Origin of the sequence: Pseudosulfitobacter pseudonitzschiae, assembly GCF_900129395.1 — a bacterium.
GTDB lineage: Bacteria > Pseudomonadota > Alphaproteobacteria > Rhodobacterales > Rhodobacteraceae > Pseudosulfitobacter > Pseudosulfitobacter pseudonitzschiae.
Genome location: NZ_FQVP01000002.1, coordinates 57,672 through 173,014 on the forward strand (window position 1 = coordinate 57,672; position 115,343 = coordinate 173,014).

Here is a 115,343-nt window from a genome sequence, read left to right on the forward strand (position 1 = left end):
GTCCGGCGTGCACGTCGACCAATTCAAGAGAGCTGCCGCCCGCGTCAAAGAATGTCGTGTCATGTGAGGGATCGATATCGCCAAGCGCCTGTTTCCAACGCGCCACGATCAGCTTAGATATTTGGTGCGCACTGCGCGTTTCTGAGGTGTTGGTCGCCTGCTCAGGCGCATCTGTCGTGTCGGATGCGGTCTCTTTGCTCAGCAGGTCCAGCAACGCCTTGCGGTCGACCTTGTTGTTCGCTGTCAGGGCAAAGTCGTCAACGACCCTGTTGATGCGCGGCAGCATACCGTCGTGCAGTTTCTCACCCAGGGCGGACAACACTTCGCGGATAAATCCGGTGTCATCGCCGTCTATGTCGCGTGCCGGTTTGATGAATGCCGCGATCCGCTTGCGGCCACCTTTGTCGGTGGCAAGAACGACGGCGGCATCGGTCACCATCGGCAGCTCCCGCAGGTGGTGTTCGACCTCGTCCAGTTCGATCCGGCGCCCGCCCAGTTTGACTTGGCGGTCCGCGCGTCCGAAGAAATCGTAAATGCCGCTGTCGCGGCGTTGCGCGAGATCACCGGTCAGATAGACCAGCCCCTCGTGACCCGGACGCGGATCGGGTATAAACGCTTCTGCGGTCTTGTCCGGTTGGTTTAGGTATCCCAATGCCACGCCCGGGCCTGCGGCAACCAGCTGACCCAGCGCGCCGTCGGGCACAACCTGTCGGTCCTCGTCGATGACGAAACAGTCGCAATGACCTGTGGGAATGCCGATGGGGATCGGGCCCGTCACAAGATCTTCGGGCGTTACCTTGTGCATTGTGGTCAGAACCGAGTTTTCGGTTGGACCATAACAGTTGATGACATCGATGTGGGGATAGGCCTCGGTCAACTTGCGAATGTGCGAGGTCGACATGACGTCTCCACCCGCCCCGAACAGCCGCAGGCCCGCCAGATCGTCAAGGTGATGTTCGATCATCAAGTGCGCGAGGCCGGTGTAAAAATAGGTGACGGTTACCTTTTCGTCGCGAATGACCCGCGCCACTTCGTCCAGCGCGGGCTTGGGCTGGGTGACCAAAGCGACGGTTGCACCGTTCAGCAGCGGCCCCCAGATTTCCCACATCGAAGCGTCACAGGCGATTGTCGAATTGGCCAGCGCCACATCGCCGCGCAGGACTTGCCCGGTGGGCTGATCGTACCCCAGCCGCAGGATGGCGCGGTGTGGCAAGACAACGCCCTTGGGTTTGCCGGTGGAACCCGAGGTGTACATGACATAGCAAGGATCATCGCCGTGCAGGTTTGGAAATGCGTCAGTCCCGTCCACGTGAGTGTCCAACGCACGTTGAACGCTCAGACGGTCAACCTTCTTTGGGCACAGGGACCGGGAAAGGTGGCCATAGGGCGTGTCCCACAGGATGACCTTGGGACGGCTGTCCTTGATTATATAGGTTAATTGTTTGGAATCGTAGGCGGGATCAAGGGGGACATAGGCCGCGCCTGCACGCATGATCCCCGTCATCGCCAACACGGCGTTTGCCGTGCGGTCTGAAATCAAGACAATATTGTCACCGGGTTTGACACCAATCGCCAAAAGATGCCGCGCAATCCTGTCGGATGCATCGGTCATTTGAGAATAGGTGTAACGAGAATTGCCACCGGCAAGTGCCACCGTGTCAGGCACGGCGGCACTTGTCCTGGCAAAGCCATCTATAAGGCTTTGGTTTGCGTCATAAAATATCGCAGTCGGAATCGACTTTGATTCATCAACCGACATGTGAAGTCCTTAGGCAAATTATCGGAACTGATTAGAAATTAGGGCCTGTGCTCTGATTTAAATTTAGCAGCAGGTCAGTCCGACTATTTAATAGCAAGATTAAAAATTTAGACGTTCTATTGAGGCTAGATTAAGGCATTATTTCTGAATGGCCAAAGCTAATTTGTTAACTCTGGCATTAGGGCCGAAGGGAACTTCAATCCAGGGTGGTGATTGAGCCGATTTCACCACAAACTGTAGTGTCCGCCTATTTTGGCGGCGCTTCATCTTGCGTCTGACCTAGGGTAAAGAATTTCGAGGCGACCAATCTGGCCTGCTTCAGGGTAAGTCAACAATCACTTACCTATGGTGGAATTGGTGCGGAATTATGCAACTTATGGGGTGAGCAATGGAAGGAGTGACAGAAATAAAGCCCAAAACAAGGCACAGAACTCGACCACGATTCGTCGCAGATTCGCATCTCTGCAATGTGCTAAGGTCATTTTTGAATTTCCGTTTCCTATGTTCGCCGAATTTCTCCAGAAAGTGCAAACCAGCTGGTGTCTTTTCCCAACCAACATCGTGAAAAGTTGCAAAATTGCAAATTTTGTAAATTACATGAGAGAATTTGCACTGGTTTTGACCCTATTGAGCCAATCTCCGCCGAAAATCGTCAATTTCTACATCAAACTTCATCACATTTCTCCGCCTGCAAAGAATTTGATGACTTCAAAAGATGAATTTTTGGTTAACCGGACCGGTAATCCGGGACAAATTCTAACCAGAATCGCGCCCAGAAAGACGTGACCACAAGGTCCTGTCGCACAGCGTGAGGGTGGGGAGGTAAACGATGATCATCGCCACTCCAAGCATCAGGAAGCGCAGCAGGGGGTGAACTTGTGTCAGCAGATCATACCGGTCTGCGACAAGTGGCACAGCGATTGACAAGGCCAAGGCCGGAAGCGCGGGCCAACTGGCCGCGAAAATGAAAGTCCAGCGCATCCCGGTGTGGTGCTGCATGATCTTTGCACTGATCACAAAGACCGCCAATGCCGCCACAATCTCGGACACTGCCGTGGCGATCAGTCCGAACAGCGCACCGACCGCGATACAAGCCAGCGTTACCAACGCATAGATCAGCATGTAACGTGGTAGGAGTTTGACCTTGCCCACCAGGGACAGGATCGGGATTGATGCGGTGCCGGAAGCACGTATCAACGCTGCAATCGACAAAATCTGCACCACGGGCACCGCAGCGTCCCAATCCGGGCCAAGGATGCCCCGCACCAGATCATCGGCCATGATCGCGATCCCAACGAACAGCGGGGCGCTTGCATATATCAATATGGGAAAGAAGCGGTCCGCTGCCGGTCCGAAAGTTGCGTGCGTGGGTTCGGATCGGGGCAGCTTGCGGAAAAAACTCCAGGTCAGCACCCGAACGGGTTCGCTCACAATTTCCTCGAACGCACCGATCACCCGTTGGGCGGCGCGGTAATAACCGACGGCAGCTGGGCCCATCAGGCCACCAACAATCAGCGTTGCGCCATAGGCGCGTGCCGCGCTGAGCAGTCGTGTGAGGGTGATGTTCCAGGAATAGTGGGCAATCTCGTGGTAGATTGATCGCTGCGGCGCGATCGCGGGCGCGAGGCGCGCGATGGCAATAGCGGACAGGCAAAAAACCACGGCACCGGCCAGTCTGCCATATGCCAGAGCCATGATGCCCTGGCCGGATAACAGGGCGGGAATGGCCACGGCAAGATTTATGACCTCGCCCAGCAACGGGCAAATGGCGGATGCGGCAAGCTTGTGCTGCCAGATCAGCACGCCTGCATAGGCCGAGGCGACGGCGGCAAAGAACACGGACAATGACAGTATACTTGCAAGGGGCGCGGCAGCGGGTTGCTTGAACAGCATCGCAATCGGCAAGGACATCACAAGCCCTGCAACAGCAAGAAAGGCCCCGGCGACACAGGCCACGAACAGTGCATGACGCAGCCTTGCAACTTCGCCCTGCCAGTTCAGGATGTATTCTGACCAGCCGGCAATCGCGAGTTGGTTCAGGAAAACGATCACCGCCGCCACAAGCGCAAAGATACCAAACTCGGCCGGTTGCAGGATGCGCGCAGCCACCATGAAGATCACGAACTGGATCAGTTGCGCCAGGACCCGTGAGACCGTGACCCAGATACCGCCGCCCAGAGATGATTTGGCAGTTGTCATACGTGCAGTCCGGTGTTGGAAGGCGCGTTTTTCCGGGCGAACTGCCCTGTAGGAACATACATTAAAAATAGTCCACTATTGAAAGCGAGAATGGTGTGAAATTTCAAAAATCGATTTTAAAAATGGTATGAAGCAAAAGGCATTGGACAGGCGATTGGCGGGTCCAAGCCCTTTGATGTTACGCATTGCCACAATTATTTCAACGACCTATCGTCACGCCATAGAAAGAAATCCTGATTTAAGAGGTTTATTGTGTCTGCAAAGTTGAGTTTTGATCATCTTGGGATTGTTTGCGCCGATCTGGCTGAAGGCCGCGCATTTTTAGGCGATACAATCGGCATTTCCGGTTGGACGGCTCCCACAATGGACCCGATCCAGAAAGTACATGTGCAATTTGCCAAGGACGCCTGCGGTATGATCTATGAACTGATCGCACCCAGCGCCCCGGAGTCGCCTATTTCACAGGCATTGAAGTCAGGTAAGAATATCCTCAACCACCTGGCCTACATCACCCCCGATCTGGCTGCGGCTGCGGCTCACCTCGAAGCGCAAGGGTGCATTGCGGTTTCGGTGCCTGCACCTGCGGTGGCATTCGAGGGCGCGCACATCCAGTTTTTCTATGCCCCGCTCGGTTTTTTGATCGAGCTGATCGAACAGGAAACAACGACATTGGTTTTTTCTTGAAAGTCTGCACCAATAAGCTGAGTGACTTCCCGCAAGGGTAGAATGCCTATTTCTCTTTTCCGAATCAGCTCGTGCTCTTATGCTGATGTCATATTCCGCGCAGATTTTCCTGCCGCCACTTGCATTTACGTTTCTGCGACACGCCAAATCGTTCCGTTTCTGTAGAACTGAACTAATTTTTTGGCCAGATCGCACAATTTTTGAATTTTATACTACTGCCAATTTTTTGGAGTTGTTTCGTGTCTCTTTTTTCGCCCGCATTTCTGGGCCTATCGCTTCTCTTTGTTCTCTTATTCCGGTTGCAGTCTCATAACGTCGGGAAGTCTGCGGTCCTGTTTGGGGCCAATCTGCTGTTTCTGGCGGGTGTCTTTGCGTCACCTATCGGTGCCTTGCCCTTGGCGGGCTTCCTCTTGTTGGGGTTCTGCGCGATCAAAACCGTGCAACGGCACCCGTCTCGTCTGTTGTGCTGGACATGGGTCACGGTGATCGTCGCGCTGTTCATCTGGCTTCAGGGTTATGCACTTGCTGCATTCCTGCCCGAGGTGCCGATTGTATTTTCCACCTTGGGTCTGTCCTACATTCTGTTCCGTATCCTGCACATGATCTACGACGGTGTCGAAGGGACGCTGGAGTATAAGGTGTCGCTGGTTGACTACCTGAATTACACGACACACTTCCTCGCCTTTGTGTCCGGCCCCATCGACAGGTACCAAAGCTTCAAGGCGAATTTCTTGTCGCCGTTACCGGCGCAGACACTGATGATCCGCGCAACTCTTGTCCGTATCGTCAAGGGATATGCCAAGGTGCTGATCCTCGCGGCCAGCGCCCTTTACGTTTTCGACAACGTGACGCCGCAGCTTTTCGCGCAGGAGGGCGTGGCTTTGCCCAAGATGGTGCTGCTCTTTAGCGTCGCGGCCGCCTGTTACACCTTTTACCTCTACATGAACTTTTCCGGCTACATGGATATTGTCATCGGAATTGCCCGGCTTGCCGGATTGGAACTGCCCGAAAACTTCAACCGTCCGTTCCTGTCGCGCAGTATGCTCGAATTCTGGAGCCGTTGGCACATGACGTTGTCGAACTGGTTCAAACAATATGCATTCAACCCGATCATGGCGGTCCTTCTGACACGCTGGCCTTCGTCCAGGATGGCGCCGCTGTTTGGTGTGCTGACCTTTTTCTTTGTCTTTACCGTACTCGGGATCTGGCACGGCACGACGCCCATCTTCATTGCCTACGGGTTGATGCTGGGCTTGGGTGTGAGCATCAACAAGCTGTGGCAGGTCGCGCTGACGGCGCGTTTGGGTCACAAGGGAATGCGCGCGTTGGCGGCCAACCCGCTTTACACTTATGCCGCGCGCGGGCTGACCATCGGATTTTTCGCCATCGCGCTGTTGGCGTTCTGGATGGACATGTCCGACCTTGTCGCGCTTACGCGCGAATTTGGCGTGGTTGGCTGGCTGATGGCGTTGGCTGTGCTCAGCTTTGGCTGGATCATCTGCGTCGCCCTCCAAGACCTGATCACGGGCCGGTCGCGATGGACGTTTGAGTGGGCAAAAGCACCCGCCTTGGTGTCCTATGCCAGCATGGCGGCGGTCATCTACATGTGTATCACGACACAGACAATCCTGAACAAAGGTGCGGGGTTTGTTTATGCGGATTTCTGATATGTGGGCCGTGTTGCGACAGATTGGACTGCTGGCGATCAGTTTCATCGGGGTCAGCGCCTTTGCCTTGCTGGTGTCCCTGGTTGTTTTCCCACCCCCCGGCGACACGTCACCAATCGACACCTTCCGGGCGTCCGAGACCGTCTATGCCACATCGCCCAGGCTGATCTATTACGGTCGGAAAAGCTTGCGCGTGCCGGGTGAGCGCGTGATCCTTCTGGGGTCCAGCAACGTGCAGGTCGGATTTGACCGTGATGCCATTGCGGAACGTCTGCCGCAGCGGGCGGTGCACAATCTTGGCATCGGGGATGCCAATGTCACCGAGATCGGACAGATTGCAGACCTTGCGCTTGCTTCTATCGGCAAGGACGATCTGACCGGCCAGACGTTCGTGATTGGTATCTGGTACGCCACTTTCATCGACAATCAGTCCCGCTGGACGGGTGCGAAGGCAGACAGCTTTACCACGGATATCGACACCGAGCGGTTCCGATATGGTTTTCAGAAACGTACCGAAACCGGCCTGAGTGTTTGGATATCTGACCGGGACGCCGATATGGCTGCGATCATCGTGCATCCGTTCATCGCCCTGGAAAAAGGCATGCGTGCGCTCACCGCCGATCTGCGCAGCCTTTTCTTTGTCCGGCCGCCCCGGATCGACACACAGACCCGCAACACGATGGTTTTCGATGCAGGTCAACGTGCGGACGCACTGGTTTATCGCGCGCACTATATGAAATCACAGGACCTGAAGGGCGAGCAATACGCAGCTCTCGAGGCTCTGGTGCAGCGGCTGACAGGGAAGGGTGCGCAGGTCATCCTGGCAGATCTGCCGATCCCCGCCTGGCACGCAGAGGGTGTGCCCTACGACGCTGACCACCGTGACCGGATCGCGCAGTCCGTTACCCGCATGCAGCAACTGGCGAGGTTTGAATACCTCGACATGCGCCAGCTTAACGACAATGCCACCTTCTACGACGACGCCCATGTGCGCCCCAAATCGCGGGGGCCGTGGGTGGACGCATTGTTGCAACACATTCCGGCGACATCAGATGTGCGCCTGACCTCCATATCCGAATAGGGAAGACCAACATGAACGAGACACAAGTTTACACCAAGCTTTACGACGTATTTGACGAGTTCTTTGGCCTTGAACAGTCCGAGGTCGTGCCCGAATTGACCGCCGACCAGGTCGATGGCTGGGACAGCCTGAACCACATCCGGCTGATGCTGAAAATCCAGTCGGAATTCGGGGTCAAATTCTCCTCCGGACAGATCAGCAGCCTTCAGAATGTGGGCGAGTTGGCAAATATTCTCGTCGCCAAGACCTGACAGGAGGCCCCGGCCATGAGCACGTCACTTTATCTCGATCTCGAATGGCTGCCGAAAACGCCCGCTGAAATTTCGTCCCGGTTCAAGGCCTTGCGGGCACAGGGCGCGCAAAGCGGTGCCGAACTGCGCCATCTCGCGGGCTTTGGTCTGACCGAGCTTCAACTGACCCGTCTGGCCTCTGCGCTTGACAAGGCCATTGAGGCAGGCACGGACCTCAGTCCACTTGCACCGCTGAAGGTGGCGGTGGTCAGCAATACCACAACGGAGTTTCTGAACCCGGTGGTTGCAGCGACAGGGCTGCGGCACGGGTTTGCGCTTTCGGTGGTTCCAGTGCCCTTCGGACAGGTGATGCAGGAACTGCTTGATCCGGCGTCATCGGTTTACGACGCCAACCCGGACGTAATCCTGCTGGCTCTTGACCATCGTGGTTGGCCACTGACAGCCGCTCACGGCGATGCCAAGGAAGCCGAGGCGGCGTTGACCGGATCGCTTGCGCAGCTGGATACGATAATCGCCAGCGTTGAACAGAACAGCCGCGCTGTGCTGATGGTTCAGACCGTCGTGCGCCCCGCCGATACGGATTTCGGCTCGCTCGATCTGGCCGTGCCGGGCACGTGGCGCAGGCAGGTCGGTGCTTTCAATCAGGCGCTGGCCGACCGTCTCGCGGGCACGCCCCACCTGTTGCTGGATGTCGCGGGCATTGCCGAGACGATCGGTCTTGCCAACTGGCATGATCCCGGGATGTGGCATCTGGCGCGCGTGTCCTGTGCCAACCGTGTGCTGCCGCTTTATGCGGATCACATCGGGCGCGTTCTGGCCGCGTGGAAGGGCAAGGCGCGGCGCTGTTTGATCCTTGATCTGGACAACACCGTCTGGTCCGGTGTGATCGGCGACGACGGGCTTGACGGTATCCGACTTGCCGAGGGCGATGCCGTGGGCGAGGCGCACCGCGACGTGCAGGATCGTGCCTTGCAGCTGCGTGCGCGCGGTGTCGTCCTGGCGGTGTCATCCAAGAACGATGATACCGTGGCGCGCGCCGCCTTCCGGGACCATCCTGACATGTTGCTGCGTGAGGATCACATTGCCGTCTTTCAGGCCAACTGGCGTGACAAGGCAACCAACATCACGGCCATCAGCGACGAGATCAGCCTTGGGCTCGATGCAATGGCGTTTCTGGATGACAACCCCGCCGAACGCGGCCTTGTTCGGGACGCCTTGCCCACCGTAGCGGTGCCAGAGTTGCCTGATGATCCCGCATTGTATGTGCGCACGCTGATCGCAAGTGGCGTGTTCGAAGCGACCACATTTTCGGACGAAGATCGCCGCCGCGCTGACGATTATCAAAGCAATGCCAAACGTGTCGCGCTTCAGGCCAGTGTGACCAATATCGACGATTATCTCCGGTCACTCGACATGGTCTTTACCATGCGCCGTTTCGACGCGACGGGCCGGGCGCGCATCGCACAGCTGATTTCCAAATCAAACCAATTCAACCTGACCACCCGTCGCTATTCCGAAGCTGACATTACCAGGATGGAGGCAGACCCGACCATCTTTGGCATGCAGGTCCGGCTTAAGGATCGGTTTGCGGACAACGGAATGATCAGTGTTGTCATATGCCGTTCTGTGGGGGCTGAGTGGGATATCGACACATGGCTGATGAGCTGCCGTGTTCTGGGGCGTGGCGTCGAACGCGCGGTGTTACAAGTCCTGAAGGACGTGGCTGGCAGAGCCGGTATCAAGGCGATCACAGCCAGCTATATCCCGACCGCCCGCAATCAGATGGTTGCCACGCATTACGAGGGGCTGGGATTTGAACAGTCAGACACCCTGCCTGACGGCACCACCCGCTGGCGTATCGCCGTGGCCGATATTCCCGAACAGTTGGTCCACGGTGAAGTGACCGTTGAAGTCGAAACGCCCGGTCGCCGTCAGTCGGAACAGGAAGACCGTTCAGATTCCGACGAGGTTTCTGTTTCCTCCGTTATCTGATCCTTTGCTTCTTGTTGTCGTCCACGCGCAATATGAATCCACCGCGGAGAATAGGGTTCAGACCGGGGCGGCTTCGACTGTTATGTTCATCTCGGGGCTATAATCCGACGGGCTGGGCGGACTGACGGAAATCATCGCTCGATCCGAGCCTTTCCTGATGCGCGAGGCTCCGCGGTTGCGGAGCCTTTTGCGTTGTCATCGCCGCGTGGACGGCAGTCCGATCAAAGCCGCCGCGCCAGTTCGCGCGTCGCATCTTTTGCAGCCAGGACAGAGCGGTCATGGCGCGCATCCTTGAACTCTTGATATTCGATGGCGACGGTGTGGATGTCCGCTGCCTCTACGCCGAAATAGTGGGCGCAGGCAGCAATCGCGGGGTCGAGCGTGTTCATGTGCGCCCGTGGACCGCCGGGCGCAAACCCGAACTCGCCACGCGATGACAGGACGACCAGTTGCTTGCCCTTCAGGATCGGTTCAATCGGCACATCGCCCCGCGCCAGATCGAAAGAGAAAGTCCGTCCGATGCGCGCGATGTGATCGATCCAGCCCTTCAGGGCAGCAGGCATCCCGTAATTGTACATCGGCGCGCCCAGAACGATGATGTCTGCGGCTTCGACCTCGTCAATCAGCTTGTCCGACAACGCCAGCCGCTCGGGCATCCAGTCTTCGCGGGCCTCGGGCGGGGTAAAGGCCGCGTGGATGAACCGGTGATCAATCGCTGGAACCGGGTCTTGCCCGATGTCGCGGGTGATCACCTTGGCGTCCGGGTTGGCCGCCAGAAACTCGGTCGTGAACAGCGTCGTCAGCATACGCGTCAGCGAGCGGTCCTCCAGCTGTGCGCTGGCGTCAATACGAAGCAAGGTGGTCATGGCTTTCTCCTCTATAGGGGCCGGTGTGGCCCCGTTGCAGCAGGAGGTAGCGATGGCCAAAACCTTTGGCCAAAGCGAATATTTCAGGCATAAGGTGAATGAGATTCATCCTGCGGGACGCCTATGCGGAAACTGCCACCTTTACATGCCTTGCGCGCCTTTGAGGCTGCCGCGCGACATTTGCATTTTGCCGATGCGGCAGAGGAACTGGCCCTGACGCCGACCGCGATCAGCCATCAGGTGCGGCAGCTAGAGGACATCCTGGGGGTGACATTGTTCCACCGCTTTCCCCGGCCCGTGCGTCTGACGGCGGCGGGACAAAAGCTGTTTCCGGTGCTGTGCCAGGCGCTGGACCAGATTGCAGGCACAATCGACCAGCTGTCCGTCACCGCGGCTGAAACACCGCTACGCCTCTCGGTGACCATGGCCTTCGCCAGCCGCTGGCTGATGGCGCGCCTGCCGCGTCTGCGTGCAGAAACGGGGCTGAAGATCACGGTAGAGGCCGCCGACCTGCCCGCCGATCTGCATGCGTCGGATATCGACATGGCGATCCGCTATGCGGGCCAGCCCGATGACCGGGCGGAATGGCACCGGCTGTTTGACGATGCGATCATTCCGGTCTGTGCGCCGGATCTGGTGAACCTGCCGCTGACCCCGGATGACCTCCTGTCGCTGCCCTTGCTGGACTACCGCTGGAAATCCGCCTCGCAGAATGCGCCCAGTTGGCAGCGCTGGCGCGCCCGTGCGGGCGTCAAAGCATCCTCGCCCGCTGTGGCCCAAACGTTTTCCGAAGAAATCCACGCGATTGACGCGGCGGTGTCGGGGCAGGGCGCGGTGCTCGCCTCGCGGCTTCTGGTGGCGGACCTGCTCACCGCCGGGCAGCTTGTGCAGCTTTCCGACATCGCCTTGCCCGGCCTGACCTATTGGGCGGTGTTCTTGCCCACCCATCCCGATCAGGCCCGGCTGGCGCAACTGTTGGACTGGTTGCGCCAGCAAAGCTGAATCAGGCGGCCGAGGCGGTCAGCGAAAGTGATCTACCTTTAAGGCGCACTCCAGTTTATCATGCCGTTTCCGGCCCATGCTTTTGGTCCACTCGACCTTTCTGCACCAGATATTCGACAACGGTCGAAACACGCGCCGGAAGCGCAACGGATTTGCCAAGATAGACGACGTGGAACTCCTCGCGGACGACGGGGCTTTCGGCAACAATGCGCAGTTGCCCTCTGGCCAGTTCTTCTTTCACGATAAAGCGCCCGACCCGTACCGTGCCGCTGCCATGCCGGGCCAGCGCGGCGAGGGTGTTGCCATCAGTTGCCCTTACGCGGTTTGCGCCCTCTTTCCAGATGGGATCGCGACGGGCATAGGCAAAGCCAAGATTGCCCGGCAATCCATCTGGCGCGCGGACGGTGATAATGTCGGAGACGCCAAGGGAACGCGTCATCATGGCCGAATCCGGCAGCGGTCCGGCTCTGACAGCCAGATCAATAGGTTGCCCGCCCATATCCACCAGCCCATCGCCGATCACCAGTTCGATCTCGAGGTCGGGATGCTGTCGCAACAGGTCCGGCAGGATTGGCGCAAAGATATGGTTGGCATAGGCCGAACTGGTTGCGATCCGCACGATGCCCGCAACCGGACCACAGCCGACTTCCCGCTCTGCCTGATCAAGCGCTGCAAGGATGGCGCGGGCGGAGCGGGCAAAGGCGTGCCCTTCATCCGTGATGTGAATGTGCCGCGTGGTCCTGCGCATCAAAGTGACACCAAGGCGCTGTTCCAGCCGCGTCATCATCTTTGAAACGGCAGAAGGCGTCATCCGCCGCGCGAGGGCGGCAGCAGAAAAGCTGCCCTCGTCCACAACGGTCAAAAATACCTCCATTTCCTGCAATCGGTTGAGTTCGCGCATGGGCCAATTTGTGATTTGAAATCACAAATGATGTTATGATTGACCGAATTATTCCGCAATGAAAAAGCTGCCAGGGTCTCCGCAATCAAGAAGGAGACACCTGCATGACAAGTTTGTCAGATATTGAAACCCTGCAACCGCGCACACGCGCGGCACCTCTCGTTGCCCTTGGCATTGGTGCCTTTGGCATCGGGTTGACGGAATTCGTCATCATGGGGCTGTTGCCACAGGTGGCGCAGGACCTGGGCGTCAGCCTGCCCTCGGCGGGGCTGTTGATTACAGGCTATGCCTTGGGTGTCACCTTTGGCGGGCCGGTGTTGGCCATAGCCGCCAGCCGCCTGCCGCATCGCGCCGTTTTGGTGCTGCTTATGGCGATCTTTACGGCAGGGAATATCATGTGCGCGGTCTCTCCCGGCTTCGGCCTTGTACTGGCGGCACGGGTGATCACAGGCTTTGCCCACGGGACGTTCTTTGGCACCGGCTCGGTCGTGGCGCAGGCCATCGTGCCACCGCATCGAAAGGCTTCGGCCATTGCCATCGTGTTCACGGGGCTGACGTTGGCCACGGTACTGGGACTGCCCTTTGGCACCTGGTTGGGACAGATATTTGGCTGGCGGGCCACCTTCTGGGCCGTAGCAGGGATTGGCGCGGTTGCGCTTGCGGCCATCGCGTGTTTCGTGCCGCAAACGGCGTCGAATACCCCGTTGAGGTTTCGCCAATTGGCCCTTTTCATCCGTCCGGCGCCTTTGCTGGCGCTTGTGATGACGGCAATGGGTTATGCGGGCGTCTTCATGGTCTTTACCTATATCACCCCGCTTTTGACCGATGTTGCGGACGTACCTGAAGCGCGTGTGGCCCTTTACCTCTTGCTCTTTGGCCTTGGGATTGTCGGTGGCAATCTGCTGGGCGGTCGACTGGCGGATCGTTGGCCCGGACCCGCTGTGCCGGTTGTGCTGCTTGGACTGGCCGCTGGTTTGCTGGCCTTGCGCCTGGGGCTGGCGGTGCCCGTGTTGGCGGCGCCGGCGATACTGCTGCTGGGCCTGCTGGCTTTCGCCACCCTTGCCCCGCTTCAGGCCCGGATGATGGCACGTACGCCAAACGGGGCGGAAACCCTGGGCGCCACGCTGAATATCTCTGCCTTTAACCTGGGCAATGCCATCGGTGCCTGGCTCGGGGGGCTGGTGCTCTCTGCCGGGTTTGGCCTGCCCAGTCTTGCGCCACTTGCCGCGATACTGCCTTTGGCCGCGCTGGCCTTGGCATTTCTCCCCGAAAGGAACTGAAATGAGACAGATCATACGCACAACGGCCACGCTGGTGGCCATGGCCATCGCCGCGCCGGGGCTTGCGGAAAACTGGGTCCCGGTCTGGATGGCCAGTCCGCAAGCCGTGTGGAGCGACACGACTGTTTTTGCCACCGGGCTGCCCGAGCAGATCGCCGGGGCAACTATCAGGCAGCCGTTGACGTTGGGGTTCCCGGCAAATCGTATACGGCTCGTATTGTCGAATGTGCACGGAACGCGTCCGCTTCCGATCACTGCGGTGAAGCTGGCGCGCAGTGCCCCCGATGCACAGGCAAAAGACGCACAGGCGGTTCTGTTTGGCGGTCATGCAGGCACAGTCATCGCGCCGGGCGCGCAGGTCGTTTCAGACACTGTCGTCTTTCCGGCTGAAGCCGGAGCGCGGATCGCTGCCACGCTCACCTACGGGCCGGACGCGGTTGCGGAAGACTTCCACTGGGACGCACGCGAAACCAGCTTCCTGATCGACGCCGACAAACCGTTGCCCGAGGTGTTGCAGGAACTTCCGGCCCGCCTGACCCTGAGCATGGTTTTGTCGGACACCCCTGCGCGGTTGGGCGTGATCGCCATGGGAGATTCCATCACGGACGGCAACGGCGCACCGATGGACGCCATGGTGCGCTGGCCTGATCTGCTCGCCCGTGCCCTCGCCGCAGAGGGGATCGCGGTGGTCAATGCCGGAATTTCTGGTGGTCGCCTGCTGAGCGATGGGATGGGCCGCAGCGTTTTGGCGCGGCTGGATCATGACGTGCTGGCCGTGCCGGGGGCGAACACGCTGGTCCTGCTGATCGGCACAAATGATATCGCCTGGCCCGGTACACCGTTTTCGCCGGAAGAAGCACCAATGACCTTGGATCGGCTTCAACAAGGCCTGATGCAGGTCGCGGCGCGCACCCGTGCTCAGGGCATGCGGCTGGTTGTTGGCACGGTTCCCCCTTTTGAAGGGGCGCTGCCGGATACGCCGATGGAGGAAACCTATTGGAGCCCAGAAAAAGACGCGCTGCGCAGGTCCTTGAATGATTGGCTAAGAGGGGCGGATTTCTATGACGCGCTGGTGGATTTTGATCGCGTGTTGAGCGCACCGGAAGACGACATGCGCCTGAACCCGCTTCACGACAGTGGCGATCATCTGCACCCGGGGGGCAATGGAAATCAGGCTATGGCGGATGCCGTGGCTCAGGTTCTGCGCAAGGGGTGGGAGTAGTGAGCGTGGCCCCGTCCGCGCAGGTGCGGCGGGAGGGGGTCTGATGGAGCAGGCGCGGGTAAATGGCTGGGGTAGGACCTTGCGCCCGCGCCATTTGCAAGAGGATCAGAGCAGCAGCCGTATATATGCGCAATTTTCAGGCAACACGGTGAATAATGTATCGCCGAACCGTCGTTCAACATTGCCAATCGTGCCGGGGTTTGTTGACGGTTCATTGATGCAGCGACTTCTGAAAATCACAATCGTGGAAAGCGATCCGGCGCGTGCGGCGTTGATCGAGGAAAGCCTGTTGCGGGTGGGGCAATACGAACTCAACATCGTTGACGACATGACGCGGCTGAACACGGCGATCAAGGAAATCAACCCGGACATCGTCCTGATCGACCTCGACAATCCATCGCGCGATGCATTGGAGGAACTGACACTGGCGACGGCCCCGCTTGAGCGACCCGTCGCGTTGTTTGTGGATCAGGGTGACGCGAACCTGACCAAACTTGCGATCGAGGCGGGCGTGTCAGCCTATGTCGTCGACGGGCTGCGTGCCGACCGCCTCAAGCCGATCCTCGACGCCGCTGTCACGCGGTTCAACATGTTCCGGCAGATGCGCACGGAATTGGCTGCAACCAAACGCGCCCTTGAAGAACGCAAGGTGATTGATCGTGCGAAGGGCATCCTGATGAAGGCAAAGGGGATCGACGAGGAGGCCGCCTATGCCCTGTTGCGCCGTGCGGCGATGGATCAGGGACGCAAGGTCGGCGATGTGGCCGAGGCGTTGGTCAGCACCGCAGGGTTGCTGTCATGACGGCAACCATTCCCGTTGGTTTCGTTCCGCTGATTGACGCAGGACCGTTGATTGTCGCTGTCGAGATGGGGTTCGACCGCGCCGAAGGAATCGCGCTGGACCTGCGGCGTGCGAATTCATGGTCGGCGCTGCGGGACATGGTGTCCTTTGGACAGGTCACCGCGGCACAGATGCTGTCACCGATGCCCGTCGCCACGGCGCTTGGACTGGGCGGGGCGGGTGCGGCACTTGCGGCCGTTGCGGTCCTGTCAACGAACGGCGAGGTGGTCTGCGTCAGCGCCGCCATGGCCAAAAGGTTGCGCGAGGCAGGTCACGATTTCGGTTTCGACGATGCTTATACGGCAGGCCGTGCGTTGATTGCCGCGGCGGACGGGCCGCTGCGTATCGCCGTGCCGTTCCCGTTCTCCATGCATGCAGAGCTGTTGTACCATTGGCTGACGGCGCTGGGCCTGCCTGCGCCATCGGGCATTGATATCCGCACGGTTCCGCCGCCACTGATGGCGGCGGCCCTTGCAGCGGGCGAAATTGACGCTTGCTGCGTGGGTGAGCCCTGGGGGTCGATGGCCGTGGAAAGAGGCGTTGGGACGTTGTTGCTGCCCGGCTCCGCGATCTGGCCAGGCATGCCGGAAAAGGTGCTGGGCGTGCGGGCCGATCTGGCAGACAGCAACCCCGAGCCCCTGCGCGCCCTGATCCGTGCCTTGTGGCATGCGGGCCAATGGCTGAACGATCCGCGCAGTCGGGTGACCGCCTGCGAGATGTTGTCGGGGCGGGATTATCTTGATGTGCCGCCCGAAGTTATCGACCGCGCTTTGTCAGGCCATCTGACAATCTCCGCACGGGGTGACAGCCGTGTCGTTCCGCAATTCGTGGATTTTGGTCACTTTGCGCCGCAACAGGCCCATGCGGCATGGATTGGCGGGCGGCTCGCAGCACGGTTGGGGTTGGATCGCGGCACCTCTCAGGACGCGGCCTGCGCGACCTATCGCACCGATCTGCATGAGAATGCGTTGCAGTCGATTCCCGGCTACGTGCCAGAGCCTGAGGTATTTGAGCGTTCATTCGATGGTCAGATTTTCACCCCTGCGCTGCCGAAGTGACCATGAAATCAGCACAAGCATGCCGCAATGCAGAAAAATGACACCGTGCGGACGAAAATCCTGATTTTTCGTTGATTACACATCGGGATTCGATCTTGATAGATGACAGGCAGACAATGGCGTCCGCCTGACCCCATTCCCAAAGTCCGGGTAATCCGAGCACAGCCGCTCGACCCTTCATGCCGACGCATGAGGTTGGTCAGCGGCTATTTTTCGTATGTCCGGGCACCTGTCCCGGACCCTAAAGGGACAGCAAAATGAAACATTTCTCTGCCTTACTTCTATCGACGACACTGCTGGCTGCCCCGGCTTTTGCCGAGATGCTGGAACTGGAAAAAGACGAGCTCAAACTCGGATTTATCAAGCTGACCGACATGGCGCCGTTGGCGGTCGCTTACGAAAATGGCTATTTCCTGGACGAAGGCCTGTTTGTCACACTGGAGGCACAGGCAAACTGGAAGGTTCTGCTGGACGGTGTCATCGGCGGTCAGTTGGACGGCGCGCATATGCTGGCCGGGCAACCCTTGGCGGCCACGATTGGCTATGGCACCGAGGCGCATATCATAACGCCCTTTTCGATGGACCTGAACGGAAACGGGATCACCGTGTCCAACAGTGTCTGGGAACAGATGAAGCCGAACATTCCGACAAATGCCGATGGTCTGCCCCAGCATCCGATCAGCGCCAGCGCCCTTTTGCCCGTGGTCGAAAGCTATCGCGCCGCTGGCAAGCCGTTCAACATGGGCATGGTTTTCCCCGTTTCGACCCACAATTACGAACTGCGGTATTGGCTGGCGGCGGGGGGGCTGAACCCCGGACTTTATAGCCCCGCGGACACTTCGGGGCAGATTGGCGCGGATGTATTCCTGTCTGTCACCCCGCCGCCGCAAATGCCCGCAACGCTCGAAGCCGGCACAATCGACGGCTATTGCGTGGGAGAGCCGTGGAACCAGCAAGCGGTGGTCAAGGGCATCGGCGTGCCGGTGATCACCGACTATGAGCTGTGGAAGAACAATCCTGAAAAGGTATTCGGCATCACCGCTGAATTTGCCGAAAAATATCCCAACACCACGTTGGCCCTGACCAAGGCGCTGATCCGCGCCGCCATCTGGCTGGACGAGAACGAAAACGCCAACCGCGAGGCTGCGGTGGAGATCCTGAGCCGCCCGGAATACGTGGGCGCCGATGCCGAGGTGATCGCCGCCTCGATGACCGGAACGTTCGAATATGAACCGGGCGATGTGCGCGAGGTGCCTGATTTCAACGTCTTTTTCCGCTACAACGCCACCTATCCGTTCTATTCAGACGCGGTGTGGTATCTGACGCAGATGCGCCGCTGGGGCCAGATCGCCGAAACCAAGGACGACGCATGGTTCGATGAAACCGCGCGTTCGGTTTACCGCCCCGACATCTATCTGGACGCCGCGCGCCTGCTGGTGGACGAAGGCAATGCCGCCGAGGCCGATTTCCCCTGGGACAGTGATGGCTACAAGGCACCGACACCCGCCGCAGACGTCATCGACGGCATCCCTTTCGATGGCAAAGCGCCCAATGCCTATATCGACAGCCTGCCCATCGGATTGAAATCCGGCGAAGTCGTCGGCGGCTGACCCTTCCGCACCGCCCTGCCTGCGGGGCGGTGCATCTTTCCCTTTTACGTACCGGAGACCGCAATGACAGTCGTCGATCCCGATCACCTGGACACCAAGCACAAAGAGGCGCGCCGCGCCGTCTGGTTCACCCGCATCAACAAGGCGGACGCCTGGTTTTCCGTTCTTGGTCTTGCCTGGCTGACCCCTCTGCTCAAGGCTGCGGCGGGCGACAATCCGCGCGGACAGATGCGCGATGTCTGGCGGCTGCTGGGTGTGCCGCTGTTGTCCATCATCGTCTTCCTGATGCTTTGGGCCACCCTCGCCCCGCGTGTTGTCACATCCCTGGGCGCGATCCCCGGCCCCGTAGCCGTCTGGGAACAGGCCAAGGAACTGAACGCGGATGCCATCGACAAGCGCGCCAAGGCGGCGATGTTCCACGAGCGGCTGGACCAGCGCAACGCGCGGCTGATCGAAGCCGGGCGCGCGGATGAGGTCAAGCAGATCGCCTATACCGGCGCGCCCAGCTACTACGACCAAATATGGACCTCGATTAAAACTGTCTTCTTCGGCTTTCTGGTGGCCTCGGTGGTTGCGATCCCGCTGGGGATTGCTGCGGGCCTGTCGCCCACCGCCAATGCGGCCCTGAACCCGCTTATCCAGATTTTCAAACCGGTGTCGCCGCTGGCATGGCTGCCGATTGTTACGATGGTCGTCTCGGCGGTCTATGCCACCAACGACGGGATGTTTTCCAAATCCTTTCTGGTGTCGGCGATCACCGTGACCTTGTGTTCCCTCTGGCCCACGCTGATCAACACCGCCCTTGGCGTCGCCTCCATCGACCGCGACCTGATCAGCGTCAGCCGGGTGTTGAAGATGGGCCCTTACGCCAAGATCACAAAACTGGTTCTGCCCTCGGCGCTGCCGCTGATATTCACCGGCCTGCGGCTGAGCCTTGGCGTGGGCTGGATGGTGCTGATTGCCGCCGAAATGCTGGCGCAGAACCCCGGCCTTGGCAAATTCGTCTGGGACGAATTCCAGAACGGATCGTCGCAATCGCTGGCCCGCATCATCGTGGCAGTGCTGACCATCGGCATCATCGGCTTCCTTCTGGACCGGGTGATGTACGCGATGCAGTCGTTCTTTACCTTCTCGGCGCAGCGGTGAGCGGCATGGGTATTCTTGAATTCAAGGGCGTGAACAAAGGCTTTGGCGAAGGCACGCACCGCGCCGAGGTCCTGAAAAACATCACCCTGAGCGTGAAGGAGGGCGAGTTCCTGGCCATCCTTGGGTTTTCCGGCACCGGAAAATCCACGCTGATGAACCTGATCGCAGGGCTTGAGATGCCGGATAGCGGCGCTTTGACCTTTCGCGGTGCGCCGGTCACGGGGCCGGGACCGGACCGGGGGCTGGTGTTCCAAAGCTACAGCCTGATGCCGTGGCTGACGGTGCGCGGCAACATCATGCTGGCCATCGAGGCCGTTCACGGAAAGCTGTCCAAGACCGAAAAGATTGCCAAGGCGGATCATTACATCGCCATGGTTGGCCTTGCCCATGCTGCGCACCGCCGCCCGGCGGAACTGTCGGGGGGCATGCGTCAGCGGGTGGCCGTCGCACGGGCGCTGGCGATGGAACCTGACCTGCTGTTGCTGGACGAGCCGCTTTCGGCGCTGGATGCCCTGACGCGGGCCAATCTGGCCGACGAGATCCTCGATATCTGGGAGGAGGACAAAAAAACATGCGTCCTGATCACGAATGATGTGGACGAGGCGATCCTGCTGGCCGATCGCATCATCGTGCTGAACCCCGACGGGACGCTGGCCGATCCGGTCAACGTAACCATCCCGCGACCGCGCAACCGGGACGCAATGAACCACGACGCGGGCTTCAAGACCCTGCGCGCAGAGGTCACGCAATACCTGATGGATGTGGGCATCGCGGCAAAGGTTGAAGAAACCCGGCACCTGCCGAACGTCACACCGATCCACCAGACGTTGCCCGCCGTGGTCAACGAAGCGCGCGTAGGCATGATCGAAGAGCGGTTTCTGGACTTCTCGCAACTGCACAAGGTGTATCCGACCCCGAAAGGGCCGCTGACGGTTGTCGAGGATTTCGACCTCAAGGTGAACCAGGGTGAATTCATCAGCCTGATCGGCCATTCCGGCTGCGGCAAATCCACCGTGCTGACCATGGCGGCCGGCCTGAATGCCATTTCAAAGGGCGCGATCAAACTGGACGGGCGTCACGTCGAAGGTGCCGATCCGGAACGCGCCGTCGTCTTTCAATCGCCCAATCTGTTCCCCTGGCTGACCGCCAAGGAGAACGTCGCGATTGGTGTGGACAAGGTTTACCCCCGCGCGAGCCAGGTCGAGCGACAGGAGGTGGTGGAATACTACCTCGAACGCGTGGGACTGGCCGACGCGATGGACCGTGGCGCCCATTCCATGTCGAACGGGATGAAGCAGCGCGTCGGCATCGCCCGCGCCTTTGCGCTCAGCCCCAAGCTGCTGTTGCTGGATGAACCTTTCGGGATGCTGGATTCGCTCACCCGGTGGGAGTTGCAGGAGGTCCTGATGGAGGTCTGGTCCCGCACCAAGGTCACCGCGATCTGTGTCACCCACGACGTGGACGAGGCGATCCTGCTGGCGGACCGTGTCGTGATGATGACCAACGGACCGCAGGCCACGATTGGCAAGATCACCGATGTAAAGCTGCCACGCCCGCGCACCCGCAAGGCGCTGCTGGCGCACCCCGATTACTACAGCTACCGGCAGGAGGTCCTGGATTTTCTGACCGAATACGAACACGGCGCAAAGCCCGCGCCGAAACCCGAACCCCTTGCGGCGGAGTAAGTCATGACCAGAAATCTGATTGTTATCGGTGCCGGAATGGCCTCGGGCCGGATGCTGGAGCATCTGTTTGAAACTCAACCCCGCGTGTGGAACGTCACCCTGTTCAACGCAGAGCCGCGCGGCAACTACAACCGGTTGATGCTCTCGCCCGTGCTGGCGGGGGACAAGACCTATGCGGAGATCGTCACCCATGATGCCGATTGGTACGAAAGTCACGGCGTCACCTGCCGCTTTGGCGAAAAGGTGCTGCGGATCGACCGGGAGGCGCAGGTCGTGGTCGGTGAAAACGGCGCGGTGCCCTATGACCGGCTGGTCATCGCGACCGGATCGAACCCTTTCATGATTCCGCTGCCCGGCCATGATCTGGAGGGCGTCATTCCCTACCGCGATCTGGACGACACTGAAACGATGATGGCCCTTGGCGCCAGACCCGGCGCGCGGGCCATCGTCATCGGCGGTGGCCTGCTGGGGCTGGAAGCGGCCGCAGGCATGAAGGCGCAGGGCGTCGATGTGACGGTCATTCACGTCATGGGCCACCTGATGGAACGCCAGCTGGACGAGGCGGCGGGCTATCTGCTGAAAAAGTCGCTGGAGGAGAAAGGCATCACTGTCCTGACCTCTGCCAACTCGCAGGAAATCCTTGGCACCGACGGGCGCGTCAGCGGGTTGCGGCTGGACGATGGCACCGAAATTCCCTGTGACCTGCTGGTCATGGCGGTGGGCATCCGTCCGAACGTGGCGCTTGCGCAGGAAGCTGGACTTGCGGTCGGTCGCGGCATTCATGTGGACGATGCGATGGTCACCTCCGACGCCAATATCCTGGCCCTGGGCGAATGTGTTGAACATCAGGGCGCGGTCTTTGGCCTTGTTGCCCCGCTTTACGATCAGGCCAAGGTCGCCGCCGAAACACTGGGCGACAGGCCAGCGGCCTTTACTCCGAAGGAGGTGGCAACCAAGCTGAAAGTCACGGGCTGCGACCTGTTCAGCGCGGGCGATTTTGCCGAAGGCGAAGGCCGCGAGGACATCGTGTTCCGCGACCCCGCGCGCGGTGTCTACAAACGGCTGGTGCTGGAAGGATCCCGGCTGATCGGCGCGGTCATGTATGGCGACACGGGTGATGGCGCGTGGTTTCACGGGCTGATCAAGGACCACAGTGACGTGTCCGACATGCGCGATACGTTGATATTCGGTCCGGCGTTTCAGGGGGGTGCCCCCTCGGACCCTTTGGCAGCCGTTGCAGCCTTACCGGGTGACGCAGAAATCTGCGGCTGCAACGGCATTTGCAAATCCACCATCGTCGACGCGATCAACGGCGGGGCCACCACCCTGTCCGACGTGCGCGCCCAGACCAAGGCGAGCGCCTCCTGCGGGACATGCACAGGGCTGGTCGAACAGGTCATGGCGCTGACCCTTGGGGACGGGTTCGAGGTGCAGACCGTCAAACCGATGTGCCCCTGCACGCCGCTGACCCATATGGACGTGCGTCGCCTGATCAAATCGCGCGCGCTGAAATCCATGGCGGCCGTCATGCAGGAATGCGGCTGGACCACCTCCTGCGGCTGTGCCTCCTGCCGTCCGGCGCTGAACTATTACCTGCTGTGCGACTGGCCGGGCGAATATCAGGACGACGATCAAAGCCGTTTCGTCAACGAGCGGATGCATTCGAACATTCAAAAGGACGGCACCTATTCCGTCGTGCCGCGCATGTGGGGGGGCATCACCACCCCGGACGAACTGCGCGCGATTGCAGATGCGGCGGATAAATATGCGGTCCAGACCGTCAAGGTGACAGGCGGCCAGCGCATCGACCTGCTGGGCGTCAAGAAACAGGACCTGCCCGACATCTGGGCCGATCTGAATGCCGCAGGCATGGTCAGCGGTCAGGCCTATGCCAAGGGGTTGCGCACGGTGAAAACCTGCGTCGGCTCCGATCATTGCCGCTTTGGCACACAGGACAGCACGGGCCTTGGCATCCGCATGGAAAAGGCGCTGTGGGGGTCGTGGACCCCGGCCAAGGTCAAGATGGCGGTGTCGGGTTGCCCGCGCAACTGCGCCGAAAGCACCTGCAAGGACGTGGGCGTGATCTGTGTCGACAGCGGCTATGTGCTGCACATCGGCGGCGCTGCGGGTCTGCACATTCAGGGCACCGAGGTGATGTGCACCGTCAAGACCGAGGACGAGGTGCTGGAATACACCGCCGCCGTGGTCCAGCTCTACCGTGAAGAGGCCGCTTATCTCGAACGGATGTACAAGTGGATGGACAACGTCGGCCTTGACCACATCATCGCGCGGGTCGTGACCGATGCCGACAGCCGCCGCGCGCTGGCCGACCGCTTTTATTACGCGCAAAAGTTCATGCAGCAGGACCCCTGGGCAGAACGGACCAAGGCAAGTTACCGCGCACTCTATGCACCGCTTGTCGATTTGACATTGGAGGCAGCAGAATGACCGACTGGACCGATATCGGTGCGTTGACCGACATTCCCGAACGCGGCGCCCGCGTGGTGAAAACGCATTTGGGCTGTGTTGCCGTATTCCGCACCGTCAATGACGAAGTCTTTGCCATCGACGATGCCTGTCCGCACAAGGGCGGCCCGCTGAGCGAGGGGATCGTACATGGCCGTTCGGTCACCTGCCCGTTGCACAACATGGTGTTGCGGCTGGACACGGGGCTGGCGCAGGGCGCGGACGAAGGGGCGGTAAGCACCTACGCCGTTCGCGTGGAGAATGGCCGGATCATGCTGGACACTGCACGCCTGCGACGCGGGCAGGTGGCGTGATGGACGGCGCGCCGCAGGTGCCGGAAATCCGCACCACCTGTGCCTATTGCGGGGTGGGTTGCGGTGTCCTGGCCCGGCCTGACGGTGCGGGTGGCCTGACGGTGCGGGGCGATCCGGACCATCCCGCAAACCGCGGGCGGCTGTGTTCCAAGGGTTTCGCATTGGGCGAGACGCTGTCGCTGGATGACCGGCTGCTGGCTCCCCGTGTGTCTGGACAGGACACCAGCTGGGACGCGGCGCTGGGGTTGGTGGCGGATCGCTTCAGCCAGACCATCGCGCAACACGGACCGGATTCGGTGGCCTTTTACGTCTCGGGCCAATTGCTGACCGAGGACTACTATGTCGCCAACAAGCTGATGAAAGGCTTTATCGGGTCCGCCAACATCGACACGAATTCGCGTCTTTGCATGGCCTCGACCGTGGCTGGGCAGAAACGGGCATTTGGAACCGATACCGTGCCCGGCACCTATGAAGACCTGGAACTGGCCGATCTGGTGGTGCTGGTGGGCAGCAACCTCGCGTGGTGCCATCCGGTGTTGTACCAGCGTCTCGCCGCTGCCAAGGCCGCGCGCCCTGCGATGAAAGTCGTGGTGATCGACCCGCGCCGTACTGCCACCTGTGATCTGGCCGATATGCATCTGACGCTGGCACCCGGCAGCGACGTTGCGCTGTTCAACCGGCTGCTGGTTGAAATCCACAAAGGCGGGGCCGTCGACGCGGACTATCTGCACCACGTCAACGGGTTTGAAGAAACGCTGCGGGCGGCGATGGCGCAGGATGGTGGTGCCACCGGCCTTGACCCCGCGCAGGTCGCTGCATTCTGCAAGATGTGGGTGGGCACAGAAAAGGTTGTGACTGTCTTCAGCCAAGGTGTGAACCAGTCGTCTTCGGGCACGGACAAGGTCAATGCGATCCTCAACTGCCATCTTGCCACGGGCCGTATCGGCAGGCCGGGCATGGGACCGTTTTCCGTCACCGGCCAACCCAATGCCATGGGCGGGCGCGAGGTTGGCGGTCTGTCCAATGCGCTGGCCTGTCACCTGGACATTGAGGATGCCGGTCACCGTGATCTGGTCCGCAGCTTCTGGCAGGCCCCAACAATGGCCAATGGCGCGGGGCTGAAAGCGGTGGACATGTTCGAGCGCGTCCGCACACGTCAGATCAAGGCGCTTTGGATTGTCTGCACCAACCCGGCGGTGTCCATGCCGGATGCAGATGTGGTGCGCGACGCGATTGCGGCCTGCGATTTTGTGGTGGTCAGCGATGTGACTGCCAACACCGACACCGCACGTCTGGCGCATGTGCTGTTGCCCGCGACCGGTTGGGGCGAAAAGGATGGCACCGTCACCAATTCCGACCGCACGATCAGCCGCCAACGCGCCGTCCTGCCCGCGCCGGGTGCTGCCCGCGCCGATTGGGCGATCATCTGTGATGTGGCGCGACGGATGGGGTTCGGGTCTGCGTTCGACTATGCCTCGCCCGCCGAGATTTTCGAGGAGTACGCCACGCTGTCAGGGGCGGCGGCAGCCGTCGGGCGCGACTTTGATATTTCCGGGCTGACCGGATTGGGGCAGGCGGGCTATGATGCGCTGCCGCCAACGCGCTGGCCCGTTGCCGCACATGGGCAGGCCGAGCGTTTCTTTGCAGAGGGGCAGTTCTTTACGAGCGATGGCCGGGCCCGGATGGTGCCCGTCACGGCGCGCGCTCCCGCGGCCCGCACCGGCCCGCGCTATCCTTTCCGTCTGAACACCGGACGTATCCGGGACCAGTGGCACACGATGACACGCACGGCCAAGGCTCCCCGCCTGAACCAGCATCTGGGAGAGCCGTTCTTGGAAATCCATCCCGATGACGCGACAGCGGTGGGCGTCGCACCGGCCACGCTGGTGCGCGTGACCAGCCCAACAGGCAGTTGCATCCTGCGGGCGCTTGTCACGGACCGTGTGCAACCGGGACAGGTCTTTGCCCCGATGCACTGGACGGCTGAAACGGCACCCACAGGTCGCATTGACGCGCTGGTGCCGGGAATTGTCGATCCGCTGTCAGGCCAACCTGAAAGCAAAGCTGCCGTGGTCGCCCTGGAACCCTATGACGCAGGCTGGTTCGGGTTTGCCGTCAGCACGGGCGCAATGTCGCCCGTCTGTGCCTACTGGGCGCGCAGCAGGGTTGAGGCAGGCTGGCGGGCGGAACTGGCGGGGCAGGAGATACCACAGGACTGGGAAGCCGAGGCACGCCGCCTGTTCGCCATGCCCGACGCCCACTGCCAAAGCATCCATGATCCTGCCAGCGGCACGGTGCGCATCGCTTTTCTGGACGGTGACCGCCTGCTGGCCGCTTTGTTTGTGGGACGCGCGCCTGTCGCCCTGTCGCGGGATCACCTGGCCTCGCAACTGGGGCAGATTGCCGTTGCCCCCTTGTCGGGACGGCCCAGTGCCGACATGCCGGACCCCGGTGCTGTGGTCTGCGCCTGTCTGAACGTGGGGGTGAACACCATAGGTGCCGCCATCGCCAGCGGGCAGGCGACCACGGTGACGCAAGTGGGCGAATGCACCGGTGCGGGCACCAACTGTGGATCGTGCCGCCCCGAAATTGCTGTGTTGCTGGCCAAGGCGCAAAGGCTGGAGGCCGCCGAATGACCCTCGCACCTTACGTTGCCATTCTGGGCCGGGGACAAGGCCGCGCGCGGTCACTTACGATGGACGAAGCGCGCGCAGCGATGAAGATCATCCTGTCCGGGGAGGGCGCGCCCGAGGCGATCGGCGCGATCCTGATGCTTTTGCGCATGAAGGGCGAGGTCGCGGAAGAAATCGCCGGATTTACGGCTGCTGCCCGTGCCGCTTTGCCGGTATGGCACGGCGCACGTCCGGCCGTGGACTGGCCATCCTACGCGGCGGGGCGCACACGCGGCCAACCGTGGTTTCTGGCGGCTGCGCGACTTGTGGCGCAGGCCGGGCATCCTGTCCTGCTGCACGGCTGGAATTCGCATCAGGCCACGGGTGCATCGGTCCGGGTGGCGCTGGGGGACGTTGGCATAGCACAAGTCGGTTGGGATGCAGCACCGGCAGAGCTTGCACAGTCCGGCATCGCATATGTCCCGCTGGAAAAGATGCACCCGCGCTTGATGGACCTGTTGCGACTGCGTGACACCTTTGGGTTGCGGTCCTGCATCAACACGGTGCTGCGGATGCTGAATCCTGCCATTGCCCCGGTGGCGCTGCAGGGCGTTTTCCACCCATCCTACCGCGAACTGCAACGGGACGCGGCTGCATTGCTGGGGCAACCCACCTTGCGTGTGCTCAAGGGCGGGGGCGGTGAATTCGAACATCACCCGGCCAAGGATATGACCCTGCACGGGTTGAACCGCGGCGACCTGTGGGAAGGACCGACAGGCGCACCGATGACAGGCCACCACCGTCTTTCGGACACCGAAAGCACCCTGTCCGACGTGTGGAATGGCGTCGTGCAGGACGATTTTGCCACCGCCATCATCACCAGCACCGCAGCACTGGCGCTGGCCGCGCTGGGCGTCGCCGACGCCGGGTGCAGGGCGCAAACACTATGGCAGTCCCGCCTTCACCCTCGCGCCGCCTGAGGAGACCGCTGTGCATAGTTTTCCGATGTTCATTCGCACCACCGGCCGCCGGGTCATAATCGCCGGCGGCGGGGAACAAGCTGCACAAAAGGCGCGGCTGATGTTGAAAACCGACGCCGCACTGGTGCTGTTGGCGCCGGAACTGGATGCAGAGCTGGGCGATCTGGTGGCGACGGGGCGGGCGACACAGGTCACGGGCGCGGTCACACCAGACAGCTTTCGCGATGCTGCGCTGGTGTTCATTGCGACAGGCTGCCCCGGTCTGGATGCCGCGCTTCATGCGCTGGCAAAGGCGGGAGGGGCGCAGGTGAACGTCGTGGATCAACCGGCTTTGTGCGACATGACCACCCCGTCCCTGGTGGACCGCGATCCGGTGGTTGTCGCGATTGGCACCGAGGGAACGGCACCGGTTCTGGCCCGGCAGATCAAGACGCAGATCGAGCAGATGCTGGACCCCACGCTGGGGACATTTGCAGCCCTTGCAGGGCGTCTGCGGGGCGCAGTCGCCGCAAATGTGCCCAAGGCCGAGCGCCGTGCCTTCTGGCGCTGGGCCTTTGCGGAGAAACCCTGGCAGATGCATCGAAGCGGTCAGCAACGCGCGGCCGCCGATCTGTTGAAACAGGCCATAACCACGCGCGACGCTCCGGAACCGCAAGGCCACATCGCCCTGGTGGGCGCAGGCCCCGGTGCCCGCGATCTTTTGACGCTGCGGGCCGTGCAGCGCCTGCAAGAGGCCGATGTGATCTTTTATGATCGCCTGGTCGATCCCGAAGTGCTGGAGCTGGCCCGCCGTGACGCCGAACGGGTCTATGTCGGAAAGGTTGTCGGGGCACACGCCTGGCCACAGGAGCGGATTTGCGCATTGATCGTGGCCGAAGCCGCGCGGGGGCGGCGCGTTGTGCGTCTGAAGTCGGGTGATCCCGGTATCTTTGGACGCGCGACAGAAGAGCTTGAGGCTGCTCGTGCCGCAGGTGTTGCCGTTGAAATCGTCCCGGGCGTGACAGCCGCCAGTGCGGCTTCGGCTGCCCTCGGGCAATCTCTGACGGTGCGTGGCGAGACAGATACGCTGGTTCTGACGACGGGACGGCACTGTGACAGCGAGGCGCTCGAAACCTGGGCGGACCATGCTGTGCCGGGGACAACACTGGTCTTTTACATGGGCGTCGGAACTGCGCCCAGGATCGCCCAGTCTCTGTTAAGCAAAGGGCAGCGCGCCGACACCTGCGTGACAATCGCTGCGGATGTCAGCAAGCGAGGGCAACGTATCCTGACGACGACGCTGAACGACCTGCCAAAAGACGTCGCGCGTGGGGGGATTACGGGAAATGCGCTGTTCATCATTCGAATTCCGGCGCGCCAGGCGTCGGTTCAACGGGCGCAACCAAAAGCGCTTGTCCGATTGGCCTAGAGTCCCGGATTCCCGTTCCGCGTTTCCGGTGAAACGATCCCGCTCATATGTTCCAACAAGGGATTTGCGCGTCGAAGACATTTCCAGCTCCAAGAGTGCCTCCAAACCCGAGGGCTGCGGCGCCGATCCGACGGCTCGGGGAATGCATGTTCATGCAGCGATTGTCGGGGGATGAGTTTGGTTTTTCGGTCAAAACCCTTGCCGTGCGATGATTTTTGGAAAAGGCTGAAGGGGTATAATAATTATAAACGTTGAGATAAACTGATGACCAACACTTCCACGGGCCTCGCGCCCGTTCTGACCGTGCGCGACCTTTCGGTCGCTCTTCCCGGAAAACACGACCGACCCTATGCGGTAAAGGATGTCAGCTTTGACCTGATGCCGGGTGAAATCCTGTGTATCATCGGTGAAAGCGGCTCTGGCAAATCCGTCACTGCCAGCACCGTCATGGGGTTGCTGCCCGAAGTGATGTCGGTGGAATCCGGCAGCATCATGTTCAAGGGTGACGACCTGACCAAACTGTCCGACGGCGAATTGCGAAAGCTGCGCGGACGTGCGGTGTCCATCATCTTTCAGGACCCGCTGTCGGCGCTGAACCCGCTGATGACCATCGGCGACCAGATCCGCGAGGTTTTGAACGCCCACAACGTCGGGACCAAGGCGAGCCGCGCCGATCGCGTGGTCGAGATGCTGTCCGAAGTAGGCTTGCCCGATCCAATGCTGATCCAGCACCAATACCCGTTTCGGCTGTCCGGGGGACAGCGCCAACGGGTGATGATCGCGATGGCCCTGGCGCTGGCCCCCGACATCCTGATCGCGGATGAGCCGACAACCGCGCTGGACGTGACCACGCAGGCGCAGATCCTGTCGTTGATCAGCGAAATCCAGAAAAGCAAAGGCATGAGTGTGATGTTCATCACCCATGACTTTGGCGTTGTGGCCGAGATTGCCGACCGTGTTGTGGTGATGGAGCAGGGGCTGGTTGTTGAACAGGGCACCGCCCGTCAGGTGCTGGATGCGCCAGAACACCCCTATACCAAGAAGCTGATCGCCGCCGTTCCCAAGATGCGGGAAGAGGACCGCAGCCGCGAACAGGACAAAACCGCCGTGCTTGAAGTGCGCAACCTGAACAAAACCTACCGCACCCGCAGCGGGTTTCTGGGCCGGATGCGCGAAGTCCATGCGGTCAATGACATCTCGTTTACCCTGCACAGGGGCGAGACGCTGGGCATCGTCGGGGAATCCGGGTCGGGAAAGTCCTCGATGGGCAAGGTGCTGATGAAGCTGATCGACGCCGACAGCGGCCAGATCATCTTTCAGGGCAAGGACACCCTGCCGCTGGACAAAGAGAGTTTTCGCCCGCTGCGGGCACGCATCCAGATGATCTTTCAGGACCCTTATGCATCATTGAACCCGCGCTTTACCATCGGCCAGGCGTTGACCGTGGGGCCGGTGGCACACGATCTGGTCACCCAGTCCGAGGCGCGCAAACTGGCGCAAGACACGTTGGAACTGGTCGGGCTGGACCCCTCGGCCTATGACCGCTACCCGCATGAATTCTCGGGCGGACAACGGCAACGTGTGGGGATCGCACGGGCGCTGATGTTCAACCCCGAAGTGATTGTCGCAGACGAAGCCGTGTCGGCGTTGGACGTGTCCATTCAGGCGCAGGTGCTCGCGCTGCTGGACAAGATCCGCCACGAGCGCAAGCTGGCGATGGTCTTTATCACCCATGACCTGCGCGTCGCCAGCCAGATCAGCGATGAAATCCTGGTGATGCACCGTGGCAAGATGGTGGAATACGGCCCGCCTTCGCAAATTTTCTACAACCCGCAGCACGACTATACCCGGTCGTTGGTCGATGCGATCCCGGGTGGCAAGGCGGCCTGATCGCGTCTGAAATATTGAGAGAGCAGGAAAGAAGGGGCGATTCGATTCGCCCCTTTTTGCTGTCTGGCTGGATGAAATCGCCTGAAATTACGTTCGGAATGCTCAAAAACACGCTGATAATTGTAAATCGCAATCAAAATAATTGTATTTTGCAACTTTTTCTTGCCGCAGGGGAAACGTGGTCCTCTACTCGTGGCAAAGACAAAGGACGACAGCTTTATGACAAACCGCGCCACGGCCCCGAAAACTCCCGAAGACGAGAATGATGAGCCGCACATCGAGATCGGCGGGATGCGGATCGATATCCTCGAAGGGGCCTTCAGCTATTACATCCGGTCGCTTGATGCCGTCGTGTCGCGTGATCTCGACAGGCGCATGGCCGATCTGGAAGTGGCCAAGGGCAAGGGCAAGATCACCACGCTGTTTCTGGTCGATGATTATCCGGGGGTGCGCCCCTCGCAGATTGCGGACGTGCTGATGCGCGATCGCCCAGCCACCGGGCGGATCATCGACCGTCTGGTCGCAGCGGGTGACATACGGCGCGAAACATCGCCAGAGGATCAGCGCGCGCAGGCGCTGTACATCACCGACAAGGGGCATGCACTGGCCGAAAAAGTGCGCGGCATCATCCGCGCGCAAGAGGCAGAGTTCTTCGACTTTATCGCGCCGGAAGATCGCGACCAGTTCATGCAGATGCTGAAGCGGGTCTATCTGAACATGAGGGCAAAATGGGACTGAACGGACATCGCACCGCACTGATTTCCGGCGCCAATCGCGGTATCGGTGCCGCCGTGGCGAAACGGCTTTTTGATGCAGGGTGGGCGGTCTCCCTCGGGATGCGTGTGCCTGAGATGCCGGATTGGGCAGATGCAGCGCCCGAGCGGGTGCATCTTTTTGCCTACGAGGCGATGCAGGCGGATGCAGGCACGGCTTGGGCCGCAGAGGTGACCGACCGCTTTGGTCGCATCGATGCTGTCGTGGCGAATGCGGGCATCATGGTTCCCCAAACAATTGTCGACGTAACCGACGACGAGATGACCCAACTGCTTGAAATCAACGTACAGGCCCCTCGCCGCCTTGCCGCTGCGTGCTGGGATGCGCTGGGCGCGGCGGGCAAGGGGCGGGTGATCCTGCTGGGATCGCTGTCGGGCAAGCGGGTCAAGTCGGCGAAGTCAGGCTCTTACTCCGTGTCGAAATTCGCGGTGATCGGCATGGCCCACGCTCTGCGCCACGCAGGGTTTGACAAGGGCATTCGCGCCACTGCCGTCTGTCCGGGTTTCGTGGCCACCGACATGGCGATGGCCATCACCGATCGCGCGGCTGACGCGATGACACAACCGGACGATCTGGCCCGCGTCATCGAAATGCTGATCGACCTGCCGAACGAAGCCAGCGTTGCCGAATTCTGTGTGAACTGCCAACTTGAGGAATCCTTCTGATATGCCCGGACCTTTTGTCGTTCCCGTACATGGTGATCTCGACCTGCCTGCAAAGGTGGATGTGGTCGTGATCGGTGGCGGTATCATCGGATGCTCGACCGCGCTGGAGCTGGCGGAACGTGGCATGACCGTCGCCCTGTGCGAAAAGGGCGGCATTGGTCACGAACAGTCCAGCCGCAATTGGGGCTGGGTGCGCATCACGCGCCGCGACCCGCGCGAGGTGCCGTTGATGGCCGAGGCGCTGCGGATTTGGCCCGACCTGGCCAAACGCACCGGGCGCGATCTGGGGTATACTCGGGCAGGCGTCGCTTTTGCCTGTGCCACAGACACCGAATTCGAAGAACACGAACGCTGGCTGGAGAACCTGAAAGACTACCAGATCGACAGCCGCATGGTGTCGGGGCCCGAATTCCGCGAACTGTTCCCCGGCACGGAGATGGATGTCAAAGGCGCGCTGTTCACCGCCGTTGACGGCCGCGCCGAACCGCAACAGGCCGCCCCCGCCATCGCCGAGGCGGCACGGGACCGCGGTGTCCATGTGCTGACCGAATGCGCCGTGCGCGGCATACAGACCAGTGCGGGACACGTCAGCGGCGTGGTGACCGAGCGGGGCGAGATTGCCTGCGAACAAGTTGTTCTGGCAGGGGGCGCATGGTCCAGCCTCTTTGCCCGCAACACCGGACTGCGTCTGCCACAACTCAAGGTCAAGAACTCGGTCATCCGCACCAAGCCGCTGCAAGGCGGCCCGGAAAGCGCGATCTGGTCGAACGGCTTTTCAATACGTAAGCGTATGGATGGTGGTTACACTGTCGCTGACGGCTTCCGGAATATCGTCGATATCGTTCCCGACAGCTTTCGGTACTTCAAGGATTTCCTGCCCGCGCTTGGGTCGCAGTGGAAATCGCTGATGCTGAGTTTCGGCGGGCGTTTTCTGGACGAGGTTCGTGTGCCCAACAGCTGGTCGATGGACGAGGCAAGCCCGTTTGAATATTGCCGCGTTCTGGACCCCAAGCCCAGCTTTACGCTTCAGGACAAGGCCTTGCAGAACCTGCGCCGCGCCTTTCCGGTCTTTGAAAAAGCCGAAGTGGCACAGCGGTGGGCCGGTGCGATTGATGTCACCCCCGATGCGATCCCCGTGATCTCGGGCGTTGATGACATTCCCGGATTTTTCATTGCGACGGGGTTTTCGGGCCATGGTTTTGGCATCGGTCCGGCAGCGGGCCGTCTGGCCGCCGATCTGGTCTGCGCCCGCGCGCCGGTGGTGGACCCCGCGCCCTATCGCTTCAACCGCTTTTCCGATGGCTCAAAGATCGAGATCATCAGCGGTTTCTGATTGGCCAGCGTCCCTTGCGGGGCGCGGCACAAGGTGGCGTGTGAAACGCAAGCACGCGTCGCTGTCGACCCAACTTGCGACAACAACAGGAAGCTCAACATGACTGATGACAAGACGCAAAAAGCACATCTCAGCCGTCGCCAGACACTGATGATGATGGGGGCCGCAGGCGTGGCCGGACTGATGGGGCCCGCAGCGATTGGCCGGGATCAGGCCTTTGCTGCCAATGCTGACGCAAGCGGCCAACTGATCCTGGCCTTTTCGCAGGAACCAACGGTGTTCAACCCGTTGATGCCGCACATCGAAGTGGATGAAGGCGTGTATTACGCCGTATTCGATCCGCTTTTTGATTTCGATCCGGATGGGGAATATTTCCCGATCCTGGTGGCCGAAGTGCCCACGGTGGCGAACGGCGGTATCTCCGAGGACGGCCTGAACTGGCGTATCAAGCTTAAAGAGGGTGTCACATGGCACGACGGCACGCCCTTCACCGCCGAGGATGTCAAATTCTCGCTTGAACTGACGATGGACCCGGATTTCCGGTCGTTCCGGTCCACCGGTTACAAGTTCATGCGCAACATCACGGTCGTGTCCGACACCGAACTGACATGGGAAATGTCCGAATCCTTTGCGCCGATGGCGGCCATTCTGGCATCGACCTACATCATCCCGAAACATGCCTTTGACGGGGTCGAGGACAAGAACACGGCCCCCTTCTCGAATGCGCCCATCGGCACGGGTCCGTTCAAGTTCAAGGAACGCATGGCGGGCGACCACATCGAGTTGGAAGCGAATGCCGACTATCACATGGATGGCCCGTACCTGAAGACGCTGATCATCAAATACGTGCCCGACCTGAACGTGATGTACACCCAGTTCAAATCGGGCGACATCGACGTGATCGGCCTGCAATACATCTCGCCGGATCATTTGGCCGAAGCGGAAACGCTGCCGAACAAGATCGTGACCGTTGCCGGCACCGCAACCTTTGAATCCATCGGCCTGAACATGACACGCCCGCAGTTTCAGGAATTGGCCGTGCGTCAGGCGCTCTATGCCGCACTGGACAAGACGTCGATCATCGACGCGCTCTATTACGGCGTGCCGACACCGACCGAAACCTACATGCCGCAGCAGTCCTACTATTATGAACCGGACCTGCCAAAACATGAATTCAGCCTAGAGAAAGCGCGCAAGCTGCTGGACGATGCAGGTTGGAAGCCCGGTGCGGATGGTGTTCGGGAAAAAGACGGCGTGCGCCTGTCCTTCACCAACTCGACCACCGCAGGCAACCACCTGCGCGAACAGGCCCAGCAGTTCATCCAGCAGACGTTCAAGGAAGTGGGCGTCGAGATGACCATCAAGAACCTGCCGCCCGCCGTGATGTGGGGCGATTATTGGATGAACTCGGGTTTTGACTCGGTTGTCGTCGGTCTGAACACGCTCTCGGGGGCCGATCCGGACACGTCCGATTATTTCATGTCGACCATGTCGCCCGCATTGGGCGGTTCGGGGCAGAACACCTTTGCCTATCAAAACCCCAAGGTTGACGAGCTGCTGATCAAAGGGGCGGCCAGCTTTGTTCCCGAAGAGCGCCGCGAGATCTACCAAGAGTTGCAACGCGTGATCCGGGACGACCTGCCGTTTCTGCCAGTGTTCCAATATGCCGTCATCAAGGGGCGCAAGGACGACGTCGACGGTCCTGCTCCGAACGTGAACAACCGGATCGAAACGTGGAACGTGCGCGACTGGAAACGCACCTGAGCGCAAACCGGTCAACCTGATCCATGGACGCGGCGGACCCCTCTGCCGCGTCCGCCGGGTGTCGCGCCAGGCGATGCCTGAAATGTCAAATTCGTACAAAGAGGGCGCCCCGCCATGCTGCGCTACATCTTATCCCGTTTCGGCCAAAGCCTTTTGCTGTTGCTGATCGTCTCCTTTATCGGCTTTGCGGTGCTGAACCTCGCACCGGGCGGCCCGCTGTCGCAATTCGCGCTCAGTCCGGGCATGACCCAAGAGCAGATCGACAAGATTGCCGCGCAAATGGGGTTGGATCGACCGCTGATCGTGCAATACTTCGACTGGTTGCAGCATATGCTGGTTGGCGACTGGGGCACATCGTATCGTGACGGGCAGCCGGTGCTGCACGTGATCGAAAGCCACCTGTTCGCCACGTTGCTTTTGATGGGAACGGCCACGTCGATCTCGATCACGCTCGGCAGCACGATCGGGATTTTCAGCGCCCTGCGCCGCCGGTCGGTGTTCGACTATGCCATGACCGTGGCGTCGATGGTTGCCCTGTCGATCCCGACGTTCTGGTTCGGGCTGATCGCCATTTACATCTTCGCGCTGAACCTTGGGTGGCTGCCTGCGGGCAACATGTACACGGTGGGCGACGGATCGGTCCTGAATTATCTCAAACACCTGATCATGCCGGCCTGTGTTCTGGCGCTGGTCGATGTGGCGGTCTGGAGCCGGTACATGCGGACCTCGACCCTGAACGTGATCAATCAGGATTTCGTGCGCACCGCACGGGCCAAGGGGCTGACCCGGCGGCGGGTGCTGTTCAAGCATATCGTGGGCAACTCGCTGGTGCCGATGATCACGCTGGCGGGCCTGCAATTGCCGATGGTGCTGGGCGGCGCGCTGGTGACCGAAACCGTGTTCACCTGGCCCGGAATGGGGCGGCTGTTTCTCGATAGCCTTGGTTATTCGGATTACCCGGTCGTCATGGGCCTGCTCATGGCCTCGGCCATGCTGGTGCTGATCGGCAATCTTGCCGCAGACATCGCCGTTGCGCTGATTGATCCGCGCATCGCTCTGGAATGAACGAAAGGTCCTGACAATGACTGCTGCAACAACGACACCTCCCGTCCGCCAGCCCTTCATCAAGTCCCGGGCACTGCGACGGTTTCTAAGTCACAAGCTGGCGATGATCGGCCTTTTCATGGTGCTGGGGCTGACCTTTGCCTGCTTTGTCGGGCCGTACCTTCTGCCCTATGACGAGCTTTACATCGATCTGCGCGCACGCTTTGCGCCGCCCGGCACCGGCGGGCACATCTTTGGCACCGACCCGCTGGGCCGCGATCTGGCCGCGCGGCTGTTCCACGCGGGGCAAATTTCGATGGCGGTGGGCTTTGCGGTGATGGTGATCGCCACAACCGTCGGCTCGGTCGTCGGCGTCGTCTCGGGGTATTACGGCGGCAAGATCAGCGCGGTGCTGATGCGCGTGGTGGATGCGTTCCTGTCGTTCCCTTCGGTGTTTCTGCTGCTGGCACTGGCTGCCTTTATTCAGCCCGGGCCGGTGATGATCGCCGTGATCATTTCGGCCACCAGCTGGATGGAGGTCGCCCGCATCGTCGAGGCCGAGGTGAAATCGCTGCGCAATCAGGATTTTGTCCAGGCGGCGCATATGCTGGGCCTGTCAGGCCGTTGGATCATGTTCCGCGAACTGCTGCCCAACGCCATCGGCCCGATCATCGTGGCCGCGTCGCTGACCGTGGCACGCGCGATCCTGCTTGAGGCGTATATCAGCTTTCTGGGATATGGCATCCAGCCGCCCCTGCCCAGTTGGGGCAACCTGTTGAACGGCGCGCAGCAATATCTGGGCTCGGCCCCGTGGCTGGCCATCGTGCCGGGCCTTGCGATCACAATCGCGGTGACTGGGTTCAACTTTATCGGCGACGGTCTGCGCGATGCCTTCGACAGCCGTGCGCAAGGACAGTGAGATGAAACCGAAATTTTCCGAATTCAAGGACACGCTTTGGTACGCAACTGCGCCCCGGGGGCCGGAAACGCAGACACTTCAGGGCGAGGTCACCGCTGATGTCTGTGTGGTCGGGGCGGGATATTCAGGGCTGACCACCGCGTTGGAACTGGCCCGCAAAGGCGTCAGCGTCGTGGTGCTGGAGCGTGAGGAAATCGGTTTTGGCGGATCGGGGCGCAATGCGGGGCACTGTACGCCGACGTTCACCCATTACAGCCTGCCGGAACTGCGCGAGGTCATGGGCGCGCCGTGGGCCGAACGGCTGATCCACCGCCAGACCCGCGCCAACGATGTGGTCGGGCAGATGATCGCGCAATACGACATCGACTGCGAATGGGAACAGAACGGATATGTTCAGGGGGCGCTCTTCCCCTCGCATCTGAAAAAGCTTCAGGCGAATATGGAAAACTACAACGCCGCAGGCGCGCGCACCCGGATGCTGGATCGGGACGAAGTGCAGGCGGTTACCGGATCGTCGCGGTTCTATGGCGGCTGGCTGCACGAAGAAGCAGGCGGGTTGAACGCGCTGGCCTATGCCCGCGGGTTGGGCCGCGCGGTGCTGTCCGAAGGCGGGCAGATTTTCACCGGCGCGGGCGTGACGGGCTGCGACCGCGTGAACAACGCGTGGCAGGTGCGCGCGGCGCAAGGATCGGTGCGGGCGGAAAAGGTGATTTACACCACGGGTGCCTACACAGTGGCGGGCTGGCCCAAACTGGACCAGACGTTCCGCATCATGCGCGTTTTCGTGGCCGCGACCCAGCCGTTGTCGGCGGCCTCGCAGGCCGTGGTCTTGCCGCAGCGCACCACCATTCAGGACGGGCGTGGCGACATCTATGTCTATAAATACAACAGCCAGAACCGGATCGTCGCCTCGATGTTCCCGATGGGCCAGCGCGGGCGCGATCCGGCCTATACGCGGCAGGTCCTCAGCGACCGGCTGAAATGGCTGCACCCCGACCTGCGCGAAGATCTGCGCTGGGAGTTTTTCTGGTACGGCGAGTTGGACATGCAGCGCAAAACCATTCCGCGCCTCTATGCGCTGGGCCCCGGCGTTGTCGCCATGACGGGCCTGTCGGGGCGGGGTGTGCCAACCGGCTCGATGATCGGGGGCATCCTGTCGGACTGGGCTATGGGTGTGGCCGAGGCGGATCTTGACCTGCCCATCGAGCCGCTGCAATCACAGCCGCTTTACATGTCCATGGCCCCCCAGGCAGCGCTGCGCGGCTTTCGTCTGCGCGACAACCTGCGGGCACGCCGACAGGGCGCGCCCTTGCCGCCCCACGCCTGAAACAATCATAGACCAGACCGGCCATTTGCGCCGCACCAAGGAGACTACCTATGCCCGGACCCAAGCCGGACCCCGTTGTCAGCGACAGTGCCCTGCCATCATCCGTTGATGTGGTTATCATCGGCGGCGGTATCGCCGGGGTGTGCACCGCGCTGGAACTGGCGGACCGGGGCCTCAAGGTCGCGATCTGCGAAAAAGGCCAGATCGGCGGCGAACAGTCCAGCCGCAACTGGGGCTGGGTGCGCCTGACCCATCGTGACCCGCGCGAGCTGCCGTTGATGATTGAGGCGGTCAAGATCTGGGAAGGGCTGGACAAGCGTATCGCCGGGAAAACCGGGTACAGCCAATGCGGATCGACCTATGCCATTGCCAGCGATGCCGCCCTGCAGGCCGAGCGCAAGGCGCAGGAGGAATTGAGGGGCTACCAGATTCCCACGCATCTGATGAACCGCGAAGAAGCTTTGACGCATTTGCAGGGCTATGACCCTGATGCCCAAGGGCTTATCGGTGCCCTGCATTGCCCACGCGACGGGCGGGCCGAGCCGCAGATGGCGGCACCTGCCATTGCCCGTGCGGTGCAGGACCGTGGCGGCACTGTGCATCAGAATTGCGCGGTGCGCGTGGTCGAGACTTCTGCGGGCAAGGTGTCGGGCGTGGTGACTGAAAGGGGGCGCATCGCCTGTGACGCGGTGCTGGTTGCGGGGGGCGTCTGGTCGCGGTTGTTCCTGCGTAACATCGGCATCTACCTGCCACAACTGCGCACCCGCAACACCGTGTTGCGCACCGACGCGGTCGAGGCCGGACCGCAAAGCAATCTGAAAACCACGTCTTTTGCCATACGCAAACGTATGGATGGCGGCTATACTGTCGCCTCGGCTGTGCCCAGCCGTTACCAGTTGACGCCCGACAGTTTCCGGCTGTTCACGGCCTATCTGCCGACGTTGAAGAATGAATGGCGATCGATCCGGTTGGGGCTTGGTCCTGCGTTCCTGGACGCGCTGCGCACGCCCCGCCACTGGTCGGGTGACGACGTCAGCCCCTTTGAAAAAACCCGCATTCTCGACCCCGAGGCCGACGCCCCCTACATCGACAAGACACTTGCCGTGGTCAAGAAAACCTTTCCGGCGCTCAAGGATGCGACCGTTGCGCAGCGATGGGGGGGATATATCGACGTTCTGCCGGACCTGATCCCTGCGATTTCAACCACCGAAGGGGTCAAGAACGGCATTCCTGGCCTGTTCGTGGCCACAGGCTTTTCCGGTCATGGTTTTGGTCTGGGCACCGGGGCCGGGCGTCTGGCAGCAGAGTTGATAACCGGACAATCGCCGGTGGTTGATCCGACGCCCTTCCGCCTGCACCGGTTTACCGATGGCACCAAAATCTCGCCCATTCCGGTGATCACCACGCCGCAGTGAGGGATCTGAATATACATCGGCGGCGGCTGGCCCTAATCCGAAAATTCCTTTTCATCCGCGACGGCCGCCGCGCGCAGATCCGCCAGAAAGCTGGCGTCGGCCGAGTGGACACGGTTCCATGTCGGGATAAAGGGCGTCTCGTGCGGGTTGTCCAGAAACGTCTGGCCCGCGCGCATGATGTTTTCGGCAAAAAGTTCGATCGCCAGTTCTTCCTTGTGCCGGTCGATGGTCAGCCCGTTCATCTGCGCATCGGTGTAATAGGCCTCAAGCAGGTCCAGCGCGCAGCGGTAATAGGTCGCTTTCAGCGTGCGGAACACGTTCGGGGTGAACACGGTGCCATCAGCGGCCAGCTTGCGGAAGATCGCCTTGCAGATGTCGGTCGACATACGGCTTAGGCCCGCGCTGGCGTCCTCGGGGCTCAGGTCTTGGTGCTTGTGGTCATAGTTGTCGGCAATCTCGACCTGGCATACCGCCTTGGGGGCCAGATTGCGCCAGGCTTCGGACAGCACGCCAATCTCCAGCCCCCAGTCTGACGGGATGCGCAGGTCAGGCAGGATGCTGGTGCGCATGGCGAATTCGCCGGACAGCGGATAGCGGAAGCTGCGCAGGTAATCGAGATAATCGCGGTCACCGATCACCCGTTTCAACGCAATCAGCAACGGGCTGACCAACAGCCGCGTGACGCGTCCGTTCAACTTGCCCTGACCGACGCGGGAATAGAATCCCTTGGCCACCTGGTAGGGAAACGTCGGGTTGGCCACCGGATAGACCAGCCGCGCCAGCATTTCGTTGGTATAGGTGACGATGTCGCAATCGTGGATCGCCATGACTGAACTGTCCTCGCAGCCGATCAGATAGCCCAGCGAAGACCACACGTTCTTGCCCTTGCCCTGTTCCATCGGCGCAAGCCCCAGCGCATCCAGCCGTGCGCCCAATGCTTTCATGCGCGGGCTGTCGTTCCAGATGACGATGTGGTTCTGATTCAGCCCTTTGAAAAACTGCTGCGCGTGGCGAAACTGGGCCTCGTCTGCGCGGTCCAGACCGATGATGATACGGTGCAGATAGGTGACCTTGGCCAACTGGCTCAGGATCAGCGGCATCGCGTCGGTTTCCAGTTCGGAGTAGAGGCACGGCAGGATCAACGAGATCTTGCGTGATTGCGCAAAGGTCTCAAGCTCATAGGTCATCTCATCCAAAGAGCGGGTGCGCAAATTGTGCAGCGTTGCCACGTTCCCGTTCTGGTGAAAATCTGTCATGGATGGCGTCCTTGTTTGGGGGTCAATTGGTCAACGAAATCCAGCACCGCGCGGTTCCAACCTTCGGGGCCGGGCAGGGTGGTGCGCGTGATGCGTCCCGCGGCTTCGGTGTCCAGCGGGGGCAGGGGTGTGCGGTGCGGGTTGGCTATGATCACGCCGTGATCCGCGGTTTGCAGCATCTCGATGTCGTTTGGCGCATCACCCAGGGCCAAAGTGACCTGTGGGCGATACATGGCAATGATCTGGGCCATCCGGTCCGCTTTTGTCTGGCCAAAGGACAGCGTCAGGAACCGCCCACCTTCGCGGGCGGTTATACCGTGCTGCTCCAGTGCCCTCAGAAACGCGGTGCGCTGGGTGTCGGTGCCGTGCCACAGCCCCGGCTCGGAAAAGGCACGCGTCTTGGCGTTTTGCGCGTCGGCAGTTGGCAAACCGGTGATTTTTGCGACCCCAGCAGCGTCCAGATCGCCAAAGCCCTGGAACAGCCCGCGCAACGCGTCGGGCAGTTGGCTCAAGGCGGTCCGCAGGCGCAGATACTCGGTGTCGGGTGGCGTGTCCGTCGCCTGCGCTTGCAGCACCCCCGCGCCGTTTTCCACGATGGCAGGCCAGTCCTCCAGCCCCATCTGCGCCCGCAAGTCGATGATTTCCGGCGCTGTTTTGCTGCTGGCCAGGACCACGCCCGCACCGATGCTGCGCAGGTGCGCCAACGCAGGGCGGGCGGCATCCCACCGGTACGAGTCGTGCGAAATCAACGTGCCATCGAGATCGCTGAAGACAAGAAGAGGAAGCGGTTGCTGCATTTGGGATCAGTCTGGGACTTGCACGTCCGGGTCGCAACCCGCCGCGGCACCAATGCCTGTATTTTAGGCAGTCAGGTGAACTTGCGGAACAGCTTGGTCTGGTCGAACATCGCTTCCAGCTCTTCCATGCGTCCCTTGGTGTCATCCCAATGCAGGTTTTGCACAGCGGAAATCATCGTTTCGGTCAGCAACAGGGTGGTGGCGGCTGAGTCCCAGGCCGAAGGCACCACGATGCGGCTGCTAAAGCTGATGTCGGCCAACTGATGCACGGGCGAGCGCCATTGATCCGTGAACAGGATGATCTTGGCCCCCTGCGCATGGGCCATCTCGGCCAGTTTCAGCGTGTTGTTCTCGTAGCGGCGCACATCGAAGATCACGAACACATCGCCCGGTTTCACGTCCAGCAGATAGTGCGGCCATGCGTTCGAAGTGGATTGCACATGGGTGATGTTGGGGCGGATCACCTGCATGTGCAGGAATAGGTATTCTGCCAGCGTGTGCGTCACCCGTCCGCCGACAATATACAGGTGATGCGCCGGATCACCGACCAAGGCGCATGCTTTATCAAAGGCTTGGGGATCAATCTGGCCCAGCGTATGACGGATGTTGTCGATCACGGCGTCGGTAAAGGTGTTCAGGATATGCCCCGACGGCGCGCTGTCGGCCCATGTGTCGTGTTTGGCAATCGGCCCTTTGACCTTGGCGCGCAGTTCCTCGCGCAGTTCGGCCTGGAATTCGGCATAGCCCTTGAACCCCAGCTTTTGCACCATCCGCGCCACCGTGGGGCCGGACACGTTGGCATCCAACGCCAGCTCGGTCAGCGGCCCCAGTCCCGAAATCGGGTAGTTTTCCAGGATGGAATGGGCCAGCTGCCGCTCAGCACGGGTCAGATCGTCCAGCTTCTGCTGGATGCGGTCGGATATCGTAAGCGCGTCTGACGACACGGGCGCCTCCTGTTTGATCGAATATTTTTCACGCCAAGTTTGGCTGATGGATATTTTCACAATTCTGTTGACAGATGACTGTCGAGGCAAGCACTTTGTGAACGCAGGGGGTGCCATGACAGACGCAGACGCAACTCAGATACCAATCGCACAGACGATCAATCCCTCGGGCACTTCGTCCGTTGTCTTGGTCTGCGAACATGCGTCTTGCCATATTCCCGAGGCACTTGATGGGCTGGGCCTGTCCGACGCGGCCAAGGTCAGCCATGCCGCATGGGACCCCGGTGCGCTGGGTGTGGCGCGGCAGATCGCCAAACGTCTGGATGCGGTGCTGGTGGCCAGTTGCGTGTCGCGGCTGGTGTACGACTGCAACCGTCCGCCCGAGGCACCGGGGGCGATGCCCGCCAAAAGCGAAATATTCGATGTGCCGGGCAACGTGGATCTTTCGCCGGATCAGCGCGCGGCCCGCGCGGCGACATATTATGTACCTTTTCACGACCTTCTTGTACAAACTGTTGCAGCCAGACCGGCGCCTCTGCTGGTCACCATTCACAGCTTTACCCCGGTCTACAACGGCGTGACACGCACGGTTGAAATCGGCGTGTTGCACGATGCCGACACACGGCTGGCTGATACCATGCTGGACCTTGCTCCCACCCACACCTCGGCCGACGTGCAGCGCAATGCGCCCTATGGGCCTGGCGACGGGGTAACCCACACCTTGCAGGTTCACGGGACAGCCCATGGCCACCCGAACGTGATGATCGAGGTGCGCAACGACCTGATCCGGACCGAGGCGGAACAGGCACAGATGGGCGACATGCTGGCGGAATGGCTGAACGACGCCTGTGAGAAACTCAACGCTCAGGGGGTCGCATGCAGCGCATGATGCGTGGATTTATTCGCGGGGTTGATGCAGTCAACTACCGCCTGGGCCGGGTCATGATGTACGGGATTTTCGTGCTGATGGGCGTGCTGTTGTGGTCATCGGTCAACAAGGTCTTTTTCCTGCCGTCGCTTTGGACGCTGGAAATGGCCCAGTTTGTCATGGTCGGTTATTATGTGCTGGGTGGACCTTATTCGATGCAGATGGGGGACCATGTGCGCATGGACCTGCTGTATGGGGACTGGTCGGTCCGCAAAAAGGCATGGGTCGATATGTTCACCGTCCTGTTGCTGATCTTCTACCTTGTGGTGTTGCTCTATGGCGCCATCAGCTCGACCGCCTATTCGCTGGGCTACTGGCAGACCGAGCCGCTGAGTTACCTGTTCGGCGTCGTCACCGGCACCGAGGAAATCGGGCGGCTCGAACAATCCTCCTCCGCCTGGCGGCCCTACCTCTGGCCCGTCAAAGTCGTGATGATCGTGGGCTTTTTCCTGATGATTTTGCAGTGCTTGTCCGAGCTTTGCAAAGATGTGTTGCGGCTGAAGGGCCATGAGATCTGATGTCATATGAATTGATCGCCACCCTGATGTTCTCGACGATGATGCTGATGCTGATGACAGGTCAGCGCGTGTTCGGTGCCATCGGTTTTGTCGCTGTCGTCGCGGCCCTGCTGCTGTGGGGCGACAAGGGGGGCTATGACATCGGCTTTTCCGCCGCAATGAAGCTGATGAAATGGTATCCGCTGCTGACGCTGCCGATGTTCATTTTCATGGGCTACGTGCTGTCGGAATCAAAGATCGCCGACGATCTGTACAAGATGTTCCACGTCTGGATGGGCGGCCTGCGCGGCGGGCTGGCGGTGGGGACCATCGGGCTGATGGTGCTGATTTCCGCGATGAACGGGCTGAGCGTGGCGGGCATGGCCATCGGGGCCACCATCGCGTTGCCGGAACTGCTGAAGCGGGGATATGACAAACGCATGGTCACTGGCGTGATCCAGGCGGGGTCGTCGCTGGGCATCCTGGTGCCGCCGTCGGTCGTGCTGGTGCTGTATGCAATGATCGCGCGGCAACCGGTGGGCCAGCTTTGGCTGGCGGGGGTGATCCCGGGGCTGATGATGGCGGCAATGTTCATTGCCTACATCACCATCCGGTGCTGGATAAATCCGTCGCTTGGCCCGGTGCTGAGCGCGGAGGAACGCGCCATGCCACGCCGCGAAAAGCTGGCGTTGCTGCGGGCGGGGCTGCTGCCGGTGGTGATCTTTGCGGTGATGATGTTCCCCTTTGTCAAAGGCTGGACATCGCTGGTGGAAAGCTCGGCCATCGGGGCGATTGCGGCCTTTGTCGCGGCCGTCCTCAAGGGGCGCATGACCCGCGAAGTGTTCGAAAATTCGGTCCGCAAGACGCTGGGCATCACCTGCATGTTCATGTGGATCATTCTGGCGGCACTTGCCTTTGGTGCGGTGTTCGACGGGCTGGGCGCGGTCAAGGCGATCGAGAACCTGTTCACCGAGCGGCTGAACCTGAGCCCGTGGGTGATCCTGATCCTGATGCAGCTTAGCTTTATCATCATGGGGACGTTTCTGGACGACACCGCGATGCTGGTGATCGTCGCACCGCTGTATGTGCCGTTGGTGGGCGCGCTGGGCTTTGATTTGGTGTGGTACGGTATCCTTTATACGATCACCTGCCAGATCGCATATATGACGCCGCCCTTTGGCTATAACCTGTTCCTGATGCGCGCCATGGCCCCGCCCGAGATCACACTGCGCGACATCTACGGGTCCATCGCGCCCTTTGTTCTGGTCATGGTGGGGGCACTGGTGATGGTGATGGCCTTTCCCCAGATCGCCCTGTGGCTGCCGAATTACGTCTACGCAAACTGATAACAGACACCGCAAACGGTGCACCCCAACTTAACAAGGAGAAGAGACATGACGACGAGACGCAATTTTATCCGCACCGCAGCCCTTGGCGGCGCTGCCAGCCTTGCGGCCCCAGCCATCGTCCGCGCGCAGGACACCATCAAGTGGCGGTTTCAGACCTATGCCGGTGCCGCGCTGGGCGAGCATGTGACCAAGCCGGTCATTGACTACATCAACACCGCCGCAAAGGGCGAGCTTGAGATCGAGCTGTTCTACGCCGACCAGATTGTTCCCACCGGCGAGCTGTTCCAGGCGCTGCAACGTGGCACCATCGACGCCGTACATTCGGACGACGACAGCATGGCGTCGCCCACGCCCTTGCAGCAGTTCGGTGGTTACTTCCCGCTGGCCACCAAACATTCGCTGGATGTGCCGGTGCTGTTCAATCAATACGGTCTGGCCGATATCTGGCGCGAGGAATACGCCAAGGTCGGCGTGACATGGCTGTCAGCCGCGGGGCAGGACCCGTGCAACTTCAACACCAAGAAAGAGGTCACATCGCTGGCCGATCTGGACGGGCTGAAGCTGTACACCTTCCCGACAGCGGGCCGTTTCCTGACTCAGTTCGGCGTTGTGCCGGTTTCGATCCCCTATGAAGACGCCGAAGTCGCGGTTCAGACGGGCGAGCTGGACGGTATGGCGTGGTCCGGCATCACCGAGGATTACACCGTGGGTTGGGCCAACGTGACCGACTATTTCCTGACCAACAACATCTCGGGCGCATGGATCGGGTCGTTCTTTGTCAACGAAGGCCGCTGGGCGGATCTGCCCGAGCATCTGAAAGCCATCGTGATGGCGGGGATCGAAGCGGGCCATACCTATCGCAACCAGTGGTATTGGGGCGGCGAGGCGTCGCTGCGCGCCAAGGGCGACAAGCTGAAACTGCGCTCGATCCCGCAAGAGGAATGGAAAGTCGTCGAAGACGCGGCCAAGGTTTTCTGGGACGAGGTCGCCCAAGAGGGCGAAGTGAACGCCAAGATCGTTCAGATTTTCCGTGACTATAACGACGTGATCGACAAGGCGGGCCCGCCCTACAGCTTCGGCTAAGCCTTTCTTCTCCACAAATACATGCGGGCGGTCCATCGGGTCGCCCGCCACACGCACTTTAACCACAGGACACCGACATGCCCGGCAACCTTAGCTTTGATGACCTGAAATCCCGCGTCACCGATGGCAGCATCGACACGGTGCTGGCCTGTTTTGTGGACATGCAGGGCCGTTTGATGGGCAAGCGGTTTCATGCGGTCAACTTCGTGGAAACCTCGTTCAAGGAAACCCATTGCTGCAACTACCTGCTGGCGACCGACCTTGAGATGGCGACGCCGGATGGCTATGCCTCGACCAGTTGGCAAACCGGCTATGGTGACTATGTCATGGCCCCCGACCTGACCACGCTGCGCACTGTGCCGTGGCTGGAGGGCACCGCATTGGTGCTGTGCGATGTGCTGGACCATCACACCCACGCCCCCGTGCCCCACGATCCGCGTGCGATCCTGAAAAAGCAGGTGGCGCGGCTGCGCGATCTTGGATTTGACGCGATGATGGCGACCGAGTTGGAGTTTTTCCTGTTCGAGAAAAGCCTGGACGAAATCCGCGCGGGCGGTTTCCGCGATCTGACGCCAATCAGCGGCTATAACGAAGATTACAACATCTTCCAGACCACCAAGGAAGAAGGCGTGATGCGCCCGATCCGCAACCATCTGTTCGCCGCAGGCCTTCCCATCGAGAATTCCAAGGGCGAGGCCGAAGCCGGGCAGGAAGAGCTGAACATTCGCTATGCCCCCGCACTGGACTGCGCCGACCACCACAGCATCGCGAAACATGCGATCAAGGAAATCGCCTGGCAAAACGGTCGCGCGGCGTCTTTCCTGCCCAAGTGGCACAAGGACCGCGTTGGCAGCTCCAGCCACGTGCACCAATCGCTGTGGCAGGGTGAGACGCCCGCGTTTTTCGACAAGGACGCCGATCTGGGCATGTCCGAACTGATGAAAAACTATATGGCCGGGCTGATTGCCTATGCGCCGGATTATACATTCTTTCTGGCGCCTTATGTGAACAGCTACAAACGCTTTGCCAAAGGCACCTTTGCCCCCACCAAAACCGTCTGGTCCATCGACAACCGCACCGCGGGTTTCCGTCTGTGCGGGGCCGACACCAAGGGGGTGCGGGTCGAATGCCGCATCGGCGGCTCGGACCTGAACCCCTATCTGGCGCAGGCCGCGATGCTGGCCGCCGGGATCAAGGGTATCGAGGACAAGATGGAACTGTCGCCGCCCACCACCGGCGACGTGTACGAAGACGCCAAGGCCGCCGACATTCCGCAGACCCTGCGGGCGGCGACCGAAACCTTGCGGAAATCCGCTTTCCTTCGGGATGCTTTCGGGGACGATGTGATTGACCATTACACCCGATGCGCCGAATGGGAGCAGGAAGAGTTTGACCGCGTCGTGACCGATTGGGAAATCGCGCGCGGATTTGAAAGGGCCTGACCATGATTACCTGTATTTCGCCGATCGACGGATCGGTCTACGCCGAGCGCACGCCGCTGGGCGCATCTGACGCTGCGGCTGCTGTTGCGCGTGCGAAGGCTGCACAAGCCGCTTGGGCCGCACGTCCCTTGGCTGAACGGATCGCGCTGGTCCAGGACGGCGTGGCCCGTGTCGGGGCGATGAATGACGCCATCGTGCCAGAACTGGCGCACCAGATGGGCCGGCCCGTCCGATATGGCGGGGAATTCGGTGGTTTCAACGAACGTGCCAGCTATATGGCCGACATTGCGCAGGACGCGCTGGCCGATATCGTGGTCGAGGACAGCGACAAATTCCGCCGCGTGATCAAACGGGTGCCGCATGGCGTCGTGCTGGTCGTGGCGCCGTGGAACTATCCCTATATGACCGCGATCAACACAGTCGCACCCGCGCTGATTGCGGGCAACACGGTGATGCTGAAACACGCGAGCCAGACGCCGCTGGTGGGTGAGCGTATGGCCGAAGCGCTCCACGCGGCCGGTATCCCGCAGGACGTGTTCCAGAACGTGTTTCTGGACCACCAGACCACGTCTGACCTGATCGCGGCGAAATCGTTCGGTTTCGTCAACTTCACCGGCTCGGTCGGCGGGGGCCGCGCGATTGAAACGGCTGCCGCTGGCACATTCACCGGCGTCGGGCTGGAGCTGGGCGGCAAAGATCCCGGCTATGTCTGTGATGACGCCGATGTGCAGGCCGCTGCCGATACGCTGATTGACGGGGCAATGTTCAACTCGGGGCAATGCTGCTGCGGTATCGAACGGATCTATGTGGCCGAAGCGCTGTTTGACGATTTCGTCGCCAAGGCGGTCGAGATCGTCAAAGGGTACAAGCTGGGCAACCCGCTGGACCCGGAAACCACGATCGGCCCGATGGCGCACGTGCGGTTTGCCGACACCGTGCGCGAACAGACCGCCGAGGCGATTGCCGCAGGGGCCACGGCCCACATCGACCCCGCCGATTTCCCGCAGGACGGGGGCGCGTACCTGATGCCGCAGATCCTGACGAACGTGACCCACGACATGCGCGTGATGCGCGAGGAAAGCTTTGGCCCCGTGGTCGGCATCATGGCCGTCAAGGACGACGCCGAAGCGATCCGGCTGATGAACGACAGCGACTACGGGCTGACGGCATCCGTCTGGACGCAGGACGCGGCGCGCGCCGAGGCGATTGCCGACCAGATCGAAACCGGCACCGTGTTCATGAACCGCGCCGACTACCTTGATCCGGCGCTGTGCTGGACCGGCTGCAAGGACACCGGTCGCGGTGGCGGTCTGTCGGTCATCGGCTATCACAACCTGACCCGTCCCAAATCCTACCACCTGAAGAAAGCCTGATCCCATGACGCTGACTGCAAATTGGTCCTATCCCACCGCAATCCGCTTTGGCGCGGGGCGCATTTCCGAGATCGTCGAGGCCTGCATGGCCGCAGGCATCACCAAGCCGCTGCTGATCACAGATCGCGGGCTGGCGGGCATGGACATCACCCAGCGCACGCTGGACCTGATCGACGCCGCCGGTCTGGGCCGCGCGATGTTTTCCGACGTGGACCCGAACCCGACCGAAGTGAACGCGCAGGCGGGCGTCGCGGTGTACCGCGAGGGTGGCCATGACGGTGTGATCGCCTTTGGCGGCGGCTCGGGCCTTGATCTGGGCAAGGTGGTGGCGTTTCTGGCGGGGCAAAGCCGCCCGATCTGGGATTTCGAGGATATCGGCGACTGGTGGACGCGTGCCGACGCCGACGCCATCGCCCCCATTGTGGCCGTGCCCACCACCGCGGGCACCGGGTCCGAAGTGGGCCGCGCGTCGGTTATCACCAACTCGGAAACCGCCGAGAAAAAGATTATCTTCCACCCCAAGATCCTTCCGCGCGTCGTGATCTGCGATCCTGAGCTGACCGTGGGGATGCCGCCGTTCATCACCGCAGGCACCGGACTTGATGCCTTTGCGCACTGCGTCGAGGCGTTCTGTTCGCCGCATTATCACCCAATGAGCCAAGGCATGGCGCTGGAAGGGATGCGGCTGGTCAAGGATTACCTGCCGCGTGCCTACAAGGACGGCACCGACATCGAAGCGCGCGCGCAGATGATGTCGGCGGCTGCCATGGGGGCCACCGCGTTCCAAAAGGGGCTGGGCGCGATCCACGCCTTGTCGCACCCCATTGGCGCGATCTATCACACGCACCACGGCACCACGAACGCCGTGTGTATGCCTGCCGTGCTGCAATTCAACCGCCCCGAGATCGAAACCAAGATCGCCCAGGCCGCGCGCTATCTGGACATCGACGGCGGCTTTGACGGGTTCTGCGCCTTTGTCGACGATCTGAACGCGTCGATGGGCATTCCCAAGACGCTGAAGGGTCTGGGTGTTGAAAACCCCGACGTGGATCGCATCGTGGCTGGCGCACTGATCGACCCCAGCACCGGCGGCAATCCGGTGAAAATGACCGAAGAAAACACGCGCGAACTGCTGCTGAATATCATCGGTTAAGCCTGTCTCTAAGCAAAACGCCGCGTACCGCCCGACATGCGGTACGCGGATGATTGCGTGTGTTCACCTTTGCGTTAGGGTGATGCCCAAACAAGAATGGGCAGGGCAGAAAAATGATCATCACACGACGCAATTTCACACTTGGACTGACCGCAGGGCTGGGCCTTGCAAGCTGTGGCACTTCGATGCCGGGCATTCCCTCGGCGTCATCGGGCGGGCTGCCCGACGACCTGCGCCCGGTGCCGAATGCCGGCTGGAGCCAATGGGTCGCATCGTTCCGCGACCGCGCAGGCGCACAGGGCATTTCCGACAGCACGCTGAATGCAGGCTTTCGCGGCGCAGGCTATCTGCCCGGCGTGGTCAAACGCGACCGCAACCAGACCGAGTTCAGCCGCACGCTGGAAGATTACCTTGCCATCGCGGCATCCAACGAACGCGTCACCAAGGGCCGCGCCGCCTATGCGCGCCACGGCAGCACGTTGAACGCGCTTGAGGGGAAATATGGCGTCGATAGCACCATCATCTGCGCGATCTGGGGGCTGGAGAGCTTTTTCGGCGAGCGCAAGGGCGATGTGCCGGTCGTCTCGGCCACCTCGACGCTGGCCTATGACGGTCGGCGCGGGGAATTTTTTGAAAAACAACTGGTTGCAGCCCTGAAGATCGTTCAAAGCGGTGATATCAGCGCCGACCGCATGGTCGGAAGCTGGGCGGGAGCCATGGGCCACACCCAGTTCATCCCCACATCCTATCAGGCCTTTGCCGTCGATTTTAATGGTGATGGCCGCCGCGACATCTGGTCGGCGGACCCCAGCGACGCGCTGGCCTCGACCGCCGCCTACCTGCAACGCAACGGCTGGTCCCGTGGCACCCGCTGGGGCGGCGAGGTGGGCAACGGCGCGCCTGCGGGCAGCATCATCACACCGCAACCCGGTGGCCCCAGCTTTGCCGTCACGTCGAATTTCAACGCGATCAAACGCTACAACAACTCGGACAGCTACGCGATTGGGGTGGGCCATTTGGCCGACCGCATCGGCGGGGCAGGGCCGTTGCGCGGATCGTTCCCGCCAGATGCCAACGGGCTGACCAAGGACGACCGCATCGCGTTGCAACGCAAGCTGACCGCCGCAGGCTTTGACACGGACGGGGCTGACGGGGTTCTGGGGCCGAAAAGCCAGGCCGCGATCAGCGCCTATCAGTCCAGCCGTGGACTGCCCGCCACCGGCGTACCCTCGCAGGAATTGCTGCGATCCCTCGGCTAAGACCTGTAAAACGGCATTGCCGCGCGGTTTTCCCCCGCGCGGCGGCCTGCGCGGCTTGACTTCCCACCCTATGGGCGGTGTATCTGCCCCGATCATCAGCCCAGAGAGCGGGAGCCTATTATGCACGCCTATCGCAGCCACACCTGCGCCGAACTGACCGCCGCCGACGTCGGCAAAACCGTCCGCCTGTCCGGTTGGGTCAATCGCGTGCGCGATCACGGGGGCATCCTGTTCGTCGACCTGCGCGACCATTACGGCGTGACGCAGGTTCTGTGCGACCCCGACAGCGCCGCATTTGCCGACGTGGAAAAGCTGCGCAGCGAATGGTGCATTCGCATTGACGGTGACGTGAAGGCCCGCGCGCCCGAACTGGTCAACGCCAAGATCCCCACCGGTGAGATCGAAGTGTTCGTGCGCGAGGTCGAAGTGCTGGGCCCTGCCGCCGAACTGCCGTTGATGGTGTTTGGCGATCAGGAATACCCCGAGGAAACCCGCCTGAAATACCGCTATCTGGACCTGCGCCGCGAAAAGATGCAGGCCAACATGAAGCTGCGCTCGGATGTCGTCGCCTCGATCCGCCGCCGCATGTGGGATGCCAAGTTCCGCGAATACCAGACGCCGATCATCACCGCATCGTCGCCCGAAGGTGCACGGGATTTCCTGGTGCCGTCGCGCCTGCACCCCGGCAAGTTCTATGCGCTGCCGCAGGCCCCCCAGCAGTTCAAACAGCTGTTGATGGTCTCGGGTTTTGACAAATATTTCCAGATCGCGCCCTGTTTCCGCGATGAAGACCCGCGTGCCGACCGGTCGCCCACCGATTTCTACCAGCTTGACCTTGAGATGAGCTTTGTCACCCAGCAGGACGTGTTCGACACGATCCAGCCGGTGATCGGCGGCATTTTCGAGGAATTCGGCGGCGGGCGCAAAGTCGACCAGACGTGGGAGCAGATCAGCTATCGCGACGCGGCCCTGTGGTACGGCAGCGACAAGCCCGACCTGCGCAACCCGATCAAGATGCAGGTCGTGTCCGAGCATTTTGCGGGGTCCGGTTTCGCCATCTTCGCCAAGCTGCTGGAACAGGACGGCACCGAAGTGCGCGCCATTCCCGCGCCCACAGGCGGGTCGCGCAAGTTCTGCGACCGGATGAACGCATTCGCCCAGAAGGAAGGTCTGCCCGGCATGGGCTATATCTTTTGGCGCGAGAAAACCGCCGATGCCGTGGCCCAGGAACTGGGCATCACCGTGAAAGAAGCCCAAGCCAAGCTGAAATCCGGCGAAGTCGAAGGCGGCATGGAAGCGGCCGGTCCGCTGGCCAAGAACATCGGCCCCGAGCGCACCGAAGCCATCCGCCAGCAACTGGGTCTTGGCATGGGTGATGCGGCGTTCTTCCTGGGCGGCAAGCCCAAACAGTTCGAAGCCATCGCGGGCCGCGCCCGGAACATCATCGGTGACGAACTGGGCCTGACCGACAAGGACCGCTTTGCCTTTGCATGGATCGTCGATTTCCCGATCTATGAAAAGGACGAGACCACCGGCAAGATCGACTTTGAACACAACCCGTTCTCGATGCCCCAAGGCGGCATGGAAGCGTTGCAAGGCGATCCGCTTGAGGTCTTGGGTTATCAGTATGACCTGGCCTGCAACGGCTATGAACTGGTGTCCGGTGCCATTCGGAACCACCGCCCCGAGATCATGTTCAAAGCGTTTGAAATCGCCGGCTATGACGAGGCCGAGGTGCGCAAACGCTTTGGCGGCATGGTCAACGCGTTCCAATACGGCGCCCCGCCCCACGGCGGTTGTGCTGCCGGTATTGACCGCATCGTGATGTTGCTGGCGAACGAACAGAACATCCGCGAAGTGATCCTGTTCCCGATGAACCAGCGCGCCGAAGATCTGATGATGAACGCACCGTCTGACCCCACCAGCGATCAGCTGATGGAACTGGGTCTGCGGGTCATTCCGCAAGACTGACGCACATTTGGGCGATCCGTCGCCTGCGATGAAAAAGTGATGGGGCGCGCCGATGCAAATGGGCGCGCCCCTTGCTATATTGCATCCATGATCGGCAAGGGAGTTGTCCGTGCGCGCATTCCAACCTGAGTTTGCAGAAATGCGATTTGGCTGCGGCCTGTCGCCCGTGATCGCCCCCATAGCGTCAGTCGAGGCAATGCTGGCCGGTATCGCCGCCCCCGACGCGATGGCGCAACGCTTTCCGATCGAGCCGTTCAGCACCTTTCGCGAACGCATGGTTGCCAGTGACGAATTGCGTACCACCCTGCGGGCGAACCGCGGCAAGCCCGAGGCGAAAGAGGCCCAAAAAGAGCGTAACCTGTTGAAGAAACAGGCCCGCATCGACATGACGCACTGGCTGGGCATGTCGATGCTGCGCCGGACCTATACCGAAACGGGGTTTTTCGAGCGGTTGGTCTATTTCTGGGGTGACCACTTTACCGCCACGGGCAAGGCGGGCGTGGTGAAACGCGCCACGTCACCCTACATCGAAGATGGCATTCGCCCCTTTGTTGGCGGTCGTTTCGCTGATCTGCTGATCAGCGCCGTGACCCATCCGGTGATGCTGCAATTTCTGGATCAGGACCGGTCCATGGGGCCGGGCAGCGAACGGGCGCAAAAACGGGGCAAGACGGCGGGCCTGAACGAAAACCTCGCCCGTGAAGTGATGGAATTGCACACGCTTGGGGTCGATGGCCCCTATACCCAGGACGATGTGCGCCAACTGGCCGAGCTGTTTACCGGCCTGTCGTTTCAGCCCAAGCAAGGCGCCAAATTCCGCAAGGACTATGTCGAGCCGGGGGCCGAGACGGTGCTGGGCGTGACATATGACGATGCCTATTCGATCAAGCCGGTTCATGCGGTTCTGGAAGACCTTTCCGTGCATCCAGCCACCGCGCGGCACCTGTCGTGGAAACTGGCGGTGCATTTTGTGTCCGACACGCCTGACCCCGCGCTGATCGACCACGTGACCGCGCGTTACATCGAAACCGAGGGCGACCTGATGCAGGTCTATGCCGCATTGCTGGAACATCCCGCCGCGTGGTCCCAAGAGGGCGCGAACATCAAGCCGCCGGTGGAATTCGTAGGCTCGGCCATGCGCGCGCTGGCCGTTGATCCCGCTGTCGTGACCGAGATGCCCGAAAAGCGGGTGCGCAATGTGCTGCTGACACCGATGGCGGTGATGGGTCAGACCTGGCAGAAGTTTTCCGGCCCCGACGGCTGGCCCGAAGAAGACGACGCATGGCTGACGCCGCAAGGGTTGTCGGGCCGCGTGCGCTGGGCCATGGCCGGGCCGGAAATGCTGCGCCCCGATCTGCCGGACCCGCGCGCCTTTGTCGACACGGCGTTGGGCAGCTTTGCCCCCGAAGACGTGAAATTTGCGGCCGGTGCCGCCGAAAGCAAATCCGAAGCCATCGGCCTTGTGCTGATGTCCCCCGCGTTCCAGCGCCGCTAGGAGTAGCCGCCATGACCGATCTTACGCGCCGCTTTTTTCTGACCCGCTCTGCGGTTCTGGGCTGTTCGCTCGCGGCCAGCCCGCTGCTGACGCCGGTCACTTTTGCCGCGGCCCCCTGGGACACCCGGCTGATTGTCATCATCCTGCGCGGCGCGATGGACGGGCTGGACGCGGTGCAGCCTTATGGCGACGCCAGCTATGCGGGCCTGCGCAGCAGCCTTGCGGGCGGTCCGCAGAACGGGGCGATGGACCTGGACGGGTTCTTTGCGCTGCATCCCGCGATGGCGGCTCTGGCGCCGATGTGGAAGGCGGGCGAGCTGGGCTTTGCCCATGCGGTCAGCACGCCCTACCGCGACAAGCGCAGCCATTTCGACGGGCAGGATGTTCTGGAAGCAGGCACAGACACGCTGCAAGGCGGCGTGCGCGACGGCTGGTTGAACCGGATGCTGCAAGAGGTGCCGGGCGTCGAGGCGGACACGGCCTATGCCATCGGTATGAGCGAAATGCCGATTCTCAAGGGCAAGGCGCCAGTGGCAAACTGGACCCCCGAGGCGACCCTCAGCCTGAGCCCGCAGGCGGAACGTCTGCTGGGCATGATCTCGGAAAGCGATCCGGCAATGCACGCAGCACTGGCAGAGGCGGCGCTGTTGTCAGCGGCGGATGCGCCCACGATGTCGGGCAACATGGCCCGCGATATGCAGGAAATCCGCAAGGGTGGCCAACATTTGAAAATTGCAGAGTTTGCCGCCAAACGCCTGCGAGAGGACGCGCGGGTCGCGTCGTTTTCGCTGAACGGCTGGGACACCCACCGCTTTCAGGAGCGCGGATTGAAAGCGGCCTTGGGCGAGCTGTCCGATACGCTGGTGCATCTGAAACAGGAGCTGACCGGCCCTGTCTGGGGCAAGACCGCTGTCGTTGCGATGACCGAGTTCGGGCGCACAGCGCGCGAAAACGGCACCGGTGGTACGGATCACGGAACCGGTGGGCTGATGGTGATGGCGGGCGGCGCGATCAAGGGTGGCAAGGTCTATGGCGACTGGCCGGGGCTGAGAGAATCGGACCTGTACGAAGGCCGCGACCTGATGCCGACCCGTGACGTTCGCGCCCACGCAGCATGGATCATGCAGGCGATGACCGGTCTGGACAAAGCCACGCTGGAACGGGTGATCTTTCCGGGGCTTGATATGGGCAGCAATCCGGGGATCGTTCTTTAGCGGGGCGTTCCCTGGGAACAAATCGCACTTGGCGATAGGCTGCGACCTGCCTATAGATTCAGGGCATGAACACCAGATCCTCTGACAGCCCGCAATTTGGCGCCCCCGTGCCCGACTGGACACCCCCTCCGACACCCGAAGGCGTGGTGATGACCGGGCGGTACGCAACGCTTGAACCGCTGAATGCCGAAAAGCATGCGGCCCTGTTGTTCCGCGCCTATGAGGGCGAGGATCATGTCTGGGACTACCTGCCTTACGGGCCGTTCACATCCTCTGCGCAATATCATCGCTGGGTGCACAGTGTTGCTGACAAAAGCGATCCGGTGTTTTTTGCCGTGCGCAATCTGGATACCGGCCATTTTGACGGTGTGCTCAGCCTGCTGCGGATCGACCCCGCTGCCGGGTCCATCGAAGTGGGGCACATCAATTTTTCCCCGGCTTTGCAACGCACGCCCGTCGCGACCGAGGCGTTGTTCCTGACGATGCAATGGGCGTTCGAGGCAGGCTATCGCCGGTTCGAGTGGAAATGCGATGCGTTGAACGTGCCGTCGCGGCGTGCGGGTCAGCGATTGGGGCTCAGCTACGAAGGCACCTTCCGGCAGGCGACCGTCTATAAGGGGCGCAACCGTGACACCGCCTGGTTTGCCGCGATTGACAAGGAATGGCCCGCTTTGAAAGAGGCGTTTCGTGTCTGGCTGGACCCGTCGAACTTTAACGAAGAGGGTCACCAGATTGAACGCCTGTCGGACCTGACGGCATTGGTGCGTGTGGCAACTGACCCCATGCTTTAGGCGCGCGACTGGTTAAAGTGTCCAAGACACTGGTTTTTTCCGACCATCTTCCATCCGCACCTGCTCAGATGGCAACGCGCTGGTTCAGCCGGTCCTGCACCAATCCCGCCAGAACTGCCGCCTCGGACATGGCGGGCTGACCCGCGGCGCGTTTCCGCGCCAAAGCTTCGGCAGCATTTTGCAGCGGGGCGTCCTTGGCGCTGCGGGCCACGCCGGCCAGGAATTGTGCGACATAGTCCAGCGTGCGGTCGTCTTCGCGATCCTCCAGGACGTCGGCCACATGGGCCAGGTCATCCTGCAAGGCAATCGGGTCGGGGAACACCTCTTCCATGGACACGGTGCGCGGTCCTTCGGGGCGGCGTTCGGCTGGCAGCAGCGACAGGATCTTGCTTTGGAACAGCCCCAGCGAGGTGATCGGCTTTTCGATAAAGCCGTCCGCACCGGCCGCCATCGCCTCGGCCTGGCCAAAGTTGTCACCGGAGGTGCCAAGGATCACCTCGGGGCGGGGGGCGGCGGTGGACAACCCTTGTATCAGGTCCACGCCGTTGCCGTCCGGCAGGCCCAGATCAATGATCACGACAGTCGGCCGATAGACCCGAAGGTGACGCCGCGCCGCGCGCAGGCTGTCAGCACGCCGGATGCGCGCCCCGCTGCGCAGGCACAACAGGCGCAGCGCCTCACAGGCGAAACGGCTGTCTTCGACTGCCAGCACGGTCAGCCCCAGCAAAGGTCGTGCGGTCGTGGGCGCAGGCAGATGCGGTTTGAAAGGGTTGATGGTGTCCATGGCGGCAGTCCTCCGATTGCTGGACTGACGCTAGCGCGACTTGCCTAACAGGCCGTTAACGCAAGGCGGCCCCCTGCGTCGGTGCGTCGCTTGCACCCAGCAGCCAAGCTGCGCATAACAGCAGTCAGCATCATACGGGAGATTTGCCATGATCGGACGCCTGAACCACGTTGCCATCGCCGTGCCCGACCTCGAGGCCGCGTCAGAGCAATACCGCACCGCATTGGGCGCCAAGGTCGGCGCGCCACAGGACGAACCCGACCACGGCGTCACGGTCGTGTTCATCGAACTGCCGAACACGAAAATCGAATTGCTCTATCCCTTGGGCGAAAACAGCCCGATCCAGGGCTTTTTGGACAAGAATCCTTCGGGTGGCATCCACCATGTCTGCTACGAGGTGGATGATATCATCGCCGCCCGCGACCACCTCAAGGCCAGCGGCCTGCGGGTTCTGGGTGATGGCGAACCCAAGATCGGTGCCCATGGCAAGCCGGTGATCTTCCTGCATCCCAAGGACATGAACGGCACGCTCACCGAACTCGAGCAAGTCTGATGGGTCCCGTTTCCGGTCTCGTTCTGTTCGCAGTGATCTGGTTCATGACCTTCCTGATCGTGCTGCCGATTCGCGTTCAAACCCAGGGTGATGTGGGCGAGATCGTGCCCGGCACCCATGCCGGCGCGCCTGAGGTTCACAACCTGAAGAAAAAGGCGTGGATCACCACAGGTGTCGCCGCAGTGATCTGGGCCATCGTTGCAACGATCATCCTGTCGGGGATGATTACCTTGCGCGATATTGACTGGTTCGAGCGGATGGCCCCGCCATCTGCAACCGATGGAACAAATGGGTAAAGGTTGCGGCGCCCAGAATAGGGATCAGCAGGTTCACCAGCGGCACTGACAACGGAATCGCCATCAGGAAACCGGCGATAAAGATGGTTCCGCTGTGCTGGCTGCGCATGTCGCGGGCCCGTTCGCGTCCGATCCGGCGCATGGCGGCCAGCGTGAAATATTCACGCCCCAGCAGAAAGCCGTTCAGCGCCCAAAAGACGACGGGCGTCAGGAAGGGCATCAGCATGAGGGTCAGTATCACGTAGACAATGATCGCCAGCAGGTTTGCCCCGATCAGCACCCCCATAAAGTTGACCGTATCGCGCACCGCGTCGCCAAAGGGCACGTTTAACGCTGGCGGCAGGTCGGGATAGTGTTCGTCCTCGACCGCCTGGGCCACCTCGTCCAGAAACATCGACGTGATGGCCGAGGCGACGGGCACCATCAGGAACACCGACAGGACCAGCATCAGCAGCACCGAACCCCAGCTCAGGATGTCGTCCAGCCATGTGATCTCGCCCACGATCGGGGCATCCACGCTGTCGGCGGTCAGGGCATCAACCAGCCAGACCAATCCGGTGGTAAAGGCCACCAGCAACACAATCGTCAACGCGATTCCCAACAACAGCACCCGGCGAAAGCGCGGATCGCCGATCTGCCCGAGGGCGGCAAAGAAAGACGCGAAAATCATTCGGACAGCCATGTGGTTTTGGCCGCTATGTCCGGGCGCGGACGCTCGGGCGGTGCGGTGGTTTCGGTGCCGATGTGGATCAGCCCGGCGATGCGTTCGTTGTCTTTCAGTTTGAACGCCTCTTGCATGAACACACGGTCATGGCTGGGCCAGCCCGACAGCCAGTTGGCCCCCCAGCCCGCCGCCAGCGCTGCGTTCAGCAGTGACAAGCATACGGCTCCTGCGGAATAGGTCTGTTCCAGCGCCGGAATTTTGGGCGAAGGGACATGCACCTCGATCACGGCCACAGCCAGGTGCCCCATGTCGAACTGGCTGCGCCCCTTGCCGATCTGTTCATCGTCCAGCCCCAGCACTTTGCCGCGCGTCTCGGCCAGATCGGCAAGGCGTGGCATCGCAGTCTTTTCGATCACGATAAACCGCCACGGCTCCAGCTTGCCATGGTCCGGCGTGCGGGCGGCTGCGGTCAGCAACTCTTCCAGGGCGGCACGGTCCGGGACCGGCGTTGTCAGCGTCTTGGCCGGGCGGCTGCGGCGGTTCAGCAGGAAATTCAGGGCAGCGAGATCAGATTCGGGCATATGTTACGATCTTTTACATTCGTCAGGTTGCATGTCGTCATTGCAGGCCGCGCCGTCAAGGGTTGCTTGCGGATTAAAGGCCCAATTCCTCCGCCATCCGGTCGATCTCGGCGATCAGGAAGGCATCGAAACGTGCTCCGGGCTGGCGCACTTCAAAGGTCACGCCGAAGGGGTCCGCCAGATTGATGGCACTGCCTGACATGGCCTCGATTGCGGCATGGGCGCAGAAGGGGACGTAAACCTCGGAATATCCGCCCTCGTGGACCAGCACCAGCTTGCCATCGCAAACTTCGGCGGCCAGGTCTTTGACCTTGTGAGTCATCTGCCGGTAGGTGTCTGCCGTTGCAATCATCCGCGCCAACGGATCAACGGCCGACGCGTCATAGCCGCTGGCGATTATGATGATATCAGGCGCAAAATCGCGAATTGCAGGTATGGCCACGCGGTCCATTGCGTGCAAATAGGCGGTGTGTCCCGCGCCCGCAGGCAACGGCAGGTTGATATTGTATCCTTCGCCCGCACCCTTGCCTCGGTCGGCCAGTGCGCCGGTGTCCAGCGGATAGTTGCCCTCTTGGTGGAACGAGAGTGTCAGCACGTCGTCGCGCTCATAGAAAATCGCCTCGGTGCCGTTGCCGTGGTGCACGTCCCAGTCCAGCACGGCCACGCGCCCCGCCAGCCCCTTGGCCTTGGCGGCCTCGATGGCGATGGCGATGTTGGCCATCAGGCAAAAGCCGTTGGGGTAATCGGGCAGGCAGTGGTGGCCGGGCGGGCGGCTGAGCGCATAGGCGTTTTGCACATCCCCTGTCAGAACCGCCTCGACCGCCGCAATCGACAGGCCCGCCGACAGCGCAGCCAGCTCATAACCGCCACGGGCGAAAGGCACACGCAGGCCCAACTCACCGCCGCCGTTGTCGGACATTTCCTTGAACGTATCCAGATAGCTTTGCGGATGGACGCGCAAAAGCGCCTCGGTCGACGCTTCGGATGCGGTGCGCACGTCCAATTCGCCCATCAACCCGGTGACGTTCATCAGGTTGACCAACCGCCGCTTGGTCTCGGGGCTTTCGGGCAGTCCACCGGCAGCCAGCGGCTGTATCAGCCCGCCGACGGGCAGGGTAAAGGCATAGTTGCCGCCCCCGTGCCAGAATGTACGTTCGTCCCAGAAAAATCCCGTCGCCATTTGCTGTCTCCTGTTTTGCCGCAGGGTGGCCGAGACCGTCAGGATTGTCGATGCACTGGGGTAGAAAAATGTGTGTTCAGGCGGCTTCGGCCAGCAGGGCATTAACATCAAGCGGGCTGTTGACCATTTTCAACTGTCCTTGGGTATCACGCGGCCAGTCGGCGGGGTCGCGGTCGCGGTACAACTCGACGCCGTTGCCATCGGGATCGCGCAGATAGACGGCTTCGGACACGCCATGGTCTGCGGCGCCGTCCAGCGGAATACCCGCCTCGACAACACGTTTCAGCGCTGCCCCCAGACTGGCCCGGTCCGGAAACACAAAGGCCGAATGATACAGGCCCGGCGCGCGGTCCGGCGCGGGGCCGGACCCTTTGGAGTGCCATGTGTTCAGGCCGATGTGGTGGTGATAATCCCCCGCCGCGAGAAAGGCCGCGTCGGCGCCATAGCGTTGGGTCAGTGTAAAGCCCAACACATCGCCATAGAAGGCAATGGCCCGATCAAGGTCGGAGACTTTCAGATGAACGTGGCCGACGCGGGTGTCGGCGGGAACTTTGCCGGGCATGGGTGCCTCCTGAGACTGTGGTTGACCTACAAATAGACTGCGCCATCCCCGCACAAAAGGCGAGACCGCGCGCAGGGTCGGTGCACAGATGCGCAAAGGGCGGATGCCGCAACACCCGCCCTTTGTGATTTGGAAACGTCGTGAAAGGTGGTTCAGGCGCCAACCAGCCCGACGATTTCATAGGTCTTTTTCAGGATCGGGACCGTGATTTCGCGCGCCTGTTCCGCACCGCGTGCCAGAATGCGGTCGATCTCGGCGGTGTCATCCAGCAACCTCGCCATCTCGGTCGAGATTGGCGACAACTTGGCCACGGCCAGATCGGCCAGCATCGGCTTGAACTCTGCGAACTGCTTGCCACCGACTTCGGCCAGAACCTGGTCAACGGTCTGGTTGGTGAATGCGGCATAGATGTTGACCAGATTGCGCGCCTCGGGGCGGTCTTCCAGCCCCTTGGCCTCGGATGGCAGGGCGTCGGGATCGGTTTTGGCCTTGCGGATCTTCTTGGCGATGGTGTCGGCGTCGTCGGTCAGGTTGATGCGGCTGGCGTCGGACGGGTCCGATTTTGACATTTTCTTGGACCCGTCGCGCAAGGACATCACGCGGGTGGCCGCGCCTTCGATCACCGGTTCGGTCATCGGGAAGAAATCGACGCCATAGTCGTGGTTGAACTTGGCCGCCACGTCGCGGGTCAGCTCGATGTGCTGTTTCTGGTCCTCGCCCACCGGCACGTGAGTCGCGTGATAGACCAGAATGTCGGCGGCCATCAGCGCCGGATATGCAAACAGCCCCAGCGAGGCTTTTTCGGCGTTCTTGCCGGCCTTGTCCTTCCACTGGGTCATGCGCTGCATCCAGCCCATGCGGGCCACGGTGTTGAAAATCCACGCCAGTTGCGCGTGCTCGGGCACTGCGGACTGGTTGAACAGGATGGATTTTTCAGGATCGACGCCCGAGGCGATAAAGCCTGCGGTCAACTCGCGCGTGTTGTGGCGCAGCTTGTCAGGGTCTTGCCAGACGGTGATCGCGTGCAGGTCCACCATGCAGTAAATGCAGTCGCGGCCTTCGTTCTGCATTTCCGAGAACCGCTTGAGCGCCCCCAGATAGTTGCCAAGGGTCAGGCCGCCCGACGGCTGGATGCCGGAGAACACGCGCGGCGTGAATTGCGATGCAGGAGCGTCAGTCATTTGGGTTCCCCTCTGGGCATTCGTGCGTGGCTGGCTTACCCATGCGCCAAAGTCCCGTCAAGGAGAGCCACAGATGCACCCCGATATGCAGCCCCCCGTAAACCCCTTGCCGCCCGTGGTCTGGGCCCTGTTCGCCGCGATCATGGGGGTCGAGGCCGTGCTGTCGCTGGGATCGGCGGGCATCATCGGCGGCCCCGGTGCCGTGGGCTGGCGGCTCGCTGCGCTGCGCGATTACGGGTTTTCGGGCATCGCCTTTGACTGGATGCTGGCAAACGGGATCTTCCCGTGGGAACACCTGCTGCGGTTCGTCACCTATCCCTTTGTGCATTCCGGGTTTTCCAGCACGCTCTTTGCCGGCGTGATCCTGTTGGCGCTGGGTAAGCTGGTGGGCGAAGTCATGGGGCAGCTTGCGGTGTTGGTTGTCTTTTTCTTCTCGGCCATATTTGGCGCCATTGTGTACGGATTGGTCACGGATGCGCCTTGGTTGATCGGGGCGTTTCCCGCCGTTTACGGGTTGATCGGGGCCTATACCTTTCTGATGTGGCAAAGGCTGGCGGGCACCGGCGGGCAGCAATTTCAGGCGTTCTCGCTGATCGGCGTCCTGATGGGGCTGCAATTGTTGTTCGGGATCTTCTTTGAAACCGGGTTCGAGTGGGTTGCCGATCTGGCGGGGTTCGTTTGCGGTTTCATGCTGTCACTGGTCGTGGTGCCGGGCGGCTGGATGCGGTTGCGCGCGATGATCCAGCGCCGCTGAGGCGGCTTCGGGGGCGCCCCCCCGGAGTTTGTCCGGCAAGATGAAGCAGTCACCTATTTGCGTTTGGCCGCGCGTTTGAAGTCCGAAAGCTTGAACGCCCCGATCAGGTGGCCTGTGCCAAAGTAGCTGACGGCTGCGGCAAGGATCAGGACCAGCAAGGCGATATACCGCAGCCCCGGGGTGTCCAATGCCCCCGCCAGCGCCAGTGCCATCGCCCAAAGGCACAGGCCCATGAAGGCAGAGGCCAGAATGATCCGCCAGATGCGTTTGCGAAAGCGGTCGTCAAATCGCGCAACCTCGCCCATCGGGCGGGTGCCATGGCGCAGCATCAGGACCATGGCCCAACCAGCCACCGTGGTGGCAATGGCAGGGGCAAGCCAGCCGATCACCGGGGCAAGGCCCACGGCCAGCACTGCGTTCACACCCATCGTCCACAACGCATAGCGGAACGGGCTGCGGGTGTCGGACCGGGCAAAATAGAGCGGTTGCAGGAATTTCTGGATCACGAAGGCGGGCAGCCCCAGACCGTAGATGGCCACTGCCACGGCAATGGCCGCCACATCGTCCGGCCCGGTTGCCCCGCGTTCGAACAGCACCGAGGTCAGCGGCAGCGGTATCACCATCAGCGCCACGGCCGACGGGATGGTCAAGGCCAGCGATATCTCGGCGGCACGGCTCAGCGCGTTGCGCGCGCCCGCATCGTCGCCTGCCTTGAGCCGGCGCGACAGGTCGGGCAGCAACACGATGCCCACAGCAATGCCGACCACGCCCAGCGGCAGCTGGTACAGACGGTCCGCGGCGAACAGCCAGCTCACGGCCTTGTCGAACTGCGAGGCGACGACTTGACCCACCACAAGGTTGATCTGCATCACGCCGGTGGCCAGTGCCGCAGGCACGGCAACGATCACCATCTTGCGCATCTCGGGTGTCCAGCGGGGCAATCCGGGTTTCAGCGAAAAGCCTGCGCGGGATGCGGCGGTCCATGTCAGGGCCAGTTGGGCGATGCCTGCCAATGGAATGGTGTAGACCAGCCAGATCACGGCTTCGCCGCCGATCTTGCTGGCGATCAGCATGGCAACAATCACGAAGATGTTCAGCAGCACAGGTGCCGCCGCCGCCGCCGCAAAGCGCCCGGTGGCGTTCAAAATGCCAGAGAACAGTGCCGACAGGGACATGAAGAAAATATAGGGAAAGGTGATCCGCCCAAAGCCCACGGCCAGATCGAACCGCTGTGCATCGAACCCGCCTGCCGTGGCCCAGACCAGCGCAGGCATGAACACCAGCCCCAGTGCCGTCAGCAGCAAGGTAACGAACATCAGCCCGTTGAGCGCATCATTGGCAAAGCCGCGCGGATTGTCTTCGCTCTCAAGCCGGGCCGAGAACATCGGAACAAAGGCCGCGTTGAAGGCACCTTCGGCAAAGAAACGGCGGAACATGTTGGGCAACCGGAACGCCGCCACAAAGGCATCCATCAGCGGGCCGGGTCCGATCAGCGACAGGATCAGGATCTCGCGCACAAAGCCAAGGACGCGCGACATAAGCGTCCACACTCCGACAGTCAGAAAGCCGGACATAAGGCGGATGGGTTTCACAGGGTGGGCCTTTCGGGATGCAGGTCTGGATCAGGGCCTAGCGGGTCAGGCAGGGGCGTGACAAGGGGCTGTTGCGATGATGACTGCGCGCCGTGCAGATGGGGCACGGCACTGCAGCAGTTTTTGCGCAGTTTCCTGCCGGACTGGCCCGGATGTGCATAAATGTGGTTTGTTGATGTCATTGTTGCCCCTGGCGGGACGCAACGGGCGCAAAACTTGAGTTTGTCGGGAAGATCGTTTTGATGGATCGGAACACATCGCAAAGGACGCTTTATGCCAGAAGCAGACACCGCCCACCTGTCCGCAGAGATGACCGCCTGGCGGCATGATTTCCATGCCCACCCCGAGCTGGGCTTTGCCGAGACACGCACCGCCGCGCGCGTGGCCGACCTGCTGGAAAGCTTTGGACTGGAGGTGCATCGCGGCATTGGCCAGACCGGCGTGGTCGGCGTGTTGCAGCGGGGCAATGGCAGGCGTGCGGTGGGGCTGCGGGCGGACATGGATGCGCTGCCGATCCGCGAGACCTCGGGCGTGGCACATGCCAGCGTGACGAGCGGCGTGATGCACGCATGTGGCCACGACGGGCATATGGCGATGCTGCTGGGCGCGGCGAAACATCTGTCGGCGCATGGGCAGTTCAACGGGCGGGTGGTGTTCATTTTCCAACCCGCCGAAGAACACGGCGAGGGTGCGCAGGCCATGATCGCGGACGGGCTGTTCGAGCGGTTCGCAGTGGATCAGGTCTTTGCCATTCACAACATGCCCGGACTGGCCGTGGGGCAGATGGAAACGCGTGCGGGGCCGATGACGGCGTCCGAGGCACTGTTCGAGATCGGTATTCGGGCACGTGGCGGCCATGCGGCACTGCCTCACCTGGGTGTAGACGCCATCGTTGTGGGCGCGCAGGTCGTGGGGGCGCTGCAAACCATCGTATCGCGCAAGCTGGACCCGGCGCAGAACGGCGTGGTTTCGGTCACTGAATTCATCGCAGACGGCGGGCGCAATGTGCTGCCCGGAAGTGCGCTCCTGAAAGGCGACGCGCGGGCGCTGTCGCCTGAGACCAATACGACCATCGAGGCGCGGATGCGCGAGCTGGTGGCGGGGACATGCGCCGCCCATGACGTCACGGGCGAGGTGCTCTATGAGACAATCTTTGCGCCCACGATTAACGACGCCGAAGCGGTCGAGGCCATAGCCCGTGCCGCCACCGCGGCGCTGGGTGCCGCGAATGTCGATGCCACGTGCTTCCCCAAGCTGTTCTCCGAGGATTTCGCCCATATGGCGATGGCGCGTCCGGGATGCTTTTTCCTGATGGGCAACGGCACAGAGGGCGCCGGCGCCCGCCCGCTGCATGCGTCCGATTATGATTTCAACGACGCCGGGCTGGTGCCGGGGGCGGATGTCTGGGTGCATCTGGTACAGGATGTGCTGCGGGCCGCGTGACGCCGCCCGCATCCTGTCACACTGGCCATGGGGCCTGTGTCACTGCTCGGCCCGTTGTGCACCTTCGACGATGGCGGCGCGCAGCCGCTTTTCCAGCGTCCTCTGTTTGCTTGGGGTATAGTATTTCAACCCGAACATATCCTTCACATAAAAGGTATCGACACATTGTTCGCCATAGGTCGCGATGACCGCGTTGGCGACATAGACGTTGGATGACGCCAGCGTGCGTGCCAGATCGTGCAACAGACCGGGGCGGTCGCGGGTGTCGACCTCGATGATCGTGTAGATATCGGAACCGTCGTTGTCGAAGGTGATATGCGTCGGGACGCGGAACACTTTCTCGCGCTTTTTAACCTTGTCGCGGTCCACCATGGCCTCGCGGGTGACAACCTCGCCGTGCAGTGTGCGTTCGATCATCTTGCGCAGGCGGGGCAGGCGGCTGGCATCATAGGGCGTGTCGTCGGCGTCCTGAATCCAGAACGCATCGGTCACATAGCCGTCCTTGGTGGTATAGCTGCGGGCATCCACGACGTTGGCCCCGACCAGCGCCAGAGCACCGGCCAGCCGTGCAAAGATGCCCGGATGATCCTGCATCACGAAACAGACCCGCGTGGCATCGCGGTCTTCGTCGGGGTGCAGGTCGATGCGAATCTCGTCATCGCCAATTCCGCGCAGCAGGTTGGCAAAGACCACATGGGCGGTCTGGTGCAAGCCCTGCCAGTAAGGATCGTAATGGCGGCTTGTCTCGGTCTGCAAATCCTTGCGCGGCCAATCCGCGAGGGCGGTGCGCAGGGCCTTCTTGGCCTCGGCACCCCGGTTCTCGCGGTTCAGCGCCTCCATGCCGTCTTCCAGCGCGGTGCGGGTCTGGCGGTACAGCGCGCGGATCAGCACGGCCTTCCAGTTGTTCCATGTGTTGGGGCCGACCCCGCGAATGTCGCAGACCGTCAGCACGCACAACAGGTCGAGCCGTTCGACAGTGCGCACCGCCTTGGCAAAGTCGCGCACGGTGCGCGGATCGGCGATGTCGCGTTTCTGCGCCATGTCGGACATCAGCAGGTGATAGCGCACCAGCCATTCCACCGTGTCCACCTCGTCCGGTTTCAGGCCCAGCCGCGGGCCGACCTTGCGGGCGATCTGCGCCCCCAGGATGGAATGATCTTCTTCGCGGCCCTTGCCGATGTCGTGCAGCAGCAGCGCCGCATACAGCACCCGCCGGTTCACCCCGGATTTCAGGATCGAGGTGGCCACCGGCAGGTCCTCGACGAGGTCGCCATTCTCGATCTCGCTTAGACTCATGATCGTCTGGATGATGTGTTCGTCGACGGTGTAGGAGTGATACATATTGAACTGCATCATCGCCACGATGGGTTTGAATTCGGGGATGATGGCGCCCAGAACACCCAACTCGTTCATCCGCCGCAGTGCCCGCTCGGGGTTGCCGTGTTTCAGCAGCAGATCCATGAAAATGCGCTGTGCTTCGGGCGAGTTGCGCACCGTGTCGTCGATCAGCTTCAGGTTCGCTTTGACCAGACGCATGGCATCCGGGTGAATCAGCATGCCGGTGCGCAGCGCCTCTTCGAACAGACGCAGGATGTTCAGCGGATCGGCCAGGAATGCGGCGTCGTCGATGATGGCGATGCGGTTGTGGATCACCTCATAGCCGGATTTGATCTTGCGGCGGCGGCCCAGAAGGCGCTCCAAGAGCGGCTCGGCCTTCAGGTGATCCGCTTCAAGCCCGGTCAGGAAGATGCGCGTCAGGTCGCCCACTTCGGTGGCATGCAGGAAATAGGCCTGCATGAACACCTCGACCGCGCGTCGGCCCGCCTTGTCCTCGTAGCCCATGGCCTCGGCCACCTGGACCTGCATGTCAAAGGTCAGCTGCTCTGTGGCCCGACCCGTCAGCAGATGCAGATGGCAGCGCACCGCCCAAAGAAAGCTTTCGGCGGCGGCAAAGCTGGCGAATTCGTCTTCGGTAAAGACACCCAGTTGCACCAGGTCGGCGGTGTCCTGAACGCCGTGAATGTATTTCGCAATCCAGAACAGCGACTGCAGGTCACGCAGCCCACCCTTGCCCTCTTTTACGTTCGGTTCCACGACATAGCGCTGGCCCTGCCGCTTGTGCCGTTCGTCGCGCTCGTGCAGCTTGGCCTCGACAAAGTCGCGGGCGGTGCCGGAAAACAACTCGTCCCACAAACGCTTGTCCAGCAGTTCGGCCAGCGCATAATCGCCACCGATGAACCGGTGTTCCAGCATGGCGGTGCGAATGGTGAAATCTTCGCGGCCCAGCCGGATGCAATCCTTGACCGTGCGCGACGAATGGCCAACCTTCAGCCGCAGGTCCCACAGCATGTATAGCATGGTTTCGATCACGTTCTCGGCCCAGGCGGTGATCTTGTAGGGGGTCAGGAACAGCAGATCGACATCGGAAAACGGTGCCATCTCGCCCCGGCCGTACCCGCCGACCGCGATCAGTGAAAGCCGTTCGCCTGCGGTGGGCGAGACATTGGGATGGATCACCTGCGTGGCCAGCGTCATCGTCGCCTGCACCAGCTGGTCGGTCAGATAGGTATAGGCCGCCGTCGTTTCCCGTGCGGCAAAGGGGCGCTTGGCAAAAGCTTCGGCAATGGCGGCGCGGCCTTGCTTCTGGGCCTGTTGCAGCCAGCCGACAATGGCGTTGCGAACATCCATCGGCGCGGCATCGTCTTGTTGCGCCTTGATCAGCGCCTGGGCAAAGGCAGCTGCATCAAAAATGTCCTCTGGCGGACAGATCGTGTCGACCGCCAGAGGTGCAAGCTGGTGTGTGTCTTGCATGTTTTATCAGAATCCGGCGCCGCCAAAGGATTGCGGTGCCGCGTCGATCACAACGACCTGGTTGTTGCGGATGGTGGCAATTGCCAGCCCACGGTCGTTGGTGCCGTCGCTGCGCAGGCGGAAAATGCCCGATGCTCCCTGGAAGCCTGCGCCTTGCGTCAGGGCCGCCCCGGTCAGGGCGTTCGAGTTGCCCTTGGCCACCAGCGCGCCAACCGCTGCGATGCCGTCAAATCCAAGGCTCGCGATGGGGTGCGGGGTGCTGCCGTAAGCGGCCTGGTACTTGGCGCTGAACGCGGCGCTGCGGGCCGGGTCAGGCAGGGCAAACCAGCCGCCTTGCAAGCCGGGCAGCGACAATGTGGGCGACGGAATGTCCCAGCGGGTCAGGCCGATGTATTGCGTCACGGTGGGCTGAATGCCTGCCTCGGGCAGCAATTGTGCCAGCAGGGGCAGGGCCGAGGCGGTGGACGAGGTCATAAAGACGGCATCGGCACCCGAGCTGTCCACGGTCGATTTGATACGCGGCACGGCGTCGATCACACCCTGTTGTGACAGGGGATAGTCCACCGATCCAGCCAGCGTGGCACCGCTGTTGCTGATCGCGTTCTGGATCGCGCTGCGACCCAGTTGACCCGCAACATCCTGCGCGCTGACCACGACGATACGCGATTTGCCCTGGCGGGCGGCATAGCTGACCAAACGATTGGCAGTGGTCTGGAAGGTCGGCCCAAGCACAAAGACGTTGCCGCCCGCGATCGTGGTGTTGTTGGAGAACGCCAGCACGTTCACGCCTGCGCTCGCCGCTGCCACGCCTGCGGCATTGGCTGCTTCGGCATAAACCGGACCGATGATGATCTTGGCGCCGTCGTTCACCGCTTGCGTGGCGACGCTGGCCGCAGTGGCGGCATTGCCCGCCGTGGCATAGACCCGCAGGTCAATCGCCACACCACTCAGATCGCGCATCGCCAGACGTGCGGCGTTTTCCAGGCTGTTGGCCAGAAGATTGTCCGAGGCAGAGCCGCCACGCGGCACCAAAAGGGCCACGGGCACAGGTTTGGAGGTGTCAACAGAAGGGCCGCCTCGGCTGACGCCCCCCGTCATTCCGGCGTCACAGGCAGCCAGCGCCAGTGCAAACAGTGACAGTATCAGCAGGCGCAATGCCTTGCGGGCAGGTTGTAAAAACGCGAACATGGTCCAGAGAACTCCCTCGGGTCTGGGCGGCGCAGAAGCCACCTTGATTTGGCGAAGATCATAGAGGTCACGAAAGGCGGGTCCAGCGTTGAATTTCCAAAAAGTTTCGTTACCGCAAGGCATCCACCTTGTCGGCGTCCCAATCGGCACGGCCCGCGACATTACACTGCGGGCGCTGGACGTGCTGGCCTCGGCCGATGTGTTGGCCGCCGAGGACACCCGCAGCCTGCGGCGGCTTATGGATATCCACGGCGTGCCGCTGGACGGACGGCACATCCACACGCTGCATGATCACAGTACAGACAAGGTTGTGGCGCAATTGCTGGCCCGTGCGGGCGAAGGCGGGTCGGTGGCCTATGCGTCCGAAGCAGGGATGCCGCTGATCGCCGATCCGGGGTTCGAGTTGATCCGCGCGGCGCGCAACGCAGGCGTGCCGGTGCATTGCGCACCCGGACCCAGCGCCGTGGTGACCGCATTGGCCGTCGGCGGATTGCCGACGGATGCGTTTTTGTTCGGCGGTTTCCTGCACAACAGCAAGGCCGCCCGGCGTTCCGCGCTCGAAGGCTGGGGCAATGTGCAGGCCACGTTGGTGTTCTACGAATCACCCAAGCGGCTGGGGGCGATGCTGGCTGATGCCGCCGACGTTCTGGGCGGCGAGCGTCAGGCCGCTGTGTGCCGCGAACTGACCAAGAAATTCGAGGAAGTGCGCAGCGGCACGCTGGCCGAACTTGCCGAGCATTACGCAGACGCATCGGTGAAGGGCGAAATCGTCGTGTTGATTGCACGACGTTTAGAAAAAATTAGGGAAGATGATGTTGAGTCAGACCTGATCGACGCGTTGGGGCATATGTCGATGCGCGATGCGGTGGATGCCGTATCGGCTGCACACGGCGCGCCCCGTCGCAAAGTGTACCAACTGGCGCTGACACTGCCCAAAGGGGACAGCGGCGCATCCTGAGGATCGGCATGAACCAACTGGCGTTTGATTTTTCACCGGGACCTGCTGAGGCTGCGGCCGCTGTTGAAACACCCGTGGCGCAGTCCGCTGGAACAGACAGACGCCGCTTGCGCGGCGCAATGGCCTATCAGGCTGGTGCATCTGCCGAGATGCGGATTTCGACCGATTACGAACGCCGTGGTTTTCCCGTGGTGCAGCAGCGCTGGCGTGGCAAGCGCGGAGAAATCGATCTGATCGCGCAGGACGGCGACGGGCTGGTGTTCATCGAGGTCAAACAAAGCAAGACGTTTGACCGCGCCGCCGCCCACCTGACGGCTGCACAGATGCGGCGTATCTATGCCTCAGCCGAAGAGTACCTTGGCCGAATGCCGCGCGGCAGCCTGACCAAGGTACGCTTTGACGTGGCGCTGGTGAACGGGCAGGGCGAAACGCGGATCATAGAAATCGCTTTCGGATTGGACTGACCCATTGCGCCTTGGCCGTTGCTGATCCATCAAGGAAGCTCAGCAAAGCGAGGTGCCGCGATGAAGATCGCCTTTCAGATGGACCCGATCGGGGACGTGAATATCAACGCAGACAGCAGCTTCCGTCTTGCCGAAGAGGCACAGGCGCGTGGTCATTCACTGTTTTTCTACACGCCGGACCATTTGGCCTATCAAGAGGGGCGCATCACCGCACGGGGGCAGGACTTTACCGTCCAGCGCGTGCAGGGGGACCACGCGCAACTGGGCGACATGCGCGAAGTCGATCTGTCTGAGTTCGACGTGGTCTGGCTGCGGCAGGACCCGCCCTTTGACATGCATTACATCACGTCGACCCACCTGCTTGACCGTCTGAAAGAGACCACCTTGGTGGTGAACGACCCGTTCTGGGTGCGCAATTTTCCCGAAAAGCTGCTGGTGCTGGATTTCCCGCAGCTGACGCCGCCCACTACGATTGCCCGCGATCTGGACACCATCAAGGCGTTCAAGGCCAAGCACGGCGATGTCATCCTCAAGCCGCTATACGGCAACGGCGGGGCGGGCGTGTTCCGGCTGGACGCCAACGACCGCAACCTCAGCAGCCTGCACGAGCTGTTCACCGGCTTCAGCCGTGAGCCGTTGATCGTGCAGAAATTCCTGCCAGCGGTCAGCAAGGGCGACAAGCGGGTGATTCTGGTCGATGGCGTGGCTGTCGGTGCGATCAACCGGGTGCCAGCCGAGGGCGAAACCCGGTCGAACATGCACGTGGGTGGACGGCCCGAAAAGATCGGCCTGACCGACCGCGATCTGGAAATTTGCGCGGCCATCGGTCCCCTGCTGAAAGAGCGTGGGCAGGTTTTTGTCGGCATCGACGTAATCGGCGACTACCTGACCGAAATCAACGTGACCTCACCGACCGGCATTCAGGAACTGGAACGGTTCGACGGTGTCAACATCGCCGCCAAGATCTGGGAGGCGATCGAGGCCAAGCGCGCGTGAGCTGGCAACGGCCCCTGTTGAACAGGTGGCTGCGGCGGGTCGAAAAGCCGCGCCTTGCCCACGCCACCTCGCACGACAGTCTGCGCCGCCGGTTGGAGCGCAACGCGCGGTTCTTCTTTCGCGGCCCGCGTGACGTGGCCCAAAGCTGGCGTGACCTCGGCGATGGCGCGGCCTTGTGGCTCGAGCCTGCCGGGGCGGATCGGGGTCGGGTCCTGCTCTATTTCCATGGCGGGGCCTATATTTTCGGCAGCCCGCGCACCCACGCGGCAATGGTCGCGGTTCTTGCCCGGACCGTGCGCGCCTGCGCCGTATTGCCGACATACCCACTGGCGCCTGAACATGCCTTTCCTGCTGCTTTGGACCGTGCAGAGGATGCTTATCACGCGCTTCTGGCGCGAGGTGTGAGCCCCGAAAACATCATGCTGGGCGGCGACAGTGCGGGCGGTGGTCTGGCTCTGGCGCTTTTGGCGCGGTTGATCCGCGCGGGGGCTGCGCTGCCGGGCGGATTGTTCGCGTTCTCGCCCCTGACCGACCTGACCTTCTCGGGGGCCAGCTTGCAGGTGAATGCCGCCCGTGACGTGATGCTGCCCGCCCGCCGCGTGTCCGAGATGGCCGAGCACTACCTTGCAGGGGCAGCCGCCGACGACCCTGGGGCCAGCCCGTTGTTTGCGGATTTCACCGGCGCGCCACCAATTTGGATCACAGTGGGCGACACTGAAATCCTGCTGGACGACAGCCGCCGGATCGTCAGCCGTACGAGAGCGCAATGCGTATCGGTGCAGATGCACATTGCCCGCGATTTGCCCCACGTCTGGCCGATGTTTCATAACATGTTGCCCGAAGCGCGCGCAACGCTTGATGATCTGGCGGGCTGGATCAAGTTCCGCTGGGATGCGGCACCCTGTAGCTGACCGCTTCGGCGACGTGGCGGTGACAGACCTCCGCTGATCCGTCCAGATCTGCGATGGTCCGCGCGACACGCAGTACGCGGTGATAGCCCCGCGCCGACAAGGCAAACCGTTCGGCCACGCGGCTGAGCAGGGCGCTGCCCTCGGCGTCGGGTGTCGCGATTTCCTTGAGGATTTCCCCTTCGGCGTCGGCGTTGGAGCGTATGTCGGCGCGCCCTTCGAACCGCGCGATCTGGATGTCGCGGGCCGCTTTGACGCGTGCGGCAATCTGCGCCGAGGTGTCGCCCGATGCGGGCAGGTCTAGGTCGGTGTAGCGCACGGGGGGCACATCCACGCGCAAATCGAACCGGTCCATCAGCGGGCCGGAAATGCGCCCCATGTAATCCTCGCCACAGGCCGGCACACGGGCACAGGCGCGGTCCGGGTCCGTCAGATAGCCGCATTTGCAAGGGTTGGCGGCCGCGACCAGCATAAAGGCGCAGGGGTATTTCACGTGGGCGTTGGCGCGGGCGATCATGACTTCGCCGGTCTCAATGGGCTGGCGCAGGGTTTCCAGCACGGTGCGGGGGAACTCGGGGAATTCGTCCATGAACAACACACCGTTGTGGGCCAGCGACACCTCTCCCGGTTTGGCGGTGCGTCCGCCGCCGATGATTGCAGCCATCGACGCGGTGTGGTGGGGTTCGCGAAAGGGGCGGGCGCGGGAAATGCCGCCCGCGTCAAGCAGTCCGGCAAGCGAATGGATCATCGAGGTTTCCAGCGCCTCGGACGGTGTCAGCGGCGGCAGGATGCCCGACAGCCGCGCGGCCAGCATGGATTTGCCCGACCCCGGCGTACCAACAAGGATCAGGTGGTGACGCCCTGCGGCGGCGATTTCCAGCGCCCGTTTGGCACGTTCCTGCCCTTTGACGTCACGCATGTCCTTCAGCGGATCGTCGGGGGTGACCTCGCCCGGGGTGCTGGGTTCGATCAGCGACTGGCCGGTAAAATGGCGCACCGCCGCGCCCAGATCCGGGGCGGCGATCACCTTGGTGGCAGAAACCCAGGCCGCTTCGGCACCCGAGGCGGCAGGGCACAGCAGCGTGCGGTCGTCCGCTGCGGCGGCCATGGCGGCGGGCAGGGCGCCAATCACGGGGATCAGGGTGCCATCGAGGGACAGCTCGCCCAGGGCAACGACGGATTCCGCGGTGTCCTTGGGAATGATGTCGAGGGCAGCCAACAATGCCAGGGCGATGGGCAGATCGAAGTGCGACCCTTCTTTTGGCAGGTCCGCAGGGGACAGGTTCACGGTGATCCGGCGCGACGGCAGGGCGATGGCCATCGCACCCAGCGCCGCGCGGACGCGGTCGCGGGCCTCGGACACCGCCTTGTCCGGCAGGCCGACGATGGAAAAGGCAGGCAAACCCGGCGACAGGGCGCATTGCACTTCGACGGGGCGGGCCTCGACCCCCTGAAATGCCACGGTATAGGCGCGTGCGACCATTCTGTCCCTCTCCGATATGGTTAATCGGTAGAGGCTCCGCGTTTACGAATGGTTAATGCCCGCCGAGGGGAGGCGGGCATCGGAATTGGATGTTTATGGCCAAAAGTACGATCAGGGCCAGTCTGCGACCGGCGTGCCCATGTCATAGGGGAACGGATCATAGGTGGTTTTCAACCCTTCCGCGCGCCATGCCTTGAATGCCGGATCGGAAAGGGTTGTCGCGCAATAGGCGCGGGCGGCTTCGGACACGGGCAGATCATAGCCAATGATACGGGCGCAGACCGGCGCGTAAAAGGCATCGGCCAGGCTGTAGGCCCCGAACAGCCATGGACCGTCTGAGGCAAAGCTGCGGGCGTGGGTCCAAAGGGTTTCGATGCGTGCCAGATCGGCGCGGGTCGCTTCGGAGGGTTGGAAGCCCGTATTGACGTGTTGCAGCTGCATCGGACACTGGTTGCGCAATGCGCCAAAGCCTGCGGCCATTTCGGCACACAGCATCCGCGCGGTGGCGCGGGCGGCGGGATCGTCGGGCCACAGGCCTGCGTCGGGATGGCGCTCGGCCAGTGTCTCGGCAATCGCGATGCTTTCGCCCACCACCGTGCCGTCGGGCAATTGCAGGGCAGGCACCAGTTTCGCCGGTGCGAGATGCGCCATATCCGCGGCCATCGTGCCGCCATAAAGGCCAACAAGGTGCGTGCGGAAGGGCAGGCCGAATTTCTCGAGCATGAGCCAACCGCGCAGGGACCAGCTCGAAAATGTGCGGTCGCCGATATAAAGATCATATGTCATGAAGCGCACGTTACCCGTAAATTCTGACGGGTAAATCGCTGTTTTGTGCGGATATCCATCACGGAAGGTGATTGAGCAAAGGGACAGGATTTGCCGCATCGGGCCCATCGATGCGTGTCACGGACAGGTTGTCGATCTTGTGGGCCAGCGCCTGTTTCGGCGTCCAGCCCATCGCCCTTTGTACCTGCGTCAGGATCACACCGATGTGGGCCACGGCGATGATGTGCCGCGCGGGGTGCTGCGCACTGATCCGGCGCACGGCGGTGGCGACGCGGGCAGCGGCCATGTTCCAGCTTTCACCGCCGGGGGGGACAATGTCGCCCGGATCTTCCCAATAGGCGCGGCTGAGGTCGGGATAGGCATCGCTGACGCGGGAGAAATGCCAATTGTCCCACGCTCCAAAGTGAAACTCGCGCAGCATCGGGTCCGAGGCCAGGCGTGTGCGTCCGTCTGCAATCGCATCTGCCGTTGCGTGGGCGCGGATCAGGTCCGAGGAAATCACCAGCGCGTCGTCCGGCAGGAAGGCCTGGATACGTGCGATTTGCGCGGTGTCAGACAGATCGGCAGGCACGTCGCGCCAACCGACAAAGGTCTTTTGATGGGTTGGCCCGTGACGCACCCAGTGCCAGGTGGTCATAAGCTGCCTTTCAGGACATTCGGCAGGCCCGCGACAACCTGAATGGCGGTGTCTGCGCGCGCGGCCAGTGCGATGTTCAAGCGCCCCTGCGCCTCTCGAAAGGCGCGGGTGTCGGCATCTGCGGGGACGATGCCCTGACCCAGTTCGTTCGACACGATCACCACCGGCGCGGCGCAATCGTCCAGCGCCTGCATCAGCGCCGCCTGCGCCTGTGCCAGATCGTTGCCATCCATGACGTGATTGGTCAGCCACATGGTCGCACAGTCGATCAGAACCGCTTCACTTGCGTCGCGTTCACACAGAACATGGGCAAGATCATGCGTGGCCTCGAAGTTGATCCAAGCGGCATCACGCCGATCACGGTGCACTTGCACGCGATCTTTTATTTCGGCGTCCCAGATGCGTGCCGTGGCAAGATAGACAGGAATTAACCCGCTGTTAACAATCGCATTTTCAGCGAATGCCGATTTTCCGGAAGCCGCGCCACCTAAAACGAATGTCATTGAAGGCAACATTTTTTTCATCTTTCGAATGAACCGAACCCTGTGCTGATGCGTAATAAAGTCAACACCGCATAACAAGTAACGATCGGGGAGATGTGACAATGGCACTGGATAACGTACGGGAAGTTTCACTCTCACGCATTGCGATGAAAGCGGAATTGTTGGACGCCGAAACCGAGCTGAAACTGACCTATGCCTGGCGCGACGAACGGGATGAGGCGGCGCTGCATCGGTTGATCACCGCTTATATGCGGCTGGCAATTTCGATGGCATCCAAGTTCAAACGCTACGGCGCGCCCATGAACGATCTGATTCAGGAAGCGGGCCTTGGGTTGATGAAGGCTGCCGACAAATTCGACCCTGACCGTGGGGTCCGCTTTTCGACCTATGCGGTCTGGTGGATCAAGGCATCGATCCAGGATTACGTCATGCGCAACTGGTCTATGGTGCGCACAGGATCGACATCCTCGCAGAAATCGCTGTTCTTCAACATGCGCCGTGTTCAGGCGCGGCTTGAGCGTGAGAGCGCCTCGGCAGGCGAAACGCTGGACGGGCATCAGCTGCGCCAGATGATCTCGACCGAGATCGGCGTGCCGCTGCGGGATGTGGAAATGATGGAAGGCCGCCTTGGCGGGTCCGACTATTCATTGAACGCGACCCAATCCTCCGAGGATGAAGGCCGCGAATGGATCGACGCGCTGGAAGACGATGGTGTGCAAGCGGCCGAACAGGTCGAGAATGAACACGACACCGCACAGCTGCGCGAATGGTTGCTGATGGCGATGAATGCGCTGAACGACCGTGAACGGTTCATCATCCGTGAACGCAAGCTGCGCGACGATGCGCGAACGCTGGAAAGCCTGGGGCAAGAGCTGTCGCTGAGCAAGGAGCGGGTGCGCCAGCTGGAAGCTGCGGCTTTTGCCAAGATGCGGAAATCGCTGGAGACTCAGAGCCGGGAAGTGCATCACTTCCTCGTATGAGAAACTTGATTCCCGCACTGCTGTCGTGGGCCGTCCTCTCGGGGGCGGCCTTTGCTTTTGAACCTGCCGATGTGCCCGCCGCTGATATCGTGATTGTGGGCGAGGTGCATGACAATCCGGCCCATCACGCAGCCCAAGCCAAGGTGGTGGCGCAGGTGCAGCCCAAGGCGATTGTCTGGGAGATGCTGCAAGCCGCACAGGCCGGGCTGGTCACGCCAGAGTTGATCGAGAACGCCGACGCCATGGCCGAACGGCTGGGCTGGGCCGAGGCGGGTTGGCCTGATTTTTCCATGTACCACCCAATTTTTGCAGCGGCCCCCGATGCAATCAGCTACGGGGCTGCGGTGCCGCGCGAATTGGCGCAGGCCGTGATGCAGGAACCCCTTGGGGCTGCTTTTGACGCAGCTGCGGCTTACGGGCTGGACCGAGATCTGAGCGATGCACACCAGATTGCGCGCGAGGACTTGCAACGCGTGGCCCATTGCGATGCGCTGCCCAAAGAGATGTTGCCCGCCATGGTCAAGGTGCAGCGGTTGCGCGATGCCACATTGGCGCAGGCGGCGGTAAGGGCCCTGGCAGACACAGGCGGGCCGGTGGTGGTGATCACCGGCAACGGCCATGCCCGCAAGGACTGGGGCGTGCCCAGCTATCTGTCGCAGGTCGCCCCGAAGGCGCGCGTTTGGTCCATCGGTCAGGCCGAGGACGGCAATGCCCCAGATGGCGGGTTTGACGTGGTGTGGGACGCACCGGCACAGGATCGGCCCGACCCCTGCGCGGCGCTCAGATAGCGGGCTGCTTACGGGCTGGCAGAATGCGCAGGCGCGGCCTATGGTTGGGCGAATATGACGACAGCGGGAACGCAGTATGCTGAACGGCAAAAGAATTCTTCTGATCATCGGCGGCGGCATCGCGGCGTTCAAATCGCTGGACCTGATCCGGCGCCTGCGTGAACGCGGGGCGTCGGTGACGCCCGTGCTGACGCAGGCAGGGGCCGAATTTGTCACCCCTCTGTCCGTGTCCGCGCTGGCCGGGACCAAAGTCTATCGCGATCTGTTTGACCTGACGGACGAGGCCGAGATGGGGCATATTCAACTGTCACGTTCTGCGGATCTGGTGCTGGTGGCCCCGGCCACTGCGGACCTGATGGCGAAAATGGCGCAGGGGCTGGCAAACGATCTGGCCTCGACCCTCCTGCTGGCGACTGACACGCCGGTGATGATCGCGCCCGCGATGAACGTGCGGATGTGGGACCACCCGGCGACCCAGCGCAATCTTGAGACATTGCGCGGCGACGGGATTGCGGTGATCGGGCCGAACGACGGCGACATGGCCTGTGGCGAATTCGGACCGGGCCGCATGGCCGAACCGCTGGAGATTGTCGCAGCCCTTGAGGGCGCGCTGGGCGGCGGGCCGCTGGCGGGCAAACGGGTGCTGGTCACCTCGGGGCCTACGCACGAGCCAATTGATCCCGTGCGCTATATCGCCAATCGCTCGTCCGGCGCACAGGGCGCGGCGTTGGGGGCGGCGCTGGCGGGATTGGGGGCCGAAGTGGTCTTTGTCACCGGACCTGCCGACGTGCCGCCACCTGCGGGCGTGCAGGTGGTCAAGGTGCAGACCGCACAGCAGATGTTGCAAGCCGTGCAGGCCGCGTTGCCTTGCGATGTGGCAGTCTTTGCCGCAGCGGTGGCCGACTGGCGTGTCGCGTCAGCCTCGGACCGCAAGCTGAAAAAGACCAAGGACGGGATGCCAAAGCTGGAGTTCGCCGAGAATCCCGACATTCTGGCGACTGTCTCGCAAATGACAGAAGGCCGGCCCGGCCTGATCGTGGGTTTTGCCGCCGAGACCAACGATGTGATCGCGCACGCCACCGCCAAACGCAAACGCAAGGGCTGTGACTGGATCGTGGCGAATGACGTCTCGCCCGAGACGGGGATCATGGGCGGCAGCGAAAACGCGGTGCACTTGATTTCGGACACAGGCGTCGAGGACTGGCCGCGCATGGGCAAGGATGCCGTCGCGCAAAAGCTTGCGGCGCGGATAGCGGCGGCGTTGAGCTGAACTTTTATGCCTCCGGCGGGAGTTTTTTTGGCAAGATGAAGACCGATACAGTCACAGTGCAGTTTGTCTGGGATACGGGCGCGGACACCGCGCTTGGCCTGCCGTCCTATGAAACATCCGGTGCCGCCGGTGCGGATCTGCGGGCGAATTTCGCGGATCGTGCGCCGGTGGTGTTGAAGCCCGGCGCGCGGACGCTGGTGCCGACGGGCCTGCGGCTGGCGATCCCTGCAGGGTTCGAGGTACAGGTGCGCCCCCGCTCGGGGCTGGCGCTGAAACACGGAGTGACGCTGGTGAACACACCCGGCACCATCGACAGCGACTATCGTGGGCCGCTGGGCGTGATCATGATCAATCTGGGGTCTGACGATTTCGTGGTCGAACACGGAATGCGCATCGCGCAGATGGTTGTAGCCCCGGTGGTTCAGGCCCGGTTCGATCTGGTTGATGTTCTGGACGACACAGCGCGCGGCGCGGGCGGCTTTGGCTCGACGGGCGCGCAATGATCCTTGTTCTGGCCCTTGCTGCGGCACTTTGGGGTGTCGGGGCCATGATGGGGGCGCCACGCGCGGTGCGGCTCAACATGGTCCTGCTGCTGTATGTCGCCGTTCTGGCGCTGCATCTGGCGCTGCCGGACGCGCATCCCTTGCGCATGGCAACAGGGGAAAGTGCGGCACTGTGGCTGATCCTGGGCGGTTTCGTGGTGCTGGTACTGACCTATCGCTGGGGCTTGCGTCGGTTAAGGGCGAAGGCGGCAGGGGGGCAGGCCGACCCCCAGCCACTGATCGGGCCGATGACCGAGGTCGAACTGAACCGCTATTCCCGCCACATCGTTCTGCGCGAGATTGGCGGACCGGGGCAGGTGGCGTTGAAAAACGCGCGCGTGCTGGTCGTGGGGGCGGGCGGCCTGGGCGCGCCTGCCCTGCAGTATCTGGCAGCGGCAGGGGTCGGCACGATCGGCGTGATCGACGCCGATGTGGTCGAGGGCAGCAATCTGCAGCGTCAGGTGATCCACACGGACGCGCGCATCGGCATGCCCAAGGTGTTCTCGGCCCAAGCTGCGCTGGAGGCCTTGAACCCCTTCATCACCGTACGCCCCTATCACCGCCGCTTTGACGCGGAGGTCGCCGCCGAACTGGTCGCGGAATACGATCTGGTGCTGGACGGTACCGACAATTTCGACACCCGCTATCTGGTCAACCGCACGGCGGTCGCGGCGGGCGTGCCGTTGATCTCGGGCGCGCTGAGCCAGTGGGAGGGGCAGCTGAGCGTCTTTGACCCCGCCCGTGGCGCGCCGTGTTACCAATGCATTTTCCCGCAGGCCCCCGCCGACGGACTGGCTCCCAGCTGCGCCGAAGCGGGCGTTCTGGGCCCCTTGCCCGGTGTCGTGGGTGCGATGATGGCGGTCGAGGCGGTCAAGCTGCTGACCGATGCAGGCACGTCGCTGCGGGGCGAAATGCTGATCTATGACGCGCTCTATGGCGAGAGCCGCAAGATCACGCTGGCGCGGCGCGGCGATTGTCCGGTTTGCGGCGACAAGGGGTGATTTCCTGCGCCAGATCGGGCGGATGCGATTGCAAGTGGCGAGGCAAGGTTTAGGTTGAGGTCAAAGGAGACCCCACATGACCAACCCCTTGCTTGCCGAATGGGATACGCCGTTCCAGATCGCCCCGTTTGATACCATTTCCGACGACGACTTTACCCCTGCTCTGGATCAGGCGCTGGCGGCACACAACGCCGAGATTGACGCGATTGCAGGCAATGCCGATGCGCCGACCTTTGACAATGTGATCGGCGCGCTCGAAGCCGCCGGGCGCGATCTGGACAAGGTTCTGGGCGTCTTCTTTACCGTTGCAGGTGCGGACAGCAATCCGGCGCGCGAGGCGTTACAGCGTGAATTCTCGCCCCGGCTGGCGGCGCATTTTTCCGAGATTTCGGCCAATACCGCGCTGTTTGCCCGCGTCGCCGCCGTCTGGGACCAACGCGACAGTCTGGACCTGACGGACGAACAGTCGCGGGTGCTGATGCTGACCCATCGCGGCTTTGTCCGCTCGGGGGCCGCCCTGACCGGGGCCGAGGCCGCGCGGATGAAAGAGATCAAGGGGCGCCTGGCCGTTCTGGGCACCGAATTCACCCAGAACCTGCTGGCGGATGAGCGTGACTGGCACATGGATCTGGCCGAAACAGATATGGCGGGGCTGCCGGATTTCGTGATCCGCACGGCGCGCGAGGCAGGCAAGGAAAAGGGTGCTGATGGTGCCGTGATCACCCTGTCGCGGTCGCTGATCGTGCCGTTCCTGCAATTCTCCACCCGCCGCGACCTGCGCGAGATCGCCTACAAGGCATGGGCCGCGCGGGGGGCAAACGGGGGCAAGACCGACAACCGTGATATCGCTGCCGAAATTCTGAAACTGCGCGAAGAGCGGGCCAAGCTGCTGGGCTATGAAAATTTTGCCGCCTACAAGCTGGAAACCGAAATGGCGGGTGACGCGGCATCGGTGCGGGCCTTGTTGATGCAGGTCTGGGAACCGGCCAAGGCACAGGCCGAGGCGGATGCCTGGGTGCTGGCCCAGATGATGCAACAGGACGGCGTGAACGGAGAGCTGCAGGCCTGGGACTGGCGGTTCTATTCGGAACGCCGCCGCCAGCAGTTGCATGATCTGGATGAGGCCGAACTGAAGCCGTATTTCCAGCTCGACCGGATGATCGAGGCATCGTTTGACTGTGCGTCACGGCTGTTCAGCCTGTCGTTCGAACCGCTGGACGTACCGCTCTATCACCCCGATTGCCGCGCGTGGAACGTGACGCGGGACGGCGAACATATCGCGGTGTTCATCGGTGACTATTTCGCACGCGGCTCGAAACGCTCGGGCGCATGGTGTTCCGCGATGCGGTCACAGGCGAAACATCCGCAGGTTCAGACACCGGTGGTGATCAACGTCTGCAACTTTGCCAAGGGCGATCCGGCATTGTTGTCCTATGACGACGCGCGCACGCTGTTTCACGAATTCGGCCACGCGCTGCACCAGATGCTGTCGGATGTGACCTATGAAAGCGTGTCGGGCACTTCCGTCGCACGGGACTTTGTCGAATTGCCCAGCCAGCTTTACGAACATTGGCTGGACGTGCCCGAAGTGTTGGGCGCTTTTGCAACCCATTCCGAGACCGGCCAGCCGATGCCACAGGTACTGCTGGACAAGGTTCTTGCGGCGGCGACTTATGACATGGGGTTCCAGACGGTCGAATATGTCGCCTCGGCGCTGGTCGACCTGGAGTTTCACGACGGCGCAGCGCCCGCCGATCCGATGGCCCGCCAGGCCGAGATCCTCGCAGAACTCGGGATGCCACCGGCCATCGGGATGCGGCATGCCACACCGCATTTCGCCCATGTGTTCTCGGGCGACGGATATTCCTCGGGGTATTACAGCTATATGTGGTCCGAAGTGATGGATGCCGATGCCTTTGCCGCCTTCGAAGAGGCCGGAGGCGCCTTTGATGCAAAGGTGGCCAAGGCGCTCGAAGAGAACATCCTCAGCACCGGCGGCAGCCGCGATGCGGCAGAGCTGTACACCGCATTCCGGGGGCGCTTGCCGGGGGTCGAGGCCTTGTTGAAAGGGCGCGGTCTGGCGGCGTGATACATCTGCCGCCGCTCGGTCGGGGCGGCGGCACAGGTCACGAACACCTGCTGAAAGACATGTAACCAAATGCGGAGCACCGAATGACAAAAGATCCCTATGCTGCGCTTGGTCTGACCAAAGAGGCCAGCGCAGACGACATCAAAAAGGCCTATCGCAAGATTGCACGCACCGATCACCCCGACCTGAACCCGGATGATCCCCGTGCCGAGGCGCGATTCAAGGCGGCGGGACAGGCCTATGACCTGCTCAAGGACCCCGAACAGCGCCGTCGCTTTGACGCGGGTGAAATCGACGCTTCGGGAACCGAACAAGCGCCGCGCGGCTACTACCGAGACACCGCACGTGGACCGGAAAACCCCTATACCCAAAGCCGGACCTCTCAGGGCAACCCGTTTCAGGGCGGCTTTGATGCGGATGATTTCTTTGCAAACTTTGCGCGCGGGCAGGGCGCGGGTTTCAGCCGGGGCGCGCCGGGTGATGTGCCGGGGCAGGACGTGCAATACCGTCTGGGCGTGCCCTTTCTGGACGCGGCCTTGGGGACGCGGACACGGATCACGCTGCCGGATGGCGGCACGCTCGAGGTCAAGATCCCCGAAGGTGCGCGCGACGGCCAGACCCTGCGGTTGCGCGGCAAGGGAACACCGGGCCATGGCGCGGGCCAGCCGGGGGACGCCTTTATCACGCTGGATGTGATCCCCAACCCGGATTTCGAACGGGACGGGGATGATATCCTCGTAACCTTGCCAATCACCATCGACGAGGCGATCCTTGGCGGCAAGGTGCCGGTGCGCACCGTGTCGGGCACGGTCAAGGTCAGCGTGCCCGCCGGGGCCAGTTCGGGCCAGGTGCTGCGTCTGAAGGGGCGCGGCGTCAAGGGGCGCAACGGCAAGGGCGACCAGCGCATCACATTGCGCATTGTCAGCCCATCCAGGATCGACAATGCCCTCAAGACTTTCATGGAGGGCTGGCGGGCCGAACACGCCTATGACCCGCGCACAGGAAAGGAAACGAAATGACCGATGCATATGCACCCGATCAGGTGATCGCGCGCGTCACCTCGTTGACCGCCGAGCGGCTCAGCCATTTTGAACGTTTGCGCATTGTCACCCCGGTGACCACGCCCGACGGGCCGCGTTATCGCACGTTGGACATCCGCCGTATCACCCTGTTGTGCGAACTGACGGATGATTTCGAGGTGAACGAGGATGCGCTGGTGATCATCATGTCACTGCTGGACCAGTTGCACGGCGCGCACAGCAAGCTGGAACAGGTGATGCAGGCGATCGGCGCCGAGCCGTCCGAGACCAAGCTACGCCTGTTGCGGCGGCTGGCGGGTGACGATTGAACGCGTCGTCACCCGTTGCGCAAGATCAGTAACCGGCGGACCGGTCCACCAAGTGCAGGAACGGCGCGCCCGCTTCTCCGCGCCGGATGTTTTCCGCGATGGTCAGGGCCGAATATTTTGGCCGCGTCTCGGCCGCCACATGGGGCGTGACGGTGACCCGAGGGTGGTGCCAGTAGGGGTGCGCCTCGGGCAGCGGCTCGACACGGAACACGTCCAGCGTGGCATGGCCAACCTGGCCCGTGTCCAGTGCCGCCAGCAACGCGTCGTCGTCGATCAGCGGACCGCGCCCGGGGTTGATGATGCACGCGCCGCGGGCCAGCAGCGCCAGCGTTTCGGCGTTCAACGTGTTTTCGGTGGCAGGGGTATCGGGCAACAACAGCACGACGATCTCCGCCCCTGTCAGCGCCTTGGTCAGCCCCTCTTCGCCGGAGAGGCAACGGATGCCGTCGAGGTTCTTGGGGCTGCGCGACCAGCCGGTCACGTCAAAACCGGCCAGCGCCAGCATCTGCGCACAGGCGGTGCCCAGCTCGCCCAGGCCCAGCACAGTCACCTTGCGGTCCCATGCCAGCGGTGGCGGCACGTTCTTCCACACGCCGGGGGCGCAATTGATATGCGCGTCCATACCCAGATGATGGCGCAGGGTGTGGCCGGTGACCCATTCGCACATCCCCTGGCTCAGGCCCGGATCGACCATCCGCGTCAGCGGGATTTTCAACGTCTCGTTGCCAACGATCTTTTCAACACCGGCCCACAGGTTCAGCACCGCCTTGGCCCGCGTATAGGGCGTGAAATCCTGCAAGGGAGAATTGGGGGCATAAACGATATAGTCTACATCGGCAGGCGGGATGTCGGTGGCCAGATTGGCCTCGACCCCGGCATTGGCGATGGCCTGTTTCAGGGGTGTTTCATAGCTGGCCCAACGGTCGGGGTGGGCCGCGAAAAGTACGTTGATCATATTTTACCTTGGTCGGTGGATGTGGGCGCTTTGAACAAAGCCAAAGGCGAGCATGAGAACAAGCATCGCAGAGCCACCATAACTGACCAGCGGCAGAGGCACACCCACAACCGGGGCCAACCCCATGACCATCGACATATTTACCGAGAAAAAGAGGAAAAAGTTCAACGCCAGCCCCAGGATAAGCAGCGATGAAAACCGGTCGCGGTTGTTCACGGCAGAGACAACGCAGAAAAAGATGATCAGCGTATAAAGCACCAGCAGGGAAAACCCGCCGACAAAGCCGAACTCTTCTGCCAGCGTGGTAAAGATAAAGTCCGTGTGCTTTTCGGGCAGAAAGTTCAGCCGCGATTGCGTGCCCTGCATGAACCCGCGCCCGGTCCAGCCACCCGATCCCAGCGCAATCTTGGATTGGGTGATGTGATAGCCTGCTCCCAGCGGGTCGGATGAAGGATCAAGAAACGTGTCGATCCGGCGATACTGGTAATCCTTGATCAACTGCCACGGCGTGCCGCGCGACTGGAACACGGCGGCAATCAACCCGATGCCTGCCGCCAGAACAGCGGCAAAATAGGCCCAGTGCACACCGGCCAGAAACATCAGCCCGCCCCCCGCTGCCAGCAACAGGATCGCAGTGCCAAGGTCCGGCTGGCCCAGCACCAGCGCCGTGGGGATCAATATGATCACCACAGGGATCAACACCCAGAAAGGACGCGACTTCTTGGCCGGCGGCAGCCAATCGTAATAGGCCGCCAGGAACATCACCAGCGTGACCTTCATCAGCTCGGACGGCTGCAACCGCATGAACCCCAGATCAATCCATCGTTGCGCGCCCATCCCGATGGACCCGAACAGTTCAACCGCGATCAGCAATATCACCGACACGCCGTAAGCCACCGAGGACACCGACCGCCAGAACCAGATCGGTACCAGACCCACCAGCACCATCAGCACCAGCCCGACACCAAAGCGTTCCATTTGCGGCCCGGCCCAGGGCGTATAGGAACCGCCCGCGACGGAATAGAGCATCAGGAAGCCGACGCCGGCAACCGAAGCAAGCAGGATGGTCAGCGGCCAGTTCAGATACAGGATCTTGCGAAAGCCGGTGGGAACGGATTTGACCGTATATTCAAGATAACTCATGCCTGATCAGACCCGCCCAGATCCGCCATCGGGCGCACGGCTTGCAGTTCTTCCTGCTGGGCCTTGATGCGGCCCCGGTCCTTGGACGGGTAAGCGTCCAGCGGGGGTGGGCCGCCATACAGCGCCTGAAGCGTGATATCCCGCGCAATCGGGGCCGCCGCGGACGACCCGCCGCCGCCGTGTTCGACGATGACCGATACGGCATACTTGGGGTTTTCAATGGGAGCAAAGCTCACGAACAGCGCATGGTCGCGCCGCTCCCACGGCAGGTCGCTGTTGTTGATCACACCGCGCGCGCGTTCGGCGGCGGTGATGTTGCGGACCTGGCTGGTGCCGCTCTTGCCCGCCATGCGCATGCCTTCGGTGATGATCCGGCTGCCATATCCCGTGCCGCGCCGGTCGTTCACCACGTCATACATCGCGCGGCGCATCTTGCGCAGGTTGTTCTCGTTCAAGCCCATGCTCTCACCGGCACCTGATGGCTCTTCGATGCCGTCCACCGATTTTACCAGCCGCGGGGTCACGTTCCGACCGGTCGCGATGCGGGCGGTCATCACCGCCAATTGCAGCGGCGAGGCCAGCATATACCCTTGGCCGATCGACGCGTTGACCGTGTCACCGATTACCCATTCTTGCCCATGCACGCGCCGCTTCCAGTCCTTCGTCGGCGTCAGCCCCTGCGAGATTGCCGACATCGGCACGTCGTGGCGCACCCCAAGGCCAAAGCGCTGTGCCATGGCCGAGATTTTCTCGATCCCGACCTTCAGGGCCAGATCGTAATAATAGACGTCGCAGGATTGTTTCAGGCTGTTTTGCAGATCGACATAGCCATGCCCGCCGCGTTTCCAGCAGTGAAAGCGGCGACCGGCCACTTCCAGATGGCCGGGGCAATAGACCGTCTCGTCCGGCTGCGCCATGCCCTCCTCCAGTGCGGCCAGCGCCGTCATCATCTTGAAGGTCGAACCGGGCGGATAGGCACCCTGAACCGATTTTGACGCCAGAGGGCGATAGATATTCTCGGTCAGTTCCTTGTAATTGGCCACGGAAATGCCGCGCACGAACAGGTTGGGATCAAACGACGGGGCCGAGGCGATTGCGACCAGATCACCGGTCTCACAGTCCATCACCACGGCACTTGCACTTTCCTGCCCCAGTCGGGCCTGAACGTAATTCTGCAAATTCGCGTCAATGGTCAGTTGAATATCCGCGCCCGGACGCCCCTCGCGCCGATCCAGTTCGCGCATGACGCGGCCCGTGGCGTTGACCTCTTCGCGTTTTACGCCGGCCTTGCCGCGCAAACGGTCCTCTTGCTTGGCCTCGATGCCGACCTTGCCGATCTGGAACCGGGGGATCAGCAGCAGCTGGTCCGGGGTTTCCATCTGTTCGAGGTCATAGTCGCTGACAGGGCCCACATAGCCCAGCACATGGGCAAAATCCGAACCCAGCGGATAGATGCGGCTTAGGCCAACCTCGGGTGTGACGCCGGGCAGGGCGGGCGCATTCACGCTGACGCGGCTGATATCTTCCCATGATACATTCTCTGCCACGGTGATCGGATGAAACGGGGCCGAGCGTTTCATCTCGTTCATCGCCCGTTCCAGATCGTCCGGGTCCAGCCTGACCACACGGCCCAGCCGTTCCAGCGCCGCGTCCACATCACCGATATCTTCGCGTTTGACGATGATGCGGTATGAGGGGACATTCTTTGCCAACTGCACGCCGTTGCGGTCGAACACCTCACCCCGCGCAGGCGGGATCAGGCTGTCCTTGATGCGGTTGTCTTCTGCCAACAGACGAAACTGATCGGCTTGATCAACCTGTAAATAGCTCATCCGCGCGGCCAGCCCGCCGACAAAGGCAAGTTGCAGCCCGCCCAGAACGGCGGTGCGGCGCGAGAGCGTGCGGTTGCCGGCTTCGGCATCTGCGCGGGTGCGTTTCATATACGGCCTCCTGCCGTTTCCAGATCGCCTGGCCCGGTCTTGCGGACACGCATGATGCTGTGCGTGACCAGTACCACCAGCGGATAGCTGAGGATTGTCAGCCCCAGTTGCAAAAGTGACAAGCCCATTGGCGCGGTATCAATCAACATAACTTTGTGAACCAGGCGATACGCCACAGCCACCGCAACCATCAGCATGGCAACGGTCACAAGCTCCGCCACCAGCGTCGAGGCGCGCAAGGCGCGGGCGCGCCCTTTCAGGTTTTCGCTCGCCATCAGAACCAGCGCGGCATACAGGCCCGGCGGCCGCTGCAACAGCAGGTCGGCCAGCATCAGCAGCACGGCCAGCATCAGCGGCGGCACATATTCGGGGCGGCGCACTGACCACGCAAAGACAAAGCCGATCAGCAGGTCAGGCGGGGCCCATTGGCCGGGCTGGGTTTGCAGCGGCAGGATCTGGAAGAACAGGATCACCAGAACCAGCAGGCAAAAGGCGGCGCGCATCACCCAGACGTGGAATTGGGACTGTTCGCTCATTCCCCCACCCTGGTCACAGGTTGGTCAGGCGTAATGATCTGAGCGGTGTCGCTGACCGGCTCGTTGCCATAGTGGCGCAGAACCCGCAGGAATTCGAGCCGCTCGTAATCCGCGGCCAGCCGGACACGCAGCCGCCCGCCGGGGTCTTTGACAACCTCGCCGATCAGCAATCCTGCCGGAAACACACCTCCGTCGCCCGAACTGAACACACGGTCGCCGGGGCGCACAAGGTCGGGGTTTTCCAGGAAATCGACCGGCGGGTTGGCGCTGTTGTCACCTGCGACGATGGCGCGCTGTCCCGAGGGCTGGATCGTCGCGGGAATGCGGCTGGACGCATCGGTCAGCAGGATCACCCGCGCCGTGTTCTCGGCCACGCCGGAAATGCGCCCGACAAGGCCGATGCCGTCCATCGTGGCCCAGCCATCGACCAGCCCGTCACGCGCACCGACGTTCAGCAGTACGGACTGGCGAAAGGGCGATCCGCTGTCGGCCAGCACCATGCCCGAAATCACGGTCAGGCGCGGGTCCAGCCGCACGTTGTTCAGATCCAGCAGCCGCGCGTTTTCCTGCTCAAGCTGAACCGCAGCCTCTTTCCACGCCTGCATCTTGCGCAGCTCGCGGCGCAGTTCGGCGTTCTGTTCGGCGATGCGTTGATAGCTGCGGAAGTTGCGCACCAGGTTGATGGTGCCCGTAACCGGGGCCATGGCCCAGTCGAAATTCGGGACGATCCGGTCGGTCACCTGCGCGCGGAACCGTTCCACCCGTGGGCTGTCGATGCGCCAGACGATAAAGGTGGCGATCAACGCCAGCGCCAGCACAGCCGTCAGCAATCGCCGGATCGGGGCGACATAATCAGATGAAGAAGAACGGTCTTTTGCCAATGTGAAGTCTCACCTGCGGTTTCGTCGGCGCGGCGGGATCGTGCTTCAATTGTGCCGCAACGGGCCCCTTCTTGCAAAGGGGCCTTTGGCTTAGCTGTCGTAGTCGATGGCGTGGCGCAGTTGTTTCTCGAACTCCAGCGCCTTGCCGGTGCCCAGTGCCACGCAGTTGAGCGATTCGTTGGCGATGGACACGGCCAGGCCGGTCTGTTCGCGCAGCGCCAGATCCAGATCGCCCAGCAGCGCACCGCCACCGGTCAGCATCACGCCACGGTCGACGATGTCAGCCGCCAGATCGGGCGGTGTGGTTTCCAGCGCGGTCATCACGGCCTCGCAGATTTGCTGAACCGGCTCGGCCAGCGCCTCGGCGATCTGCGCCTGGGTCACTTCGATTTCCTTGGGCACGCCGTTCAGCAGGTCGCGGCCCCGGATCTGCATCGACGTGCCGCGTCCGTCGTCGGGCATACGGGCAGTGCCGATGGTTGTCTTGATGCGCTCGGCGGTGGTTTCACCGACCAACAGGTTTTGCTGGCGGCGCAGATAGCTGATGATCGCCTCGTCCATGCGGTCGCCACCGACGCGGACGGAACGGGCGTAAACGATGTCACCCAGCGACAGAACGGCAACTTCGGTGGTGCCGCCGCCGATGTCCACGACCATGTTGCCGGTGGGGTCGGTGATGGGCATGCCCGCGCCAATGGCCGCCGCGATGGGTTCTGCGATCAGGCCGGCGCGCCGTGCGCCCGCAGACAGAACCGACTGGCGGATCGCACGTTTTTCAACGGGGGTCGCACCATGCGGCACGCAGACGATGATCTTGGGTTTGGAAAAGGTCGATCGTTTGTGCACCTTGCGGATAAAGTGTTTGATCATCTCTTCGGCGGTGTCAAAATCGGCAATCACGCCTTCGCGCATCGGACGGATGGCCTCGATGCTGCCGGGCGTCCGGCCCAGCATCAGCTTGGCGTCCTCGCCCACGGCGAGCACCTTTTTGACACCATCCTTGATATGATAAGCCACAACAGAAGGTTCGGACAGGACGACGCCCTTGCCTTTTACGTATATCAGAGTGTTAGCCGTTCCGAGATCAATGGCCATATCCGAAGAAAACAGACCACCCAAATTTCCAAACCACGACATGCGCGTACCCTTCGTCAATACGTTTTGGCCCGCGAGTCATGATTGCTGCGGGCGCTCGACTTATAGGGATGTGTAGAGCGGGACGAAAGGGCCGAATGGAACTTGGTTACGCGGGTTCCCGCGCAGCTTGATAAACAGGCGACTTTGGCCGCGGATCGCAAATGGGCAGCCCGGTCAACAGGATATGGCGCACAGGGCGTGCCGTGCTAGGTTCCCCGATGAAAAAGGGAGAATAATCATGCGCAAACTTCAGGTTCTGGGCGTTCATCACATTACCTTGACCGGTGCCGACCGGCAGACCACGATTGATTTCTGGGAGGGCGTGCTGGGCATGCCGTTCATTTTTGACCAACCCAACCTGGACGATCCCGAACAGGGGCACCTGTATTTCGATCCCGGCGACGGGCGGCTGATCACGATCTTTACCAATGACAATCGCAAGGCCGACAACCGTCGCACCCCGATGGACGTGGGCTGTGTCCACCATCTGGCGTTCGAGGTGGACCGTGCCACCTTCGCGCAGGTGCCGGACCGGCTCAAGGCGCGCGGCATCGGCAATTCGGGCGTAAAGGACCGTGGGTTCATGGATTCGATCTATTTCAAGGACCCCTGCGGCCTGCTGATCGAGTTGGCCTGCTACAAGTTCATCCCGCCGCGCGGGTCCAGCCATGCGGCCGTACTGATGGAAGCGCACAAGATTCGCGTCGCTGCAGGTGACGATCACATCGCCGAGGTACACTTGGCCGACGCCGTTGAGCGTATCGTCGAGCGGTCACAAGAGTCGCTGAGTGAAAATAGAGAACCGAAAAACCCCTATTAGATGCCGCTCAATTGTAATGCTTTGTTAAATAAAGGTTAATCGCGGGAAGAATAGGTTCGGAAATTTATGGTTTGTGGCGGATACGCCACAAGCTGACGCGATGTCGTGACAGCGTTCGCTTCACCTCTTCGCGCTGTCAGATCAGAGGCGTATAGCCGCGGCATCAAGCAGCAATCATAAAAGAATCGAAGGTATATCATGTTCCGCACAGCTCTTATCGCAACTGCAATCTGCGCAACGGCATCGGTCGCCGCCGCAGGCGAACTGACCTATGGCAACGCATTCATCAAACAACACCGTCTGGACGCGGACGGCGCTGGCGCGCTGGACCTGACCGTTCTGGGCGGCGGCATCGAATACACATACGACGCGTGGATTTTCTCGGGCGAACTGGCGCACTTCGACATCGAAGGCACCGACATCGACTACGGTTCGGTTGCGGGCGAATATCGCCTGAACAACGGCGTCTCGATGGGTATCGACTACACGGCACTGGATTTCGGCGGCGCTGACATCAGCCTGACATCCGTATTTGCCTACTACGACATGGGCACATATGCTCTGGGCGCCGCGATCGGTGACTCCTCCGACCTGAACGACACTGTCTACACCCTGTTCGGGTCGTGGGACGTGGCGCCGACAGGCACCGTTGGTCTGGATATCATCCGCATCGAAGACGAAACAGTGTTCGCAGGCTTTGCCGACTATGACATGGACATCTACAACGTACAGGCTGACGTGATCACAACTGACGGTCTGGACCTGGTTTCGGTTGCGGGCGGCTACAGCTTCGGCAACGGTTTCTCGGCCATCGGCTCGCTGTCCTACTTTGATCTGGCCGGCACAGACGGCACATCGGTCACCGTTGGCGGTCAGTATGAGTTTGTCGAAGGCGCGAATGTTGAACTGGCTCTGGGTCGCATCAACATCGATGGCGCACCGAATATCGACCAGGTCAGCTTTGGCGTGAACTACGAAATCGGCCGCCGCACCTCTTCGCGTCGCACATTGGGCAACGTGATCAGCAGCGCGACAGGCTCTTTCGCAGGTCTGACCAGCTTCTGATCTGTCTTACAGATTACCTGATACCGAAACGGCCGGATGGAAACATCCGGCCGTTTTTGTTTGTGCGGTCCAGGGGCGGAGCACGAAAAAGGGGCAGCGGGATGTTCCGCTGCCCCTTTTCCATTTCCAGCCGACCCAACGAGGGTCAGTGCATGTCTTTGTAATGGATCTCGCGCTTGTCGGTGCCGCCCTTTTCGCGACGCACCAGCAAACGGTTCAGCGCGTGGACATAGGCCCGGACCGACGCGACAACGGTGTCGGTGTCAGCAGACTGGCCGGTTACGATGCGCCCGTCCTCTTCCAGCCGCACGGACACGGTCGCCTGTGCATCGGTGCCTTCGGTCACGGCGTGAACCTGATACAGCTGAAGGCGGGCGGTGTGGCTGACCAAGGCCTTGATGCAGTTGAACGACGCATCCACAGGACCGTCGCCGGTCTGGCTGGTCTTGTGCTCGGTCCCGTCAACCTCAAGCGTCATCTCGGCCTGTTGCGGCCCTTCGGTGCCGCAAACAACGCGCATCGACACCAGCTTGATCCGGTCCTCTTCAGGGTCGATCGTGGTGCGCATCAACGCGATCAGATCGTCCTCGTAGATTTCCTTCTTGCGATCGGCCAGTTCCTTGAACCGCACGAACACATCCTTAAGCTGGTTGTCCCCCAACTCATACCCGAGGTTTTCCAGCTTGGAGCGCAACGCCGCGCGGCCCGAGTGTTTGCCCATGACGATGTTGGTTTCGGTCAGGCCCACATCCTCGGGACGCATGATTTCAAAGGTTTCGGCGTTCTTCAACATGCCGTCCTGGTGGATGCCGCTTTCGTGGGCAAAGGCGTTCTTGCCGACGATGGCCTTGTTGAACTGCACGGGGAAACCGGAAACAGCCGCCACCCGGCGCGAGATGTTCATCAGCTTGGTGCTGTCCACGCCGGTCTGGAACGGCATGATGTCATTGCGCACTTTCAGCGCCATCACGACCTCTTCCAGCGCCGTGTTGCCCGCGCGTTCGCCCAGGCCATTGATCGTGCATTCGATCTGGCGCGCGCCAGCCTCGACAGCGGCCAGGCTGTTGGCAGTCGCCATGCCCAGATCGTTGTGGCAGTGGGTGGCAAAGATGATCTCGTCCGCGCCCGGCACCCGTTCCAGCAACATGCGGATCAACGCCGCACTTTCACGCGGGGCGGTATAGCCGACCGTGTCGGGGATGTTGATCGTGGTCGCCCCCGCCTTGATCGCAATTTCCACAACGCGGCAAAGATAATCTGCCTCGGTGCGGGTGGCGTCCATGGGCGACCATTGCACGTTGTCGCACAGGTTGCGCGCGTGGGTGACGGTCTGGTCGATACGTTCGGCCATTTCGTCCATGGTCAGGTTCGGGATGGCGCGGTGCAGCGGCGAGGTGCCGATAAAGGTGTGAATGCGCGGTTGGGCTGCGTGTTTCACCGCCTCCCAGCACCGGTCGATGTCAGGCAGTTGCGCGCGAGCCAGCCCGCAGATCACCGCGTTTTTCGAGTTTTTCGCAATCTCGGACACGGCGGCAAAGTCGCCTTCGGACGCGATGGGAAAGCCTGCTTCGATGATATCGACACCCATTTCGTCCAGAAGGCTGGCAATCTCCAGCTTCTCGGTGTGGGTCATCGTGGCGCCGGGCGATTGTTCGCCGTCACGCAAAGTCGTGTCAAAGATGACAACGCGGTCTTGTTCTTGGGTCATGTGAGATCTCTTTATTGTCCTAAAGCCTGTGGCGCGCGGCACTCCCCTCTGAGCGGGCGCGCCGAAATGGCACGCTCAGAGGCGGATTAGGATCAGTAGGTCGCGCAGGATCGCACGCGAAGCGCGGGCAGTGGGGATATGTGCGACCTGTGTCATGGAGAAAACTTATACAGGCCTGTGAATGAATGAAAAGGGGGCAGAATTATTATTTGCACCACGCCACTGTGGGGCGCTGCGCCTCTGGCGGGGACATTTTCTGCAATCAGCAGATGGACGGGCGTGCACCGGGCGCTAGGTCCGCTTGCATGGCAGAAGTCTTGATATTGGGCGCCTCGGGCGGGATCGGCGCGGCGCTGTGCGCAGCGCACGCGGCGCGGGGCGACGTGGTGACGGGGCTGTCGCGGTCGGGTGACGGGTTCGACGTGACCGATCCGGCCTCGGTCGATGCGGCGCTGGCGGGGCTGGGGCCGTTCGACCGGGTGATCGTGGCAACGGGGGCCCTGGAAATCGCCGGGGCCGCACCGGAAAAGACGATTCGTGCGGTGACGGCTCAGGCGATGGCAGACCAGTTCGCGGTCAACGCCATCGGGCCCGCGCTGGTGCTGGCCCATGCCCATCAATTGCTGAAACCTGACGGCATCTTTGCCGTGCTGTCCGCGCGGGTGGGTTCAATCGGGGACAACCGCATCGGCGGCTGGATCAGCTACCGCAGCGCCAAGGCAGCGGTGAACCAGATCGTCCACACGGCGGCGATTGAACTGGCGCGCACGCACAAGGGGGCGGCCGTGGTCGCATTGCATCCCGGCACGGTGGCGACGCCGTTTACCGAAAAATACCTGGGGCGGCATCCGTCGGTTTCGCCAGACGCGGCGGCGGGCAATCTGCTGGCGGTGATGGACGGGCTGACCGCAGACCACACGGGACGCTTCTTTGACTGGGCGGGCAAAGAGGTGCCGTGGTGAGCCGTCTGGTCCTGATCCTGGGCGACCAATTGAGCGAGGACATCGCGGCGCTGGCCAAGGCCGACAAGGCAAGCGATGTAGTCGTGATGGCCGAGGTGCGCGACGAGGGCACCTATGTCCGCCACCACCCCAAGAAGATCGCAGTGGTGCTGGCCGCGATGCGCAAGTTCGCCAAACGGCTGCGCGATGCGGGCTGGACGGTCGACTACACCACGCTGGACGATCCCGACAACGCGGGCAGCATCGTGGGCGAGCTGCTGCGTCGCGCCGAGGAACGGGGCGCATCCGAGGTGATCGCCACCGAGCCGGGGGAATGGCGGCTGATCGACAAGCTGCGCTATGCGCCTCTGAAGGTCCAGATTTGCGACGACGACCGCTTTGTCGCCAGCCACGCCATGTTCCAGGGATGGGCCGAGGGCCGCAAGGCACTGCGGATGGAGTATTTCTATCGCGAGATGCGGCGCAAGACGGGGTTCTTGATGGACGGCGACGATCCTGCGGGCGGGCAGTGGAATTTCGACCATGACAATCGCAAGCCCGCCCCCGACGACATCAAGACCCCAGGGCCGATGACCTTCGAGCCGGACCAGACGACCCGCGCCGTGCTGGACCTTGTGGCGTCAGAGTTTGGCGATCATTTCGGTGACCTTGAGCCGTTCGATTTTGCCACCGACCGCGCGGGCGCGCTGCAGGCGCTGGCGCATTTCGTTGAACACGCCCTGCCGTGCTTTGGCGACTATCAGGATGCGATGCTGGACGGGGAACCCTACCTCTATCACGCGGTTCTGTCGCCCTATATCAACATCGGCCTGCTGTCCCCGCGCGAGGTCTGTCAGGCGGTGCAGGACGCCTATGACGCAGGCGACGTGCCAATCAATGCCGCCGAAGGGTTCATCCGCCAGATCATCGGCTGGCGTGAATATGTGCGTGGCATCTATTTTCTGGAAGGGCGCGACTATACCGACCGCAACGTGCTGGGCCACAGCCGGGATTTGCCCGACCTCTACTGGGGCGCCGAGACCAAGATGCGATGCCTGCGCCAGGCGGTCGCCCAGACCAAGGCACGCGCCTATGCCCACCACATCCAGCGGCTGATGGTGACGGGCAACTTTGCCCTGCTGGCGGGCGTCGATCCGGCGCAGGTGCATGAGTGGTATCTGGCGGTCTATGCCGATGCGTTCGAATGGGTCGAGGCGCCCAACACCGTCGGCATGAGCCAGTTTGCCGATGGCGGCGTGATCGCGTCCAAACCCTATGTGTCCTCGGGCGCCTACATCAACCGCATGTCCGACCACTGCAAGCAGTGCAGTTACAAGGTAACGAAAAAGACGGGCGAGGGGGCCTGTCCGTTCAACTTGTTGTATTGGGATTTCCTGACGCGCCACCGCGAGCGGTTCGAAAACAACCCGCGCATGGGCAATATGTACCGCACATGGGACCGGATGGACGAGGACCGCCGCAAGGCTGTGCTTTCGGACGCAAAACGGTTCCTCAAGCGGCTGGACGCGGGCGAGGTGGTTTAGCCGCCCTGTCCCGGTGTCTGCTCCGCTGCGGGTTCCTGCTGGGGTGCGGCCGCACCCTCTGCTGCCGCTTCCTCTTTCAGCGCGCCGTTGTCCCAATCGCCGGTGGCCTCTTCCCCGGTGGCATAGCGCATGGTGCCGTTGCCCTGACGTTTGCCCGCGCGGAACGTGCCCTCGTAGACATCGCCGTTGACATAGGTCGCGGTGCCTACTCCGCTGATCTCGCCGCGCACCCATTCCCCTTCGTAGATGAAACCGTCCGCCATCACGATCTTGCCGATGCCGTGGCGCTGGCCGTCTTCAAAGTTGCCTTCATAGACCGTGCCATCGGGATAGGTTGCCTTGCCCGCCCCCTGCCGCTGACCATCCTGCCAGCCGCCTTCGTATTTGTAACCGTCGGCATAGGTCATCACACCCTGACCGTCGTTCTTGGCGTTCTTGAAGCTGCCTTCGTAGACGACCCCGTTGGGATAGGTTGCCTTGCCCTGTCCTTCGATCACGCCCGCGGTCCACTGACCCTCATAGGTCGCGCCGTCGGCATAGGTGATCTTGCCGGTGCCATCGGCCAGATCATCACGGAAATCCCCCTCGTAGACGGACCCGTCGGGATAGGTCACGCGGCCTTTGCCCTCGATCTGACCCTCGACCCAGTCGCCGATATAGGTATAGCCATCATTACCGATGAACGTGCCGGTGCCGTCGCGGCGGTCATCCTTGAAATCGCCCTCGTAGACATCGCCGTTGGCATAGGTCACGCGGCCCTTGCCCTCGCGCCGCCCGGCGACAAGGTCGCCCTCGTAGATATCGCCATTGGGCTGCGTCAGCTTGCCGGTGCCGTCGATCTGCCCGTTCACCCATTTGCCCTCGTAGACAAGGCCGTCGGGCATGGTCAGCGTGCCGGTGCCGTCGCGCTCGCCGTTGGCGATCTCGCCGTCGTAGACCGCGCCGTCGGGATAGGTGATCGTGCCCACACCCTGTTTGACACCGTCCACCCAGTCGCCCTTGTATTCATAGCCGCCCGGGCTTTGCATGACGCCCTTGCCGTGGTGCTTGGCATTGCGGAACGTGCCCTCATAGCGCACCCCGTTGGCATAAAGTGCCACGCCCTGACCCATGATCGCGCCCGTTTCCCATTCGCCTTCATAGGTGCCGCCATCGGCAAAGGTGATCTTGCCAAATCCGTCCGGCTTGCCCTTTTCAAAGTTGCCCTCGTAGACAGACCCGTTGGGAAACCGCGCCACGCCTTCGCCCTTGATCTCGCCGTCGACCCAGGTGCCGGAATATTCATAGCCATTGGGCAGCCGATAGGTGCCGGTGCCGTTTTGCAGGCCGTTCTTGAACGTCCCTTCATAGATGCCGCCGTCGTCATATTGCTTGGTCAGGACCTGACCGTCCTGCGCTTGGGCGATGGCAGGAAGCAGGGCGAGGCAAAAGATCAGGCTGCGTGTGGACATTTGGCACCTTTGGCGATGAAGGGGAGGGCCCCGTGGATCGTTACCAAAGGGTAAAGAAACCGCGAGGGGGTCGCAATGGCTTTGCCGCCCGATAAGGCAACACAAGCGCGTGGTCGCCGCGTTTTGGCGGCTGGGGTCTTTCACGCCGCGCGGCCAGACCGTATAGGGGCAATCAAGCAATTTTCGGAGTGCAGACATGGCCGACACTTTTCGTATCACCCTGGGGCAACTGAACCCCACTGTCGGTGACATCGACGGCAACGCCGCCAAGGCCCGCGCCGCGTGGGAGGCCGGCCGCGATGCAAAGGCCGATATGGTCGCACTGCCCGAGCTGTTCATCACCGGCTACAACGCGCAGGACCTGATGATGAAGCCCGCGTTTCACACCGCTGCCATCGAGGCGGTCAAGGCGCTGGCGGTGGACTGTGCCGACGGTCCGACCCTGGCCATCGGCTGCCCCTGGGTCGAAGGGACCGAGCTGTTCAACGCCTACCTGATCTGTCGCGGCGGGCGCATCGTCAGCCGGGTGCTGAAGCATCATCTGCCGAATGAGACCGTCTTTGACGAGGTGCGCGTGTTTGATGCAGGCCCCTTGGGCGGCCCCTACAGCGTCGGCAACGCCCGCGTGGGCAGCCCGATCTGCGAGGATGCATGGCACGAGGACGTGGCCGAAACGCTGCAAGAAACCGGAGCCGAGTTCCTGCTGGTGCCGAACGGATCGCCCTATTACCGCGACAAGATGGAAACACGGCTGAACCAGATGGTCGCCCGCGTGGTCGAAACCGGCCTGCCGCTGATCTACCTCAACATGGTGGGCGGTCAGGACGATCAGGTCTTCGACGGCGCGTCCTTTGCGCTGAACCCCGGCGGCAAGCTGGCGATGCGGATGCCGGTGATGACCGAGGCGATCACCCATGTCGATCTGGAACGCGGCCCCGATGGCTGGCGCGTGGTCGAGGCCGAGATCGCCCCACAGCCGGACGAATGGGAGCAGGACTATCACGTGATGGTCGTGGCGCTGCGCGATTACATGGCCAAGACTGGTTTCAAGAAGGCACTGCTGGGCATGTCAGGCGGCGTGGACAGCGCGCTGGTGGCGACCATCGCGGCCGACGCCATCGGCCCCGAGAACGTGCGCTGCGTGATGCTGCCCTCGGAATACACCAGCCCCGAAAGCCTCGAGGATGCCGAGGCCTGTGCCAAGGCGCTGGGTTGCCACTATGATTACGTCCCCATCGCCGAAGGCCGTGCTGCGATCACCAACACGCTGGCCCCGCTGTTCGAAGGGAAGGAGCCGGGCCTGACCGAGGAAAACATCCAGTCGCGCCTTCGCGGGTTGTTGTTGATGGCGATGAGCAACAAGTTCGGGGAAATGCTGCTGACCACCGGCAACAAATCCGAGGTCGCGGTGGGCTATGCCACGATCTATGGCGACATGGCGGGTGGGTACAATCCGATCAAAGATATGTACAAGACTCGCGTTTTCACGACCTGCGAATGGCGCAACGCCAACCACCGCGATTGGATGATGGGCAATGCGGGCACGGTGATCCCGCAGCGGATCATCACCAAGCCCCCCAGCGCCGAACTGCGCGACGACCAAAAAGACAGCGACAGCCTGCCCGACTATCCCGAGCTGGACGCGATCCTGGACATTCTGGTGGATCAGGACGGCAGCATCGCCGATTGCGTCGCCGCAGGCTTTGCACGCGAAACCGCGCAAAAGGTCGAGCGGTTGCTGTTCCTGAGCGAATACAAACGGTTTCAGTCTGCGCCGGGGGCACGCCTGACCAAACATGCCTTCTGGCTGGACCGACGCTATCCCATCGTGAACCGCTGGCGCGACAAAAGCTGAACGGGTTCCCGAGAATTTTGGCATAGGTCTGTTTTTGCCTAAGGATACAGGGCCTTGGCGAATTTCTGCGCAAAAGGTGCGAAATACCTTGCCTGCCCTGATGCTGACCCGGAACAGACGCCGGTGTGCGCCGTTGTACCTCCAGTCGAGCAGCGGGTCACAGGTGGCATCCACAACGGAGCCCAACCGCTGCGGAGGAACGAACATGAGCATTACCAAACTTGGAATGGCGTCTATCATCGCCCTGACAGCAGCCGCCCCCGCATTTGCACAAAGTGCAGAGGCGATTGCCGCCACAGATCTGAACATCCGCAGCGGCCCCGGCCCGCAGTATGAAATTCTGGGTGTGATCCCCGCCGGTCAATCCACCGCCGTTGATGGCTGCCTGGCCGAAGCATCGTGGTGCAAGGTCGTGTTTGATGGCAAGACCGGCTGGTCCTCGGCCGACTATTTGGCCGTGGGCGTTCAGGATCAGGCGGTTGCCCTCAGCACACGTCCCGCGACGGTTGAAGTCAACAGCGTGACATATGAGAACACCGCCAAAACGCAGGCTGACCAGAACGCTGGCGCCGCTGCCGGTGCGACAATCGGTGCATTGGCAGCCTATGCCGTGGGTGGCCCGATCGGCGGGATCGTTGCCGGTGGTATTCTCGGCGGTGCAGCGGGTTCCGCTGCGGTTGAGCCGACCACCGAAACCATCACTTATGTGACCACCAACCCCGTCGAAACCGTTTATCTGGACGGCGAAGTTGCTGTGGGCGCGGTCGTGCCCCAGAACGTGACCACATACGAAGTGCCGCAAGATGGCCTGCGCTATGCAACCATCAACGGTCAGGCCGTCGTGGTCGACACGCAGACCAACGCGATTGTGCAAGTCATCCGCTAAAGGCTGACCTACCACAGACAGAGGCCCGGACCGCGTGTCCGGGCCTTTTGCGTCTTGGCACCTGTTTTCAGGCTGATCTGGACAAATCCCGCGCCCTGTGACACTTCGGCGGCAACAGGAGAGCGCCCATGTCCAATCAGATCACCACCCGTTTTGCCCCGTCGCCCACTGGCTATATCCACGTCGGCAACCTGCGCACGGCGTTGATGAATTTCATGATCGCACGCAAGGCAGGCGGCACGTTCATCCTGCGGATCGACGACACCGACCCCGAGCGGTCGAAACAGGAATACGTCGACGCCATCAAACACGACCTTGAATGGCTGGGCCTGCACTGGGACCGCGTCGAGCGTCAGTCCGAGCGTCTGGACCGCTACGAAGAGGCCGCCGACAAGCTGCGCGCGGCGGGTCGCTTCTACGAGGCGTTCGAGACGCCGACCGAACTGGATCTGAAGCGCAAGAAACAGCTGAACATGGGCAAACCGCCTGTCTACGACCGCGCCGCACTGGCGCTAAGCGATGCCGAACGCGACGCCCTGCGCGCCGAGCGCGGCAATGGCGTGTGGCGGTTCAAACTTGACCAAGAGCGGATCGAATGGACCGATGGCATTCTGGGCGACATCTCGATTGATGCGGCCAGCGTGTCCGACCCGGTGCTGATCCGGGGCGACGGGCAAATGCTGTATACGCTGGCCTCGGTTGTGGATGACGTTGAAATGGGCGTGACCAACGTGGTGCGCGGGTCGGACCACGTGACCAATACCGCAACGCAAATCCAGATCATCAAGGCGCTGGGCGGCACGCCGCCTGCCTTTGCCCACCATTCGCTGCTGACCGGCCCACAGGGCGAGGCGCTGTCGAAACGTCTGGGCACCCTGTCGCTGCGCGACCTGCGTGCGGCGGGCGTGCAGCCAATGGCGCTGTTGTCGCTGATGGCGCGTCTGGGGTCGTCCGATCCGGTCGAATTGCGCACCGACATGGGCGCGCTGATCGACGGGTTTGACATCAACCGCTTCGGCTCGGCCCCGACCAAGTTCGACGAGGCGGACCTGTACCCGCTGACCGGCCGGTATTTGCAGACGCTGGCGTTGGAAGACGTGCGGGCGGACATTGAGGCACTGGGCGTGCCTGCTGACCTGGCTCCGGCGTTCTGGGCCGTGACCCGCGAAAACATCAACACGCTGAACGATCTGGACGCGTGGTGGGTGATGTTCCGCGACGGCGCAGAGCCCGAGATTGACGCCGAAGATGCCGATTTCGTGGCGCAAGCGATGACATTGCTGCCCGAGGGTCCGTTTGACGAAAACACCTGGAGCACGTGGACCGCCGCGGTCAAGGACGCCACGGGCCGAAAGGGGCGCGGGCTGTTCATGCCGCTGCGCAAGGCGCTGACAGGGCAAAGCCACGGGCCGGATATGTCCGCCGTTATGCCGCTGTTGCAGGTTGTCAAAGCCCGCAAGTAAGGCGTTTGGGGCGAGCCGACCCTCCGGGGGGAGTTTTTTCCGCAAGATGAAATACAAGGGCTGCGCACTTGCGCGGCCCTTTTTCTATTACAGATCCGCTTTGACGCGGGCGACGTGGTGATCGACCAGGGCCATTTCGGCTGTGCTCAACACTTGTGCGCGAGGATAGAGCGGCTTGGCACGGTCATCCAGAATCGGGGTGTCCCAGCCCGAGGTGGTGGCAAAGAATTCGGCCACGCCGTCTTCCCCGAACTCGTTGAGAAAACCCTGAACCACCACATCCAGATAGCTTTGCAGAATGTGGTGCTGCCCTTCGTTGAGCATATCGGTGGGGTCGATGGCATAGACGGCGATGGATTCGGCATCGGGTGCCCCATGGGTCACCGCATCTGTGGCCTCTCGGCGGCGATAGCCGGTTTCGCGCGCGTCCAGTGCCGCCCAGTCGGCGTTTGGCACCGCTGCGATCAGGCCGGAGATTCGCGCCGTCGGATCGGGTACGGCCGTCAGGAACACCAGATCGTCGCGTTCACGCGCGCGCACCCAGGCGCGCCTCCAACCGGAAAGGGTTGCGGTTTGCGCCTGCGGATAGGCGTGCGTGGCGCGGTTGACGAGGCTGCCGTAGCCAAAGAAGTATGGTGCTTTCATGGGCGCTTGTGTCATTCGCCGCGTCCGCAGTGTCAAGATACCGGTAAGGGGTATTGACTGTATCCGACGCTCTTGGCTACTTATCCGACATCGACATGGGAGAACCGGCCTGACGTGCCGGTGCCGAAGGAGCAACCGCCCCGGAAACTCTCAGGCAACAGGACCGTGGCGATATTGAGGACTCTGGAGAGTGGTGCCGCGTGCACCCGCCGAAGGGATAACGATCTCAGGCGACAGGACAGAGGGGGCATCGCAGGCGCAGCCATTGGGGCGCGCCACATGATGCCGGCCTGTTTTTCGAAAAACGGACCCGGTCGAAGGAGAGACCGATGTCCGATGATCTGCGCACGCCGCTTTATGATCTGCACGTGGAACTGGGCGCCAAGATGGTGCCGTTCGCGGGCTACGCCATGCCGGTGCAATATCCCATGGGCGTGATGGGCGAACACAATCACACACGCGATGCGGCCGGTCTGTTCGACGTCAGCCACATGGGGCAGGTGATCCTGTCCGGTGCCTCCTGGGACGCGGTGGCACAGGCGTTTGAGACATTGGTGCCACAGGATGTGCTGGGCTTGGGCGACGGGCGGCAGCGGTATGGGTTTTTCACCAATGACGCAGGCGGGATCGAGGACGATCTGATGTTTGCCCGCCGCGGCGACGATTTGCTGGTGGTGGTGAATGCCGCCTGCAAGGGCGCGGACATCGCACGGATGAAGGTCGCCTTGGCGCCTGCGGTGACAGTCACCGAACTGGCCGACCGCGCGCTGGTGGCGGTACAGGGACCGGGGGCTGAGGCGGCGGTCGCGGCGCTGGACGCGCGTGCAGCCGACATGCGGTTCATGGATGTGGCCGACCTGACGCTGGACGGTGTTGATGTCTGGGCCTCGCGCTCGGGTTACACCGGCGAAGACGGCTACGAAATCTCGGTGCCCGCCACCCAGGCCGAGGCACTGGTGCGCACCCTGTTGGCACAGGACGGCGTCGCCCCCATTGGCCTCGGCGCGCGCGATTCGCTGCGGCTCGAGGCGGGGCTGTGCCTGTATGGCCATGACATCGACACCACCACCACGCCCGCCGAAGGTGCGCTGATGTGGGCTGTCCAAAAGGTACGCCGCCCCGGCGGCGACCGCGCAGGCGGCTTTCCCGGCGCGGACAAGGCGCTGGAAACTCCCGCCCGCAAACGTGTCGGTCTGCTGCCCGAAGGGCGCGCCCCGATGCGCGAAGGCGTTGCCATTTATGACAGCGAAACCGCGACCGACCCCGTGGGCCATGTGACCAGCGGCGGCTTTGGCCCCACGGTTGGTGGACCTGTGGCAATGGGCTATGTCAATGTCGAACACGCCGAAACCGGCACCCCCCTGTGGGGCGAGGTGCGCGGCAAACGAATGCCGGTGCAAGTGGCCGCGATGCCCTTTGTGCCTGCCAACTTCAAAAGATAACCCTTCAGGAGACGACCCCAATGAAATTCACAGAAGAACACGAGTGGCTGCGCGAGGAAGACGGCGAAATGGTCGTGGGCATCACCATCCACGCCGCCGAACAACTGGGCGATGTGGTGTTCGTTGAACTGCCCGAGGTTGGCACCACCGTCAGCAAGGACGACGAGATCGTCGTGATCGAATCCGTCAAGGCGGCCTCGGACATCCTGGCCCCCGTCGACGGCGAGATCACCGAAGTGAACGAGACGCTGGTCGACAACCCCGGCAAGGTCAACGACGACCCGCAGGGCGAAGCCTGGTTCTTCAAGATGACCGTCAGTGATCCCTCGCAGCTCGAAGAGCTGATGGACGAGGCCACCTATCAGAAATTCATCGCCTAAGATCAGTCCAGCCGCCCGCACAGGGCGGCTTCATGACCAAAACACCAACGCAGGGGACGTTCGCATGTCGTTCACGCCGACCGAGTATTTGCCTTATGATTTCGCCAACCGCCGCCACATCGGCCCATCACCGGAAGAGATGGCCGATATGCTCGAAGTGGTGGGCGCGCGCGATCTGGACGCGTTGATCGACGACACGCTGCCCAAGGCGATCCGGCAAAAGGAACCGCTGGATTTCGGCAAGGCGAAATCGGAACGCGAGCTGCTGCACCACATGGCCGAGGTGGCGGGCAAGAACCGCGTGCTGACCAGCCTGATCGGGCAGGGCTACTATGGCACGGTGACGCCCCCCGCGATCCAGCGCAACATCCTGGAAAACCCCGCCTGGTACACGGCCTACACGCCCTACCAGCCCGAGATTTCCCAAGGGCGGCTCGAGGCGCTGCTGAATTTCCAGACCATGATCAGCGATCTGACGGGGCTGGAGGTTGCGAACGCGTCACTGCTGGACGAATCCACCGCCTGCGCCGAGGCGATGACAATGGCACAGCGCGTGTCCAAGTCCAAAGCGCGCGGGTTCTTCATCGACCGCGACTGCCACCCGCAGAACATCGCCGTGATGAAAACGCGGGCGGCCCCGCTGGGCATCGAGGTGATCGTGGGCAAGCCCGAGGATCTGGACCCCGAGGCCGTCTTTGGCGCGATCTTCCAGTACCCCGGCACCTACGGCCATGTGCGCGACTTCACCGCGCAGATGGACGCGCTGCACGGGTCCAAGGCCATCGGCATCGTCAGCGCCGATCCCCTGTCGCTGACCATCCTGAAAGAACCCGGTGCCATGGGCGCGGACATCGCCGTGGGCAGCACCCAACGCTTTGGCGTGCCCGTGGGCTATGGCGGCCCGCACGCCGCCTACATGGCCTGCCGGGACGAAATGAAACGCGCCATGCCGGGCCGGATCGTGGGCGTCAGCATCGACAGCCACGGAAACCGCGCCTACCGGCTGTCGCTGCAAACCCGCGAACAGCACATCCGCCGTGAAAAGGCCACGTCGAACGTCTGCACCGCGCAGGCGCTGCTGGCGGTGATGGCGTCGATGTATGCCGTGTTCCACGGGCCGCAGGGGCTAAAGGCCATCGCCCAACGCATCCACCGCAAGACCGTGCGCATGGCGCGCGGATTGGAAGCGGCTGGCTTTGCCGTCGATCCCAAGGTCTATTTCGACACGGTGACGGTTGATGTTGGCCCGCTGCAATCGGCGGTTCTGAAATCGGCAGTCGACGAGGGCATCAACCTGCGCCGCGTCGGCGAAACCCGCGTGGGCATCAGCCTGGACGAACGCACCCGTCCCGCAGACATCGAAGCGGTCTGGCGCGCCTTTGGTCTGGACGCCAGCGACAGCGACTTTGCGCCCGAATACCGCGTCCCCGACGATCTGGTGCGGACATCCGATTACCTGACGCACCCGATCTTTCACATGAACCGGGCCGAAACCGAGATGATGCGCTATATGCGCCGTCTGGCAGACCGTGATCTGGCGCTGGACCGCGCGATGATCCCGCTGGGGTCCTGCACGATGAAGCTGAACTCGGCCGCCGAGATGATGCCGGTGACGTGGGAAGAGTTTTCGCTGCTGCACCCTTTTGTGCCCGCCGATCAGGCCGCGGGTTACGCCGAGATGATCGCTGACCTCAGCGCCAAGCTGTGCCAGATCACCGGCTATGACGCGATCTCGATGCAGCCCAACTCGGGCGCGCAGGGGGAATATGCGGGTCTGCTGACGATTGCCGCCTATCACCGCGAGAACGGTCAGGGGCATCGCAACATCTGCCTGATCCCGATGAGCGCCCACGGCACCAACCCCGCCAGCGCCCAGATGGTCGGCTGGAAGGTCGTGCCGATCAAATCTGCCGCCAACGGCGACATCGATCTGGACGATTTCAAGGCCAAGGCCGAACAGCACGCCGACAACCTTGCCGGCTGCATGATCACCTATCCCTCGACCCACGGCGTGTTCGAGGAAACGGTGACCGAAGTCACAGCCATCACGCACAAGCATGGCGGTCAGGTCTATATCGACGGGGCCAATATGAACGCGATGGTCGGCCTGTCGCGTCCCGGTGATCTGGGCGGTGACGTCAGCCACCTGAACCTGCACAAGACGTTTTGCATCCCGCACGGCGGCGGCGGCCCCGGCATGGGTCCCATCGGCGTCAAAAGCCACCTGATCCCGCATCTGCCGGGTCACCCCTCGACAGGTGGGGCCGAGGGGCCGGTCAGCGCCGCCCCCTTCGGCTCGCCGTCGCTGTTGCCGATCAGCTGGGCCTATTGCCTGATGATGGGCGGTGACGGTCTGACCCAGGCGACGCGGGTTGCGATCCTGAACGCCAACTACATCGCCAAACGGCTCGAAGGGGCGTTTGACGTGCTGTACAAGGGGCCGTCGGGCCGGGTGGCGCATGAATGCATCCTGGACGTGCGTCCCTTTGACGACGCTGCGGGGGTGACGGTGGAAGATATCGCCAAACGCCTGATCGACTGCGGTTTCCACGCGCCCACGATGAGCTGGCCGGTGGCGGGCACGCTGATGGTCGAGCCGACGGAAAGCGAGACCAAGGCCGAGCTGGACCGTTTCTGCGACGCGATGCTGGCGATCCGGGCCGAGATTGATGACATCGCGCAGGGGCGGATTGATGAGGCCAACAACCCGCTGAAGAACGCACCGCATACGATGGAAGATCTGGTGCGCGACTGGGACCGTCCCTATTCCCGCGAACAGGGATGCTTTCCGCCGGGTGCGTTCCGCGTCGACAAATACTGGCCCCCGGTGAACCGCGTCGACAACGTGCATGGTGATCGCAACCTGATCTGCACCTGCCCGCCGATGGAGAGCTACGCAGAAGCGGCTGAATAGGGGCTTTGCCCCTCCCGTTCGGGCCTCCCCAGGATATTGGGGCGCTAAAAAGACAGCAAAAAAGACGGGGGGTGTCGACGCCAACGCCCCCCGCCAGAAACGGTAAGTCGTTTCTTCTGGCACGGCCCTCGACGTCCCCGCCTGTACCGTGCCCGATCCTCACCGCGAAAAGTTAATAATTCGTTTACTCCCGCGCCCGCAGCACATGGGCGGGTCGCGCGGCAAGCGGCCCCCAGGCAAAGGCCAGCCCCGCCACCAGCGTCGCCACGATGCCGCCCGCAATGATCGCCAGCGCCGAGGGCCAGATCACCTGATACCCCGTCTCCATGACAAAGCGCGACACGGCCCAGCCGCCCGCGATACCGGCCCCCAATGCCACCAGCCCGGCCGCAAGGCCCAGCAGGGCGGCGCGCAGGGCAAAGCTGATCAGGATGCGCTTGCGCGATGCGCCCAGCGTTTTCAGCACCGCCGCCTCATAGGTCCGCGACTGGGTGCCCGCCGAGGCGGCCCCGATCAGCACCAGAAAACCGGTCAAAAGCGTCGCCGCCGCCCCGTATGAGCTGGCAGCGGCAATGCCTGCCAGCACCTCGGCCACGCGGTCGATGGCATCGCGCACGCGGATCGCGGTGATGTTGGGAAAGGCGTTGCCCAGATCGCGCAGGATTGCCGCTTCGGCTTCGGGTTCGGCGTAGACGGTCGAGATATAGCTGTGCGGCGCGCCCGACAGCGCGGCGGGGTTCATCGTCATGACAAAACCGATGCCCGCATTGGAAAAATCGACCTCGCGGAAGGAGGCGATGGTGCCGGTGATCTCGCGGCCCAGCACGTTGATGGTCATGGTGTCCCCCAGCTTCAGGCCCATTTCCGCGCCCTCTTCGGCGGCAAAGCTGATCAGGGGCGGGCCTGCATAGTCGGGTGGCCACCATTCCCCCTGGGTGATCTCGGTGCGCGTGGGCAGCTCGGTGGCATAGGTCACGCCGCGGTCGCCGCGCGTGACCCAGTGGTCGCCAGCGACCTCGCTGGCAGGGCGGTCGTTGATGCGGGTGATGACGCCACGCAGCATCGGTGCGCTGTCGACGCGGCGCACGGCGGGATCATTCGCCAGACGCGCGTTGAACCCTTCCATCTGGTCCTTCTGGATGTCGACAAAGAAATAGGACGGGGCAACTTCGGGCAGATTGCCCGCGATGGTATTGCGCAGGTTGCCGTCGATCTGGCCCACGGCGGCGAGCACCGACAGGCCTAGACCCAATGACAATACGGTCGAGGTCGCCCCTTCGCGCGGACCAGAGATCGCCGCCAGCGCCCACCGCAGGGCAGGGTGCCCTTGCGCCATGCGCGCACCGCGCCGCGAGGTCCAGCGGATTACCCAGGCCGACAGCGCCAGCAACACCAGCGCACCGGTGATGCCACCCGCCATCCACAGCGTCAGCTGCCACGTGCCCGAAAACAGCCCCGCCAGCCCCACCAGCAACGCCAGCCCCACGCCCACCGCCACGACATAGCGGGCTTTCGGCAGCAGGGCCGTGCCGCCAAGTGCGTCGCGAAACAGGGTCGCGGCGCGCACGTCCTCGGCGCGGGCCAGCGGCCAGAGCGTAAAGATGAACGCTGTCAGCAGCCCGTAGATGCCTGACTCGACCAGCGGGCGGGGATAGACGGCGATGCTGGCCGGGATCGGCAAACGCGCCTCGATCAGCGGCGCCAGCAACAGCGGCGCCACCGCGCCCAGCACAAGGCCGATGAAAATACCCAGCAGCGAAAGCGCACCGATCTGGAGGAAATAGGTCTGAAAGATCGTTGACCGTTCCGCCCCCAGCGTGCGCAGTGTGGCGATCACGCTGGTTTTCTCGGCCAGATAGGCCCGCACCGCAGCCGACACCCCAACCCCACCCACGGCCAGACCGGACAGGCCGACCAGCACAAGGAACGCGCCCAGCCGTTCGACAAATCGCGCCACCCCCGGTGCGCCGTTGCGCGAATCGCGCCAGCGCATGCCTGCGTCGCCGAATTTCGCCTCGGCCGCCTGTTCCAGTGCCTCAAGCTCCGCCGTGGGTGGCAGGGTCAGGCGGTATTTGGTGTTGAACAGCGTCCCGGTTTCCAACAGCCCCGAGTTGTCCAGCGCTTGCGTGCGCACAATCGTGCGCGGCCCCAGACCAAAGCCTGCTCCGGCACTGTCTGGTTCGCGGGTCAGAAGCGCGCTCAGACGGAAATCCTGCGTGCCCAGCCGCAGCGTGTCGCCCGTGGTCAGCCCCAGCCGGTCGGCCAGCACCTTCTCCATGATCGCGCCGGGCAGGCCGTCCTGATCCCCCAGCGCCTGCGCCAGCGGGATCTCGGGGGACAGCCCGACGCTGCCGATCAGCGGATAGGCATCATCGACGCCCTTGACCTGTGTCAGCCCGCGCTCGGTCTCGCCGTCGCGGTCCACCACCGCCATCGACCGAAAGTCGACCACCTGCGAGACGTTCTGCGCAATTTGCGCCATCCACGCGCGTTCTTCATCCGTGGCGAACCGATATGTGAAATCCATCTCGGCCTGCCCACCCAACAGCGCAGCCCCCTCACGGGCCAGCCCCGCCTCGATGGCCGACCGAACCGAGCCGACGGCAGCGATGGCAGCGACCCCAAGGGCAAGGCAGGCCAGGAAAATGCGGAATCCGTGCAGGCCTCCACGCAGCTCGCGGCGGGCCAGGCGGGCAGCAATGCGCAGGCTCATGCAGCAGCCCGCGCGGCGATGCGGCCATCCACCAGCCGCACTACGCGGTCACAGCGTTCGGCCAGCGCGTTCGAATGGGTCACCAGCACCAGCGTCGCCCCGTGCCGGTCGCGCAGGTCAAACAGCATGTCCATGATCGCGTCGCCGTTGGCCAGGTCCAGATTGCCCGTAGGCTCGTCCGCCAGCAGGATACGGGGCCGAGTGACCGACGCGCGCGCCAGGGCCACCCGCTGTTGTTCGCCACCCGACATCTGCGAGGGGTAATGCCCGCTGCGATGGGCCAGGCCCACCGTGGCCAGTTCCGCCTCGGCCCGGGCAAAGGCGTCTTTGACACCGGCCAGTTCCAGCGGCGTGGCCACATTTTCCAGCGCGGTCATCGTAGGGATCAGGTGGAAGGACTGGAACACCACGCCCATGTTGTCGCGGCGAAAGCGGGCAAGGGCGTCTTCGTCCATCTGCGTCAGATCGTTGCCCAGGGCCATCACCGACCCGCCGGTGGCCCGTTCCAGCCCACCCATCAGCATCAACAGCGACGACTTGCCGGACCCCGACGGGCCAACCAGCCCGACTGTCTCGCCTGCGTCGATTTGAATGCTGATACCGTGCAGAATTTCGATGCGTCCGGCATTGCCATCCAGCGCCAGTGTTGCATTTTCAAGGGTCAGGACTGGATTGGACATGCATGCGTGCCTTTATAGGGGGTACGCTTGGATATGGAGGCTGGATCACGATGCGCAAGGCAATCGTTGGAATTCTTACGGTTTTATCGGGGCCTGCGCTGGCCGATCCGGTGGTGATCGCGGCCTTGGGTGACAGCCTGACCCAAGGGTACGGGCTGCCGCAAGAGGACGGATTCGTGCCGCAACTGGAAAGCTGGTTGCGCGAACAGGGGGCCGATGTGCAGGTTCTGAACGCAGGTGTGTCCGGCGATACCACGGCTGGCGGCCTGTCGCGGGCGGCGTGGACGCTGACGCCGGATGTGGACGCGATGATTGTCACGCTGGGCGGCAACGACCTGTTGCGCGGCATTGATCCGGCGAACAGCCGCGCCAATCTGGACGGGATATTGCAGGCGGCAGCCGACGCAGATGTCAAAGTGCTGTTGGTGGGGATGCAGGCACCGGGTAACTACGGACCCGAGTACAAGGCGGCCTTTGATGCGATGTACCCGGATCTGGCCGAGCAATACGGCACGCTGTACGCCCCCAGCTTTTTCGAAGGCATGGGCGGCGCGGACACCGATCCGGCGGCGGTGCGTGGGTTGATGCAGGCGGACGGGATTCACCCGAATGCGGATGGCGTTCTGAAGGTCGTGGAAGGGCTGGGGCCTCAGGTGCTGAAGCTGATCGGGCAAGTGCCGTCGGGTTGACTGGGCAGCAGGATAACCCTCTGGTGTTGGATTTCAGGGGCATTTGCGTAATTCATTGGCCCAGAATGGGAAAACGGACCTTTGAGAGGATTGCACCGAAGGACAGGAATGAGCCCTCTCCGCATTCCCCAAGCGCGGAACAAAGGCCGCAGGCCGCCGCGCATCGCCGGGCCGTCCCCAGGCACGGCGATTTGGCTGCTGTTGTGCGTGACGGACAGGTGGGATGTGTTTGGCTGCCATAAAGTGCCAGTCACGCAGGTCGGATCGCCGAACCACGGCCCGACGATGCGCGGCTTCTCACTCCATTTCAAACGTCAGCTCCGTCCCGCACAGCAGGCATTGCCCCAAGCCGTGCCCAAGGTCCGCTTTAGTTCAGAAGTGCGTGATGTTTCGATTGGCATTGCGGTGTGCCGCCCCGTGGCCAGTTTCAGAAAACCAGCCCCGTTCACTCAAAGATGCGCCACGTACCAAAGTCGGGCCGATACGAATCGTCCTCTGAACAAACAAAAACGGACGCCGAAGCGCCCGTTTCATCTATCATACCAACAAAAAGGCTTATGCCAGTGCGATGTTGATCGCGCTTTCGCGGTTGTCGCGGCCATTTTCGATGTCGAAAGTGACTTTTTGGTTGTCGGCCAGACCGGTCAGGCCCGAACGCTCAACAGCCGAAATGTGCACGAACACATCTTTGCTGCCGCCATCGGGTGCGATAAAGCCGTAGCCTTTTGTTGTGTTGAACCATTTGACGGTGCCAGTAGCCATCGTCGTACTCCTTTTAATAACTGCCCACGGAATGCGGCAGGTCGGCAAAGTCTAGACAGATCGAGAGACTGAGCCCGAAAGAGGAGCAGTGTGGTCGATAGGTGTAACGTCGCAGTGTGAATATGCGCGCGAACTGTCCCGAAATCAAGCGAATTTCGACTCCGGGGCTTTATGGGCGCATCGGCGCCGATGATCTGCGGTGCCCTATTTTTGTGCGTCACCATGGCAATGTCCATCCCTCCAAAGTCAGAATCTTTTTTTACCAGTTGATAAAAAAATTATTCCGTGAGAGCGTTTTTGCAAAGATGACAGCAAAATGTCTTGGGAGCGTGAAGATGGTTGATGATGTGTTTACACCGGGGATCAAGGCCGGACGGCTGGAACAGGGCGCTTATGCGGCGCAGTTTTCGGACCTGCACCCGCCGTTGGACGGTCACGAGGCGCTGGTCGCGGCGGATCGCTGCTATTTCTGTCATGACGCCCCGTGCATCACCGCCTGTCCCACGGACATCGACATTCCGCTGTTCATCCGCCAGATCGCCACGGGCACGCCGGATGCCGCGGCCAAGACGATTCTGGGGCAGAACATCATGGGCGGCATGTGCGCCCGTGTCTGTCCGACTGAACAGCTGTGCGAGCAGTCCTGCGTGCGCGAAGTGGCCGAGGGCAAGCCGGTTCTGATCGGCCAGCTGCAACGCTATGCGACCGATCATCTGCAACAGCAGGGCATCCACCCCTTCACCC

Annotated in this window: 99 protein-coding genes and 1 riboswitch (2 of these 100 cut by a window edge); of the genes, 67 read left to right on the forward strand and 32 right to left on the reverse strand. The window is 62.0% G+C overall.

What is annotated here, in order from left to right:
- Together BUC08_RS04725 and BUC08_RS04740 are read right to left on the reverse strand one after the other, a co-directional pair.
- Positions 1-1,759, reverse strand: the start of a protein-coding gene (locus BUC08_RS04725; protein ID WP_081855393.1) for a hybrid non-ribosomal peptide synthetase/type I polyketide synthase. Its footprint begins 8,063 nt before the window's first position; 1,759 of the gene's 9,822 nt are visible here — the first part of the coding sequence; its start codon is at positions 1,757-1,759; the stop codon falls past the left edge of the window.
- 756 nt (positions 1,760-2,515) lie between these two features.
- A complete protein-coding gene (locus tag BUC08_RS04740; protein WP_037926892.1) occupies positions 2,516-3,958 on the reverse strand; it encodes an oligosaccharide flippase family protein in 1,443 nt (480 codons plus the stop codon).
- 252 nt (positions 3,959-4,210) lie between these two features.
- Here BUC08_RS04740 and BUC08_RS04745 point away from each other — a divergent pair, with 252 nt between their 5' ends.
- The 5 genes from BUC08_RS04745 (at position 4,211) to BUC08_RS04765 (ending at position 9,633) form a co-directional block, all read left to right on the forward strand.
- A complete protein-coding gene (locus tag BUC08_RS04745) occupies positions 4,211-4,642 on the forward strand; it encodes a VOC family protein (RefSeq protein ID WP_143186675.1) in 432 nt (143 codons plus the stop codon).
- A 395-nt stretch (positions 4,643-5,037) separates the two neighbouring features.
- Entirely contained in the window at positions 5,038-6,309 is a 1,272-nt protein-coding gene (locus BUC08_RS04750; protein ID WP_143186676.1) for an MBOAT family O-acyltransferase, read from the forward strand.
- Positions 6,296-7,390 (forward strand): hypothetical protein, encoded by a 1,095-nt coding sequence (locus BUC08_RS04755; protein WP_143186677.1) that lies wholly within the window; start codon positions 6,296-6,298, stop codon positions 7,388-7,390. Before BUC08_RS04750 ends, BUC08_RS04755 begins: the two co-directional genes overlap by 14 nt.
- 11 nt (positions 7,391-7,401) lie before the next feature.
- The gene (locus BUC08_RS04760) at positions 7,402-7,641 is read left to right on the forward strand and encodes an acyl carrier protein (protein ID WP_028955214.1); all 240 of its coding nucleotides are present in this window, start codon (positions 7,402-7,404) and stop codon (positions 7,639-7,641) included.
- A 15-nt stretch (positions 7,642-7,656) separates the two neighbouring features.
- On the forward strand, positions 7,657-9,633 hold the full coding sequence (locus tag BUC08_RS04765; protein WP_051694392.1) for an HAD-IIIC family phosphatase: 1,977 nt from the start codon (positions 7,657-7,659) through the stop codon (positions 9,631-9,633).
- A gap of 221 nt (positions 9,634-9,854) precedes the next feature.
- On the opposite strand, the gene BUC08_RS04770 is transcribed toward BUC08_RS04765, so the two are convergent.
- On the reverse strand, positions 9,855-10,499 hold the full coding sequence (locus BUC08_RS04770; RefSeq protein ID WP_037926885.1) for an FMN-dependent NADH-azoreductase: 645 nt from the start codon (positions 10,497-10,499) through the stop codon (positions 9,855-9,857).
- Positions 10,500-10,622: 123 nt separating this feature from the next.
- On the opposite strand from BUC08_RS04770, the gene BUC08_RS04775 reads away from it, so the two are divergent.
- Positions 10,623-11,501 (forward strand): LysR substrate-binding domain-containing protein, encoded by an 879-nt coding sequence (locus BUC08_RS04775; protein WP_037926880.1) that lies wholly within the window; start codon positions 10,623-10,625, stop codon positions 11,499-11,501.
- Positions 11,502-11,559: 58 nt separating this feature from the next.
- On the opposite strand, the gene BUC08_RS04780 is transcribed toward BUC08_RS04775, so the two are convergent.
- Positions 11,560-12,402 (reverse strand): LysR family transcriptional regulator, encoded by an 843-nt coding sequence (locus tag BUC08_RS04780; protein WP_051694390.1) that lies wholly within the window; start codon positions 12,400-12,402, stop codon positions 11,560-11,562.
- A gap of 104 nt (positions 12,403-12,506) precedes the next feature.
- Here BUC08_RS04780 and BUC08_RS04785 point away from each other — a divergent pair, with 104 nt between their 5' ends.
- The 21 genes from BUC08_RS04785 to BUC08_RS04885 all read left to right on the forward strand — a co-directional run bounded on the left by BUC08_RS04785 (position 12,507) and on the right by BUC08_RS04885 (position 40,155).
- Positions 12,507-13,682, forward strand: coding sequence for an MFS transporter (locus tag BUC08_RS04785; protein WP_051694389.1), 1,176 nt, complete (start codon positions 12,507-12,509; stop codon positions 13,680-13,682).
- Between the two features lies 1 nt (position 13,683).
- Positions 13,684-14,904 (forward strand): SGNH/GDSL hydrolase family protein, encoded by a 1,221-nt coding sequence (locus BUC08_RS04790; RefSeq protein ID WP_037926876.1) that lies wholly within the window; start codon positions 13,684-13,686, stop codon positions 14,902-14,904.
- A gap of 217 nt (positions 14,905-15,121) precedes the next feature.
- Complete coding sequence (locus BUC08_RS04795; RefSeq protein ID WP_037927060.1) at positions 15,122-15,706, forward strand: ANTAR domain-containing response regulator; 585 nt, start codon at positions 15,122-15,124, stop codon at positions 15,704-15,706.
- Positions 15,703-16,803 (forward strand): CmpA/NrtA family ABC transporter substrate-binding protein, encoded by a 1,101-nt coding sequence (locus tag BUC08_RS04800; RefSeq protein WP_051694387.1) that lies wholly within the window; start codon positions 15,703-15,705, stop codon positions 16,801-16,803. Before BUC08_RS04795 ends, BUC08_RS04800 begins: the two co-directional genes overlap by 4 nt.
- Before the next feature lie 257 nt (positions 16,804-17,060).
- Positions 17,061-18,413, forward strand: a complete 1,353-nt coding sequence (locus BUC08_RS04805; RefSeq protein WP_037926874.1) for a CmpA/NrtA family ABC transporter substrate-binding protein — start codon at positions 17,061-17,063, stop codon at positions 18,411-18,413.
- Positions 18,414-18,476: 63 nt separating this feature from the next.
- Positions 18,477-19,559, forward strand: a complete 1,083-nt coding sequence (locus tag BUC08_RS04810; protein WP_037926870.1) for an ABC transporter permease — start codon at positions 18,477-18,479, stop codon at positions 19,557-19,559.
- A gap of 5 nt (positions 19,560-19,564) precedes the next feature.
- Entirely contained in the window at positions 19,565-21,244 is a 1,680-nt protein-coding gene (locus BUC08_RS04815; protein ID WP_037926867.1) for an ABC transporter ATP-binding protein, read from the forward strand.
- Positions 21,245-21,247: 3 nt separating this feature from the next.
- On the forward strand, positions 21,248-23,692 hold the full coding sequence (gene nirB / locus BUC08_RS04820; protein WP_037926864.1) for a nitrite reductase large subunit NirB: 2,445 nt from the start codon (positions 21,248-21,250) through the stop codon (positions 23,690-23,692).
- The gene (gene nirD, locus BUC08_RS04825; RefSeq protein WP_037926861.1) at positions 23,689-24,024 is read left to right on the forward strand and encodes a nitrite reductase small subunit NirD; all 336 of its coding nucleotides are present in this window, start codon (positions 23,689-23,691) and stop codon (positions 24,022-24,024) included. The genes nirB and nirD overlap by 4 nt, the downstream gene beginning before the upstream one ends.
- Positions 24,024-26,660, forward strand: coding sequence for a nitrate reductase (locus tag BUC08_RS04830; RefSeq protein ID WP_037926859.1), 2,637 nt, complete (start codon positions 24,024-24,026; stop codon positions 26,658-26,660). The genes nirD and BUC08_RS04830 overlap by 1 nt, the downstream gene beginning before the upstream one ends.
- Positions 26,657-27,616: a glycosyl transferase family protein gene (locus tag BUC08_RS04835; protein ID WP_037926854.1), complete on the forward strand. Its 960-nt coding sequence runs from the start codon at positions 26,657-26,659 to the stop codon at positions 27,614-27,616. Before BUC08_RS04830 ends, BUC08_RS04835 begins: the two co-directional genes overlap by 4 nt.
- 25 nt (positions 27,617-27,641) lie before the next feature.
- On the forward strand, positions 27,642-29,024 hold the full coding sequence (gene cysG, locus BUC08_RS04840; protein WP_051694385.1) for a siroheme synthase CysG: 1,383 nt from the start codon (positions 27,642-27,644) through the stop codon (positions 29,022-29,024).
- A gap of 264 nt (positions 29,025-29,288) precedes the next feature.
- Entirely contained in the window at positions 29,289-30,914 is a 1,626-nt protein-coding gene (locus tag BUC08_RS04845) for an ABC transporter ATP-binding protein (RefSeq protein ID WP_037926844.1), read from the forward strand.
- Between the two features lie 219 nt (positions 30,915-31,133).
- Positions 31,134-31,652: a MarR family winged helix-turn-helix transcriptional regulator gene (locus BUC08_RS04850; RefSeq protein WP_203219093.1), complete on the forward strand. Its 519-nt coding sequence runs from the start codon at positions 31,134-31,136 to the stop codon at positions 31,650-31,652.
- Positions 31,643-32,353, forward strand: coding sequence for an SDR family NAD(P)-dependent oxidoreductase (locus tag BUC08_RS04855; RefSeq protein ID WP_143186680.1), 711 nt, complete (start codon positions 31,643-31,645; stop codon positions 32,351-32,353). Before BUC08_RS04850 ends, BUC08_RS04855 begins: the two co-directional genes overlap by 10 nt.
- 1 nt (position 32,354) lies before the next feature.
- A complete protein-coding gene (locus BUC08_RS04860) occupies positions 32,355-33,686 on the forward strand; it encodes an NAD(P)/FAD-dependent oxidoreductase (protein ID WP_037926840.1) in 1,332 nt (443 codons plus the stop codon).
- A 99-nt stretch (positions 33,687-33,785) separates the two neighbouring features.
- Positions 33,786-35,450: a peptide ABC transporter substrate-binding protein gene (locus tag BUC08_RS04865; protein WP_037926838.1), complete on the forward strand. Its 1,665-nt coding sequence runs from the start codon at positions 33,786-33,788 to the stop codon at positions 35,448-35,450.
- Positions 35,451-35,564: 114 nt separating this feature from the next.
- The gene (locus BUC08_RS04870; RefSeq protein WP_037926835.1) at positions 35,565-36,515 is read left to right on the forward strand and encodes an ABC transporter permease; all 951 of its coding nucleotides are present in this window, start codon (positions 35,565-35,567) and stop codon (positions 36,513-36,515) included.
- A 16-nt stretch (positions 36,516-36,531) separates the two neighbouring features.
- A complete protein-coding gene (locus BUC08_RS04875) occupies positions 36,532-37,413 on the forward strand; it encodes an ABC transporter permease (protein ID WP_037926832.1) in 882 nt (293 codons plus the stop codon).
- A gap of 1 nt (position 37,414) precedes the next feature.
- A complete protein-coding gene (locus BUC08_RS04880) occupies positions 37,415-38,740 on the forward strand; it encodes an NAD(P)/FAD-dependent oxidoreductase (protein WP_037926829.1) in 1,326 nt (441 codons plus the stop codon).
- Between the two features lie 50 nt (positions 38,741-38,790).
- On the forward strand, positions 38,791-40,155 hold the full coding sequence (locus BUC08_RS04885) for an NAD(P)/FAD-dependent oxidoreductase (RefSeq protein ID WP_037926826.1): 1,365 nt from the start codon (positions 38,791-38,793) through the stop codon (positions 40,153-40,155).
- Positions 40,156-40,187: 32 nt separating this feature from the next.
- Here the strand turns inward: BUC08_RS04885 and BUC08_RS04890 are convergent, their stop codons facing one another.
- From BUC08_RS04890 to BUC08_RS04900, 3 genes are all read right to left on the reverse strand, one after another.
- The gene (locus BUC08_RS04890; RefSeq protein ID WP_037926823.1) at positions 40,188-41,411 is read right to left on the reverse strand and encodes a glycosyltransferase family protein; all 1,224 of its coding nucleotides are present in this window, start codon (positions 41,409-41,411) and stop codon (positions 40,188-40,190) included.
- Positions 41,408-42,208 carry an HAD-IIB family hydrolase gene (locus BUC08_RS04895; RefSeq protein WP_037926820.1) on the reverse strand — a complete coding sequence of 267 codons (801 nt, stop codon included), beginning with the start codon at positions 42,206-42,208 and terminating at the stop codon, positions 41,408-41,410. The genes BUC08_RS04890 and BUC08_RS04895 overlap by 4 nt, the downstream gene beginning before the upstream one ends.
- Positions 42,209-42,279: 71 nt before the next feature.
- Positions 42,280-43,152, reverse strand: coding sequence for a MurR/RpiR family transcriptional regulator (locus tag BUC08_RS04900; RefSeq protein WP_037926817.1), 873 nt, complete (start codon positions 43,150-43,152; stop codon positions 42,280-42,282).
- Between the two features lie 115 nt (positions 43,153-43,267).
- On the opposite strand from BUC08_RS04900, the gene BUC08_RS04905 reads away from it, so the two are divergent.
- From BUC08_RS04905 to BUC08_RS04960, 12 genes are all read left to right on the forward strand, one after another.
- On the forward strand, positions 43,268-44,041 hold the full coding sequence (locus tag BUC08_RS04905) for an N-formylglutamate amidohydrolase (RefSeq protein ID WP_037927051.1): 774 nt from the start codon (positions 43,268-43,270) through the stop codon (positions 44,039-44,041).
- Positions 44,029-44,598 (forward strand): TRAP transporter small permease subunit, encoded by a 570-nt coding sequence (locus BUC08_RS04910; RefSeq protein WP_037926814.1) that lies wholly within the window; start codon positions 44,029-44,031, stop codon positions 44,596-44,598. The genes BUC08_RS04905 and BUC08_RS04910 overlap by 13 nt, the downstream gene beginning before the upstream one ends.
- Complete coding sequence (locus BUC08_RS04915) at positions 44,598-45,923, forward strand: TRAP transporter large permease (RefSeq protein ID WP_037926813.1); 1,326 nt, start codon at positions 44,598-44,600, stop codon at positions 45,921-45,923. Before BUC08_RS04910 ends, BUC08_RS04915 begins: the two co-directional genes overlap by 1 nt.
- A gap of 48 nt (positions 45,924-45,971) precedes the next feature.
- Positions 45,972-47,009 (forward strand): TRAP transporter substrate-binding protein, encoded by a 1,038-nt coding sequence (locus tag BUC08_RS04920; protein WP_037926810.1) that lies wholly within the window; start codon positions 45,972-45,974, stop codon positions 47,007-47,009.
- A 77-nt stretch (positions 47,010-47,086) separates the two neighbouring features.
- The gene (locus BUC08_RS04925) at positions 47,087-48,451 is read left to right on the forward strand and encodes a glutamine synthetase family protein (protein WP_037926807.1); all 1,365 of its coding nucleotides are present in this window, start codon (positions 47,087-47,089) and stop codon (positions 48,449-48,451) included.
- Between the two features lie 2 nt (positions 48,452-48,453).
- Positions 48,454-49,824: an aldehyde dehydrogenase family protein gene (locus BUC08_RS04930; protein ID WP_037926804.1), complete on the forward strand. Its 1,371-nt coding sequence runs from the start codon at positions 48,454-48,456 to the stop codon at positions 49,822-49,824.
- A gap of 4 nt (positions 49,825-49,828) precedes the next feature.
- Positions 49,829-50,977 (forward strand): iron-containing alcohol dehydrogenase, encoded by a 1,149-nt coding sequence (locus BUC08_RS04935; protein ID WP_037926802.1) that lies wholly within the window; start codon positions 49,829-49,831, stop codon positions 50,975-50,977.
- Positions 50,978-51,090: 113 nt separating this feature from the next.
- Positions 51,091-52,236 (forward strand): lytic murein transglycosylase, encoded by a 1,146-nt coding sequence (locus tag BUC08_RS04940; RefSeq protein ID WP_037926799.1) that lies wholly within the window; start codon positions 51,091-51,093, stop codon positions 52,234-52,236.
- Positions 52,237-52,356: 120 nt separating this feature from the next.
- Positions 52,357-54,207, forward strand: coding sequence for an aspartate--tRNA ligase (gene aspS, locus BUC08_RS04945; RefSeq protein WP_037926796.1), 1,851 nt, complete (start codon positions 52,357-52,359; stop codon positions 54,205-54,207).
- Positions 54,208-54,316: 109 nt separating this feature from the next.
- On the forward strand, positions 54,317-55,702 hold the full coding sequence (locus tag BUC08_RS04950) for a DUF1800 domain-containing protein (RefSeq protein WP_234973741.1): 1,386 nt from the start codon (positions 54,317-54,319) through the stop codon (positions 55,700-55,702).
- Between the two features lie 11 nt (positions 55,703-55,713).
- Positions 55,714-56,916, forward strand: coding sequence for a DUF1501 domain-containing protein (locus tag BUC08_RS04955; protein ID WP_037926793.1), 1,203 nt, complete (start codon positions 55,714-55,716; stop codon positions 56,914-56,916).
- A 65-nt stretch (positions 56,917-56,981) separates the two neighbouring features.
- Positions 56,982-57,707: a GNAT family N-acetyltransferase gene (locus BUC08_RS04960; protein ID WP_051694383.1), complete on the forward strand. Its 726-nt coding sequence runs from the start codon at positions 56,982-56,984 to the stop codon at positions 57,705-57,707.
- Positions 57,708-57,771: 64 nt separating this feature from the next.
- On the opposite strand, the gene BUC08_RS04965 is transcribed toward BUC08_RS04960, so the two are convergent.
- Complete coding sequence (locus BUC08_RS04965) at positions 57,772-58,491, reverse strand: response regulator (protein ID WP_037926790.1); 720 nt, start codon at positions 58,489-58,491, stop codon at positions 57,772-57,774.
- Positions 58,492-58,639: 148 nt separating this feature from the next.
- On the opposite strand from BUC08_RS04965, the gene mce reads away from it, so the two are divergent.
- Together mce and BUC08_RS04975 are read left to right on the forward strand one after the other, a co-directional pair.
- Positions 58,640-59,044, forward strand: a complete 405-nt coding sequence (gene mce / locus BUC08_RS04970) for a methylmalonyl-CoA epimerase (RefSeq protein WP_028955174.1) — start codon at positions 58,640-58,642, stop codon at positions 59,042-59,044.
- The gene (locus tag BUC08_RS04975; RefSeq protein ID WP_028955173.1) at positions 59,044-59,340 is read left to right on the forward strand and encodes a DUF1467 family protein; all 297 of its coding nucleotides are present in this window, start codon (positions 59,044-59,046) and stop codon (positions 59,338-59,340) included. Before mce ends, BUC08_RS04975 begins: the two co-directional genes overlap by 1 nt.
- Here the strand turns inward: BUC08_RS04975 and BUC08_RS04980 are convergent.
- From BUC08_RS04980 to trpS, 5 genes are all read right to left on the reverse strand, one after another.
- Positions 59,270-60,010, reverse strand: a complete 741-nt coding sequence (locus BUC08_RS04980) for an EI24 domain-containing protein (RefSeq protein ID WP_037926786.1) — start codon at positions 60,008-60,010, stop codon at positions 59,270-59,272. The two genes, BUC08_RS04975 and BUC08_RS04980, sit on opposite strands and share 71 nt — an antisense overlap.
- The gene (locus BUC08_RS04985; RefSeq protein WP_037926783.1) at positions 60,007-60,585 is read right to left on the reverse strand and encodes a nitroreductase family protein; all 579 of its coding nucleotides are present in this window, start codon (positions 60,583-60,585) and stop codon (positions 60,007-60,009) included. The genes BUC08_RS04980 and BUC08_RS04985 overlap by 4 nt, the downstream gene beginning before the upstream one ends.
- Before the next feature lie 73 nt (positions 60,586-60,658).
- The gene (locus tag BUC08_RS04990) at positions 60,659-61,765 is read right to left on the reverse strand and encodes a class II histone deacetylase (protein WP_037926780.1); all 1,107 of its coding nucleotides are present in this window, start codon (positions 61,763-61,765) and stop codon (positions 60,659-60,661) included.
- 76 nt (positions 61,766-61,841) lie between these two features.
- Entirely contained in the window at positions 61,842-62,327 is a 486-nt protein-coding gene (locus BUC08_RS04995) for a VOC family protein (protein ID WP_037926777.1), read from the reverse strand.
- Between the two features lie 152 nt (positions 62,328-62,479).
- A complete protein-coding gene (trpS, locus tag BUC08_RS05000) occupies positions 62,480-63,508 on the reverse strand; it encodes a tryptophan--tRNA ligase (RefSeq protein ID WP_037926774.1) in 1,029 nt (342 codons plus the stop codon).
- A 73-nt stretch (positions 63,509-63,581) separates the two neighbouring features.
- On the opposite strand from trpS, the gene BUC08_RS05005 reads away from it, so the two are divergent.
- Positions 63,582-64,262 carry a rhomboid family intramembrane serine protease gene (locus BUC08_RS05005; RefSeq protein WP_037926771.1) on the forward strand — a complete coding sequence of 227 codons (681 nt, stop codon included), beginning with the start codon at positions 63,582-63,584 and terminating at the stop codon, positions 64,260-64,262.
- A 53-nt stretch (positions 64,263-64,315) separates the two neighbouring features.
- On the opposite strand, the gene murJ is transcribed toward BUC08_RS05005, so the two are convergent.
- Entirely contained in the window at positions 64,316-65,854 is a 1,539-nt protein-coding gene (murJ, locus tag BUC08_RS05010; protein ID WP_037926768.1) for a murein biosynthesis integral membrane protein MurJ, read from the reverse strand.
- Between the two features lie 273 nt (positions 65,855-66,127).
- Between murJ and BUC08_RS05015 the strand changes: the two genes are divergently transcribed.
- The gene (locus BUC08_RS05015; RefSeq protein ID WP_051694381.1) at positions 66,128-67,297 is read left to right on the forward strand and encodes a M20 aminoacylase family protein; all 1,170 of its coding nucleotides are present in this window, start codon (positions 66,128-66,130) and stop codon (positions 67,295-67,297) included.
- A 39-nt stretch (positions 67,298-67,336) separates the two neighbouring features.
- Here the strand turns inward: BUC08_RS05015 and BUC08_RS05020 are convergent, their stop codons facing one another.
- Positions 67,337-70,108 (reverse strand): [protein-PII] uridylyltransferase, encoded by a 2,772-nt coding sequence (locus BUC08_RS05020; RefSeq protein ID WP_037926765.1) that lies wholly within the window; start codon positions 70,106-70,108, stop codon positions 67,337-67,339.
- 6 nt (positions 70,109-70,114) lie between these two features.
- Positions 70,115-71,296 carry a penicillin-binding protein activator gene (locus BUC08_RS05025; RefSeq protein WP_037926762.1) on the reverse strand — a complete coding sequence of 394 codons (1,182 nt, stop codon included), beginning with the start codon at positions 71,294-71,296 and terminating at the stop codon, positions 70,115-70,117.
- A gap of 88 nt (positions 71,297-71,384) precedes the next feature.
- Here BUC08_RS05025 and rsmI point away from each other — a divergent pair, with 88 nt between their 5' ends.
- From rsmI to BUC08_RS05045, 4 genes are read left to right on the forward strand one after another with little or no spacing between them, the layout of a single operon-like run.
- Positions 71,385-72,254 carry a 16S rRNA (cytidine(1402)-2'-O)-methyltransferase gene (gene rsmI / locus BUC08_RS05030; RefSeq protein ID WP_037926760.1) on the forward strand — a complete coding sequence of 290 codons (870 nt, stop codon included), beginning with the start codon at positions 71,385-71,387 and terminating at the stop codon, positions 72,252-72,254.
- Between the two features lie 8 nt (positions 72,255-72,262).
- Entirely contained in the window at positions 72,263-72,718 is a 456-nt protein-coding gene (locus BUC08_RS05035) for a YraN family protein (RefSeq protein ID WP_073194159.1), read from the forward strand.
- 60 nt (positions 72,719-72,778) lie between these two features.
- Positions 72,779-73,714, forward strand: a complete 936-nt coding sequence (gene gshB, locus BUC08_RS05040) for a glutathione synthase (RefSeq protein WP_028955160.1) — start codon at positions 72,779-72,781, stop codon at positions 73,712-73,714.
- A complete protein-coding gene (locus BUC08_RS05045; protein WP_037926757.1) occupies positions 73,711-74,625 on the forward strand; it encodes an alpha/beta hydrolase in 915 nt (304 codons plus the stop codon). The genes gshB and BUC08_RS05045 overlap by 4 nt, the downstream gene beginning before the upstream one ends.
- Here BUC08_RS05045 and BUC08_RS05050 read toward each other — a convergent pair.
- From BUC08_RS05050 to cobU, 4 genes are all read right to left on the reverse strand, one after another.
- Complete coding sequence (locus BUC08_RS05050; RefSeq protein ID WP_037926755.1) at positions 74,591-76,105, reverse strand: YifB family Mg chelatase-like AAA ATPase; 1,515 nt, start codon at positions 76,103-76,105, stop codon at positions 74,591-74,593. The two genes, BUC08_RS05045 and BUC08_RS05050, sit on opposite strands and share 35 nt — an antisense overlap.
- Before the next feature lie 111 nt (positions 76,106-76,216).
- Complete coding sequence (locus BUC08_RS05055; protein ID WP_037927037.1) at positions 76,217-76,891, reverse strand: glutathione S-transferase; 675 nt, start codon at positions 76,889-76,891, stop codon at positions 76,217-76,219.
- A 58-nt stretch (positions 76,892-76,949) separates the two neighbouring features.
- Positions 76,950-77,528 (reverse strand): histidine phosphatase family protein, encoded by a 579-nt coding sequence (locus BUC08_RS05060; protein ID WP_037926751.1) that lies wholly within the window; start codon positions 77,526-77,528, stop codon positions 76,950-76,952.
- Positions 77,525-78,031, reverse strand: a complete 507-nt coding sequence (gene cobU / locus BUC08_RS05065; protein ID WP_234973742.1) for a bifunctional adenosylcobinamide kinase/adenosylcobinamide-phosphate guanylyltransferase — start codon at positions 78,029-78,031, stop codon at positions 77,525-77,527. Before cobU ends, BUC08_RS05060 begins: the two co-directional genes overlap by 4 nt.
- Positions 78,032-78,132: 101 nt before the next feature.
- Here cobU and BUC08_RS05070 point away from each other — a divergent pair, with 101 nt between their 5' ends.
- The 8 genes from BUC08_RS05070 to BUC08_RS05105 all read left to right on the forward strand — a co-directional run bounded on the left by BUC08_RS05070 (position 78,133) and on the right by BUC08_RS05105 (position 86,049).
- Positions 78,133-79,011: an RNA polymerase factor sigma-32 gene (locus BUC08_RS05070; protein ID WP_037926746.1), complete on the forward strand. Its 879-nt coding sequence runs from the start codon at positions 78,133-78,135 to the stop codon at positions 79,009-79,011.
- Positions 79,008-79,799, forward strand: a complete 792-nt coding sequence (locus BUC08_RS05075; protein WP_037926743.1) for a ChaN family lipoprotein — start codon at positions 79,008-79,010, stop codon at positions 79,797-79,799. Before BUC08_RS05070 ends, BUC08_RS05075 begins: the two co-directional genes overlap by 4 nt.
- A 76-nt stretch (positions 79,800-79,875) precedes the next feature.
- Complete coding sequence (gene coaBC / locus BUC08_RS05080) at positions 79,876-81,069, forward strand: bifunctional phosphopantothenoylcysteine decarboxylase/phosphopantothenate--cysteine ligase CoaBC (RefSeq protein ID WP_037926740.1); 1,194 nt, start codon at positions 79,876-79,878, stop codon at positions 81,067-81,069.
- A gap of 35 nt (positions 81,070-81,104) precedes the next feature.
- On the forward strand, positions 81,105-81,572 hold the full coding sequence (dut, locus tag BUC08_RS05085; RefSeq protein WP_037926737.1) for a dUTP diphosphatase: 468 nt from the start codon (positions 81,105-81,107) through the stop codon (positions 81,570-81,572).
- On the forward strand, positions 81,569-82,612 hold the full coding sequence (locus BUC08_RS05090; RefSeq protein WP_037926734.1) for a HesA/MoeB/ThiF family protein: 1,044 nt from the start codon (positions 81,569-81,571) through the stop codon (positions 82,610-82,612). The genes dut and BUC08_RS05090 overlap by 4 nt, the downstream gene beginning before the upstream one ends.
- A gap of 76 nt (positions 82,613-82,688) precedes the next feature.
- Positions 82,689-84,701, forward strand: coding sequence for a M3 family metallopeptidase (locus BUC08_RS05095; protein WP_037926731.1), 2,013 nt, complete (start codon positions 82,689-82,691; stop codon positions 84,699-84,701).
- Between the two features lie 83 nt (positions 84,702-84,784).
- A complete protein-coding gene (locus BUC08_RS05100) occupies positions 84,785-85,720 on the forward strand; it encodes a DnaJ C-terminal domain-containing protein (protein ID WP_037926728.1) in 936 nt (311 codons plus the stop codon).
- Complete coding sequence (locus BUC08_RS05105) at positions 85,717-86,049, forward strand: chaperone modulator CbpM (RefSeq protein WP_037926725.1); 333 nt, start codon at positions 85,717-85,719, stop codon at positions 86,047-86,049. Before BUC08_RS05100 ends, BUC08_RS05105 begins: the two co-directional genes overlap by 4 nt.
- A gap of 25 nt (positions 86,050-86,074) precedes the next feature.
- On the opposite strand, the gene BUC08_RS05110 is transcribed toward BUC08_RS05105, so the two are convergent.
- From BUC08_RS05110 to BUC08_RS05135, 6 genes are all read right to left on the reverse strand, one after another.
- A complete protein-coding gene (locus tag BUC08_RS05110) occupies positions 86,075-87,004 on the reverse strand; it encodes a 2-hydroxyacid dehydrogenase (protein ID WP_037926723.1) in 930 nt (309 codons plus the stop codon).
- Positions 87,005-87,007: 3 nt separating this feature from the next.
- Positions 87,008-88,147 (reverse strand): rod shape-determining protein RodA, encoded by a 1,140-nt coding sequence (gene rodA / locus BUC08_RS05115; RefSeq protein ID WP_037926720.1) that lies wholly within the window; start codon positions 88,145-88,147, stop codon positions 87,008-87,010.
- Positions 88,144-90,087, reverse strand: a complete 1,944-nt coding sequence (gene mrdA / locus BUC08_RS05120) for a penicillin-binding protein 2 (RefSeq protein WP_037926717.1) — start codon at positions 90,085-90,087, stop codon at positions 88,144-88,146. The genes rodA and mrdA overlap by 4 nt, the downstream gene beginning before the upstream one ends.
- Positions 90,084-90,623, reverse strand: a complete 540-nt coding sequence (locus tag BUC08_RS05125) for a hypothetical protein (RefSeq protein ID WP_037926713.1) — start codon at positions 90,621-90,623, stop codon at positions 90,084-90,086. Before BUC08_RS05125 ends, mrdA begins: the two co-directional genes overlap by 4 nt.
- A complete protein-coding gene (mreC, locus tag BUC08_RS05130; protein WP_037926709.1) occupies positions 90,620-91,504 on the reverse strand; it encodes a rod shape-determining protein MreC in 885 nt (294 codons plus the stop codon). The genes BUC08_RS05125 and mreC overlap by 4 nt, the downstream gene beginning before the upstream one ends.
- 90 nt (positions 91,505-91,594) lie before the next feature.
- Positions 91,595-92,641, reverse strand: a complete 1,047-nt coding sequence (locus BUC08_RS05135) for a rod shape-determining protein (RefSeq protein ID WP_028955141.1) — start codon at positions 92,639-92,641, stop codon at positions 91,595-91,597.
- A 238-nt stretch (positions 92,642-92,879) separates the two neighbouring features.
- On the opposite strand from BUC08_RS05135, the gene BUC08_RS05140 reads away from it, so the two are divergent.
- Together BUC08_RS05140 and BUC08_RS05145 are read left to right on the forward strand one after the other, a co-directional pair.
- Positions 92,880-93,461 (forward strand): VOC family protein, encoded by a 582-nt coding sequence (locus BUC08_RS05140; RefSeq protein WP_037926705.1) that lies wholly within the window; start codon positions 92,880-92,882, stop codon positions 93,459-93,461.
- A gap of 198 nt (positions 93,462-93,659) precedes the next feature.
- Entirely contained in the window at positions 93,660-94,526 is an 867-nt protein-coding gene (locus BUC08_RS05145) for a hypothetical protein (RefSeq protein WP_037926702.1), read from the forward strand.
- A gap of 145 nt (positions 94,527-94,671) precedes the next feature.
- Here the strand turns inward: BUC08_RS05145 and BUC08_RS05150 are convergent, their stop codons facing one another.
- Positions 94,672-96,234 carry a 2-isopropylmalate synthase gene (locus tag BUC08_RS05150; RefSeq protein WP_037926699.1) on the reverse strand — a complete coding sequence of 521 codons (1,563 nt, stop codon included), beginning with the start codon at positions 96,232-96,234 and terminating at the stop codon, positions 94,672-94,674.
- Positions 96,235-96,539: 305 nt separating this feature from the next.
- Here BUC08_RS05150 and BUC08_RS05155 point away from each other — a divergent pair, with 305 nt between their 5' ends.
- Together BUC08_RS05155 and BUC08_RS05160 are read left to right on the forward strand one after the other, a co-directional pair.
- Positions 96,540-97,196, forward strand: a complete 657-nt coding sequence (locus BUC08_RS05155) for an SDR family NAD(P)-dependent oxidoreductase (protein ID WP_037926696.1) — start codon at positions 96,540-96,542, stop codon at positions 97,194-97,196.
- On the forward strand, positions 97,193-98,719 hold the full coding sequence (locus tag BUC08_RS05160) for a cryptochrome/photolyase family protein (protein WP_174861740.1): 1,527 nt from the start codon (positions 97,193-97,195) through the stop codon (positions 98,717-98,719). Before BUC08_RS05155 ends, BUC08_RS05160 begins: the two co-directional genes overlap by 4 nt.
- Here BUC08_RS05160 and BUC08_RS05165 read toward each other — a convergent pair.
- Positions 98,716-100,170, reverse strand: a complete 1,455-nt coding sequence (locus tag BUC08_RS05165) for an MORN repeat-containing protein (RefSeq protein WP_051694379.1) — start codon at positions 100,168-100,170, stop codon at positions 98,716-98,718. The genes BUC08_RS05160 and BUC08_RS05165 overlap by 4 nt on opposite strands.
- Positions 100,171-100,366: 196 nt before the next feature.
- On the opposite strand from BUC08_RS05165, the gene BUC08_RS05170 reads away from it, so the two are divergent.
- The 3 genes from BUC08_RS05170 to gltX all read left to right on the forward strand — a co-directional run bounded on the left by BUC08_RS05170 (position 100,367) and on the right by gltX (position 104,374).
- The gene (locus BUC08_RS05170; protein ID WP_037926689.1) at positions 100,367-102,025 is read left to right on the forward strand and encodes an NAD+ synthase; all 1,659 of its coding nucleotides are present in this window, start codon (positions 100,367-100,369) and stop codon (positions 102,023-102,025) included.
- A 205-nt stretch (positions 102,026-102,230) separates the two neighbouring features.
- Positions 102,231-102,911, forward strand: coding sequence for an SH3 domain-containing protein (locus BUC08_RS05175; protein WP_037926686.1), 681 nt, complete (start codon positions 102,231-102,233; stop codon positions 102,909-102,911).
- 128 nt (positions 102,912-103,039) lie between these two features.
- A complete protein-coding gene (gene gltX, locus BUC08_RS05180; protein ID WP_037926682.1) occupies positions 103,040-104,374 on the forward strand; it encodes a glutamate--tRNA ligase in 1,335 nt (444 codons plus the stop codon).
- A gap of 87 nt (positions 104,375-104,461) precedes the next feature.
- Here gltX and BUC08_RS05185 read toward each other — a convergent pair whose 3' ends face one another.
- Complete coding sequence (locus BUC08_RS05185; RefSeq protein WP_037926679.1) at positions 104,462-105,019, reverse strand: gamma-glutamylcyclotransferase family protein; 558 nt, start codon at positions 105,017-105,019, stop codon at positions 104,462-104,464.
- An 86-nt stretch (positions 105,020-105,105) separates the two neighbouring features.
- Positions 105,106-105,195: riboswitch (glycine riboswitch) on the forward strand.
- Between the two features lie 153 nt (positions 105,196-105,348).
- Here BUC08_RS05185 and gcvT point away from each other — a divergent pair.
- From gcvT to gcvP, 3 genes are all read left to right on the forward strand, one after another.
- Complete coding sequence (gene gcvT / locus BUC08_RS05190; protein ID WP_037926676.1) at positions 105,349-106,461, forward strand: glycine cleavage system aminomethyltransferase GcvT; 1,113 nt, start codon at positions 105,349-105,351, stop codon at positions 106,459-106,461.
- Between the two features lie 20 nt (positions 106,462-106,481).
- Positions 106,482-106,841, forward strand: a complete 360-nt coding sequence (gene gcvH, locus BUC08_RS05195; RefSeq protein ID WP_037926673.1) for a glycine cleavage system protein GcvH — start codon at positions 106,482-106,484, stop codon at positions 106,839-106,841.
- Positions 106,842-106,905: 64 nt separating this feature from the next.
- Positions 106,906-109,755, forward strand: coding sequence for an aminomethyl-transferring glycine dehydrogenase (gene gcvP, locus BUC08_RS05200; RefSeq protein WP_037926670.1), 2,850 nt, complete (start codon positions 106,906-106,908; stop codon positions 109,753-109,755).
- A gap of 184 nt (positions 109,756-109,939) precedes the next feature.
- Here gcvP and BUC08_RS05205 read toward each other — a convergent pair whose 3' ends face one another.
- Positions 109,940-112,468 carry an ABC transporter permease gene (locus BUC08_RS05205; protein WP_037926668.1) on the reverse strand — a complete coding sequence of 843 codons (2,529 nt, stop codon included), beginning with the start codon at positions 112,466-112,468 and terminating at the stop codon, positions 109,940-109,942.
- Positions 112,465-113,148, reverse strand: a complete 684-nt coding sequence (locus BUC08_RS05210; RefSeq protein ID WP_037926665.1) for an ABC transporter ATP-binding protein — start codon at positions 113,146-113,148, stop codon at positions 112,465-112,467. Before BUC08_RS05210 ends, BUC08_RS05205 begins: the two co-directional genes overlap by 4 nt.
- A 2-nt stretch (positions 113,149-113,150) precedes the next feature.
- Between BUC08_RS05210 and BUC08_RS05215 the strand changes: the two genes are divergently transcribed.
- A complete protein-coding gene (locus BUC08_RS05215) occupies positions 113,151-113,837 on the forward strand; it encodes an arylesterase (RefSeq protein ID WP_081855392.1) in 687 nt (228 codons plus the stop codon).
- Positions 113,838-114,392: 555 nt separating this feature from the next.
- On the opposite strand, the gene BUC08_RS05220 is transcribed toward BUC08_RS05215, so the two are convergent.
- On the reverse strand, positions 114,393-114,599 hold the full coding sequence (locus tag BUC08_RS05220; RefSeq protein ID WP_028955124.1) for a cold-shock protein: 207 nt from the start codon (positions 114,597-114,599) through the stop codon (positions 114,393-114,395).
- A gap of 335 nt (positions 114,600-114,934) precedes the next feature.
- Between BUC08_RS05220 and BUC08_RS05225 the strand changes: the two genes are divergently transcribed.
- Positions 114,935-115,343 carry the 5' end (the start) of an NAD(P)-dependent oxidoreductase gene (locus BUC08_RS05225; protein ID WP_037926661.1) on the forward strand. The gene runs 914 nt beyond the window's last position, so the window shows 409 of its 1,323 coding nt (coding positions 1-409); its start codon is at positions 114,935-114,937; its stop codon lies beyond the right edge, outside the window.

What these genes read in the sequence shown, in the direction of transcription:
- aspS (WP_037926796.1), top strand. Translation starts at nt 52,357, where the DNA reads ATGCACGCCTATCGCAGCCACACCTGCGCCGAACTGACCGCCGCCGAC.
- BUC08_RS05125 (WP_037926713.1), bottom strand. Translation starts at nt 90,623, where the DNA reads ATGAGCGAACAGTCCCAATTCCACGTCTGGGTGATGCGCGCCGCCTTT.
- BUC08_RS05150 (WP_037926699.1), bottom strand. Translation starts at nt 96,234, where the DNA reads ATGACCCAAGAACAAGACCGCGTTGTCATCTTTGACACGACTTTGCGT.
- BUC08_RS04765 (WP_051694392.1), top strand. Translation starts at nt 7,657, where the DNA reads ATGAGCACGTCACTTTATCTCGATCTCGAATGGCTGCCGAAAACGCCC.
- BUC08_RS05105 (WP_037926725.1), top strand. Translation starts at nt 85,717, where the DNA reads ATGACCGATGCATATGCACCCGATCAGGTGATCGCGCGCGTCACCTCG.
- rodA (WP_037926720.1), bottom strand. Translation starts at nt 88,147, where the DNA reads ATGAGTTATCTTGAATATACGGTCAAATCCGTTCCCACCGGCTTTCGC.
- BUC08_RS04770 (WP_037926885.1), bottom strand. Translation starts at nt 10,499, where the DNA reads ATGACCACCTTGCTTCGTATTGACGCCAGCGCACAGCTGGAGGACCGC.
- BUC08_RS04865 (WP_037926838.1), top strand. Translation starts at nt 33,786, where the DNA reads ATGACTGATGACAAGACGCAAAAAGCACATCTCAGCCGTCGCCAGACA.
- BUC08_RS04845 (WP_037926844.1), top strand. Translation starts at nt 29,289, where the DNA reads ATGACCAACACTTCCACGGGCCTCGCGCCCGTTCTGACCGTGCGCGAC.
- BUC08_RS05170 (WP_037926689.1), top strand. Translation starts at nt 100,367, where the DNA reads ATGGCCGACACTTTTCGTATCACCCTGGGGCAACTGAACCCCACTGTC.
- coaBC (WP_037926740.1), top strand. Translation starts at nt 79,876, where the DNA reads ATGCTGAACGGCAAAAGAATTCTTCTGATCATCGGCGGCGGCATCGCG.
- BUC08_RS04965 (WP_037926790.1), bottom strand. Translation starts at nt 58,491, where the DNA reads ATGGACACCATCAACCCTTTCAAACCGCATCTGCCTGCGCCCACGACC.
- nirB (WP_037926864.1), top strand. Translation starts at nt 21,248, where the DNA reads ATGACCAGAAATCTGATTGTTATCGGTGCCGGAATGGCCTCGGGCCGG.
- cobU (WP_234973742.1), bottom strand. Translation starts at nt 78,031, where the DNA reads ATGACATTCGTTTTAGGTGGCGCGGCTTCCGGAAAATCGGCATTCGCT.
- BUC08_RS05135 (WP_028955141.1), bottom strand. Translation starts at nt 92,641, where the DNA reads ATGTCGTGGTTTGGAAATTTGGGTGGTCTGTTTTCTTCGGATATGGCC.
- BUC08_RS04920 (WP_037926810.1), top strand. Translation starts at nt 45,972, where the DNA reads ATGACGACGAGACGCAATTTTATCCGCACCGCAGCCCTTGGCGGCGCT.
- BUC08_RS05155 (WP_037926696.1), top strand. Translation starts at nt 96,540, where the DNA reads ATGGCAGAAGTCTTGATATTGGGCGCCTCGGGCGGGATCGGCGCGGCG.
- BUC08_RS04860 (WP_037926840.1), top strand. Translation starts at nt 32,355, where the DNA reads ATGCCCGGACCTTTTGTCGTTCCCGTACATGGTGATCTCGACCTGCCT.
- BUC08_RS05205 (WP_037926668.1), bottom strand. Translation starts at nt 112,468, where the DNA reads ATGAGCCTGCGCATTGCTGCCCGCCTGGCCCGCCGCGAGCTGCGTGGA.
- BUC08_RS04925 (WP_037926807.1), top strand. Translation starts at nt 47,087, where the DNA reads ATGCCCGGCAACCTTAGCTTTGATGACCTGAAATCCCGCGTCACCGAT.
- BUC08_RS05140 (WP_037926705.1), top strand. Translation starts at nt 92,880, where the DNA reads ATGCGCAAACTTCAGGTTCTGGGCGTTCATCACATTACCTTGACCGGT.
- BUC08_RS04815 (WP_037926867.1), top strand. Translation starts at nt 19,565, where the DNA reads ATGGGTATTCTTGAATTCAAGGGCGTGAACAAAGGCTTTGGCGAAGGC.
- gcvH (WP_037926673.1), top strand. Translation starts at nt 106,482, where the DNA reads ATGAAATTCACAGAAGAACACGAGTGGCTGCGCGAGGAAGACGGCGAA.
- BUC08_RS04905 (WP_037927051.1), top strand. Translation starts at nt 43,268, where the DNA reads ATGACAGACGCAGACGCAACTCAGATACCAATCGCACAGACGATCAAT.
- mrdA (WP_037926717.1), bottom strand. Translation starts at nt 90,087, where the DNA reads ATGAAACGCACCCGCGCAGATGCCGAAGCCGGCAACCGCACGCTCTCG.
- BUC08_RS04835 (WP_037926854.1), top strand. Translation starts at nt 26,657, where the DNA reads ATGACCCTCGCACCTTACGTTGCCATTCTGGGCCGGGGACAAGGCCGC.
- BUC08_RS05165 (WP_051694379.1), bottom strand. Translation starts at nt 100,170, where the DNA reads ATGTCCACACGCAGCCTGATCTTTTGCCTCGCCCTGCTTCCTGCCATC.
- BUC08_RS04810 (WP_037926870.1), top strand. Translation starts at nt 18,477, where the DNA reads ATGACAGTCGTCGATCCCGATCACCTGGACACCAAGCACAAAGAGGCG.
- BUC08_RS05025 (WP_037926762.1), bottom strand. Translation starts at nt 71,296, where the DNA reads ATGTTCGCGTTTTTACAACCTGCCCGCAAGGCATTGCGCCTGCTGATA.
- BUC08_RS04935 (WP_037926802.1), top strand. Translation starts at nt 49,829, where the DNA reads ATGACGCTGACTGCAAATTGGTCCTATCCCACCGCAATCCGCTTTGGC.
- BUC08_RS05215 (WP_081855392.1), top strand. Translation starts at nt 113,151, where the DNA reads ATGCGTGCCTTTATAGGGGGTACGCTTGGATATGGAGGCTGGATCACG.
- BUC08_RS04790 (WP_037926876.1), top strand. Translation starts at nt 13,684, where the DNA reads ATGAGACAGATCATACGCACAACGGCCACGCTGGTGGCCATGGCCATC.
- BUC08_RS04875 (WP_037926832.1), top strand. Translation starts at nt 36,532, where the DNA reads ATGACTGCTGCAACAACGACACCTCCCGTCCGCCAGCCCTTCATCAAG.
- BUC08_RS04755 (WP_143186677.1), top strand. Translation starts at nt 6,296, where the DNA reads ATGCGGATTTCTGATATGTGGGCCGTGTTGCGACAGATTGGACTGCTG.
- BUC08_RS04805 (WP_037926874.1), top strand. Translation starts at nt 17,061, where the DNA reads ATGAAACATTTCTCTGCCTTACTTCTATCGACGACACTGCTGGCTGCC.
- gcvT (WP_037926676.1), top strand. Translation starts at nt 105,349, where the DNA reads ATGTCCGATGATCTGCGCACGCCGCTTTATGATCTGCACGTGGAACTG.
- BUC08_RS05075 (WP_037926743.1), top strand. Translation starts at nt 79,008, where the DNA reads ATGAGAAACTTGATTCCCGCACTGCTGTCGTGGGCCGTCCTCTCGGGG.
- BUC08_RS04850 (WP_203219093.1), top strand. Translation starts at nt 31,134, where the DNA reads ATGACAAACCGCGCCACGGCCCCGAAAACTCCCGAAGACGAGAATGAT.
- BUC08_RS05070 (WP_037926746.1), top strand. Translation starts at nt 78,133, where the DNA reads ATGGCACTGGATAACGTACGGGAAGTTTCACTCTCACGCATTGCGATG.
- BUC08_RS04780 (WP_051694390.1), bottom strand. Translation starts at nt 12,402, where the DNA reads ATGCGCGAACTCAACCGATTGCAGGAAATGGAGGTATTTTTGACCGTT.
- BUC08_RS05210 (WP_037926665.1), bottom strand. Translation starts at nt 113,148, where the DNA reads ATGTCCAATCCAGTCCTGACCCTTGAAAATGCAACACTGGCGCTGGAT.
- nirD (WP_037926861.1), top strand. Translation starts at nt 23,689, where the DNA reads ATGACCGACTGGACCGATATCGGTGCGTTGACCGACATTCCCGAACGC.
- BUC08_RS04870 (WP_037926835.1), top strand. Translation starts at nt 35,565, where the DNA reads ATGCTGCGCTACATCTTATCCCGTTTCGGCCAAAGCCTTTTGCTGTTG.
- BUC08_RS05060 (WP_037926751.1), bottom strand. Translation starts at nt 77,528, where the DNA reads ATGACCACCTGGCACTGGGTGCGTCACGGGCCAACCCATCAAAAGACC.
- BUC08_RS04785 (WP_051694389.1), top strand. Translation starts at nt 12,507, where the DNA reads ATGACAAGTTTGTCAGATATTGAAACCCTGCAACCGCGCACACGCGCG.
- BUC08_RS05020 (WP_037926765.1), bottom strand. Translation starts at nt 70,108, where the DNA reads ATGCAAGACACACACCAGCTTGCACCTCTGGCGGTCGACACGATCTGT.
- gcvP (WP_037926670.1), top strand. Translation starts at nt 106,906, where the DNA reads ATGTCGTTCACGCCGACCGAGTATTTGCCTTATGATTTCGCCAACCGC.
- BUC08_RS04980 (WP_037926786.1), bottom strand. Translation starts at nt 60,010, where the DNA reads ATGATTTTCGCGTCTTTCTTTGCCGCCCTCGGGCAGATCGGCGATCCG.
- BUC08_RS05015 (WP_051694381.1), top strand. Translation starts at nt 66,128, where the DNA reads ATGCCAGAAGCAGACACCGCCCACCTGTCCGCAGAGATGACCGCCTGG.
- BUC08_RS05220 (WP_028955124.1), bottom strand. Translation starts at nt 114,599, where the DNA reads ATGGCTACTGGCACCGTCAAATGGTTCAACACAACAAAAGGCTACGGC.
- BUC08_RS05090 (WP_037926734.1), top strand. Translation starts at nt 81,569, where the DNA reads ATGATCCTTGTTCTGGCCCTTGCTGCGGCACTTTGGGGTGTCGGGGCC.
- gshB (WP_028955160.1), top strand. Translation starts at nt 72,779, where the DNA reads ATGAAGATCGCCTTTCAGATGGACCCGATCGGGGACGTGAATATCAAC.
- BUC08_RS04915 (WP_037926813.1), top strand. Translation starts at nt 44,598, where the DNA reads ATGTCATATGAATTGATCGCCACCCTGATGTTCTCGACGATGATGCTG.
- BUC08_RS04740 (WP_037926892.1), bottom strand. Translation starts at nt 3,958, where the DNA reads ATGACAACTGCCAAATCATCTCTGGGCGGCGGTATCTGGGTCACGGTC.
- BUC08_RS04955 (WP_037926793.1), top strand. Translation starts at nt 55,714, where the DNA reads ATGACCGATCTTACGCGCCGCTTTTTTCTGACCCGCTCTGCGGTTCTG.
- BUC08_RS05095 (WP_037926731.1), top strand. Translation starts at nt 82,689, where the DNA reads ATGACCAACCCCTTGCTTGCCGAATGGGATACGCCGTTCCAGATCGCC.
- BUC08_RS04910 (WP_037926814.1), top strand. Translation starts at nt 44,029, where the DNA reads ATGCAGCGCATGATGCGTGGATTTATTCGCGGGGTTGATGCAGTCAAC.
- BUC08_RS04985 (WP_037926783.1), bottom strand. Translation starts at nt 60,585, where the DNA reads ATGCCCGAATCTGATCTCGCTGCCCTGAATTTCCTGCTGAACCGCCGC.
- BUC08_RS04895 (WP_037926820.1), bottom strand. Translation starts at nt 42,208, where the DNA reads ATGCAGCAACCGCTTCCTCTTCTTGTCTTCAGCGATCTCGATGGCACG.
- BUC08_RS05055 (WP_037927037.1), bottom strand. Translation starts at nt 76,891, where the DNA reads ATGACATATGATCTTTATATCGGCGACCGCACATTTTCGAGCTGGTCC.
- BUC08_RS05110 (WP_037926723.1), bottom strand. Translation starts at nt 87,004, where the DNA reads ATGATCAACGTACTTTTCGCGGCCCACCCCGACCGTTGGGCCAGCTAT.
- mce (WP_028955174.1), top strand. Translation starts at nt 58,640, where the DNA reads ATGATCGGACGCCTGAACCACGTTGCCATCGCCGTGCCCGACCTCGAG.
- BUC08_RS05050 (WP_037926755.1), bottom strand. Translation starts at nt 76,105, where the DNA reads ATGGTCGCACGCGCCTATACCGTGGCATTTCAGGGGGTCGAGGCCCGC.
- gltX (WP_037926682.1), top strand. Translation starts at nt 103,040, where the DNA reads ATGTCCAATCAGATCACCACCCGTTTTGCCCCGTCGCCCACTGGCTAT.
- BUC08_RS04800 (WP_051694387.1), top strand. Translation starts at nt 15,703, where the DNA reads ATGACGGCAACCATTCCCGTTGGTTTCGTTCCGCTGATTGACGCAGGA.
- BUC08_RS04855 (WP_143186680.1), top strand. Translation starts at nt 31,643, where the DNA reads ATGGGACTGAACGGACATCGCACCGCACTGATTTCCGGCGCCAATCGC.
- BUC08_RS04995 (WP_037926777.1), bottom strand. Translation starts at nt 62,327, where the DNA reads ATGCCCGGCAAAGTTCCCGCCGACACCCGCGTCGGCCACGTTCATCTG.
- BUC08_RS04960 (WP_051694383.1), top strand. Translation starts at nt 56,982, where the DNA reads ATGAACACCAGATCCTCTGACAGCCCGCAATTTGGCGCCCCCGTGCCC.
- BUC08_RS05035 (WP_073194159.1), top strand. Translation starts at nt 72,263, where the DNA reads ATGAACCAACTGGCGTTTGATTTTTCACCGGGACCTGCTGAGGCTGCG.
- BUC08_RS04775 (WP_037926880.1), top strand. Translation starts at nt 10,623, where the DNA reads ATGCGGAAACTGCCACCTTTACATGCCTTGCGCGCCTTTGAGGCTGCC.
- cysG (WP_051694385.1), top strand. Translation starts at nt 27,642, where the DNA reads ATGTTCATTCGCACCACCGGCCGCCGGGTCATAATCGCCGGCGGCGGG.
- BUC08_RS05005 (WP_037926771.1), top strand. Translation starts at nt 63,582, where the DNA reads ATGCACCCCGATATGCAGCCCCCCGTAAACCCCTTGCCGCCCGTGGTC.
- BUC08_RS05175 (WP_037926686.1), top strand. Translation starts at nt 102,231, where the DNA reads ATGAGCATTACCAAACTTGGAATGGCGTCTATCATCGCCCTGACAGCA.
- trpS (WP_037926774.1), bottom strand. Translation starts at nt 63,508, where the DNA reads ATGACTGACGCTCCTGCATCGCAATTCACGCCGCGCGTGTTCTCCGGC.
- BUC08_RS04930 (WP_037926804.1), top strand. Translation starts at nt 48,454, where the DNA reads ATGATTACCTGTATTTCGCCGATCGACGGATCGGTCTACGCCGAGCGC.
- dut (WP_037926737.1), top strand. Translation starts at nt 81,105, where the DNA reads ATGAAGACCGATACAGTCACAGTGCAGTTTGTCTGGGATACGGGCGCG.
- BUC08_RS04830 (WP_037926859.1), top strand. Translation starts at nt 24,024, where the DNA reads ATGGACGGCGCGCCGCAGGTGCCGGAAATCCGCACCACCTGTGCCTAT.
- BUC08_RS05100 (WP_037926728.1), top strand. Translation starts at nt 84,785, where the DNA reads ATGACAAAAGATCCCTATGCTGCGCTTGGTCTGACCAAAGAGGCCAGC.
- BUC08_RS04890 (WP_037926823.1), bottom strand. Translation starts at nt 41,411, where the DNA reads ATGACAGATTTTCACCAGAACGGGAACGTGGCAACGCTGCACAATTTG.
- BUC08_RS04975 (WP_028955173.1), top strand. Translation starts at nt 59,044, where the DNA reads ATGGGTCCCGTTTCCGGTCTCGTTCTGTTCGCAGTGATCTGGTTCATG.
- BUC08_RS04990 (WP_037926780.1), bottom strand. Translation starts at nt 61,765, where the DNA reads ATGGCGACGGGATTTTTCTGGGACGAACGTACATTCTGGCACGGGGGC.
- BUC08_RS05185 (WP_037926679.1), bottom strand. Translation starts at nt 105,019, where the DNA reads ATGAAAGCACCATACTTCTTTGGCTACGGCAGCCTCGTCAACCGCGCC.
- BUC08_RS04795 (WP_037927060.1), top strand. Translation starts at nt 15,122, where the DNA reads ATGCAGCGACTTCTGAAAATCACAATCGTGGAAAGCGATCCGGCGCGT.
- BUC08_RS04885 (WP_037926826.1), top strand. Translation starts at nt 38,791, where the DNA reads ATGCCCGGACCCAAGCCGGACCCCGTTGTCAGCGACAGTGCCCTGCCA.
- BUC08_RS04880 (WP_037926829.1), top strand. Translation starts at nt 37,415, where the DNA reads ATGAAACCGAAATTTTCCGAATTCAAGGACACGCTTTGGTACGCAACT.
- BUC08_RS05145 (WP_037926702.1), top strand. Translation starts at nt 93,660, where the DNA reads ATGTTCCGCACAGCTCTTATCGCAACTGCAATCTGCGCAACGGCATCG.
- BUC08_RS04760 (WP_028955214.1), top strand. Translation starts at nt 7,402, where the DNA reads ATGAACGAGACACAAGTTTACACCAAGCTTTACGACGTATTTGACGAG.
- BUC08_RS04940 (WP_037926799.1), top strand. Translation starts at nt 51,091, where the DNA reads ATGATCATCACACGACGCAATTTCACACTTGGACTGACCGCAGGGCTG.